Source organism: Flagellimonas flava, assembly GCF_900129665.1.
GTDB classification, from domain to species: Bacteria; Bacteroidota; Bacteroidia; order Flavobacteriales; family Flavobacteriaceae; genus Flagellimonas; species Flagellimonas flava.
The window spans coordinates 1-115,343 of record NZ_FQWL01000002.1 but is presented as its reverse complement, the minus strand read 5'-3'; the positions used below and the strand labels follow the sequence as shown (position 1 = coordinate 115,343).

The window sequence follows — 115,343 nt, the reverse complement described above, 5'->3', positions numbered from 1 at the left end:
GGCCTTCCAGCCAGTATTCTAGATAAGGTTTACTTTCAAAATTCGGTCAATTTCTTAAAATTGGAATGAATAGTACTACTTTGTTTTAAGAAATGCTCTGGAGTGACTCAAGTACTACTTTACCACGGCAAAATGCAATTTTTGACGCTTTTTATCTTCTATATTTTGGCAACAGGACAATGGCTGTCAATACCATGGCCATAGCAGCCAATGTCTCCCATGTCATTACCAAAACCCCTTTTGTAAAAGCCTGCCCAGTGAGTCCAACAATTTGCTCCGTGCAAAGATTGGTAAGCAATAATGAACTGGCTATGGCTTCTAGACTTCTGCCGCAAGAAAAAACCATTTGCAGATTTTTCAGTGGTGCCTCGGGTGGCCCACCATGCATTGGTGGGCACCAACATAGTAAAACCTACAAATGAAAGACTAGATAACAGGCCCTTGGTTTAATATTTAGAATTAAATTAATTTTAATTGGGCCATACCGCTCTTGGGTATTTCAATGGTATTCAAACCTTCATCTATATTAATAAAGTTGTCCTTTATCAGCTTTCCTTCACAGTCATATATCTTGTATTCGTATGTTCCCAAATTAAGATTTGAGTTGATAACGATCATTTTGGATGCTTTGGCATTTAGAATGTCAATAGCAAGGAATCTATGGTTGATCTGTAAAATTTGGTCTTCAAAAATCCCGATAATCACTTTGTTGTTTAAGTTCGCTCTTAAAATAGGATAGTTGGAAAGTGGTCTCGAAGGCAAGAACTTCCCGGAGCAAAAAACCTTGGAGTTTTTATTCCAATATTCAGTGTAGAACTGAATCATATTTAAATGACTTTTGGGCGCCTCATGTAACATTATAGAAATTTGAGGAACGCCAAAAAGGGTGTTCATAAAATGCAAGGCTGCATCCTCAACACTTTCGTCGAAATGCCATTTAACCATATCAGCATGTACCGCAGTTTTTCCTGCCAACATTTTAATATCAGCTATTCTGACCCGGTTCATGGTATAGTCTCCGGGACAGTCAAAAGCACGTAGCATATTACCATATTTCCTCATTGCCGGACCTGTATATTTTTGTCTAAACTCGATGAATATTTCTGGATTTATCTTTCTCAACTCGCTAACAACCTGAACAAGTAAGGCATCAACAGCATCATTTATGGATGAAAAATCGCGTTCTGGATTGTAATCAAAAGATGTTTCTTCATAACTTTTGAAATCGTCTATGAAATCTAATTTTAACCCATCCAACTGCCAATCTCTAACCGCATTGGTGTATATCCCTACGAGATAATCCCTCACTTCCGGGAATCTCGGATCAAAAACTGGGGCCCACCTATGGTTTTTGGTCAGGAATTTTCCTTTGAATTTTTTATACGCCTCTGATTTTACACCACAGAATGGGACTGAGTACCATATGCCCACTTTCATTCCCAGGTCTTGGATTTTTTTAACCAAATCCTGAAAATTTGGGAAGCGCTCCGGTCGCCAATCACCGGTATAATCATAGCCTCGAGTATTATCATTGGTCTGCCAACCGTCATCTAAAATTATAGATTCAAAACCAAGCCCCTTAGCAATTTTACATTCTTTAAGAAGCAAGTCTTCAGATAAGTTTTGATGAAATTGATACCAAGTGGAATAGAGGGGTTTGTTCGCAATATCGGGAACGTAGGCAGGTTTAAGATTTTCAAAGCTTTCCCACCACTTGGCTGTATCCTGCAATGCTTTTGAAAAATGCACATTTCGTTGATCAATACGAATATCCGCACTAAATCCGCTTATGGGATACTTGCACTCAGTAAAAAATTTAACAGTACAATAGAAATGGTTGTCCTCCTCCCTATACTTGGCAGCCATTTCAACTTTATTTATTGCATTGGAACAAGAAAAGCAAAGTATGTTTTCATCAGCATTGCCAAAAAGTGAAATTATAGGTGCATCTATCGATATGCGAGATTCATGGCTCTCCAATTCCCAATCAGCTTCTATCCGCTTAGAAAAATCAGCCGTAGGTTTCCAAACCCCCATGACATTGACTGCGGGTACCTTCCAATGAACAGTTAATGGATGCGGCAATGTATTTTCTTGGACTAGATATTCAATTCTGTGAATTTGTAAACCTTCTTCATCGACAATTTGTTTCAAATTGATTCTTTCGTCTTTCTCATCAGAATTATATGATAAGTTATTGTTTGCTTTTATAAGTATGCTCTCTATCATTCGTTTAAAAAGATTGGTTTAACAAACTGTTTATAATCAAGAAAAGTTCTCATGGAGATTAGATAAACCATGTAAAAAAACGATGTTTTGTTTAAATTCAACCAACAGTAACTATTCATAAAAATTACCCTTATAATACATTAACTATTTTCACAAGGCCGGGTAACATTTTTGGCAATTACCAATATCATACTATGATATAGTGTGCTACAATCAAATTTAAAAAAAAATGACTTGAAGAATCTAAAAATCCAATAATATGGTTTTTATTAAACTGATCCTCGGTCAATTAAATAAGAAGGCGTAATCTGACGAACTCTGGTATTAGTTTTCACATATCTGGCGGATTGAACGCCCATTTCGCTAAAATCTGTGGAAATTGTTGTAATCCCGCCGGAAATGAACTTCTTAATAATATGATCATCATGAGATAGAACGCCGACATCTTTCCCCAAAACATATCCCCGATCTGAGCAATCCTTTAAAATATCCCATAGAAAAGAGTCATTTGACGCAAAGTACAAATGGTTCTTTTTTAATATAGATGAATCATATGTTGTTTTTATGGTACCTAAAACATTATTTTCTGAAAGGAATTTGTTGAAACCCCTGACTACTTCAATTGGAAGAGCTGATTTTTCATCTGCCAACAACACAAAAAGTTCATATTTTCTTATTTTAGGAAGGAGTTGCAGTAATTTGTCATAAGTGGAATCTTCAAATTCCTGGCTGATAAACGAATATTTCTCATGCATTGAAAAAAATCTATCAACAATAAGCAACTTATCTGGTGCAAAGGATTCTAAAAGAGATTTTATCTTTGGGTTCGGAATGGGCGCTACCACATAGAACCCGTATTTGCTTTTAATATTCAATAGTGTATTTTCAAAAACCGACAAATTATTGTGATGAAAGAATACATCTATTTTAAACCTCTCCCCAAGTTCCTTTCGGAAAGCATTGTAAAACTCTTCTTGGAAGCGTTGAAATGAGAACAAAAGCAACGCAACCCTTCGAACCATTTTTGTTTCTTGACTAACTATAAAATACCCTTTGGCCTTTTTCGATTCAACCAGTCCTCTTCCCTTTAAATCCTCATAAGCCCCTACTATTGTTTTTCTAGCATACCCAAGCTCTTCAGCCATTTTATTTATTGAAGGAAGCTGATCCTCTCTTGTTAAAACACCTATATCGATAGCCTCTAAAATTCCCAATACCAAATGTTCATGTTTTGTTAAATCATATTTTATTTGATACTGATTTATTACATCTATCAATGTCATTCTATTCGAATATTACTCTATTGTTATTCTCCTATTTATTTGATCAATATAAGGTTAACCAAGGAAAATGTCAATTTTCCATAGATATACGGATACTTCTGAATGGAATATCCTGAACGTCCACCCTTCCTAAAAACTTTAATGTATTACAGTTTGAACGTCTTACGTTGAGGCACGGCCTAGCTTACTAAATAATTGGAATCTTCCATGTAATTTCAACAGACAAACCATAACATTGCTTGCTATATTATAGTGCCATTTTACACTACCAAAGTTCATCAAAGCAACTTTATGAAGAATTATGGATTTATAGTACTTTCTTCTACAATGCATTTAGTCCCTATCCATTATAACCCTTTTTTCTTTTCCAAGTTCAAGACTAAATCACTGGTTTTAGTATGTTATGAAGATTAGAGCCAACAAATATTTGTCCTTGTCTAAAGAAAAAGAGGAGATTTATATCTCCCCTTTTTACACTTAAACGAATTTAAACTAACTCAAACAAATACTCTTTTAATAAGAATTGATTCCAAAAGCGTATTGGAAATCTGCCCCAAACTCTTTTCGAAACAGGCAGACTGAAATCAATGTTTTTATCCCTGAAATCTCATTGTAAGCCTTATCAATTCCTCGAGATCATAAGAGAGAAGTATTTCTGTTTTGGGCAACAACCAATAACAATTCTTGCTTTTGTCAATTTAGAATAACTTCCCTGCCATTGATTTCAAAATCAATTCCATAATTGGACTTTAAATTTCCCATTATCTTTTCGATAGAGGATTTTGTACTGAAAGTAGCAAAATACTTTTCTTCGGATATTTCCCTATTATTGGTAACAAACCTAACGTCATAATACTTCTCCAATTTTTTTAGAATATTCTCAAAGGACTCATTTCTAAAAATCAGTTCTCCGTGAATCCACGAAGTATGCAAGCGTGTATCTACCATTTTCGTGTTCATGGAAATGCTGTTTTTATCAAAGCTGGCCATATAACCCGGTTCCAGTTTGGTAATCATGTGATCTTCAAATTCCTCATTATCGGCATAGAGCTCAACGGACCCTTCTACCAGAACCACTTCAGATGTTATATCTCCCGGATAATTGGTTATATTAAACTGTGTTCCCAAAACGCGCACGTTCAAATCACCTGTATTTACTATAAATGGTCGTTCCGAATCTTTGGAAACCTCTAAATAAGCTTCTCCAATAATTGAAACCTTCCTATTTCCTTTTTTTGGAAATTGAGTCGGATAATCCAAAGAGGAACCGGCGCCAACATGAACCTTTGTGCCGTCCGAGAGTACCATTTCAAAAGTTTTACCGTATGGCACCGACAATGTGTTATATTTTACATTCTCAGTTGATTTTGACATAGTGTAGTGTAGCTTATTGCCTGCTAGCTTTCCTATTATGGAACCATCCCTATCTTTTATTATTTGAGAATTATTACCATCAAGAATAATGGTTTTTCCATCATCGAGCTTTAAGGTAATGGCTTGCGAGCTAATTGCTTCATTTGCGCCATCATTTTTGGAGAGCGTAAAATAACCTATTGAAACAAGCCCAACTACAATTGCAGCATATTTTAGGATTGGTCTGAATCTGATAAAGAATGAATGTTTCTCAAGTATATATTTGTTCTTAAAATGGGAATATTCTTTGTCAAGGGACATCTCTTTTGCAGTATCGTCCAGGGAATTAATAACGAATTCAGTTTTTAATTCATTGAAAATATTACTGTTATCCTTAGATTTTGAAACCCAATCTTCAACTTCTTTGGCTTCGGGAGGAGTAAGAGTATTATTTAAATAATTTAGGAGTTTCTGCTTATCCATGTAAAAAGTCAGTTATATTAAAGACGACTCACAAAGATAATATACCTATGTAAATGGTGGAACAAAATAACAGGAGGGTGGCAAAGTCTTTTAGGTATAATCTCATATGTTTTATGCCCTTTGCAATATGATTGTCCACCGTACGCTTAGATATTGAATACATTTTAGCTATTTCCTGATTTTTAAGACCATCAAACCTGCTGTGAATAAATATTTTTCTACACTTTTCGGGTAATAGATTTATTCCTTCTTCTATTTTTCCCAACAATTCGTTTTCGAGCAACAAAGCTGACGCATCATCCTGCACATATTGTAAATCAACACTTTTTTTTGTGTTTTGAATGAAATCATGTTTGACTTTCTCATGCTTAAAAAAATCAAGACAGGCATTTCTGGTCATTTTGAACAAATAACCTCCAACATTGTTTACCTCTGAAATATGATCAAAATCTTTCCAAAGCTTAAAAAAAACATTCTGGGTAATTTCTTCTGCATTTTCCTTATTCCCAAGATAGTTTCTTGCTATGTGAAAAACATTTGTATAATAAAACTTAAACACCGTTTCAAAAGCAAATTCCTTGCTATTCTCTAGTGCAAGAATCAGTTCTTCGGTGCTAAGTGTCTCTTTTTGAATGTTCAAAACTGGATGAGGTTTTTTGTTAAATCAATAATCAAAAGAGCTATTAATTGATTAAACAGCATAACAATGCAATCAAATTTAACAAAAAAGTAAGTAGTATGGTGTAGTATATAAAATATTATTGCATAATTATTAATTTTATTTAATTAAACCCTAAGCTCTCCGGGCAGCCGTCCCTCTCTAGGGAAAGATAATTTTGAAGTATGGGCAAACCCTTAACACTTAATCAAAAGACATCAAAATATCTTTAGGTTGGAGATTGTATGAAATTGATGTTAAATAGGTCATTCATTGTTACTGTTCTTTTTCTCTTGTGGGGCATGATTTGTTATTCTCAAAATGCTCCGATAACAATTAAGTTGGAAAATGCAACAATGGCAGATTTTGTGAAAAGAATTGAAAACATAACGGAATTTCGATTTGTTTATAGAATAAAGGATATTGAACCTGACTTTTTGGTCACCCTTGACGCAAAGAATGAAAGTATTGACCAAATTTTAGAAACCGTATTAATTGATTCGGGAATTGAATACAATATAGTCGAAAAACAAATTTTTATTATAAAGATTCCCGTAAAACCAGAATTGGACAACAATGTTCAAGAACAAATAAAAGAAGAGGAACATGATATACTTATAAGGGGTCAAATATTAAACAATCAAGAAGTTCCGTTGTTGGGTGTAAACATTATTGAAAAAGGAACTCTTAAGGGGACTACGACCGATGAAAATGGTAATTTTGAGTTGAATGCTACGGATCCTAATCCTATATTGATTATTTCCTATATTGGATATGAAAGGTTGGAGGTAAGGCCCGTCAACCAAGATTCCCTTAAAATCAAATTAAACCCCGACTCCTCCCAGCTGGAGGAAGTCATAGTTGTTGGATATGGTACCCAAAGAAAAATTGATTTGACGGGATCAGTGGCATCGGTGAGCAGTGAATTTATTGAAAACAAACCTATTACCAGTCCGGATGAAGTATTGGCTGGTTTAGTTGCTGGAGTAAATATTTCTACATGGAGTGGTGATCCCGGAGCACCCGTAAATGTTCGCATTCGTGGAGTTGGCACAGCAGGTTCAAATGCACCACTTTGGGTAATAGATAATGTTCCGATTGTACTTACCACAAATGTAATTGTAAACACCTCCTCAGCTACCCAGTCAAACCCGTTGGCGGGTATAAATCCAAATGATATTGAATCCATAGACGTATTAAAGGACGCAGCTTCCGCAGCCATATATGGCGCCAGGGCAGCCAATGGGGTCATTATTGTGACCACTAAAAAAGGAAATCAAGGTAAAGCCAGGGTCACCTATGATGGTTATGGTGCCGTGTCTTGGGTACAGCAAAAAAGAAAGGTTTTGAACGTATCACAATTTATTGATATTCAAAGACAACTTGGAAGAGATTTTTCCAACTTTAGTGCAGAACCTTTTGTGGATTGGCAGGATGCGGTTTTTAGAAATGGATACTCACAAAATCATAACCTGACCGTTAGTGGAGGTGGTAAAAAAGCCAACTATTTTATCTCTGGAAGTTATTTAGACCAAAAAGGTGTGGAATTGGCCCAAAGTTTTAAGAGGTATTCCTTAAAAGCTAACACTGACGTCAAAATAGGCAAGGTGTTCAAAGTTGGCCAATCCCTATTATTAAGTCAATTCGACAGAACGGTCCAAGGTGAACCAGCTACCTTTGCAGGATTCAATGCAGCACTCAATGCACCATTTTTTCCAATTAGGGATGCATCAAGTGAAGTATTTGGTTATGCTTTGGAAAGTCCATCAAATTTAAATGGTTTAAATGGAGAGGCCGCAAGAGGTCTTAATCTGGTTGCAAGAACAGATCCCCGAATTGAATCCGTTGATTTACAAGCGCGAAAGGTTCTCGGTAATTTCTATGGAGAAATTTCTATTACGGACAAAATCAAATTTAAAACTTCGGTGGGAATCGATTATACCGTTGGTGCCGGAGATATTAGTTCTAGTGGATTGCCATTAAATCCTATGCAGATCAATCAGAGTTTGGCTGTTCAATCTCGGCCCAATGAGCTTGCGCTGACCACATCAGCTACATTGAGTTATGACAAGACATTTGGTCACCATCAATTGTCATCTTTATTTGGTTTTGAACAGACCAAGTTCCGTTTTAACAAAATAAGATTGCAAGGACGAGATTTGTTCAATCCTAATTTTCCTTCAACGGGAACTACCATGGCTGCCGCCAATGAAGCAGATTTATGGACATTGCAAGGGTGGCTAGGCCGTATTAATTATAATTATAAGGGGAAATATCTACTTACGGCTAACATACGGAGAGATGCAACGTCTCGTTTTTCAAAAGGCTTTAGAAGTGGTGTTTTTCCATCGCTATCTGCTGGATGGAGAATTTCTCAGGATTTTTTTAGTCAAGAAGAGATTATCAATGACCTAAAACTAAGGATTGGTTGGGGGCAAAATGGGAATCAAAATACTCCTGGTTCATTTCCATTTTTAACCGCTTTGAACAACAACATCTTCTATGTTATCGGAGATGACCAAACTGTTGTCAGTGCGCCTGCACCAGTTGAGTTCGCAAATCCAGAAATCACATGGGAAACAAGCTCCCAGCTTGATTTAGGGTTTGATGCCGTCCTATTTGGTCAAAAATTCAATTTCACAATTGACTATTACAACAAGCAGTCAAAAGATGTTCTTCTTGGACTTCCAATCCCCTTTGCATCTGGTTTTTTCTTGCCTTCTCAATCCAATATTGGAAAAATCAAAAATAGTGGGATTGAGCTTTCCATGGGCTTTGCTGATAAAATAGGTGAATTTGAATATAGTGTAGGGGGTAACCTTACAACCGTTAAAAATAGGGTTTTGGATTTAGGGCCAATTACGCAAATTATTACGGGGATTGGAGGTCAACAAACTCATAGGACGATCGAGGGGGAGAGTCTCGGACATTTTTTTGGATATAAGACCAATGGGCTTTATCAAAATATTGATGAAGCAAATGCTGCGTTGCCCGATTCTTTTTCAACCGAAGTGCAACCAGGTGATATTCGTTTTGTTGATATTAACAATGATGGCCAAATAAATGCTGATGATAGAACCTTCATTGGAAGCCCTATTCCCGGTTTCTTTTATGGGATTCACCTATCTGCAAAATATAAGGGATTTGATATTTCAACCGTGTTAAGGGGTGTTGGTGATATACAGGTCTACAATCAAGCAAGAAGGGGGCTTGAAAGCTACACTGGAGCCTCTTTTGTACTTAACGGACCCAATGGTCGCAACAATTTTAGCACTTCGGTTTTGAACCGTTGGACATTTGAAGGCTCAACAAATTCCATCCGAAATCCGAGATTAGCTCTTGGAGATCCCAATGGAAATGAAAGATATTCAGATAGATGGGTGGAGGATGCCGCTTATTTGAGAATCCAAAATTTACAGATTGGTTATACTGTAGATCCTCAGAAGTTAAAAAAATGGACAAATGATACCGTCTCTCACCTTCGCATATATCTAAGTGCCAATAATTTGGCAACATTCACCAAATACAGCGGTCTCGATCCAGAAGTTACTAGAGGTCAGAGCTTCCAAAAAGGGGATTTTACCCTTGCCACGGGACAAGATGGCGGTGTTTCACCACAACCAAGGGTAGGCCAATTAGGAATTTCATTAAGTTTTTAACACATAAAATCGCTTAAACAGGTTCTTCTAAAATAATGAAACATAGCAAAAAAATAATGTTTCGAACCTAGTTGGCCAAAAAGTAAACTGGGCATTTCAATATTTTAAATTCCACTCCTCAATCCCCGATGTTTGATATTATAAAAAAGCTACAGTTTACCTAGGTTGCAAAGTGTTTATTATCCACCTCCGATTGGTATTGGATTTGCAAAAAATCCAAAGAATGGTAGAAAAACGCGCAACGTTTTTTGTCAAAGTCTGGAATATACAAATAGGTATGTTTTGCTTTTGAATCGTCTTTAATTTTATAGGAACCTATATGAAACCCATGACAATCTCGAGTTTAAGGGTAATTATTTGTTTCTAAAACCATAAAATTAATTCTAACTATTAATCAATCTTTATGATTATGAAGCAAACTTTAACTAAACTTAAGACGACGAATTCAGGCTTTTTTGCGCTGTTCGTTCTTCTTGTTTTCGGAATGCAGACATCGTTAGCACAGACGACGGTATCAGGAGCAATTGCCGATGCTGAAGGTCCTTTGCCAGGAGCCAGTGTTGTGGTTAAGGGTACAACAACCGGAGCTGTTGCAGATTTTGATGGAAATTATACCATTGAAGTTCCCGAAGGTTCCAACACGCTTGTTTTTTCCTACGTGGGGTATGCGGCTCAGGAAATTAATGTTGACGGCCAAACAACAATAAATGTGACCTTACAACCTGATGCCCAATCACTAAATGAGGTGGTTGTAGTAGGTTATGGTACCCAACGAAAAGCCGATCTTACTGGTGCTGTTGGATCCATCAACGCAGTGGAAATTGTAAAGCAACCCATTGTAAGCCCGGACCAAGTGCTGGCAGGTACCATCTCGGGGGTTAATATCACCAATAGAAGTGGTGATCCAGGAGCTCCTATTAGCGTTAATATTAGAGGTGTTGGAACGTTAAGCGCCGATGCCAACCCGCTTTATGTAGTTGATGGTGTTCCCCTGGTAGGAACTAATAATATAACGGTAAACACTTCATCCACTACGGATTCAAATCCATTGGCAAGTATCAACCCGAGCGATATTGAATCTATTGATGTTTTAAAAGATGCAGCCTCTGCGGCTATCTATGGTGCGAGAGGTGCCAACGGTGTTATCATCATAACAACCAAAAAAGGAAGTAAGGGAGATCCAAAAGTAACCTACGATGGTTACATATCCTCAGCTTCACCAAGAGAAACACTGGACGTTCTCAATGTTCAACAATATATTGCCATCCAACAAGAATTAGGTAGGGACTTTTCAGCTTTTAGTGGACAACCCAATGTGGATTGGCAAGATGCCATTTTTCAGAATGGCTTTGTTCAAAACCACAATGTTGGTGTTAGCGGTGGTGGTGAAAACGGAACCTATTATGTCTCTGGATCATTTCTGGACAATGAGGGGATCCAAAGAGCTCAATCATTTAAAAGATATTCACTTAGAGCAAATTCAGAATTCAGGATTGGAAAGCGTTTAAAATTCGGGGAGTCATTACAAATAAGCCAAAGTGATCGCTTAACCCAGAGTGAGGGAGCCTTAAATGCAGGTTTCAACGCCGCTTTAAATGCACCTTATTTTCAACCGTTCGGAGACGGGCCATTTGGTTATAACTTGGCCAACCCAAGTACACTGGGTGGAGCTACAGGCAACAACCTTTTACAATTAACTGATGAAAGGATAAATAGCACTACCATTCAGAATCGGAAGGTGCTTGGGCACTTTTTTGGAGAATGGGAAATCATAGATAACTTAAAATTAAGACCCTCTATTGGCATTGATTATAATGTTGGATCCGGTGACTTCTTTCAGGCTGAGACCACTTTAGATGGTAATTCCACAAGACAATCTTTATTAGTCCAGTCAAGACCGATTGAATTGACGCTGACTACGGGTGCTACCCTATCTTATGATAGAACCTTCGGAGATCACAATTTTGGAGCTTTAATAGGTTTTGAACAAACAAAGTTTAGATTCGATAAGGTAAGGTTGCAAGGTAGAAACTTGTTCAACGATAACTTTGCTTCCAGTGGAACAGCTGTGGCGGGAGCCAACGAAGCGGATCTCTTTACATTACAAGGCATCATTGGCCGTCTGACCTATAACTACAAAGGAAAGTATTTGGCAACTATTAATGTTCGTCGAGATGCTACCTCAAAATTTGCCGAAAACAATAGAGATGATATTTTCCCTTCCATCTCCGTAGGTTGGAGACTCTCACAAGAAGATTTCATGAGCGATTATGATTTTATAGATGATTTAAAATTAAGGGTAGGTTATGGTGAACTAGGAAACCAAAACCTTGGGGATGGAACTGCCAGAACCTTTCCTTTCCTTTCAACATTGAACAATAATATATTCTATGTATTGGGAGATGATCAGGGAACGGTAGTGGGACCTGCACCAACCACATTTGCTAATAGACAAATAGGATGGGAAACCTCGAAGCAAATCGATATAGGTCTTGATTTCAGTTTGATGAAAGGTAAGATTACCGGGGTATTTGATTATTTCAAGAAAACAAATGAAGATGCGTTGGTAAACCTTCCGCTTCCATTTGCCAGTGGATTCTTCTTACCTGCGCCAACGAACGCAGGTGAAATTACCAACTCTGGTATTGAACTTGCTTTAAACTATAAAAACAAAATAGGAGAGGATTTTGAATACGGTGTCGGATTCAATATTACCACAGTTAAAAACACCGTCCAGAGTTTGGGTCCCGTGAGCCAGATAATTGCCGGTGTTGGAGGGGCACAATCCCATAGAACCATTGTTGGGGAAAGTCTAGGGCATTTCTTTGGATACAAAACAGATGGCTTATACCAGAATGATGCAGAAGTTGCAGCTGCCTTACCAGATGCCAATGGTACACCATCTCCCGGAGATATCCGTTTTGTGGATGTTAATGGCGATGGTCAGGTTAATGCCGATGACAGAACTATATTAGGTAGTCCATATCCTGGTTTCTTTTATGGTTTAAACCTTCAAGCCAAGTACAAAGGATTTGATTTTTCCGCCCTATTAAGAGGTGTTGGGGACAGGCAGATCTATAATTCTTCAAGGATAACTTTGGAAGGGTTGACCGGAACCAACAACTTCAGCACTCAGGTATTGAACAGATGGACAGGAGAAGGTTCGACCAATTCCAGTTCCAATCCAAGATTGGCTGGCCCTGGAGACCCCAATGGAAATAATCGTATTTCGGATCGTTTCATTGAAGATGCCGACTATTTGAGAATTCAGAATATACAATTAGGGTATACAGTACCTAAAGACGCTTTGCAAAGTTGGACCAACAATTTTGTGTCAAATATGAGATTTTTTGTGAGCGTACAGAATCTAGCGACCTTCACCGGTTATTCAGGTTTTGATCCTGAAGTTGGTCGAGCCCAGAGTTTCCAAAAGGGTAATAACCCACTTGCCACTGGGCAAGATGATGGACAGGCCCCTTTACCTAGAATAATTCAACTGGGATGGTCAGTTAGTTTTAACTAAAAAATTGTTATTTTAAAATAAAAGAAAAATCATGAAAAGTAAAATTTTATTTCTTGTCGCCATCTGTACTTTGACAGTATTGTCGTGCGACGACGAGCTAGATTTACAGCCTTTGGATAGTATTACAGTGGACACGTTCTACAATACTCGAGGAGATTTTGATGGAGCCATTTTTGCGGCCTACTCTTCCATACAGGATTTTTGGGGTACAAGTACCGAGACACTATCAGAGAGAGGTGAATATTGGAAATTATCAATGGTTATTTCGGATGATGTTGCTGCGGACCCCGTGACCAGCGATCAAATCTCCATAGATATTGATAATTTACAGTTAAGAGCAGCCGATGTGCCCTATGCAGCAGTTTACACGCAGATTTATGAAGGCATCTACCGTACAAACTTAGTGTTGGAAAATTTGGATGGGGACAATGAGTTGACAACTGAAGATAGAACTGTTTTGGATGCTGAAGCAAGGTTCTTAAGAGCGTGGTTCCATTTTCAGGCAATGAAAATGTTTGGAACTCCACCCATTGCGGTAGAAGTTTTGACGGACATTAATAATTTGGCATTGCCAAACGCTACACAGGATGATCTGTACACAGCTATTCTTGGGGATTTAGGTATTGCGGCAGCCGGCTTGCCAGCTTCCTGGGATTCTAGTAATACAGGAAGAGCTACATCTTGGGCGGCCACAGCCTTAATTGGAAAAGTAAATGTATTCCGTGAGGATTGGCCAGCTGCAACAACTGCGCTTGCCAATGTTGTGGACAATGGTCCGTTTAGCCTAGTCCCTAACTACGAAGATGTTTTTGCTTTTACCAATGAAAACAACTCGGAATCTATTTTTGAAGTGCAATACGGTGGACCACAGTCAGATGATAACCTTTGGGTTTTTGACGACACCCACTCAGAAAATTTCAAAGCTTCACAAGGTACCGGCCGTGGTTGGTACTGGGATGCCGGAAATGGCGCTCCAGGTGGTAAATTGGGTTGGTGGGCTCCTACCCAAGATTTGGTGGATTCTTTTGAGCCAGGCGACACAAGGCTACCTACCATTTTGTATCAAGATGGGGATACGTACTTCACAACATTCGAATCTTTACCTTACGATACGGAATGGTCTTCAACAAACTACACATTGAAAAAGTATCGGGGTGAAATAAATACTGTTCCGGGAAATCATGCTCCCAACCAACAAGCAGATTTTAACAATGAACGTTGGATGCGTTTGGCAGAAGTAAAATTGTTGTACGCTGAAGCACTCATTAGAGGCGGAGGTGATTTGGCAATTGCCAGGACTCAAATAGACGACATTAGAGCAAGGGCAGGCTTGGCAGCTACCACTGCAGCTGATGGAGATTTGTTGGCAGCCATGCAACAAGAAAAAAGAGTAGAGTTGGCATTAGAGCCACACCGTTGGTTTGATATTGTTCGCTGGGATTTAGGGCCAACGATTTTTGGAGGTAATTGGGAGGAGCGTTATGCCGTATTTCCATTCCCGCAATCAGAAGTTGATAGATCTGATGGGCTCTTAAATCAAAACACAGGATATTAGACAAGAATTCTATCATTAACCCTGTGGTTTAAGTTATTTGAAGGAATCCAATTAAATTTATGATTGGATTCCTTTTTTTAAACTGTTTAAATAAATGTTCGTCAATCATCATATTTGGATTCGTTCGGTAATTGTTTTCTTAACACTTGCATTATCCGCTGTTTCATGTGAAGAAAACACTACTAAGCTATTTCATGATTTATCACCCAAAGAAACAGGAGTATTGTTCAGCAATACCCTTGTAATAGGCGGCGAACCCAGCGTACTTGAATTTGAATATATGTATAACGGCGCGGGGGTTGCCGTAGCAGATTTTGATCAAGATGGACTGCAAGATATTTACTTTACCGGCAACATGGTCAGCAATCGCTTATACCGTAACCTTGGGGAATTTAAGTTTGAAGATATTACAACATCAGCAAGCGTTGGTACTTCGGGTTGGTCAAATGGTGTTGCCATAGTGGATATCAATCAAGATGGATTTCCAGACATTTATGTATGCAAAGGAGGCCCAAGGGGTTCTTCAGATGAGGATCGTGCCAATCTGTTATTTGTGAACAATGGAATGAAGGATGGGAAGCTATCCTTTACCGAAGAAGCAAGTAAATGGGGTATAGCCGATAGTAGTTATTCTGTTCAGGCTAACTTTTTTGATTATGATGGTGATGGGGATTTGGATATGTATCTTCTTAGTAATGCCCTGGTGGATTATAACAGAAATACTTCACGTCCAAAAGACTGGTCCGGTAAGGCCCCCTCCGTAGACAAACTCTTTAGAAACAATGGGGATGCTACTTTTACGGATGTATCCAGGGAAGCCAAAATACTTTTGGAGGGTTTTGGTTTAGGTGTTGAAGTATATGACTTCAATGAAGATGGATGGGTAGATATTTATGTGTCCAATGATTTTTTAACCGATGACTTCCTCTACATCAATCAAAAAGATGGAACCTTTAAAAATGAGATCTCCAAATACATGGGCCATCTTACTTTCAACGGAATGGGCAATGATATTGCAGATATCAATAATGATGGTTTAATGGATGTGGTAGTTTTAGATATGCTGCCTCCTGACAACAAAAGATGGAAGTTGACCATGATGGGCAATAACTATGATGAACACCATAATGCCCTTTCCAACGGATACCAACCCCAATACATTAGAAATACCTTACAAATAAATAATGGCAATGGCTCATTTAGCGAAGTTGGTCAAATTGCGGGGATATCTGCTACTGAATGGAGCTGGAGTGCTTTGCTCTCCGATTATGACCATGATGGCAAAAAAGACCTATTCGTCACCAATGGATATCGACAAGATATTACCAATTTGGATTTTATGGTGTATGGCAATACCATTTTGTCCATGGGTTCTGAACAGGCCAATAGAGAGAAACGTCTAGAAGCACTGAACAAACTACCAGGAATAAAACGGTCAAATTATTTATTCAAGAACGAGGGGGAACTACAATTTAAAGACATATCAAAAGAAGCTGGAATTACAAAACCCACTTTTTCAAATGGTGCGGCCTACGCAGATTTTGATAATGATGGGGATTTTGACCTGGTAATCAATAATATTGATGACCCAGCAAGCATCTTAAGGAATAATACCAAAGTAGATAGCGCACAGTCCTATTTGAAATTCCGTTTTAAAGGTGCTGCCCCAAATCTGGAAGGAATAGGAAGTCAAGTTGAAATTCACTATCAAGGGCAACTTCAAAAACAATATTTTACGCCGTATAGAGGATATCTTTCATCCGTAGAGTCAAGCCTTCACTTTGGCCTAGGGGATATGAAGAAAATTGATAGCGCTATAGTTACTTGGCCAAATAAAATGCAGGAAGTATTAAAGAATATTCCTGTCAATCAAGAATTAGTGCTGCATCAAAATAATGCGCAGACCTCTAAAAAGAATGGTGGAAAGAAAATAGTTGGGCTTTTTAAAAAAATCGATAGTATCGGAATGGACTTTACCCACACAGAGAACGACTTTGTGGATTTTAAGATTCAACCGCTCCTACCCCATATGCACTCCAAGAATGGTCCCGGAATGGCTGTAGGAGATGCTAACGGAGATGGACTTGAAGATGTCTATATCGCCGGAGCAACAGGGCAACCTGGAACATTAAAAATACAAGGTAAAGATGGGAGCTCCTTTTCGGAAATTGTTTTTCAAGATTCAGATTCCGAAGATATGGGCGCTTTGTTTTTTGATGCAGATTCAGATGGTGATCAAGATTTGTACGTGGTAAGCGGTGGGTCATCCGCAGCAAAAGGAAGTCCAGCATATCAAGACCGTATTTATGAAAATGATGGTACAGGAACATATACCCTAGTAGATGCTTTGCCCGAATCCTTGGTAAGTGGATCTGTTGTAACTGGGGCAGATTATGACAAAGATGGAGATATAGATCTTTTTGTGGGAGGCAGGGTGCAACCGGGAGAATATCCCATGTCTCCAAAAAGCTCTTTGCTTAAAAATGAAAGTTCCATTGGGAATGTCAAGTTTAGTGCTGACCACAACTTTTTAAATAATTGGAGTGAACTAGGAATGGTCACCGCCGCGCTATGGACCGATTTTGATAACGATTCTTGGATGGATTTGATCGTAGTTGGTGAGTTCATGCCCATCCGATTTTTTAAAAATAATGAGGGAAACCTTCAAGAAATTACAGAACAGATTGCACTAAAGGGAACCAATGGTTGGTGGAACAGTATAGCATCTGGGGATTTTGATAATGACGGCGACAGTGATTATATCCTCGGAAATTTTGGCCTCAACAGTCGCTATAAAGCAAGTGTTGACGAACCGCTTTGTATTTACGCCAAAGATTATGATAAAAATGGTCAAATAGACCCTGTAATGTGTTATTACATAGATGGTAAAAATTACATCGCACATTCTAGAAACGATCTTATTGATCAAATCAATGCTATGCGGGTGAGGTTTAGAACCTATTCTGAATATGCAGAAGCCACTTTTGAAGAATCATTTACGGAGGGGGAACTTGCAGATGCCCACATCGTTAAAAGTGAAACCTTTGCCAGTAGCTATCTAGAAAACTTAGGAGAGGGAAGGTTTGCTTTAAAACCCTTACCTATTACTATGCAAACTGCTCCTTTGTATGGGATAAACATTGGCGATTATAATCAAGATAGTCACCTAGATGTTTTGGCCGTGGGCAATTTTTATAGTGGAGAAGTGTTCAACGGTCGTTATGATGCGTCTATTGGATGGCTTATGACAGGAGATGGCAAAGGAAGTTTTGAAACATTAAAGGTAGATGAAAGTGGATTCTTTGTAAATGGAGACGCAAAAAGCCAGGTAAATTTGTTTGCCAACGATTCTGAACTGATACTTTCTGGAATCAATAATGGGGAATTAAAAATTCATTCCAGAAAACTGGAAAATGCGTTTGTATACCATCCAAATCCCCAAGATGCTTCCATAACGATCCACTTTGAAGATGGTTTCATGCAAAAGAGGGAATTGTATTATGGTTCTGGATACCTATCACAAGGGAGTCGTAGGCAAATCATCCCTAAAAAAGCCAAATACATTGTGGTAAAGAATTTCAAAGGAGAGGAAATAAAAACTGATGTAAGAAAATGAGAAAGGCTTCCGTACTTGCTTTGGTTTGCAGCGTGTTTTTGGTCACCATTTCTTGCGAGAGGGGCAATTCTCCTAGGTTTCAATTGGTAAGCCCATCAGAATCAGGTATTGACTTCAACAATAAGATTGTTGAAAATGACAGTATCAATGTATTCAATTTCATGAATATTTATACCGGTGCGGGTACTGCTGTTGGTGACATTAACAATGACGGACTGGTAGACGTCTATTTTAGTGGCAATATGGTTTCCGGTAGACTTTATCTCAATAAAGGAAATATGAAATTTGAAGATATCACGGAAAAATCTGGCCTGATAAACAATCGTTGGGGCACTGGAGCCGCAATGGTCGATATTAATCAAGATGGTTTTTTGGATATCTATGTATGTGTTTCGGGTAGTGCCAAGCTTGAGGAACGGGCAAACATGCTCTACATCAATAACGGGAACAATACATTTACTGAGCGAGCTGCAGAATATGGTTTGGATGATACGCGACAATCCATGCATGCGGCCTTTTTTGACTATGATAAGGACAATGACCTGGATATGTACCTTTTGGTCAATCCCGCTGCATACGAATACAATGTAAACGTAAGCAGCCCCAGAAAATTAGATGGCTCATCCGTAAGCAATGACCGCCTGTATAGAAATGAAGGCGATGGGAAGTTCACAGATGTTTCGTTAACATCGGGTATTCTTGTGGAGGGCTATGGTTTGGGTGTTGGCATATCGGATATTAATAATGATTCATGGCCAGATATATACATTTCCAATGATTTTGTGGGGAATGATATTTTATATATCAACCAAAGGGATGGAACATTTAAAGACGAATTGGACACCTATCTAAAACATACTTCCTATGCAGGAATGGGGAACGATATTGCAGACATTGACAATAATGGAAGCCCCGATATTATGGTCTTGGACATGCACCCGGAAGATAATTTTCGACAAAAATTGATTATTTCCTCTACGGGCTATGATCGGTTCAACTTTATGTTGGATGCGGGATATTCCCCGCAATACACCAGAAATACACTTCAACTGAATCAAGGTGAAGGAAGCTTTAGTGAAATTGGTTATTTGGCAGGAGTAAGCAGTACAGACTGGAGCTGGAGCGCACTCTTGGCCGATTATGACAATGATGGGTTAAGAGACCTATATGTTACCAATGGATTTTTAAGGGACCTGGGGAACTTGGATTACATTCATTATCAAAACAGGAGCAATAGCCCTATGGGTGATAGGGAAACAAAAATTAAGGAGAAATTAAACTCCATTCATAATTTGCCAAGAGCTGAACTGGTCAATTACGTCTTCAAAAATAACGGCAACACTACTTTCGAAAATATGTCCGAAGGATGGGGTATCAGCGATAAGAGTTGTTCCAATGGTGCTGCCTTTACCGACTTGGATAATGATGGCGACTTGGATTTGGTTGTGAACAACGTAAACCAAAATGCCTTTGTTTATGAAAATACCAATGAAACAGAAGGGGGTAATTTTCTGCAACTGAGATTAAAGGGTAATACAGGAAATCTAGAAGGAATCGGTTCACGGATTAAGATAAACTCGAAAAACACCACCCAACATTATCAACATTATTTAAGTAGGGGGTATGAGTCCAGTGTTGACCCCACCATTCATTTTGGGCTTGGAACTGATACCGTTGTTGCAACAGTAGAGGTCTGGTGGCCCGATGATTCCTATCAAAAAATAGCGAATGTAAAATCGAACCAAAAGCTTGTAATTAGACAATCCGAATCGAAAAAGGTCGAGGCTCACAATGAGATTGCACCTGTTGAAACAAAACAATGGTTTGCAGAGATCACAGATTCCCTAGGTATCGATTACGTTCAAAAAGAAGACCCCATTGTAGACTTTCGAATTCAACCGATTCTACCCCATATGCATTCTCGTGGTGGACCTGGTATCGCCATTGGCGATGTTGATTCCAACGGAAAGGAAGATTTTTATGTAGGTGGTGCGGCAGGTTCAACGGGACAAATCTACCTGCAGCAAGAAGACGGTTTTAAAAACACTTCTGTGGGATATGAAGAAAGCTTAAGAGAAGATATGGGCATGCTGTTCTTCGATGCCGATGGAGATGGGGATCAAGATTTATATGTAGTAAGCGGAGGCATCCCCACTTCATACAAAGAGGATGTCTATCAAGATAGATTGTATGCAAATGATGGAAAAGGAAACTTTTCACTTACCAATGCACTGCCAGTTAATGATATCAGTGGTTCATGCGTTACAGCTTCTGATTTTGATAAAGATGGGGATTTGGACTTATTTGTGGGTGGCAGGGTCGACCCTGGTAATTACCCCATGCCAACGGCCAGTCAGTTATACGAGAATATATCTACTGAAGGCGAACCTAAGTTTAGGGAAATAGGAAAAAACATCGAACATTGGGAAAAATTGACCATGGTGACTTCAGCGATATGGTCAGATTATGATAATGATGGATGGCCGGATTTGATTGTAGTTGGAGAATTTATGCCTATAACTTTTTTTCATAATGATAGAGGGACCTTAAGGCTTGTTGAAAGTCCCACCGGACTTGAAAAATCGGAAGGTTGGTGGAACAGTATTTCAAGTGGTGATTTTGACAACGACGGAGATATGGATTATATAGTTGGAAATTTGGGCTTGAATACCAAATACAAAGCCTCCAAGGATGAGCCACTATGCATTTACGCTAAAGATTATGACAAGGACGGCAGAGTAGATCCAATTATGTGTTATTACAATGATGGCGAAAATTACATTTCCCATACTCGGGATAAACTTATAGAACAGGTTAATGCTATGAGAGGGCGCTTTAAAACGTATCAGTCCTATGCCGAAAAAACCTTTAAAGAATCTTTCTTGCCGGAAGAATTGGAAGATGCCTATGTTGTAAAAAGTCATGTATTCGAAAGTTCCTATGTGGAAAACCTTGGTCAAGGAAAATTCCAATTGACCGCACTGCCATTAAATGCTCAGGTGGCACCAGCGGAAGGGATAATTGTTGAAGATTTCGACCAAGATGGAAATTTAGACCTCCTATTGACTGGGAATTCCTATGTTACAGAAGTCTCCAATGGGCGATATGATGCACAATTGGGCACTGTCTTAAAAGGAAAAGGAGACGGAACGTTTGATTATATCCAATTAGCAGAAAGTGGGCTCGTAAACAATTACGATGCCAGCGGTCTTGCCCAACTTAAAAACAAAGAGGGTAAATCGCTTATCATCATTGGAAACAACAGCGGGCCACTCAAAGTATTTGAATCTCAAGTCGAGGATAAAAAATTGGAATTCCATGATGTGGCCGATGATAGCATGTTTGCCATTATCACTCTCACCAATGGCGAAAAACAGAAATGGGAGTTTCAATATGGATCAGGATATCTGTCACAACAGTCTAGAAGAATAACAATACATGGTAAAATAAAGCAAATAGACATCACTAACTTTAAGGGGAACACAAAAACAGTTTATGAAAATGATTAAGTCATGGTTTATAATGGGTTTAGTGGCTATATCACTTATAGTCTCTTGTGGCGAAACGCACAAAGCAGAAGAATTGGATGCCTATTTTGAGAATAGTGTCACCATATATAATCGAAAGCTTACCGATGTTATTGTGGCGGATATTTTCACACCTCCAGTGGCAAGTAGAATTTATGCCTATTCGAACATTGCAGCGTATGAGGGCATTCGTTTTATGGATTCCACAAAGGTTTCACTTGGAGGACAGTTGAACGATTTGGAACTTACTGCCCGACCAGACACCAATAAAGAATATTACTATCCACTAACCTCTATGGTCGCTTTTCTGAACGTGGCCAAAGTATTGGTTTTTGATATTGAAAGAGTGGAGAATTTCCGTAAAGACCTTTTGAAGGATGTCCAAGAAATAGGAATTGACAAAGAGATTTATGAAAACTCCATTGCATTGGGAGATGCTATTTCACAAGAAATTATTCAGCGCTCAAGCACGGACGGCTATTTACGTCGCACCGCCTTACCGCGTTACAGCGTGAACAAAGACCCAGGGCGGTGGAAGCCCACTCCACCTGATTATATGGAAGCTATCGAACCTCATTGGAATACTATTAAACCCTTTGTGTTGGATTCTGCAGGTCAGTTTGATCCAGGGTTACCCACCAGTTTTGATATTTCCGATAGTTCCCAATTTTATAAAGAAGCTCAGGAAGTATACCAAACAGTGAAGAACGTTGATGAAACCCAATTGGAAATAGCAAAGTTCTGGGATTGTAACCCAAATATTTCAACTACCAAGGGTCATGTAATGTATTTTCAACAACAAATTTCACCAGGTGGACACTGGGTGCACATTGCTGCCCAAGTATTGGAAGAGAAAAAAGAAGACCCAGTAAATGCATCGGCGATACTCGCGCAGACAAGTATTGCCATAGCAGATGCCTTTATAAGTTGTTGGGACCAAAAATATAAGAGCAGTCTAACCCGTCCCGAAACCTTTATCAATGAACATGTGGATTCGGACTGGAAGCCTATTTTACAGACCCCTGCTTTTCCTGAGCATACCTCTGGGCACAGTGTAGCCTCGTCCGCTGCTGCGACAGTTTTGACCAAGTTGATAGGTGACAATTATGCATTTATCGATTCAACAGAGGTGCCCTATGGATTGCCTCCAAGAAAATTCAATTCATTCTTTGAAGCATCCGAAGAAGCGGCCATCAGTAGACTTTATGGAGGAATCCATTATCGTCCGGCTATAGAACTAGGAGTACAACAAGGTAAAGCCGTAGGCGCATATGTAAATGAAAAAATAGATTTGAACTGATATGAAGTCAATTTAAAACCAGTGTAATATCTAAACCAACCCATAAAATTCTTAATTATGAAAGACACATCCTCAAAACGTTTATTTTCCTTGGACGTGTTTCGAGGAATGACCATGTTCTTGCTGATTGCAGAGGCAGCTGGGTTCCATCATTCTTTTTACGATTTGGTCAAGGATATTCCGTTTTTTTCTGGTTTAGGGGAGCAATTGCACCATCATCCTTGGCATGGATTTCGTTTTTGGGACTTAATTCAACCCTTTTTCATGTTTATAGTGGGAGTGGCCATGCCATTCTCTATAGGAAAGCGTTTGAAAACAGGTACTAAAAAGGCTGTAACACGTCATATTCTTCAACGTTGTTTCCTATTATTTGCATTTGGGGTGTTGCTACATTGTGTGTACAGTCATGCATTGGTTTGGGAGCTTTGGAATGTACTGGTGCAACTCGCATTTACGATACTAATTGCTTATGCAATTATGAATTTATCAAATCGAAACCAAATACTAATTTCAATAGGCCTTTTGGCTCTTACCGAATTACTTTACCGTTTTTATGACCCCGCAGCTCCCTTTAACAATGGAGCTAGTTTTGGCTCTTTTATGGATCACATTTTTATGGGAAAAATCAACGGTGATGGTTGGGTGACCATCAATTTTATTCCAACAGCGGCACATACCATTTGGGGTGTGGTTTGCGGCCGACTTCTTTTAAATAAAGATGAAGGCACACAAAAATTAAAAGCATTTGTGCTTTGGGGAAGCATTGCCATAGCGTTAGGAATAGTATTGGATGTTTTGAACATTACTCCTGTTATAAAAAGATTGGCCACTACCTCATTTACCCTACTTTCAGGCGGAATAGCTGTTTTGGTGCTTGCCCTGTTTTACTGGTACATTGATATGAAGGGAAATGCAAAAAAATGGATGCAGTTTTTCTCTGTAGTGGGCACTAATTCCATTTTTATATATCTATTGGCGGAAACCGTAGGCATACAATGGTTTAGAGGTTTTGGCAAGATTTTTACGCACGGAATTCTTCATCCTTTGGGAATGGGGGAACATGGCATCATGGTTATCAATTCACTTTTTGTGCTTTTGATTTTTTGGTACCTGACCTATTTCCTGGATAAAAAGAAGGTCTATTTTAAAGTGTAGTGGAAGCGTATTCTGGGGCATATTCACACACGATTAAGAAAAATTAAAACCTATTTAAATGAAGTATTTTATAGCAGTTCTATGTACATCCCTAATGTTTTCCTCCTGCAAAGAGGAAACATCATCAAGTCTTTTTAATGGAAAGGATTTAAGTGGTTGGCACGTTGATGTTCCTGAAATGGACACTATTCCAAATACCATAAACCCATTTATCATTAGAGATGGGATGTTGGTGAGCTTGGGTACCCCAAGAGGTCATCTAATCACGGATGACATTTACAAAGATTATAGATTGGAAGTGGAGTATCGTTTTCCTGGAGAACCAGGAAACTGTGGAGTTTTGGCACATGCATCAACTCCAAGAGCTCTGTATAAAATGTTTCCGAAGTCCATAGAAGTACAAATGCAACATGAGGATGCTGGCGATTTTTGGGTCATTGTTGAGGATATTGAAGTGGACAATATGGTAGAACGGCGAGGACCAAAATCGGAATGGGGGATTACGGAAGGTAAAAATCGGAGAATTGTTAACCTTACCGATGGGTCTGAAAAACCCTTAAAAGAATGGAACACTATGATTATCGAATGCCTAAAAGATGAAATAAAAGTGTGGGTAAACGGGGACCTTGTCAACCATGGATTTAATGCCACGGTCACTAGTGGTCAAATAGCGCTACAAGCAGAAGGCTCGGAAGTGGAATTTCGTAAAATAAACATTACGTCGATAGTTGCGCTATCGAAATAATTAATTGCTTATACTAAAATCAACCAATGATTATTTTAAAATCGCAAAAATTCTTTTTCCTATCGGCTCTGTTCATAGCGCATATGGCCTCAATATACGCCCAGCAAAAACAAGGTTATATACAGGAATTACCTAGTACTTCACTAGAAATCAATATGGTTGCTATTCCCAGTGGTTCTTTCATTATGGGAAGCCCCAACAGTGAGAAAGGAAGAGATGAGGATGAAGGGCCACAACGAAAAATGGACATTGAAGGGTTTTGGATGTCCAGCTATGAAATCACTTGGCAACTCTATAATCTCTTTTTGCAACGCGAATTGGATAAAGCTGAGTTTATTGATAAAGGAAATGAAGTAGTACAAAAAGTAGATGCGGTGGCCGGCGCAACAATACCCTATGTGGATATGAGCTTAGGGATGGGTACTGGAGAAAACCTTCCCATTGGTAATGTAACACAATTAGGGGCTTCAAAATTTTGTGAGTGGCTTTCAGCGATTACAGGGAATTTTTATCGATTGCCCACAGAAGCGGAGTGGGAGTATGCTGCAAGGGCCAATTCTGAGGATGCTCATTTTTTTGATGGAAATGATACATTGGAAGAATACGCTTGGTTTTCGGATAATAGTGGAGAAACCTATCATGAAGTTGGTCAAAAAAAACCGAACCCTTGGGGACTCTATGATATGTATGGCAATGTGGCGGAATGGACATTGGATCAATATGATGTCAATACCTATGCTGAAAGTACCACTGCTTTTATTCGAGTTGAAAAAGAATATCCCGCGGTAGTTCGGGGAGGGTCATACAAAGATGGTTCGGAAATGCTCCGTAGCGCATCAAGAACATTTTCTAAACCCGTTTGGAAACAACGAGACCCCCAGTTTCCAAAAAGCAAATGGTGGCATACAGATGCTCCGTTTGTGGGTTTTAGAATCGTACGACCGTATGAGACACCGAACATAGAAGCACAGCATAGTTACTGGCTTGGAGAATAACGATACTAATTTGAAAACATTAAGAAGATGAAAAAAGACAAAACATTAAAAAGACAAAACACAAGAAGGGATTTTGTTAAAAACACTACCCTCTTATCGGCAGGGATGCTATTGCCCACATTGGATGTTGGAGCGATGGCCAATGTATTTGAAAACAAAACCTTGAAATTGGCATTGATCGGTTGCGGTGGCCGTGGTTCCGGTGCGGCTGATCAAGCACTACAAGCCGATGATAACGTTGAACTGGTGGCCATGGCAGATGCTTTTGAGGATAGACTTACAAGCAGCTTGAATAATTTGAGCGAGAAATATGCGGGAACGGGGAAGATTAAAGTGAAAGAGAAAAATCGTTTTGTTGGTTTTGATGCCTATAAAAAAGCAATTGATTTGGCCGATGTGGTCATTTTGGCCACCCCACCTGGTTTTAGACCACAGCATTTTGCATATGCTATTGAAAATGATAAGCATGTATTCATGGAAAAGCCCTTGGCAACCGATGTTCCTGGTATTCGGAAAGTTTTGGAAATGGCTGAGGTGGCAAAGTCGAAGAAATTGAATGTTGTAGTTGGGTTACAGCGCCACTATCAAGAAAACTATATAGAGACATTGGACTTGCTTAAAAATGATACAATAGGCAAGATTGTTTCAGGTCAGGTCTATTGGAATAGTGCAGGAGTTTGGGTGAAACCCAGAAAACCGGAATATACCGAAATGGAATACCAAATGCGCAATTGGTATTATTTTAATTGGTTATGCGGAGACCATATTTTAGAGCAGCACATTCACAATATTGATGTGGCCAATTGGTTTATTGGGGAGTATCCAGTTTCAGCTCAGGGCATGGGTGGTAGACTGGTTCGTACAGGCAAGGAGTATGGGGAAATTTTCGACCATCATTTTGTCGAATTTACGTATCCAAGTGGTGCTGTTGTGGCTAGCCAGTGCAGGCATCAACCTAACACCATGAATAGAGTAGGTGAAGCATTTCAGGGTACTAAAGGAACTGTTGTGACCAATGATGCAGGTACCGCCAAGATTTACGATATCAACGGAAAGGAACTACACTCGATTTCAAATAGTGAAGGGCACAACCCTTATCAAGAAGAGCATAACAGACTTTTTGCTTCTATTAGAAATAATGAAGTCATCAACAATGGAGAGTATGGAGCTAAGAGTACAATGACTGCCATTTTGGGGAGAATGGCCACTTACAGTGGAAAAGTGATTACTTGGGAAGAAGCGATGAAATCAGAGTTAAGTTTGGTGCCAGAAGAGCTTTCATGGGATGCAAATCCGCCAGTAATGCCTAATGAAGATGGTTCTTATCCTATTCCGATGCCTGGAAAATCCATTGTACTGTAAATTGTTAGGGCAGTACCAATATAAAATCTTGATTGAAGGGTAGTTTAAAAACTATCCTTCATCCAATTATAGGGCTTTCTCTTTATCCATAGCCCTCTGGTAAAATCAGGAAAATTCTGAGGTTCTCCATTGTTTTCAATAGACACTTCGGACAAAGGTGTTACCGCACTCCAAGCAGCGGCATCATAAGCATCCATAGGTGGGGCAATATTTTGCTTGGCAGATTCCACAAAGGCATTCATTACAAAAAAGTCCATACCCCCATGTCCAGAACCTTCGGCATATGTTCCATATTTTTTCCATAAAGGATGGTCATATTCTTTTAGCCATGAGGTGGCTTCATCCCATGTATGGGGTTCCGATTTACCTTCCACATAAATTCTATTTCCATCTACCTCCCATAGTCCATTTGCGCCTTGCACTCGGAACCCTAGGGAATAGGGACGTGGCAAATTACAATCATGGGTGATTATGATTGTCTCTCCTCTGGCCGTTTCAAGGGTTGAAGTGATTACATCACCCTGTTTAAATTTCACCTTGGCATTTGGATGACTTTCCCCACCGTGTTTTACCACGTAATTGTGCAATCCAATCGCTTTTGAAGCGTATGAACTCATGGAAACAAATCGATTCCCCCTGTTGATATCGGCCATAGCCGCTATGGGTCCCAAACCATGGGTAGGATACACATCCCCATTGCGTTTTACAGAATGCTCCGTTCTCCATTTTGCTTCGGAAATAGCTTTCTCACCAAACTCTACACCACCGCCGTAAGGTTGTTGGCCATTGTTGAATTTGACCTCCCTCAGATCGTGTTGGTAACCACATCTAAAATGAACTGTTTCACCGAAAATGTTCTGTTTTACCATATTGAGAACAGCCATTACATCCCTTCTATAGTTCACATTTTCCAGAATCATCATGTGGGTGCCCGTTTGCTCATGTGTGTTTACTAAATCCCAGCATTCTTCCAACGTATTTGCTGCGGATACTTCCACACCTGCATACTTTCCAGCTTTCATCGCATCAACGGTCATACGAACATGCCACAACCAAGGAGTAGAAATGATTACGGCATCCACATCTTCTAATTCCAATAGATTTCGATAATCATAGTCATTTTTTCCAAAAATTTGAGGTGATTTGCCACCTGCAGTTTTAATCATTTCCTTAGCCAAATTGATTCTGGCTGGGTCGATATCACATATGGCGGTTACCTCCACATCTTTTCTTAATAAGATATTGGTTAGATGGTTTGTACCCCTTAAACCAACACCAATAAAACCAACCTTCAACGTATCTTCAAACGTGTTGGATACGAAACCTGAAGCAATATTCGGGGCGAGAATAGCCCCTGCTCCTAAAATGGAACTACTTTTTATAAACTTTCTTCTTGAATTCATGGCTTATTGATGTTTTTAGATTGTTAATTCAGTATACGCTAAAGTGTTTTTCTATTAAAAATCCGATCTTTATTAGACTGATGCCTGTGCTATATAGCTTTTGGCATTTTCAGAGTTGATAATACCAATGGGTAACAGCTTTTCCTTAGGAAATTCCTTTTTGAACAATAGGTTTTCAATTACATATCGTAGCCCTAATGACGCTTGCGTTTTCGGGTCTTGATGAATTAAAAAATCAATTGTTCCTTTTTGCAGGTATTCCAAATTTTCATCAAGTAAATCGTAACCAATTAGGATAATTTTTTCTTGATTTATTGAATCCAAAACCTTGGCAACTTCATGTGCTTTTGAAGTTGTTACAAAAATGCCCTGGAGATCTTGGTGCATTTCCAAAAACGAAACCAGCTTTGTTTTAAACTCCTCGGCCATTAAGGTAATTGTTAATGGGGCATTCAATCCGTTCTCAATGCAGTACGAGATAAACCCTTGCTCTTTTTTGCGCATATGTCCTGCATTCTCAAAGGATTCATTAATATGCACAATGGCAAACTTACCTTTATCTGGGCTGGACATATGAAGAAGTCTTGCGGCGGTCCTCCCACTGAGAACTAAATCCTGCCCTACATAGAGGTCAATAGTATTGAGTAGGGGACTATTAAAAGTAGCTAAAAGCACATCCGCATCGTCAAACTTCTCAAGAATACTATTTGTTTCACGATCAAAGAGCGGGACAAAGAACAATGCATGTACTCCATCTCGATAAGCCTTATGTCCCAACTGTAGAAACGACTTGGATTTGAAAGGGTTGAAATAATAGAGAACCACATCTATGGTAAAAGCGCTATACTCTGAAATTACTTCTTGGATTCCTTCCTCACAAGGGCGCCAAAAAGAATCTAGGTCAGGATTGGGAAGTAAGACGCCTATTTTATGGACAATACCATTTTTAAGAGTTTGTGCAATGGGGTTAGGTTTGTAGTCGAGCTCCTTTATAGCGGCCACTATTTTTCTCTCGGAAGCCTTGGAAACCCTACCCCTTTCATGTAACACTCTATCTACAGTTCCTATTGACACCCCTGCTTTTTCTGCAATATCTTTGATGGTGTGCTTGGCTCTCATGAAGTCAAAAATAGTAAAAAGGTAGTATAAAAATTAAAAAATGTGTACGATAACACAAATACGCGTGTACGATAACATAGTTTTGATATATTTGTCTTGGTTTTTGTATCCAATCATTGGAATATTAGTTGTTGTATCCGCAATCTGTACATTTTTTAATCTGTATGTGTTTTTAGTAAAAATATTTCGATGGCAGCAAATTGAATCTGCCTTTTTGAGGGTCATCAGGACTATTTGAAATTACTCGGAATCCAGAGTCATAAGTCACCAGACTACAGTAACGGCTACAAAAAAAACTCGAGAGTTTGTTATCTGTAGGCCAAATATTAATGAAACACGGCTTATTGGTATTACCAATTCCAAAACATCAACCAGAATAGTGGTGACGATAAGCGGAGGGTCAAAAAAGGATTGGGTAAATCATACTGAATTGCCTTGGTTCAGAAATTAAAAAAGGTAGTATGGAATTATCAGAAGGTGTTTATTATTTTAAAGCAATCGATTAAAATAATGATGATGAAAGCTAATAATAGGTGGTATATTAGATTCCTGCCAGTAATGCTGTTAACCATACTGTGTATTTCCTGCATTCAACAAAAGCAACCAAAAGAACCTGACCCCTCACCTAATATTTTATGGATTTTCCTTGAGGATACCGCTCCCTTGTTAGGTGCTTATGGTACAACCCTTATTTCAACCCCAAATATTGATAGTCTTGCAAAGCAAGGTGTCGTATATACTAATGTTTTTATGCCTGCGCCGGTATGCTCAGCCAGTCGTTCCAGTATAATTACAGGAGTGATGTCAACCACTACCGGTACTCACAATCATCATAGTTCTAGAACAGAAGAATCCGCTATCTATTTACCAGATAGTTTAAAAACGATTCCGGAACTTTTTAAGCATGCAGGTTATTTCACTTTTAACAACGGTAAGGATGACTATAACTTTATGTACGATAGGCGGAATTTATACGCGCAGGACTATAAGTTGCATCCATTATATGGAAAAAGCGGAGTACATGTAAATTTGGATACGCTTAAAAATCTACAACCCTTCTTTGGTCAAATACAGTTAAAAGGAGGGAAGGAAATTTTTTCCAGTACATTTAAGAATACAATAAAGACTCCTGTTGACCGCTCGAAGATAGTACTGCCGCCATACCTGCCTAACCATCCCGTAATTGTTGAAGAGTATGCCAATCACCTCGATGCCATTCAAATTACGGATGAAAAAATCGGAGAGATAATTAAGGCCTTAAGAGATAATGATTTGTTGGAAAACACCGTGGTGTTCTTTTTTTCAGACCATGGAATGAGAATGACAAGAAACAAACAATTCTTATATGATGGAGGGTTGCAGGTTCCCTTAATCATTGCCGATTTCACCAAACGTATTGATAGGTTGGAACCTAGCACCATAAACGACAATTTAATAAGCGGATTGGACATTGGTACAGGGTCTTTGGCTCTAGCTGGGATTGATATTCCAAGTTATATGGAAGGTCAGAACATGTTCGATGATGCATATAAAAGAAACTACGTTATCTCCACTAGAGATCGTTGCGATTTTACTATTGACAGGATTCGTTCCGTACGCTCAAAAACGTATAAATACATTCGAAATTTTAAAACCGACAGGCCATATACACAGCCTACCTACATGGATTTTGATGACATTGAATTTGTAAAGGTGATGCATCAACTGCATGCTGACAAAAAATTAGATTCAATACAAGACAGATTTATGTCGGATGAACGACCAGAAGAGGAATTATATCATTTACCAAGCGACCCTTTTGAATTGAATAATCTTTCAAAAGAAACTAAATATGCCGAAGTGTTGAAGGAGTATTCCACTGTTTTGAATGATTGGATTCATGAGACCGATGATAAAGGGCAGTATCCAGAAGACGAAGGGAATTTGAAATTGATGTTGGGCATCTGGGGGCAGCATGCAGTGAACCCTGAATATGATGCTTTAAGAAAGAAATACCCCAACCTTGAGGGTTCTTTAGTTTCCTTAAAGAGTGCGTCCGCCGAATTGATTAGGGTTGATGACTAGTTGTCATGATTAATCGAGATACGATTTCAAATTAGAAGGGTTCTAGCAAGAAAATGGCCCAAATAAAAACGCTCAAGCAAGCTTGGTATTTTTTCGAATTGAACTATTTATTCGTGACCACGGCCAGTTCTAGCGGCAGCTAGGAATCCGAGGTTTTATAAGTTTTGAAACAACTTTACAAAATCTGTTGACCGACTTTTTTTCTAAAATGCTATTTACATCCTGCTTTATCATTATTAGATTATTCGGAAGCGTACTCGGAACGCAATTTGGCAATAAAAAAACCCATTGATATCAGCTTTATGAGCTTCATATTCAATGGGTTGTCCTTGTAGCGGGAACAGGACTCGAACCTGTGACCTTCGGGTTATGAGCCCGACGAGCTACCTACTGCTCTATCCCGCGATGTGGACGGCAAATATACGACGGTTTTTTCATTATTTCCAAATTATGACCAACATTCGGTAAATCCTTTTGGGCCAGTCCAACTTAAAATCCATAAATTCGGATTTTTACTTTATGGAAGCTGTTAACGATTTTCTATCGGCCATGTTGCCCTATACCGAATGGGTCATGCTTATTCTTCTGATTGGGGGAGGGCTGTTCCTGGTTTTTCAATCCAAATTTTTACCATATAGGTATTTTGGCCATGCCATCGCCATTACCGCCGGAAAACACGATACAGAAGGTGCAAAAGGGGATGTGAGCCACCTTCAGGCATTGTCGGCGGCTGTAGCAGCTACGGTAGGGCTTGGGAATATCTCTGGAGTTGCGATTGCTATATATATGGGTGGTCCCGGTGTTGTATTTTGGATTTGGATTACTGCACTTATTGGAATGTGCATTAAATTTTATTCCTGTAGCCTTTCCATAATGTTCCGGGGAAATGATTCAGAAGGAAAACTTCAAGGGGGCCCCATGTTTTATATTACCCAGGGCATGGGCAAAAAAGCGAAACCGCTGGCCACATTTTTCTGTATAGCCGGACTTTTTGGTTTTTTAGGTGTTTTTACGGCCAACCAATTTACCCAAACCTTCATGAATGTGGTTGATCCAGATGAAAGTTTGGCGCTTTTAGGGGATTTTAATTGGAAGCTGATTATTGGAATTACTCTGGCTGTTATTACTTCATTTGTCATTTTCGGCGGATTAAAGAAAATAGCAAAAGTGGCTTCGGCAATTGTGCCCTTTATGGTGTTGGTTTATTTTTTGGCCGTTTTGGTGGTCATGGTGAACAACGCAGCCGATGTTATTCCTTCTTTAAAACTAATTATCACGGAGGCGTTCAACCTTGATACCATGGTCAAAGGCGGTTTTTGGGGATTAGTGATTTTGGGAGTACGCCGCGCTATGTTTTCAAATGAAGCAGGTTTGGGAAGTGCGCCCATGTACCACGGGCAATCCAAAACCGATGAGCCGGTCCAAGAAGGTCTTGTAGCGATGTTGGGGCCTTTTATTGACACCATTGTTGTATGCACATTGACTGCTATTGTAATAATTTTGAGCGGAGCATATTTGGAGGCTGAAAGTAACGGGATATTGATGACCCTGATCGCCTTTAAAAAAACACTGTTCGGGTATGGTGATGTATTGCTGATGGTAATTGTTTCGGCATTTGCATTGTCGACACTGTTTACATACTCCTATTACGGGGTGAAATGTCTTTCATTTTTGACCAATGCTAAAATTGGGAAATACTACAATTGGTATTTTGTGGCAACTATTGTTTTTGCAGCTGTGGCATCTGTCGATTTGGTCATCAACCTTATAGATTTGGCCTATGCATTGATGGTGATACCTAATATGATAGCTGTGCTCTTTTTGGCACCGAAAGTAAATGAGGCAGCCAAAAGATACTTTTCAAAATTGAAGCATGAAAAAGCATAAAGCAGGGTTTGTAAATATTATTGGGAATCCAAACGTTGGGAAGTCCACCTTGATGAATGCCTTTGTGGGTGAAAAACTTTCCATTATCACTTCAAAAGCGCAGACCACTCGGCATCGTATTTTGGGTATCGTGAATGGGGATGATTTTCAGGTAATTCTTTCAGATACTCCGGGAATTATTAAACCTGCTTATGAGCTTCAGACGTCTATGATGGATTTTGTGAAATCCGCCTTTGAGGATGCCGATGTTTTGCTCTATATGGTGGAAATTGGTGAGAAGGCTTTAAAAGATGAGGCTTTCTTCAAAAAAATAGAAAATAGCGAGATCCCGGTATTGTTGCTTTTGAACAAAATAGATACTTCGGAACAAGAGGTGTTGGAAGAACAGATGCAACACTGGCAAGGCTTGTTGCCCAAAGCGGAAATCCACCCTATTTCGGCCTTGGAAAACTTCAACGTTAAGGAGGTCTTTGAACGAATTTTGGAACTGCTTCCCGAAGCACCTCCCTATTACCCTAAAGATCAGCTAACCGATAAACCGGAACGCTTTTTTGTGAACGAAACCCTTCGGGAGAAAATCTTGATGTATTACAAAAAGGAGATTCCCTATGCGGTTGAGGTGGAAACTGAAGAATTTATCGAGGATGAAGATATCATCAGAATTCGATCAGTGATCATGGTAGAGCGAGATACCCAAAAAGGAATTATTATCGGTCACAAGGGAAGCGCTTTAAAACGAGTAGGTGTGGAAGCCCGAAAAGATCTAGAAAAGTTCTTCGACAAACAGGTTCACATAGAGCTCTATGTAAAGGTTAACAAAAACTGGCGAAGTAACACTTCCCAACTCAAACGATTTGGGTACAATGGTTAAAATATTTTGAAAACCATCAGGCAGAATAATAATTACCGCCGAAGTCCTGCGATCAACTCCCTTACATAGGATTTAAGTTGGTCTGTCTGTGGCTGACCTTTTGCTCTTCCCAACCTTCCAAAGGCATAAAGGGTAAACCAGATGACTACCAGAAAAAACATGCCTACCAACCAAAAGGTGACATCATGCCCAAGCGAATAGTTGGAATAGGCAAACACTCCCAAAATTATAAATAGGGTGCCCACGCCAAAATGGAGAAACATAAAAAAAGTCCAAAGGGTTGGGTTTGGCCCAAAGACGCCATGTATTTTACTGATCCCTTCCTCGAAAGATGTGAGTTCCAGATGTAATTGGGGGGTCCAAAAGTTGGTTTGGGACTTTTTAAAACGAATGTAAATATGCTCATCAAGTCGTTTCACCAGAAAAGGATCAGGAACCGAGCCCTCAAAAATGGACTGTACACGCTCCAAATCCTCCTTAAAAGAAATTTCAAAACGGGGCCGCAAAACAATTTCATTGGTGAAGTCACTCATAAGTTGCTGACATTGATTAAAAAAGGTATCATTTTTTCTTCATAAATAGTGGTATTTTTGCCAAAATTTTGAGCGGATGGGAGCTATTGTAGCCATTGTAGGGAGACCAAACGTGGGGAAGTCCACCTTTTTTAACCGATTGATTCAACGTAGGGAAGCCATTGTAGATGCCGTAAGTGGGGTTACCCGGGATAGGCATTATGGAAAAAGCGATTGGAACGGAAAGGAATTTTCATTGATTGACACGGGTGGATATGTAGTGGGAAGTGATGACGTTTTTGAGCAGGAAATAGACAAACAAGTGGAATTGGCCATCGATGAGGCAGATGCCATTATCTTTATGGTGGATGTTGAATCGGGCGTAACGGGTATGGATGAGGATGTGTCCAAACTTTTACGAAAAGTGGACAAGCCCGTTTTTTTGGCCGTAAACAAAGTTGACAATGCCCAACGTGAGGCGGATGCAGTGGAATTTTATGCGCTGGGATTGGGTAATTATTATACACTTTCGAGCATAAACGGAAGCGGAACGGGTGATTTGTTGGATGCCTTGGTCAAGGTGTTGCCCGATGCGGAAGAAGAGGAAAGTGAACTTCCAAGGTTTGCCGTGGTGGGACGACCCAACGCAGGAAAGTCTTCCTTTATAAACGCCTTGATCGGGGAAGAACGATATATCGTAACCGATATCGCGGGTACCACTAGGGACAGTATCGATACCAAATACAATCGATTTGGATTCGAGTTCAACTTGGTGGATACCGCCGGGATCAGAAGAAAGGCCAAAGTAAAGGAAGATTTGGAGTTTTACTCCGTAATGCGTTCCGTAAGGGCTATTGAACATGCGGATGTCTGCATCTTACTTTTAGATGCGACCCGGGGCTTTGATGGCCAGGTACAGAACATTTTTTGGTTGGCCCAGCGAAATAATAAAGGAATTGTGATTTTGGTCAATAAATGGGACTTGGTGGAAAAAGAGACCAATTCCGTTCGTGATTACACCGCTAAAATCAAAGAGGTGATAGCACCATTTGACGATGTACCCATTCTTTTTATTTCAGTGCTGACCAAGCAGCGTATTTTTAAGGCCATCGAGACCGCTGTAGAAGTATACAAGAACCGCTCAAAAAAGGTGGTCACCCGCAAGTTGAACGATATTATGCTGCCGATAATTGAGCATACACCACCTCCTGCATACAAAGGGAAATACGTAAAAATCAAATTTTGTACCCAGCTCCCAACACCTTATCCCCAATTTGCTTTTTTCTGTAACCTTCCGCAGTATGTGAGAGACCCTTACAAGCGTTTTTTGGAAAATAAACTTAGAGAGCATTTTGATTTTAGCGGCGTTCCCATTACCATTTTCATGCGTAAAAAGTAGATTTTAGTTACCTGAGGCCGTGGCAACGGAAACAGGCTGCTTTAGACTATTGCCTTCTTGGTCAACTACTGTCAGGGTATAATCCCCAGGTTCCATGGGAAGAATGAGCTCATGAAAATTGGAGGTGCTACTCAAATAGGTCTCGTTCAAATACCAGTGAACCGTACTCTCTGCTTGCTGGTGCGCCAGTTTGAACACAACATCCTTGTGGCTTTTACCAATATCCTTTGGAATTAGGATTTCTTCATGAAGGTGGGGGTGGATAAACTGCATCAACTCATCCTGTCTGCCTGAGCATCCCGTTAGGTAGGGAGGTAAGGTCTTATAATTGGGATTGGAAGCAGTATAATAGTATTCTATCATTGGCGGTAAACTGAACCAACTTTTTTCCACCATGTCCTCCAATGGATAGCATGCCGAATTCACTTGATATGATTCTTGTGCATCCAAGAAAACTTTATGGTGGTAAGGACAGGTAGCACTTTTGATTCCGTTTTCGGGCATTTGTTCTTCTCTGGTATCGTCACAAAATACTGAGGCTCTATGGCCACTTTTGGTGCAAATCTCCAAGGTGACCAGGTCATCAAAGGGTTCCATGAACCAAGAACTTTGTGGTAAGGTAGCAAGTACATCAAATAGGATTGGTGCAGCAGCTGAAATGCCTACCAAACCGGGTCTGCCCTCCCCATCGGCGTTACCGGCCCAAACGCCTATGGCATATTTTGGGGTAACCCCTACAGCCCAGGCATCCTTGAAACCAAAACTTGTCCCTGTCTTCCAAGCTATGGGTTGCGCAGCATCAAAAAACTCCCAATTTTCATCTCCCTCAGGACGATTGACTTCCCGGAGTGATTTAAAAGTATGGTAGATGGAACCCGCGTTTAATGCGGGTGGCTCAAACTGATCTTTACCAAAATCTAGTTCTTTTTGAAGCAGATAGGTAGGTTCGGTAAATTCGTTTGTTCTATATGTACTGGAATGGTTCACAAAATAGTTTAGGGTGGAAGCGGTGGAGGCATATGTCTTGGTGATGTCCCATAAAGAGCTTTCAGCCCCTCCTAAAATAAGTGCCAAACCATAATGGGAGGCAGGTTTGTGGATGGATTCCATGCGCATTTTTTGAAGCTTGTTATAGAATTTCTGAAGTCCAAATTGACGCAAAAGCCTAACAGCGGGGACATTTAGGGAACGGGAAAGTGCCCTACTTGCAGGAACCGCTCCTACATGTTTTTTGTTGAAATTTTTGGGATGATAACCATTGATCACAGTGGGTACATCCGTAACCAAACTGTTGGGCAACAACTGTCCTTCGTGCAAAAGAGCAGAAAACAAAAATGGCTTTAACGTACTGCCCGTACTTCGATTTTTTGTGATAATATCCACATGATTGCCATGTTCTTCGGAAGCTGGTGAATTGCCCACATAAGCCAAGACTTTTCGTGTTTCCACATCCAATACTAGAATGGCCAGGTTATGGATGGCATTGCTTTTTAATCGATGATAATGTTGTTTTGCGATCTGGTTGGCCTGCAATTGCAAATCTCGATCCACTGAGGTTTTGACATGTTTTCCAGGGTGCTCCTTTTGAGCACGTTCAACAAGATGGGACGCAATATTGGGAAGGGGAATAGGTTTTTGGGGTAAGGGCTCCAGTACAGCCAATTCATAGGTGTCCTGGTCTATGATGTTTTTTGTTCGAAGTTTCCGAAGCAGCCTGTTGCGTTTATTTTTTAAGGCGTGGTCGTTCCTTCCTGGGAAAATCAAAGAAGGGGCATTTGGCAGAACTGCCAAGGAGGCGGATTGGCCCCAACTTAGTTCATGGGCAGGAATCCCAAAATAGCGCCAAGAGGCTGTTTCCAATCCCACAACATTGCCCCCATACGGGGTGTGGCTTGCATAAAGCCGTAAAATTTCATCTTTGGAATGCCTAAACTCAAGTCGCGTTGCCAGAAATAGTTCAATTCCCTTTTCCCAATAGGTTCTGGATTTGTTTTTTCGGCTCAATCGAATCACTTGCTGGGTTATGGTACTCCCTCCCCTTCGTGTGGCTTTGGTGAGATTATGTTTGATGGCTTTCCCAATTGAAATGGGATTGAATCCGGGATGCTGATAAAAGTATTCGTCTTCAAAAAGTAAAACGCACTGCTTAAAGCGAAAGGGTACGGAATCCAACTCTGGAAATCGCCACTGCCCGTCCATAGCTATTCGAGCACCTAACAGCGCTCCATCCGAACTACTTACCACTGTGGAGGTGTCATCCTCAAAAAGTGATTCGGGCAGACAAAAAATCCATACTACTATTATTAAAAACAAGAAACCCAACCCCATCTTAAACTTAATTCCGAGGTTTCTAAAGAAATTATATGTATTTCTAATAATGTTCATTCAGACATTATTGGGTAACTGTTATCCACTTCCCTTTGTTCCGGGCATAATAATTACCATCGTACATAGCCTCCGTTTGGGCACCCGGCAGATAATAATTTCCCAAAAAGGAAGCATTGAGTTTAACGGTGAAAGTTTTACTTTTTTTGGCACCCAGATCAAAGTACAAATGGGTGCGGTCGTCCCTTGTATCTGTGTATGTTATTGCCGCAGAATTATCCTGTCCAAAACCTGCATAGGAAGTATCCACAATTTCCCATCCGCTGGGAACTATTTGGGTCAGTGCCACATCACTGATAAAGTCATTTGAGCTATTAAAAACCGTGATTTGGGCTTCTAGTTCAGTTCCCTGGCGTAAAGAGCTGACGTCAATATTGTTTCCTAACGGATCCTTATATCGGACTGAAAGCCTAAGATTCCGTTGTTGTTCAAGTTCTTGTCCAATGGGTAGCTTACCACTTAAGGATAAGGTGGCGTAGACCCTATTTCCTTGATGGTTTTCTATGAGTAGTTCCTCGGTAGCCGAAACGATGGCAATAGGTCTTTGGGCAATGGCCCTATCTGTTTTGACATTCACAGGTTTTCCGTTCTGCGTGAAGGTCAAATCGAGGGACTTGCCTCCGTTTTTGGTAACCATTTTGGCCATGGCCAATAAGGCATAAGCGGTTTCTTGTGTGCTGTACCACTTTTGGGAGGACAAGTTTTTGGCGACGGATTCGGCCAATTGTCGCTGTTGACTGTTCCCAAGAATTACCATGGTTTCCATAGCCATCGCTCTGTTTCGGAAAACAGAACCATAGGTTCGGTAATTATAGGAGTTGGGTCTGAAATTAATATTGGCCACTTGGATCAGCTTGTTGGCGATTTCTTTTTTACCGACTAAGGCGTAGGCTGCTGCCAATCTCCATTTGGCTTCGTTGCTAAGATTCTTGGCCTCGCGTAAACGGTTCATGGCGGCCAATTCTGGTTGTTGGGCCAAAGCCAAGGTATATAATCGGTAAGCTTGGGCCATATCATCATTGTAACTGCTTTGCTGATTGCTCCATTGCCTAGCTGTATTTTTTTGGTATCTCAGCCAATTGCTCAAGAAGGTAAGGGGTAGTTGGTATCCCTTTTGTTTGGCTTCCAACATAAAGTGTCCGGCGTACGAAGTGCCCCAATCATTGGTGTTGCCGTATCCGGGCCAGTAGCTAAGCCCGCCATTGGGCAGTTGAAAATCGCTAAGACGACTTATAGCGGCCTTGATATTTTTTTCAACCTCTTTTTTTCTTTCGAAAGTAACGTCCAGCACATCGGCCAAAAACAGCTGTGGAAATGCGGCTGAAGTGGTCTGTTCCACGCAACCATGGGGATATTGCAATAGGTAGTCCATACGCTTGGAAAAATCCATAGGAGGAAGGGTAGAGAATTCTATAAATGCGGTGTTCGTGCCCGAAGTTCCAAACGGAGCAAAGGAAACAGTTTGGGATTGATTGGCCTCAACAACATATTGTGTATTCCGTGTTGTGATGGGATTTGGATTTTCCACATCGACTTCGGTGACACTGCTTGCACTTTCGCCGGCCCCTGAAACCGAGACCTTGATGGTCTGATAAGCTTTACTTGGATTTACCTTAAAACTGAAGTTTACGATTTGCTCACCTACTTCATCAAAGGATATGTTCTTTGTGGTCCCTTCAATGGGTTCCAAAGCTGCTCCGGTTTCAATGACCACCCTTACATCCTTCACCTTTTTTTCCATGGCAAAAATCGTTACGGGAATGGTTACTTGTTCTCCAGGGGATAATTTTCTTGGGATGGAGGTCAACACCATCAATGGTTTCCGTACCGGGGTTGTTTTTTCGGTATTGCCATAAGCACCTTTTGGGTTTCCTGCAACCACCATTGTCCGCACTGAGCCAACATAATTCGGCATTTTGATCGTGTGGTCCGCTTTTTCCCCAGCTTTGAGTGTAAATGGCCCCAAATAGGTCACTACAGGTTTGAAACGTTGCGCCTTTCGGTTTTTTGCGCCCTCACCAATACCGCCACCGCCAATGGCATAAATGTTGTCAACGCTGACTGAATAGGCGCCCATGACATCATCGAAAATATCGAAAGTTTTTACCCCTAACGCCTGACGGGCATAGAAGGAACTGTGTATATCTGGAGTCTTAAACCGTGTTAGGTCCAATAGGCCGTCGTCAACCACGGCAAGGGAGTAGGTCATTGGTTTTTTGTTGGCCTCCGAAACAGTTACCTCAAATGATTGTTCAGGCTGTAAGACCTCAGGCATTTTAAGTTGTGGTTTCAAGAAGGTAGCCGGATTTTCAACCAACAACGGTACAACACCATACAATCTGATGGGTAAATCGTTAGCGACCTGACCATGGGGTTGAAGCAATGAGATGTTCACATAGACATTTGGTGCCATTTCTTCCGTAATCGGAATCCGCGCCTGTGTTTCTCTAGTGGAGGTTTCAATCCACTGCTGTGAAAGAACTTCCGAACCGTTTTCTACACTTACCAAGGCTCGCGACCCCTTGTCTGAAGGAAAAGTGATTACAGCTTCTTCGCCCAATTCATATTTATCCTTGTCGGCGGAAAAAATTAGGATTTTGGAGCTTTCCGAGTCTCCCGAGGCAGGTCTTCGCCACCAATTGCGATAAAAATAGGCCGTCCTACCAGTAGCATGACCCGATACTTCATCCAACACACGAATGAGGAAACGACCCCCATCATCATCAGGAATGTTAAGGTCAAAACTTCCTTTCCCATCAGCACCCGTGGTAACCGACAACTCTTTATAGGGTCTGTGTACAGTTGCATTTTCATAGCGAGATAGATTGTCGTAACCTCTATTCCACCACCATCGCCATTCTATTTTAAACACTTGGACTTTCAATTTCCTGTTGCCCATGAGTTTTCCTTGCGCGTTTAGACTTACAACATCAAAACTGTTGTTATCATCTGTTAGGAACGAGCCATATTGTTTTGCCTTTGGAGACCTAAGTCCAATGAAATGGGAATAAGGAGCCACTTTTTTTCGGAATACATCTATGGAAAAATCGCCACCGCCCTCAAACACTTTGGTGGTGAAAATGGCTTCCAACATGCCGGGAGCCTTGGCATTCACATCTATTTTTTTGTTGATGTTCAAAACCCCGTTTTCATTCAAATTGGCATTTATGAACGGGGTTTCAATTTCATTGAAGGACCTTACGGGGTCATAAAAAGTATAACCATCGTATCCAGAAAATGCTGAAGTTGAATTCTGCAGCTTTGCATTAATATCCACCTTTAGATTTCGTGCTGGAGCCCCGTGCAGCCATTCCACCAAGGCTTTGCCTTTACTTATCTGATTGGCGGTTAGAATATCATCCTCAAAGTCGATGGCCACCTTTAAACGGTTGGGTTTGATGGTTGCAATTTTTAAGCTTTTATGGAATTGTGCTCCTCCAACCGAAACTTTGGCGTTCCAACTTCCTGTTGGAGCATTTGCCTTGGTTGGAATCGGGAAGTAATAGAATTTCCCCTCTTTTTTGGCATATAGCCCCTCAGAAACCTGTAGGCTTTCCTCGGTCAAAACACTTCGTTGAACCAGTTTGCCACGTGCATCGTTGACCTCCAAGGTTATGGGATGATTCTCAGGTAAAGGGTTGTTCCGATCATCGAGGACAAAGGTCAGGTGTACGGTATCGCCTGGGCGATGAACCCCTCTTTCCGTATATACAAAACCTTGTAGCCCACTTTGCAATTCCTGACCGGACACATCAAACTTGCTTAGGGAAAGAGCATTTCCGTCCGCTAGTTTGGCGTATGCATAGTTTTTCTCTTTTTCTGCCACTGCAAAGGCGAGGTTTTTTTCGCCGTCATAGATGCCAAATCCGGAGGCATCGGTTAGCACTTCGCCCAATAATTGTTGTTGAAAATTGTATAGTTTGATTTTGGCATTGCCCACGGGTTGTGCCGTTCGTAGATCTGTGGTCGTAAAATGATAGGTGCGGTTGTTCCCTTTCTTCACAATCAATCCCAAATCACTTCCCAAAAGATGAGTGTACGCAGTCCGATCCTCATTATAGTAAGCTTGATGACAAGGATTGTCCTGTTCCTCCCAGTTGTAGTTGTAGTTTCGCCAATAATATATTTCATTGTCCCAATAGCGTTCCTCCTGTGATTCTGCGCTAAAATCTACCATTTCTGTGGTAGGGTCATGGCCAGCTTCCTGTGCGGTGTCCCCACAGCCAAAAGTAGTATGCTCCTTTTGGAAACTGAACTCCACCCTATACAAAGATCCAGGGTTCACCTTGATCAACTCTGATAAGTCCAACGCATGGGCTTGCCAGTAGCTGGAATTTTCCCCTCTCCCAGTGGTCAACGGTATCACTTTGTAAGCTACCCTTCTGCCAACAGGCCTAAGGTCTGAGCGGTATTGCGGAGTTAGGTTGTTGTTTTGGAGATATTGGAGCATATTGTTTTCAAAAACCTGGATGACGCGTACTTCTACTGCCGAAAGGCTTACGGTCTCAAAATAGATTGGAGTGGAGGTCGCATTGGGCAAAATGGTGCCCTTGGAGATGAGTCTTACATTGGGTTTCAACTGTTCAAAAGAAACCCACTCGGAAAAATTGTTTTTTAACGTAAATCCATAGGCACTTTTTATGCCGACAAAGGCATTAATGCGTACCTCACCCAAAATGCGGTTGGAGGGATACACACTTAAAACATTGCCATTTATCTCATATCGCAAACTTTCAGCACCCTCAATGGTCACCAAGCCATTTAAATTCTGATTTTCTTTCAGTGGTTCCGAAAAGTTTAACGTAAGTGATGCATTGGGAGCAGTAGCTGTTTTGGCATTGACCACCACAAACTTGTTTAATCCCGGAATGGTATAGTCTTCGGAGCCTTCATTTTCAATACCCAGTACTGATCCATCCCAGCTTATCTGTAATGCGCTGTCATTAGTTTCGCGCGCAATGCTATCTATCTTGAAGCTGAAGTATTTGGAATCTTCGGAAGTATTTTCCCATACGACGGTATTTTTTTGACCACTCTGAGATGCCCTAAGCACTTGGTTGATTTTTGCCGCAGGTAACACATCCGATGCTTCCAGTGTCCCCGTAAGATACTGCCAATCTTTGCTATAGGATTGAAGGTTTCCAAGGGTAATTTTGAAATTAGGGGCTATGGTCTTGAAACCGAAGGTATAGGTCTTAAAGTCACGTTCAATGGCTTCAAAAAGTTTACTTAGGTGCAAGGTAACGGTATACTCGGTATCTGCTTTTAAGTATTCTGAAGGCTGGAAGGTGAGCTCCCTGCCATTTTCTATGGATAACTTACCAGAAACCTTGGGAGAAATTTCCAGATATTCGGATGGAAGTTCCTGAGTAAGCTCAAACTGTTCCAACTGTTCCGCTAAGGCAATGGTTATGGAGGTAGTCACACTTTGGTTGCCATGGGTATGGTAACTTATATAATCCTTGAACTTGAAAAGATTATCCGTTTCCGAAGAGGTTGTCTTTTTCTTACAGGAAATGCTGCTGATCAAAAGGATAGTTAGGAAAAACCGAAGGAATCTAGCCATCTTGAAATGGAATTAAATTGAACAATGCGTTAACCAAAGACAAGATAGCTTAAAAAAGGAGAGAAGGGGCTTCCGATCTTATGAAGACCGTGTTATGATTTACGGATGGTATGTTGGGATGGACGGAACCTTATGAAACATTTATGATTTTGCTAGGAAAAGGGGAGGCGTAAAAATAATATCTTGATGACCTAACAACCATAAAACGAATATCATGCGCAATTTTCTTCTTTTTCTTTTTTCCATCGGACTTTTCACCTCTGTGCAAGCCCAGTCAGACTATGAACTGATTCAGCAAACCTTGGGCTACTACATGGAAGGGGGGTCCAATAAGGATTTTGATACATTGAAGAAGGCTTTTCACGAAACAGCAACGATGAAGTACATTACCGATGAAGGATACAAGGAAGTGAATGCCTTGGAGTTCTTTAGCGGAATGAAGCCCGGTCCAAGAGTAAACAGAAAAAATCGGATAGCCGAAATCACGGTATCAGGTCATGCAGCGAACGCTCGTTTGGAATTGGAGTATCCAGATTTCACCTTTGTGGATTTTATGAACATGCTCAAGATTGATGGGGAATGGAAAATTGTGAGCAAAATTTTCTATAAGAGGGTGGATTAGTTTATTGTCTTCTAGGGAACCAATATGGTTACGGTTAAAGGAAGGGTCCCCAATGACCCAAATCCTCCGGCTACTCCTGTGAGGTTGATTTCCTCGGTCCCGGTATAAGGTCCACAACATGCACCAGCTTCCATAAAAGAAGTCTCCAGAGCAAGTGTGAAGTTTACGTCATTGCCCACCCTGACCTGGTACTCCTGTACCCCAAAATCCTCATCATCCAAGTCAATAACTAGGAAAGCTTCATTTTGGAAATCGTTTTGAATTTCAAATGCCACCATATCGGTGTTTGAATCCCGAACGGTAATGTCCGATGTTTGGAATGTGCCATTAGTGAGCAGATTTTCTTGTGAATTTCCATTAATGATTTCAAAATAGATGGAATTATCCACGCCCAGACAATCCACTAGGGAGCAATCTTCCGCGTCGTCATTTTTGCAGCTTAAAAGAGTACCGAAAAGTAAACTATATGCCAGAAGGGTTTTAAAGTTCATAGTATCACTTTTGATGATAAGATGTAGTGGTTGACCAAATGTTGCGTTCTAGGGCAAACCTTAACATAGGTCCTAAATTACCATCCCCCCGAGGCACCACCTCCACCGAATCCTCCTCCGCCGAATCCACCCCCGAACCCGCCGGAACCGAATCCACCTCCTCCAAATCTTCCAGAAGACCCAGAACTACGTCCCATATTACTGAGTATAATCATGTCCCAAAGGTCTGGACCACGCCTTCTTCCTCCACCCCGTCCACCCCGGTTATTCCGGTTTTTCCTAGAAAGAATGATGAGTATGATTAGAAAGATGAGGAAGGGTAGTAAGGCTTTAAACGAAAAACCGTTTGAGTTTCCAAAGGTGCGTTCTTCATCAAATTCTCCATTTAAAACTTGGAAAATGGCGTCTGCCCCTTTATTAAGACCGCTATAATAATCCCCTTTTTTAAATTCAGGTATGATTACGGACTCTATGATTCGTTTCGACATAAAATCGGTCAGGGAGCCTTCAACACCATATCCGGTATTGATGGCTATTCTTCGGTCATCCCTGGCCAGAAGTACTAGTATTCCATTGTCTTTATCGGCTTGGCCAATGCCCCATTTCTGACCCCATTGGGCACCTAGAAAGTTGATGTTTTCCCCTTGCGTGGAACCAATTATGGCAATGACGATTTGTGTGGAGGTGGTATCCGAATACCGAATGAGCTTTTGTTCCAGAGCTTTGCTTTGGTTTACCGGCAAAAGGTTCACATAATCGTAAACGCTGGTCTGTAGTTTTGGCTTTTCCGGAATTGTAAATTGTCCCCATGCCATGGAAACAATTAGTAGGGCTGCAAAAAGGTTAACCTTTGGATATGGCATCGCTCAATTCATTGGTGTCTGTTTGGTCCCATGGGAAATGAGTTTGTAATTCCTCACCGGCCCGTTTTACCCCTTCTACAATTCCTTCTTTGAAGTCTCCCTTCTTAAAATGATTTGATATGACTTCCTTAGTGGATTCCCAAAAACCTTTGGGTACGACCCTATCTATACCTGAATCCCCGTAGATGACGAACTTTTTGTCCGTCACGGCAACATAGACCAGAACGCCATTGGCTTCCTTGGTATTATCCATTTTTAAAAAGTGGAACAGCTGCTGGGCGCGACTAAAATGGTCTATTTTGGCGGTAGCCTCAATATGTACCCTAATCTCCCCGGAAGTGTTCTTTTCAGCATCAAGGATTGCATTTACAATTTCTTCCTCTTCAGCTGCGGATAAAAATTCCTCTACTTTGGACATGTTTAGTTAAAATCGAAATTGACATCTGGGGCATTTTCTGCACCCGGGTTGGAGCTAAACAGAGCCAGTGCATCAAAGTTGGCGATGCTCGCAATAATATTTGTTGGGATTTTTTCAATTTTGATGTTGTACTCCCCAGCTAGATCATTAAACCTGTTCCGCTCCACATTGATACGGTTTTCGGTGCCTTCCAATTGGGATTGCAGCTCCAAAAAGTTTTGGTTTGCCTTTAGGTCTGGATACCGTTCCACCGTGACCAGCAATCTGGACAATGCCGAAGAAAGTCCGGTTTGGGCTTGCTGGAAAGCGGCAAGTTGTTCTGGAGTGATATTATTTGCATCTATAGTGGTTGAGGTGGCTTTAGCCCTAGCATCAATAACGTCTTTTAGGGTGCCGCGTTCAAAATCCGCAGCTCCTTGAACGGTTTTGACCAGGTTGCCGATCAAATCGCTCCTTCGCTGATACGAACTTTCCACGTTTGCCCACTGTTTTGTGGCCTGTCCTTTCATGTCTACCAAAGTGTTATTGGTTCTAACGTACCAGCCACCCAAAATGACGGCAAGGACAATCAGGACTATGACAAATAGTATTCCTTTTTTCATGTTCTCGGTTTTAGTGTTTATAGTGTTATAGTTGTTCTTTGATTTTGAGCAATTCGGCCTTTACTTTCTGTAGTTTTTGAATGACCTCGAAGTTGGACAAAGTCTTTTGCTTATCCTCTTTCAGATGGATTTTGGCCCCCTCCAGCGTAAATCCACGTTCTTTTACCAAGTGATAAATGAGTTGTAAGTTTTTAATGTCTTGAGGAGTGAACTTTCTGTTACCCTTGGCATTTTTCTTGGGTTGGAGTACGTCAAATTCCTTTTCCCAAAAACGAATCAGAGAGGTGTTCACCCCAAAAGCTTTGGCCACTTCGCCAATGCCATAATATCGTTTTTCGGGAAGGTCTACATGCATTAATCCAAGGATTGATTCTCTTGATTGGCGAATTTGAGCATATTTTCAAACTCTTCCGCCGTCAAACTTCCGTAGTAGAAGTTGATGGGGTTGATACGTTCTTTGTCCTTAAAGACCTCATAGTGCAAGTGAGGTGCCTCCGAACGTCCTGTATTTCCGACGAAACCAATCAGGTCACCGCGTTTAACCTTTTGACCTTTGGTTACATTGTATTTGCTCAAGTGAGCGTAGAGTGACATATAGCCATATCCGTGATCAATACGAATGTGCTTTCCATATCCCGAGGAACGATTGTCTGCGCGTTTTACCACACCATCACCGGTGGCATAAATGGGAACACCGCGAGGGGCGGTAAAGTCCATGCCCCAATGCATTTTTCTTGCCTTTGTGAAAGGGTCGGAGCGCCATCCATATCCAGAAGCCATCCGGGTCAAATCCTCGTTTCGCACAGGTTGGATAGCTGGAATGGCAGCTAGTAATTTTTCTTTTTCTTCCGCCAGTTTGGCAATTTCGTCCAACGATTTGGATTGGATCACCATCTGTTTTTGAATAATGTCCAATCGCTGGGTAGCATTGGTTATAATTTCCGAATTGTTGAAACCTTCAAGGGATTTATAACGGTTTATCCCACCAAAACCAGCTTTGCGCTGTTCCTCTGGGATTGGATTGGCCTCAAAGTATAGCCGGTAAATATTATTGTCCCGATCTTCAATATTGGCCAAGACCTGCTCCATTTGCTCCATCTTCTTTGTCAATATCTCAAATTGAAGCTCATAATTGCGCACCTCCCGATCTAGGGAGAGTTCTTTAGGGGTGTTCAGCCAACTTGTGTTCAATAAGACGATAAGACCTAATAACCCAAATAGGGCCGAGCCTAAAATGAAAAAGAAAAGATTCCGGTATTTCTTGGACTTTTTAGGTTCAATCTTCCGATAGGAAAGCGTATCTGGATCGTAATAGTACTTAACTTTAGACATGAAGGGATTTTATCCTATTTTTGCGCATTCATTTTATCAGAACAAACAAATATAAAAATTGTTTTGCTTAAAGTGTTAAATTTAATAAAACCCTAGGATTTTCAATGACATCCCAAGAAGTCAGACAGGCATTTTTAAATTTTTTCAAAGAAAAAAAACACAAAATCGTTCCATCGGCTCCCATGGTCATGAAGGACGATCCAACTTTGATGTTCACCAATGCCGGAATGAACCAGTTCAAGGAGTTTTTCCTTGGAAATTCCATCTCCAAATCCAAACGTGTCTCGGACACCCAAAAATGCTTACGGGTTAGTGGTAAACATAACGACTTGGAGGAAGTGGGTAAAGACACCTACCACCACACTATGTTTGAGATGTTGGGCAATTGGAGTTTTGGGGATTATTTTAAGAAAGAAGCCATTCAGTGGGCCTGGGAATTGCTCACCGAAGTTTATAAAATAGATAAGGACAGTCTGTATGTATCCGTTTTTGAGGGCAGCGATGATGCGGATAAGTTGGAGATGGATAAAGAGGCCTTTGATTTATGGAAAGCCATTGTTCCCGAGGATCGAATCATCATGGGGAACAAAAAGGACAACTTTTGGGAAATGGGAGATCAAGGTCCTTGTGGTCCCTGTTCCGAAATCCATGTAGATATTCGTTCAGCTGAGGAAAAAGCCAAAGTGCCGGGTGCCTCTCTGGTCAATCAGGACCATCCGCAAGTTGTGGAGATTTGGAACCTGGTCTTTATGCAATATAACCGCAAAGCCAGTGGAGAGCTGGAAAGTCTTCCAGAGAAACACGTGGATACCGGAATGGGCTTTGAGCGGCTTTGTATGGTGCTGCAAGGTGTCCAGTCCAATTACGATACCGATGTTTTTACCCCTTTGATTCGGGAGGTTGAAACCATTACGGGTAAAAAGTATGGCAAGGATGAGGAAACGGATATAGCCATTCGAGTGGTGGTGGACCATATTAGGGCTGTTGCCTTTTCCATTGCGGATGGGCAGCTCCCAAGTAACAATGGGGCTGGATATGTCATCCGAAGGATTCTTAGACGTGCCATTCGTTATGGGTTTACCTTTTTGGGCACGAACAAACCGTTTATTTATCGTTTGGTCAAAGTGTTGGGTGAAACTATGGGCAAGGCGTTTCCAGAACTTAGGGAGCAATATCAGCTGATTGAAAATGTAGTTAAGGAGGAAGAAAGTTCCTTTTTAAGTACCCTGGAACAAGGTTTGGTCCTTTTGGATTCGGTAATCAAATCTTCCAAAGAAAAAACCATTGATGGCCAGAAAGCCTTTGAACTCTACGATACTTTTGGGTTTCCAATCGACCTAACCTCATTGATTCTTGAGGAAAAAGGATACCATCTTGATGTAAAAGGGTTTGAAGCGGCCCTCAAAGCTCAAAAGGATCGCTCCAGGGCGGCTTCAGAAGTTTCCAAGGAGGATTGGACAGTGCTTTTGGAGGATTCCGAGCAGGAGTTTGTGGGCTATGATGTTTTGGAATCAGATGTGAAATTGGTGAAGTATCGAAAGGTAAGCAGTAAAAAAGGTGGTGATCAATATCAGTTGGTGTTTAATCTTACCCCGTTTTATGCCGAAGGTGGAGGACAGGTTGGCGACAAAGGTTATTTAGAAGCATCTAATGGAGATGTTATTTATATCATCGATACCAAAAGAGAAAATAACGAAATTGTCCACTTCACGGAGAATTTGCCCAAGGATACCAAGGGTACTTTTAAGGCTTCGGTAGACAAGAAACAACGCTGGCGCACGGCCAGTAATCATACGGCCACCCATTTGTTGCACCAAGCACTCCGGGAAGTGCTGGGAAACCATGTGGAACAAAAAGGTTCGGCAGTGCATTCAAAATATTTGCGTTTTGACTTTTCCCATTTTTCCAAGTTGAGCACCAAGGAACTTAGGGATGTGGAGAATTTTGTCAATGCTCGAATAGAAGGGCAACTGCCTTTTGAAGAAAACAGGAGTATTCCCATTCAAGAGGCAATGGATCAAGGTGCCATGGCACTCTTTGGTGAAAAATATGGTGATACTGTACGTACCGTACGCTTTGGGCAGTCCATTGAGCTTTGTGGGGGAACACATGTAAAGAACACGGCGGATATTTGGCATTTTAAAATTGTATCGGAGGGTGCCGTTGCAGCGGGAATCCGCAGGATTGAGGCCATTACTTCCGATGCGGTTAAGGAGTTCTATTTCAAGAACAACCGTATGTTGTTTGAAATCAAGGATTTGTTGAACAAGGCGCAAGACCCGGTGAAGGCGGTGGAAAGTCTACAAGAAGAAAACACAGCCTTAAAAAAGCAGATAGAGCAATTACTCAAGGACAAGGCTAAGGGACTTAAAAGTGAGTTGATTTCCGAACTTCAGGATATCAATGGCATTCAATTTTTGGCCAAACAGGTGGATTTGGATGCCGCTGGTATTAAGGACCTGGCCTTTGAAATGGGAGGACAAGTTTCCAATTTGTTTTTGCTGTTGGGAGCCGAAAAAGATGGAAAAGCATTGTTGAGCTGTTACATTTCCAAGGAATTGGCGTCCAACAAGGGATTGAACGCTGGAACCATAGTTCGCGAATTGGGCAAACATATCCAAGGTGGCGGAGGTGGACAGCCTTTTTTTGCCACGGCCGGCGGGAAAAACCCATCAGGTATACCAGCAGCATTGGACAATGCCCTTGAAATTATAAAAGCAACCACATAATAAGTGCCCATTAAGCTAAAGCATATCAATTGGAAATACATATTTGGAGAAATCCTTTTGTTGTTTGTTGGTATTAACTTGGCCATTTGGTTCAACGAATGGAATACATCGAGATCCATAGAAAAGAACAAGGAAATTGCATTGGCGAAAATCAAGGTAGAAATGGAGTCCAACCTTAAGCAACTGGTGGAAAATCATGCTGAAAACCAAAAGATTCCCAAGTTTTTCCAGGAATTGAATAGCCTGAAGAACGATAAGGATGAATTGCTTTTGACACCACAGAGATGGAATGCATTTGTTGATGCCTATCCTGATTTAATGAAGACCGAAGACTCGGTATCTGTAGGAAATGGGAAGTATAGGTATGAAGGGGATACTACCATATTCCTGGAGCTGACGGATCTGAGTGATATAGCGTGGGAAATCTCAAAATCCACTGGGATTTTCCATGAGTTTGGATATGATTGCCTTTATCAACTGCAGGCAATATATCACACGCAGAACCTTGTTAAAAACGAACTTAATAAAGCAACTGAAGCTTTGGGAAACAAATCCATTGACGATTTGATCAGGGTTTTGAGCTTTATGGACCAACTGGAGACCCAATTGGAAGATCAATACAAGGATATGATCAAAAGCATTGATAACTGCAAGTAACTTGCGGCTATGAAACTACAAACCCAAATTCCACTTAAAAAGTCCAAAACTCCACTGACCTATCAAAGTAAGGTGGTTCTTTTGGGTTCTTGTTTTGCCGAAAACATAGCGTCGAAACTGAACTACTATCAATTCCAACACAAACAAAACCCTTTTGGGATTCTATTTCAGCCCTTGGCCATAGAAAACCTGATTTCCAGAGCGGTAAAAGAGCAAGAGTATACACACAAGGAAAGTTTTGAGCAAGATGGACTATGGTTGTGCTTCGATGCACATTCCGAAATACATGGTGGAAACGGGGAGGCATTGCTTCAAAACCTAAATTCAGGACTTACAGAAACCAAGAAGTGGTTAACCGAGGCTTCACATATTTTGATTACGTTGGGTACGGCCTGGGGATATCGGAATAAATCCACCCAAAAAATGGTGGCGAACTGCCATAAAGTGCCCCAAAAAGAGTTTCAAAAGGAACTTCTATCTGTCGACCAAATTGAAACCAGTTTAAAAAATAGCGTAGGGTTAATTCAATCCATAAATCCACAGGCGGAAATCATTTTCACGGTTTCACCTGTAAGGCACCTCAAGGACGGATTTGTGGAAAACCAAAGAAGCAAGGCACACCTTTTGGCCGCCCTTCATGGATTTATGAGCCATTCTAACTTCAAACTTCGTCTGTCGTATTTTGAAAGTTATGAGATCATGATGGATGAACTCCGTGATTACCGCTTTTATGGCAAAGACTTGGTCCATCCCAACGAATTGGCGGTAGATTACATTTGGGAAAAGTTTAAGTCGGTTTGGATTGCTGAAACCAGCTATCCGGAAATGGATAAGGTGGATGCGGTGCAAAAGGGATTGCAACACCGACCGTTTCATCCAGAATCCGAGTCGCACCAAAAGTTTGAAGCATCCCTGCGGTCAAAAATTGCGTATCTTAAAGAGAGATATCCTTTCATGAATTTTGGATAGATGAAAAAAGTACTGCTAGGCGCCCTTATTGCAATAACTTCTATTCTGGTGTATAAATCCTGTGCCGATTACAATGCGGAACAGGCAATCCTCAAAGAGAGTTCCTTGCTGATTCAACAGGAACTGAAGAACGTTTCTAAACTTATTGTTACGGAGGGGCATTTTGTGGAAGTCTACAACTATGCTGATTCAAAGGAATTGTTTGGTAGTTTGGTTACAGCGGATAAAAAGGCCTTGGTAGTGGCTAATGCCGAGGTTACCATTGCATACGATTTGTCCCAGATTCAATATGATGTGGATGAGGAACAAACCACTATTCGGATAACCAAAATACCGGAACCTGAAATCAAGATTCACCCTGATTTTGAATACTACGATGTTACGGCAGACTATTTTAATCCGTTTAATGCGGATGATTACAATGCCATTCGGGATCAGGTAAATACTTCGTTGCAAAAAAAGATTGATGCTTCCACCTTGCGCTCCAATGCCCAGAATAGATTGATGAGTGAGCTTTCCCGCATCTATGTGCTTACCAATTCCTTGGGATGGAAATTGGTGATTGATGGAATGAAACCGGATACTATGAATACGCTAAACCTTGAGCGAAACACTGTTGTCGACTAGGTCCAAACCATCATCAATCAAATGTCCCACCTCCGGTCTTTGTTTTTTGATGTCTTCTAAATGGGATTTTATCTCACCTGTCAAGGTCTCACGTTGACCTATTTTAGCCAATTCGTAAAGTTCCACCGGTAGTAGCCAATCCAATGGAAATTCCGCTTTGAACTCTTCAAATAATTTTCCGCGGGAAATATAGGTATTAATGCCCTCGCGATACTCACGAACACGTTGGTAGTAGCCTTCCAACTTGATGCGCTCCTCGTCACTGGTCTTTTTTATGGTTGTCTCCGTTAATTTATGGTTGATAAGGTCAAAACTTTGAAGATCTGCCGGGCCGTTATAGGCCGAAACCACATCTTGACCAACTGCCATGTGGTACAGCCCCCATTCCGGTAAAAATAATATGGTGCCATCATGGGTAACCTTACAATCCTTAAAGGTGATCAGGATTATTTTGCCTTGTAAGTTTCGAGTGCCTGTTACAATGGTGCCTTCGACCTTTACACCGCCTTCAAATTCCAGGCTCACTTCCTCCTCCTCAAAGATTTTATAGGCCTTGAGGTCACGTGGACCCATATCTTCAATGGCTAGATTAATGCCTTTCAATTTGCCTATGGGAGAGCCAAAACCTTCGGCATGTTCCAAGGTGCTATGCCCAACGAGTTCCTTGTCCCTGTAGGCAAGTGCGGTAGGTCCAACGGTCCTGATGTAAATGGGTTTTCCGTTGTGTTCCAAAACATGATTGAAAACCCCGGAGATTTGGAGTCCAGTACTGAGCTCCAAACTGCCCAAGGCACGGGAAGCAATGAGTTTTTTAACCCCGGAAAGACCACCAGTGCGTAGTGCCATAGAATTGGCAAAATCCTCCAAGACCTGGCTTAGATGCGCAAAGTGGGGCGTTACAAAGAGTTGGGGTTGGGGTTTGGTGATATCGAAAGCGGTTTGCGCCGCTTCCAGGGTATAGGGGAGCTTTTTTACGTCAGTTTGCATGCACCATTTGCTCTCCCCAATGGACGAAAGTAATCCGGCGCCATAGATTTTTGGTTGCTCTACTTCGCCAATCAATCCGTATTCCACAGTCCACCAGTGTAGGTTGCGTATCAGGGCCATTTCACTGGGTTCTCCCATGTTTTCCTGCAACTGTTCAATTTTCTGCTCGGCTTTTTCAATTTCTTCCTTTGGAGTTCCTGCAGCCTCCTTAATGATGGAAAGATGCCGTACCGCTTCATAAAGTTCATAGTCCTTGGCGCTGGAAATGGCTTTGCATCCTATCTCCCCAAAACGTCTTAAATATTCTGCATACTCCGGATTAGCGATAATGGGGGCATGTCCTGCTCCCTCATGAATGATATCTGGCGCCGGAGTGTATTCAATGTTTTCCAATTGGCGAATATCGGATGCAATGACAAGTACATTGTAAGCCTGGAATTCCATAAAAGCAGCAGGAGGAATAAAACCATCCACAGCCACTGCAGCCCAACCAATTTCCTTTAGAATTCGGTTCATTCCATACATATTGGGAATGTTGTCGATGGAAATCCCGGTTTTTTCCAAACCTTCCACGTACGACTTGTGGGCAACCTTGCTTAGGTAATCCACGTTCTTGCGCATAACATACCGCCAAACGGCCTGGTCAATAGGAGTGTATTCCTCATAGTTCTGGGGCTTGATAAACTGTTTTAAGTGTTCTGGTAGTTTATCTAGAATAGGGTTGCTCTCGTACGCGGGATGTTCCATAATAATCGATTAAAATTGAAGGGAAACCAATATAAAAACCTATTAAAAATACGATTTATTGACTAAAACACTTCATTTTAATCCAATAACAGGAATATAGTCTTAATTGAATAATATTTTAGGAATATTTACTAAATTTGATTCTAGAGGAATCAAAGAACAGGAAAAAGTATGCAAGAGAAATTGGACGCCATTGATAGGGAGATTTTAAAAATCTTGGAAAAGGATGCCAAGACCATTGCCAAGGATATTGCAGAGCACTTGGGATTGACAAAAACTCCGGTGTATGAGCGTATTCGAAGGCTGGAACAGGAGGGTTTTATTCAGAATTATTCGGCCATCATTAACAAAGATAAGGTGGAACAAAGCATTACCGTGTTCAGCTTTGTCTCTTTGGAAGCGCAAAAAGGGCATTTAATGGACGATTTTCTAAATCAGGTCAAACAATTGGATGAGGTGACCGAGTGCTTTGTGGTTGGGGGTGAGTTCGACTTTTTGCTCAAGGTTATCGTAAAAGATTTGGATGCGTACTACTCGTTTGCCAAAAGCAAGATTGCTTCATTGCCCAATATTGGAGCAGTTAAAAGCGCATTTGTCTTAAAAGAGGTAAAAAACGAAAACACCTTTCCACTACTGTAAAAAGGTGTTGACAAAAATTGGACGAAGAATCCGGTTCACTTTTCCACCACAATAAACACTTAACCGAGCTACTTCAGATTCTTCGTTCCAATCTAGATTTTAATTGGAGGCGACAGCTCTAGGTTCTGGAGGATATTCTTTAAGAATATTGGAAACGAATTCCCGAATGCGTTGTTCTTTTCGCTCTATATTTTTAGTATTGTTCAAGGTACCCACACCGCGTCCTTGCCATACCAATTCTTTTTCTTTGGCGTCGATGACATCAATGTAAAGGGAGCCTTCGGTACGTGTGCTCACATTGTTGCCACCCCAGCCCCAGCCCCAACCAGGACCCCAGACCCAAGGATTGTAAAAGCCACCCCAACCCCAGCCCCAGCCAAAGTTGTTGTTGTAGACATCAACACGTTCCCGCTCTTTGGTAAAGATGCTGATGAGGACATCGGGCTGTTGCGATTTGGCAAAACCACGGGAACCCATCTCTGCCTCAATGGCCTTTAGGATGCGTTTTTTGTCCAAATCGGAAATTTGGGCCTTATCAATGCCAGTTTTATAAAAGGCATAGGTTTGGTAAGTGCCAAAATCTTTTTGGGTATCATAATCGGAAACGACCCTCACAGAGCTGCAAGAAGCCAAGAACGTCAGCACGAAAGCTGCCAACGTAAAACGTTTTAAATTTTTCATAGTAATCCTTTTTGAGTTCATTGAAATGACTATAAATCAGTCACAAATATTATGCCGAACACGGGTTTATTGCCTCCTGTTGGTTTTTTTGTTGTAACCGTAAGGACAATGTCGACAGCCACTTTCGCAGCAGTACCCTCTTTTACGATGGTACTGTTCCGTAAATACCTTGTACCCCTCTTCCGAAAGATAATAGTCGCCCTCTTCCAGGGGAATGTATTCCTTCATCTAAATTCGTTCTGTATGGAATCTTATAAAATTAAGACATTCCGACGAATGACCTCAAAATCCAAGATTTAGGTTATTCACCGAAATTGTTAATCGTATTGTCGACACATTTGAATGTTCGGAAGCATCAAAAGTTATATTTGTAGGAAACCTATGATAATTCGATTTGATTTTAGTCTTTAAACATTTCTTTTATCGCAATTATGTTGGCCTGTCTTTGTGGCCCTTTATCATCCTAAAGGAAGGTGCGCTTAGGAAAGACGATGTCTTGATCAACCACGAGCGTATTCACCTGAAACAGCAGCGGGAACTTTTCATTATACCCTTTTACATCCTATATATTTCGGAATGGCTTCTTCGAACTGTTTTGTATCTTGACAGCTATAGGGCCTACCAAAATATCAGTTTTGAGCGTGAGGCTTATGCCAATGAGGATGATATGGAGTATATTTTCCGCAGAAAAGCGTATAGTTTTTTGAACTATTTGACGCGTTAACCAGTAAAACTTGTCAATTCCCAATCAGAAAGTAGCGTTGCCCCTTTTGGAGGAGCATCAAATAGATCTTTACATCAAAAGGGAAGATACCATCCATCCCTATATTTCCGGGAACAAGTTCCGAAAACTCAAATACAACATTGAAGAAGCCAAGCAGCGCCAACATGGAACGCTCCTCACCTTTGGTGGTGCTTTCAGCAATCACATAGCCGCAACGGCCTTTGCAGGCAAACTCAACGGATTAAAAACCATTGGGGTTATCCGGGGCGATGAGTTGGAAACAGGCTGGAAAAGCAATCCTACACTTAGTTTTGCTGCGGACCAGGGTATGGATTTCCATTTTGTATCCCGAAGTGGGTATCGCATAAAACATACACCAGAATTCCTAGACCAACTCAGGGAAAAGTTTGGCGACTTTTATCTTGTTCCCGAAGGAGGTACAAATCAATTGGCCGTAAAGGGATGTGAAGAAGTCCTAAAATCCGATGACCAAAAGTTCGATTTCATTTGTAGCTCGGTAGGTACTGGTGGTACCATTTCGGGATTGATCAACTCAGCCCAAACACATCAAAAAGTATTGGGCTTTCCAGCATTAAAAGGAGACTTTTTAAGGGAGGATATCCAGAAATTTGCACGTCAAGAAAACTGGGATTTGATTTTGGACTATCACTTTGGGGGTTATGCCAAAATCAATCTTCAATTGGTGGAGTTTATCAACGATTTTAAAAAGAAAACGGGCATTCCTCTAGATCCGGTATACACCGGAAAGATGCTTTTTGGTATTTTTGACCTGATTAAAAAAGGCTTTTTTAAGTCTGGAACCCAAATTTTGGCCATCCATACGGGAGGTTTGCAAGGGATAAAAGGAATGAACCAAGTGCTGAAACAAAAGAATTTACCGGTATTGGATTTATGATTAGGAGAATAGGATACGTTATGGTGCTTCTGCTATTAGTGGCGAGTTGCAAATCCAAAAGGCGAGTGGTGAGTCAAAAACCAAAACCAGTGGTGGAAACCCAAACACCCGGCAACCTCAATCGTGACTTACCCAAAGACGGACCAAAGGAATCAGAGTTGTATCCGCTTCCTGCCAATCCAGGTCGGTTTGTGAAATTTCCCATTGTAAATACCCAAGAATATATAGAGACCTTTGCTGAAATGGCCCAATACGAAATGCGGGCCTTTGGTATTCCGGCCAGTATTACCTTGGCACAAGGAATTTTGGAAAGCGGTTCGGGAAAAGGCGAACTCACACGCAAAACGAACAATCATTTTGGCATCAAATGCCATACCGGCTGGGATGGCGAATTCGATTTTCATGATGACGATGCCAAAGGGGAGTGTTTTAGGAAATACAATCACCCCATGTATTCGTTCCGGGACCATAGTATCTTCCTTTCTTCACGCTCTCGATATGCGTTTCTTTTCAATTACAGAAGGGACGATTACAAGAAATGGGCCTATGGACTGCGACAGGCGGGTTATGCCACGGATCGTAAATACCCTCAAAAACTGATTGCCCTAATTGAGCGATATAACTTGGACCGATATGATGATGAGGTTGTCCGAGGTGGGTTGGACACCGTGAGGGCTCCCAAAGAGTATGAGGATTTTACCCATGTGGTTGCTCAAGGCGAGACCTTGTATGCCATCTCAAGGAAATATACCATTTCGGTGGACGAGTTAAAGCGAATCAATAATTTGAACAGTAATACCATTTCCATTGGGCAAGTGCTCAATATCAGAAAAGAAAAAACGAAATAATCCCGTCAGTTCAAGTGGTTCCGACTATGTTGGAAGTATACGGCGAACAGATATTGAGAATACAGAACACTACATGCTATACCAACGAAGCAGTGCCTTGTTTACCGAGGCCAAAAAATACATTCCCGGAGGGGTAAATTCCCCAGTTCGGGCCTTTAAGGCCGTAGGCGGAGATCCAATTTTTGTAAAAGAGGCTAAGGGGGCATATCTCTATGACGAGGACGGCAACCAACTTATTGATTACATTGCCTCCTGGGGGCCACTGATTTTAGGTCATGCCCATGAACCTGTGATCAACGCGGTAATAGAAAAGGCCAAAAAGGGAACTTCCTTTGGGATGCCCACCGAAATTGAGACTGAATTGGCCCAGTTGGCCGTTTCCATGGTACCGAATATAGATAAGATCCGTTTTGTGAACAGTGGTACCGAGGCTTGTATGAGTGCGGTGCGTTTGGCAAGAGGGTATACCGGAAAAGACAAGATTATCAAATTCGCTGGTTGTTACCACGGTCACTCGGATTCTTTCTTGATTCAGGCAGGTAGTGGCGCAGTAACTTTTGGAAGTCCCAATAGCCCTGGGGTTACCCAAGGTACGGCCAAGGATACCTTGCTGGCCAATTATAATGATTTGGAAGGGGTAAAAGCCCTTGCTGAAGCGAATAAGGGAGAGATTGCGGCCATTATTTTGGAACCCGTGGCCGGGAATATGGGCTGTATTATTCCAACGGATGAATTTATCTATGGACTTCGGGAACTCTGTACCCAAGAAGGGATTTTGTTGCTTTTTGATGAGGTGATGACCGGTTTCCGACTGGGCAAGGGTGGTGCACAGGAAGCTTTGGGTATTGATGCCGATATTGTGATGTTCGGAAAAGTGATCGGAGGCGGATTGCCCGTGGGCGCTTTTGCAGCTCGTGCAGAAATTATGTCCCATTTGGCACCGGAAGGCCCAGTATACCAAGCTGGAACCTTAAGCGGGAATCCCTTGGCCATGAGTGCCGGATTGGCCATGCTTACCGAACTCAACAACAAACCCGAAGTGTTTGCAAGCCTTGCTCAAAAAACGGAATATCTGCACAAAGGCATTGCTAAAGTTTTGACCGAAAAAGGCGTAACCCACCAAATCAACCGATACGGTAGTATGATTTCGGTGCATTTCTGTGAAGACCCCGTAGTGGATTTTGCTTCCTCGGCCAAGGGAAACAACGATACCTTTAAAAAGTATTTTCACGGTATGTTGGAGCAGGGGGTATATCTTCCACCTTCGGCATTCGAGAGCTACTTCTTAAATGACGCCCTCTCTTATACCGATTTGGACAAAACTATTGAGGCGGTGAAAACTATTTTCTAAGCAACCCCCACAACCCAAAAATTGGCCCCAAGGCCAAGACCACAAAGAGATATTCCGTTGGAATTGCATCCTGAAGCAGATTGATAACCTGTAGGCTCAGGATGGTAATCGCGAAGCCAATACAGTTGACGATGGTAAGTGCCGTGCCCTTGATTTCTGTAGGAGCGTTTTTGGCGACGAGGGTCGAGAAAAGGGGAGAATCCGCAATGACCACAATACCCCAAAACAGTAGAAAAATTACAAATACGGGAGTGGATGCCCAACTCAAAAGGAACGGGGAAAGCAAACAACATAAGCCGGAAAGTCCCAACGCCCAAGCTGCGGTAGGTTTTGCCCCTTTACGAAGGGAAATATACCCCCCCACTACACAGGCCAATCCTCCAATGGCAATAACCCAGAACGACCAAAACGATACCGGAAATATGTTGATATGGTTCATTTCCATGTGCAATCCCAACAGAAAAGGGACAAAGGCCCAAAAGGTGTACAGCTCCCACATATGACCAAAGTAGCCGAAAGCAGCAGCCCTAAAATCCTTCTTTCGGAACACCGCAAAGCATGCCGTAAGGTCCAAACGTTGACTGGATTTTCGGTAGGGGCCATCCGGAACTAAGGCGAACATCAACAGTCCACCAACCACGGATAGCGAGGAGATGGAATAGATAACGTATTGCCAAGGGAAGACCGCGGCCAACCATTTGAGCAAGTGGGGCAATGCGGTTCCTACTACCAGGGCACCTACAAGATATCCAAGAGATTTCCCCAGGCCCTTATTGTAGTAATCAGCCGCAATTTTCATTCCTACGGGATAGATGCCTGCCAAAAAGAATCCGGTAAAAAATCGAGAGGTTAAAATAAGGTTCCAACCGGCAGTGTACCAAACCAGACCCAAATTGCTCAGGGCACCCAGCAGGGCGCTCCACAAAAACACCTTGGAAGGCGAAAAACGGTCCGTCAGGGTTAAAATGGCGAACAGTAGGGTGCCTGTGATAAAACCCAATTGCACCGCTGAAGTGATGTTTCCCAAACTGCCATCCCCTACATTAAATTGGGAAATCAATTGAACCAAGACCCCGTTTCCGGCAAACCACAGCGATGTGCAAAAAAATTGCGCAATAACAATGGTGGGGAGAATGTGCTTGGGTGGTTTCATGTAGCCGTTTGTCCAGGACAGTCGTAATTACCATGACAGGTTTACGAAAATAGGGTATAAGTCGTTAACTGAAATGTTCCTTCTTTTCTAAATGGTAAGCAATTGAAAATTTCCACAGTTGCAGGGGCCTAGTTTGGGCATTCCACAGTTTGAACTCCCCGCTTTGGCCGGGCCGAACCACCCCTCTTCTCCCAAGAGGGGAACCTTGTAGATGCAAAAAATAAAAGCTCCTCCCTTGAAAAGGGAGGTGGTTCGATTGTAAATCGAACCGGAGGGTTAGTAACCGAACCGGAGGGTCTCATCTAATACCAAAACAACAATTAGACTTCCTCCAAGATCATCTCCTTGCTCACGATCATACCTGTAAAAGTGCCTTGGTATACTGCGCTGGCGACTGTTCGCATTCGGGTGGTGTTGTCCCCACAGGCATAAATGCCTTCTACGGAGGTCTTCTGCATCCCATCTATGGCCAGATAACCCTGTTCATCCAGTTCAACCCCTAGCGACATGGGGATATCGCAATGTTGTTCAAACGGAATATGGGCATACATCGCTGTAAGAGGCGCAGTACTTCCATCTTTAAAATGAAGTTGGCTAATGTATCCCTTTTCATGTTCCACTTTTTGGACTTCCCTTTCCACAAAATCAATATTGAGGTTGTTCAATAGCTGGATTTGTTCCGAGGATAAATCGGACTTACCATTGGAATAAAGGGTAAGATCTTGTGTCCAATTTGTAAGAAATCTGGCAAATTCAAAAGCTTCCTCCCCATGGGCCAGCACCCCGGTTTTTGCACCACGCACTTCGTACCCATGGCAATAGGGGCAGTGCAAAATGGAAATGCCCCAACAGTCCGAAAATCCTTCAATTGGGGGCATCAGGTCTTTGACCCCAGTGGCAAATACCAATTTTTTGGCCATGAACCGTTTCCCGTCAGAGGTTCCAATTTCAAACCCGTTGGCTGTCTTTCGGCCTTCAGTGGCAAGTCCATCAAAAAACTCCACCGTGTTGTATTGCTCTACTTGACTACGTCCCAATTGGGCAATTTGGTGGGGTGGTACCCCGTCCTGCGTCAAAAAATTATGGGAATGGGGCGTTTGCCGGTTGCAGGGCTTACCACTATCTATGACCAAAACCTTTTTAAGGGCCCTGCCCAGGGCCATGGCAGCGGAGAGGCCCGAGTAGCTTCCGCCAACGATAATAACATCAAACTGGTTGTTTTTCATGGGATAATACGTGCTAAAGTTTAAGGGATTGAGCAGCATGCCCGAGGCTGTAACGGTGCCACTCTTGTTTATAAATGCTCTTCGGCTCATGGGTTTCATTTACATGCTTTTATAATGCAGGAACAAAATTAGCGGTCACGGAAGCCATGGAGGTAGGACAAGAATGCGGTTGAATAGGACTTATGCGAAGTTTTGCCGATAAGCGTCCGGCGAATGACCGGTCTGCTTTTTAAAGAAGCGGATAAAATAGGAGACATCCTCGTAGCCCAGACCGTAGGCAATCTCCTTGACCTGATTGCTGGTGGCGAGCAATAGCCGTTTGGATTCCAGAATCACTTGGTCGTTGATGACCTGGGAGCAGGTCTTGCCCAGTCCGGCCTTGGTGATGCTGTTGAGTTGGTAGGTGCTCAGGTTCAGCATTTCGGCATAATCCGAAACCTTTTTGCGGGTGGCCAAATGCGTTTCCAACAGTTCCAAAAAGGCCTCCAGGCGTTCCAGGGGATACAGGTTTGGGCCTTTGGGGTTGGGGACTTTGGCCTGTTGTTGGCGCAAAAGTTCGATTAAGAAAATATCCAGATGGGCCTTGATCATTTTTTCGTACCCCGGACGCTTTAGGGTGAACTCGTTGAGCATGGCATGTAGAGGAGCGATCACAGGACCAAAACTGGAGGGGTCAAAGGTGTACAGGTGGGTGTTGCTACAGGAGCGAAGCAGCAATTTGGAATCCATGCTGCAATTGTCAAAAAAGTCTGAAGTAAACTGCATCACAAAACCGGTAGAACCTTGGTCCAATTGCAGGTCGTGCACCTGCCCGGGCCGCATAAAGAACACGCAATGGTCGCCCACGGGATAGGGGGTAAAATCGATATGATGTTGTCCGGAGCTACGCTCCAGGGCCAGGACAAAGTAAAAATCGTGCCGGTGCAGTTCCTGGACCATAGGGATTTGAACCAACAGTTTGGCAATATCCCTAATGGTAAAGTTCCCCAAAAGGTGGGGTTCTTTTTGGAAGTGGTGGAGCTTTGCGAGTGGGATTTTTTCCATGGTTGCTAGTCCAATTTGGTGGACTCCAACAGCTCCCGTACGTCCACATCCAGGAGTTGGGCAATGTTCGGGAAAATAGAAGTGTTGGTTTCCTCCTTTTTATTACGAAGTAATAACAATTATACCTAATTACCATATAGGGTTATGTATGGCAAAATACGAGGCAAAAAAATGTTGTAAAATTTTATAAAATGATATGACTTTATATTGCTAAACCAAATAACCTACTTCCTATGCGCCACAAAACCTTGATCATCCAACTTATCCGCCAAGATCTAAAACACAGCCAGCTCACGGGTGCCCTTAAGGGCATGGGCCTGGAAGATGGTGGGCTATATGCCTTGGATCTTATGGCCTTGGTGACCCAACTTATGCAGGTGCCGGCTGCGAAACTAGAGCAGTTTACCACCACCTATGGCCAATTTTTGGATCGTGCCCCGCAATTGCCCGTTTCGTTTAGCGGCCAGGAGTTGGCCCCGGTGGCAGAGGCTTGTTATAGGGCGTTAGAGGGGTGTTTGGGGTAGGGTCAAAAACCTATGGCCAAACCAAATCCATTACTGTTTGCCAATACTTTGATTTCCGGTTGAAACTTGTATTGGGCGGTGGAATTTATGGTCAAGTTGTAATCATCCACTCCTTTGTTCACATTATTGAATGCTCTTAACGCCAAATGAAAGCCTATCAAAGCAGTTCCACCTCCAATATAGGCTAGTTCCCAAGTAGGATCGCTATCAGCTGCTTTTTGACCCAAAGGAATTCCTATTAATGCACCACCTGCGAAGGCAAGAATATTAGATAGGGTGTTTTGCGATTTGGCTCTTTGTATAAGTTTGTTGGCTTCTTCCACGGAATTCGTTGCGTCCGTCAATTCATTCCACGTTAATCGCTCGCCATCTTGATAGAAGCGATAACCTAATGCCCGGACTTTCATATCTATTTCCTGGGGAGATGAAGTTGTTGCGTCTTGGGAATGGACGAAGGATACAATTAATAGAAAACAGAAAGTAAATAGGATTTGATTTTTCATGGATAGTTTAGATTCAGATACTTCGAGTTATTGTATAAGCAGACTAATTTGTTTAAAGATAGTCCTCAAATTTTCTTTCAATTCATGGCTTTCAATTTTTCAGGCGTTAAGTTAAAATTTATGCCAGAATTATCACTGAACAAATCCCTTAATAAAATTGAGAGGTTTCCACAATTTTAGTTCGTTTTGGAGGTTAAAAGTACTTTTGGTCACTTCAGTCCAAGGAAGCAGTAGGGTTTTACTTTGCTAGTAGGGCTTTTGACGAAGGCGGTTATCTCACCAATACATCAATCCCTAATCACGGTCCGTAAAAAGGTTTCAATGGTTGCGGAGCGGCCCAAAGGTTCCAGGAAACATACATACACATTTACCAAAAGGGCCAAATAAGTGCCAGGGTGTTTAAGCTTTTTGTACTTAAAAGCGGCCAACAACAGCACTGTAACGATCAAAAATTGGGTAAAATAGGTGGGCCCCATGATATCCACATTGGGCCAGTCCTCTAAATGGATCAAGATATAGGTGTTCTGTACACCGCGCCCCAAGGCCGGCATCATGATGAGGAACACGGTCGTGATCAGCCACCATGCATGGTCCTCAAGACTTTTACGTTTTATAATGCTCATGATCACGGCATACCCAAAGGCTATAATCATTACAATTTCCACCGCGGCAACCCCAATAAAGAACCAGGGTTCAAACGGGCCAAAATCATCTGGGAATTGAGCGGATTTGTCAGCATTGGCGATATCCCGGAAGAGCATGCTAAAGGCCGTAATACAGACACCGCCTGCCAAAAACATGCCTATGATTCCGTTGGTACGATGTTTTTCCAGTTGGCTATGCGTGGCGTAGTAGGGTTGCAAGATTAGATAGAGGTACCATAGGGTGCCCGTCCAGTAGTGCACATGAACGGACCAACCATTGTCTGTAAAATCGCCCCAATAATCCCTAAAAATCCCAAATTGCATCAGCGCCATGGGGATGAGCATCCACAGGTGCAGCGTTTTGTACTTGTTCATTATCCAATATTTTAAAGGGGGGATTTTTGCCGGAGCCAAGAGGGTTTGGCTGTTTTCAAGATAGTTAAAAGAATTAGAACTCAAAAACATGATGCCAAGTGGCCCATACACCTATGTTGTTAAAGTGTGTTAAAAAATTACCGAACGTTTGGTAAAATTGAAAATCGTTGTACATTTGTCCCATGAGAATGGCAAAAGTATCAGATCAGGACATCATCAGCGGACTTATGTCCGTGTTTCGGGCCAAGGGCTATGACGGGGCCAGCCTAAACGAGTTGGCCGAGGCCACTGGGCTAAAAAAAGCCAGTCTCTACCATCGCTTTCCCGGAGGGAAAAAGGAAATGACCGATGCCGTACTGGATTTTATGGAAGCTTGGATCAATGAAAAGGTCTTTAATGTACTTTCCAATGGGGAGGTATCACCACAACAACGGCTTAAAGATGTGTTGCACAACATTGGGGAAGTATACGGACATGGAACCAAGGTTTGCCTTTACCGCTCCTTGAGTATGGACACTGGCATGTCGCTTTTTGGCCAGAAAATAGAGAAGGGGATTGGTCAGTGGCTGGAATCGTTCAGCATTCTGGGCCAAGCCGTGGGAAAAGATGCAGAGACCGCTGAGCAACTGGCAAAGCAAAGCTTTGTGGAAGTTCAGGGTAGCTTGGTGCTCAGTAAGGCGATGGATAGTACGGAGCCCTTCGCCCAGGCCATTAAAAATATTGAAAGTAGATATACAACATAAAAAAATTTAAACCTTAAAATTACCGAACGTTCGGTAATATTATAAAAACGACAATTAATATTAAAATCATGAAAACTAGAAAATCAATTGTAGTAGTATTTGTAATGGCACTTTTTGTGGCCTCGAACCTTAACGGACAACGAAAAAAGCCCGGTGTAGACACGTATCCAACCACATTCAACACCGCCAAGGTGGCTGGTTTGGATATTTTTTATCGTGAAGCAGGGCCCAAAGATGCCCCAACCCTATTATTGTTACATGGGTATCCTACCTCTTCGCACATGTTCCGCAATTTAATGGAAGATTTGTCCCAAGATTACCATTTGATCGCACCAGATTATCCTGGCTACGGACGTAGTTCCCAGCCACCGATGTCCGAGTTTGAGTATAGCTTTGACAATTTCGCGGAGATTGTGGACGAACTATTGGTGCAGCTTAAAGTTGACCGATACAGCTTGTACCTGATGGATTATGGTGCTCCTGTGGGTTATCGCATTTTTGAGAAACATCCAGAAAGAGTGGAGGCCTTTATCGTGCAAAACGGAAATGCCTACAAAGAAGGTCTGGCCGATTTTTGGGACCCTTTACGCAAACTGTGGGCAGACAATTCCGAAGGCAACAAAAAACCTTTGGAAGCATTTCACCAAATAGATGGTCTTAAATGGCAGTACCTACATGGCGTACAAGACAGTACCAAGGTAAGCCCGGATAACTGGCACCACGATTTGCAACACTTGACCCGTCCGGAGAACAACGAAATCCAATTGGCTATGTTTTATGATTATCGCACCAATGTGGATCGTTATCCCGGATGGCAAAAACTGTTTCGAGAGTACCAAGTGCCTACTTTGATCGTGTGGGGAAAGAACGACTATATTTTCCCTCCATCAGGAGCTCATCCGTACAAGCGTGACCTTAAAAATGTGGAGTTTCATTTGTTGAACACCGGACATTTTGCCTTGGAGGAAAAAGGCGATGAGATTGCCCAGTACATCAGCAATTTCTTATCAAAAAACAAGATAAAATAGCCTAAAGTCGAGTAATTAGGTGCACTGCCCGCGGCTCGTTTTTTTCATGAGGTTGCGGGTAGTGTTTTTGGTTTTAAACCGACTTAGTTTGGTATAAACAACACATAATGGAACAAGAAGTAAAACAGCCGGTACCTCCGTTTACTCTGGAGACGGCCAAACAGAAAATACAATTGGCGGAAGATGCCTGGAACAGTCAAGATCCCGTGAAAGTTTCCAAAGCCTATACGGTGGATAGCGAATGGCGTAATCGGTCGCAGTTTATCAACGGCCGTGAAGAGATCCAAACGTTTTTGACGGACAAATGGGAAAACGAGGGCAATTACAAACTCAAAAAGGAGTATTGGGCCCACGGTGATGATCGTATTGCGGTCCGCTTCGAGTACGAATACCAAAACAGGGACGGACAATGGTTCCGTGCCCATGGCAATGAAAATTGGGAGTTTGATGCCAATGGCCTGATGAAAAAGCGGTACGCGAGTATAAATGATGTGGCTATTGCAGAAGGGGATAGGAGGTTGTAACCCACCCACCCCTCCGGCTCAATTGTAAATTGAGCCACCTCCCCGTTATTAGCTGGTAACCTTGTTGTGAGAAGATATGAACCCCTCTGTCCTTCGGACATCTCCCCTATGCTGGGGAGAAGTTTTCTAGGATCCAAGAAAGGCTCCTCCCATCGGAGAGGGGAGGTGATTCCAACAAAGTTGGAATCGGAGGGGTGCAGTATACAAAAAAAACGGGGGCAATTGCCCCCGTTTCACATCACAAACTGGTTAAAAACAAACTAACTCAACCTGTTAGACAGGTTTTATCCAAAGCAAGTGTTTCCACTTGTCTCTTTCTTTTATGATCAACAGTAAATTGATGGCGAAAAGCCCTCCGGTCTGGAGCAGTTCACCCAGTTCATCAGCTTCCAGAAACACATGGAACAAAAAGATGTGGAAAGTTATGGGCAGTAAAAAAATGGCGCCCACAAAGCTGGTGCCCTGCAGCAGTACCAACAGACCAAACAACAGCTCGCAAATACCCAGTACTTGCCAAAAGTACCCGGTCTGCTTGGCTCCACTGATGTACAATATTTTTTGAAGCGTACTTTCCTTTTCGGGCGCTTTGAATTTCTCGGCTTTTTCCACCACTTCAACCGGTGATGGAATGGGCTTTTGGAACTTTTGGATTCCCCCGTAGAGCATCATTCCACCTAAGAACAAACGAAGTACGATAAAAACTATGTTTTTGAAATTCATGGCTTCGCTTTAAAGTCGTTCATACGTAAATTGGGCATTTCCGCGTATCCCTTCGTTACTGATATAAGCAGTAAACATCAATTTATAGTAGTTTCCGGCTGCGTCCTTTAAGACATAGTAACGGTCATCCTTCAAAACACCGCCAAAAGCATCTCTCCAACCACTGCCAATCACGGTTCTGTCGTCATACACAAAAGCGGACTCATCTACATCACCCCTGCCAAAATTGGCATAGGATGGCACATCAAAATTTGTGACAACCCCTTCGGAATCTTTTTCATAAGTGGTAACCTGATACAACCCCACACCACCCAAAGTGTTGTGTACGGCATAATCGGAATAGGTCAATCCAGCGATTAAAGATCCTTGATAACCATAGTAAGAGAATACCCCACTGAAATTAATGTCCCACTCATCACCAGCGGGTTCTACGGTCACACTCTGACCATTGATGAGGCTAAAGCCTGATAACAAATAGCTGGAATTTTTGGGAACCGTAACCTCAGAAATGTTGGTCGTCTCGTCCAAGGCGGCATATTGAATGGTGTAATTGCTGCCATTGCTCAAGATTCGAACCTTCATAAAACCTCTATGGTCTCCTGTGGTATTGATACTTCCCGGTTCTGCTGCTTCGGTGGGGATTTCGTTTCCAAGCCCTACAATATAGACATGGTTGTCATCTGGGGTTGTGGAAACCGCTGCAAAAGCAGTGCCTTCCAAATCACCTTGCCAGCTGTCCGTGAAAACAACACCATCATCAATATCCCCATATTGGAAGTACCCCACGGGTAGTCCTTGAAGCAATTCTGACACGGTATTTACGGTTACGGTAGTGGGCTGGAATGTCATCGGGTCTAGGGTATTCAATTCCAAAGGAGTGGTCAAGGCAGTGGCCTCGGTCACGGAAAGTAGGTCTGTGATGCCGTCCAATTCGGCCGCAGAAACCAGCAATGCGGCGTTCAAATACACTCGGTTTTCGGTTCCGTTGTGAAGAGCGATTTCCCAAGTGTCCCTTTTAACTGCAGTTTGCTGCCCGGTGCTAAAATCAAAATAGACTTGATTGGGCATGTTGGAACCGCCATTTTCCAAATCGATAATACCGTTCAAAGCTGCAATGGGCGAAAAACTAACCGTTGCAGAATTTACTGTGCCATTGACCCATTGGGTGTTATCAAATCCGGCCAAAGAAAAGGTGACCGATTTGGTATTTCCTTCGATGGGGTCCAAAATTTTGGTAAAGGTGATGGTGGCATTCAAATCTCCGGCGGCCACTGGGACTGCAATGGTCCCCGAATTTGCTGCAGGTGCGGTAGAGAAATCCGTGCCGTATGTTGCATTTTCTCCCGTAACAGAGACGGTAATGGTACCAGCTTCAGAAGCTGCCCTGGAAAAATTCAAGGTAATTTCCTTGGTGGTATCGGTTTCGGTGGTGCTAATAGTAGCCGAACTAAAAGTTACCGAAAAATCAATGAGGTCTTCGGAGTCATCACTGCTACAGGAACTAAGAATTGCCAAAAACAATGTTGCGGTTAAAAAAGTAAGCTTTTTCATGGTTTTTAATTAAGGTTTAAATTGTATAAGAGTTTTAAAAAATAGGATCTTCCGTTACCGAACAACCTGCTAGAACTTGATGCGGAATTGTGCGCGCCCGAGGGCACATCAGAGGCGTTTACGGTAACGATATCGAAGATATTTCGTGCGCCAACAGTAATATCCAAGTCCTTGGTAAGACCAGTTTTTAAGGAGGCATCCATCCAGGTAAAATCGTCAGTCTGACCAACGACCGGACCATTGTCGCCTGGGACCAAGACCTGGGTTCTTCCGGTGTATTTTAGTTGGGCGGCCAGCACTGTATTTAGGGACGGAATGCTATACCCCAGATTAGTCTGCAGATTGAAACTCCACAGATAATCGCTGTTGCTTTCGGCAGAACCGTCAATGGCCGTGGATTCACCCATATAGGTGGCTCCCAATCCGGCTTGCCAACGGTCCATTTTAATGCTGTTCTCCCATGAAAACCCCAAAATCTTGGAGTAATCCACATTGGCAAAGGTGAACAGGCTCCGGTCGTTATCGTCCGCGGTGACCACATTGGCAATTTTATCCTGAATGTCAAAATAATAGGACTTGATGGCCGATTTAAACAGGCCACTTTCACCTAGTTTGAATTTGTTTTCCAGATTTAGAAAGGCCGAAATGCCATCTTCCGGCTGAAGATCGGGATTCCCTTGTACGTTATGGTTGGCATCCACAAAATAAAAGAAGAGTTCCTCAAAGTTTGGTGCTCGAAATGCGGAACCAAAGATTGCTTTGAGTTTAAAGGTGTCCATGAAATCATAGGTAGAGGAGAGCGACCATATAAACTGGTTCCCGAATTGCGAATTGTTGGTAAACCGGGCACCGGGGTAGAAGGATAGTTTGTCCGTAAGATTAAAATCCAAAACTCCGAAAAAGTCATAGTTCTCCAGGGTATTTTCTACCACATCGTTGGAATATTCGCCAGTGGCAATGGCATCGAAACCTGTTTGACGGGTGAATTCGTATCCCAATTGGGCATTAAGAAATTCCGATTTTGGGACGATATTGGATACAAAACCCTTGGAGTACCAAATCTTGCTGGATTGACTCAAATCATCTGCAATAAAGGACTCAATGCCCTGTTGCAAAATGTTGTAGACGTATTGCTGGTAGTAGCGTTTTTGGTCTTGGTAGGAGAAGAACAGATTGTAGTTGGTCTGTCCTTTTAAAGGCCCAGAAACCGTAAGATTGTTGACCCATCGGTCCGTTTCAAAAATTTCATCCAAAGCGGTAGGATTGACCAATCCAGTTCCGGTATCCAAACGTCCAGTTACATTGCGATCATAAACGGTTACGGCTTCGTCAAAATATTGAAGCTTGAAAAAGATGTTGTGCTTGCCAATATTAGCATTTAGGTTTCCAAAAGCGGTAAGCTGCTCCTTGGGGTTCCACTCGGTACCCCGAAGGCCGTCATTGACCACGGCATTGTCTTGGATATTCACATAATCCTTACCTCTAAAACCATTGTAGAAACCTGCATAGTCGTTTCTGGACGCACCAAGGGAATAGCTCAAATTATCATTGATTTGATTGCTGACCTTAAAGTTTTGGATATGTCGGCCCTCTTCAAACAAGGCATATTCACTACCCACAGTTTCCTCTTGCACGGAAACCTGTACTTGCCAGGCATAACCACCTTCAAGACCACGTTTGGTTACGATGTTGATAACCCCTGCTACGGCGTTATCACCATACAAAACACCCATGGAACCTTCCACGATCTCTATTCGGTCCACATCCTCCAAATTGATTTGGGTGATGTCGATATTGTTGCCCACTCCATTGTCGCTCGCCACTGGAATCCCATCAATCAGGATTTTTACGTATTGCCCGTCCAAACCGAACATGTTTACGGTAGATCTCCCTGTGGAAGCATCCGGGGTAATGGTAATGTTAAGATTGTAGTTGAGGATATCCGCCAGATTGTTTCCAGCTACTTTGGCAATGTCTTTTTGATCTACCACGCCAACAGCAAACAATTTCTTGCTCAAGGACATCACTTTGCTCTCTCCTGTCACAACAACTTCACGCAGTTGCTTAAGTTTCATTGATTCTTGCCCTAAAGAATCAATGTGTTGCGAGTTGACATAAATACATGACAAACAGCCGATTAAAGTAGTTTTTATTTGATTATTTAGATTCATTCTGAATTAATTATCGACAAATATATATGTTATTTTTATTCAATCTAAATAAAATTAATATTTTTGTCTGCAGAAATAATTATCATGTTTAATACTACCACTATGAAGAAATCAACCATTTTAATAGCACTGTTGGTAAGTGCAACTACAATTATGCATGCGCAGAAGAAAAAGGATTTGGACCGAGAGGCTATTTTGGATATGTGCGGCTGTTACGACATTACTTTTAAGTACACCGAGACCTTTGCTCCTGAAATTGATTATGAAAAGAAAATGGACTATACCGCAGGTGCCTTGGAATTGGCGTTGCCGATAGTTGATGAAAAAAACAAGATTTCCATCCAACATTTGTTGGTAATCAATGATTCCATGGTCATCAAGCACTGGCGGCAGGATTGGGAGTACGAAAACCAAAACGTCTTCTATTACGACAAGGACAACAATTGGAAATTCGGAACATTGCCAAAAGAGCAAGTGAAGGGACAGTGGACCCAAAAAGTCTATCAGGTGGACGATAGTCCTCGTTATTCTGGTTCTGCAAGCTGGGTACACGTGGACGGAAAGCACTATTGGGAAAACGAGACCGATTCGCCCCTACCAAGGCGTGAATATTCAAAGCGAAGTGATTACAACGTGATGAAACGAGGGAATCGCCAGGAAATCACCGCTTATGGATGGGTGCACGAGCAGGATAATGACAAAATCATTCGTGAAGATGGCAAGGCTGATGTGCTTTTGGCTCAAGAAAAAGGAATGAACACTTATATGAAAGTGGAGGATTCCAAATGTAAATTGGCCCTGGATTGGTGGAAGGAGCATAAGGAATTCTGGGCCAATGTGCGAAGCTCCTGGGATCAAGTCTATGACCGCGAAGGGGATTTGACCTTACTTAAAAAGGTGGATGAAAAGCCTATGTTCATGCATTTTTATCCACTTGAGGAACAAGCTGCGAGTTCTACCGAAATTTCCCAATTGATCAACAAATTTGTTGCAGATACAAATGAGGCGCATGTGGAAGGTAAATAAAACCAATTGGAAGTTTTTGGCCATGCTTTGCATGGCTTTTTTGTTTTTGGGTTTTGTTCCCCAAAAAATTTCACCGCGTTTACAGCAGAAATTGTACAAGGCAGTGCTGACTACTTTTGAGACCGAAGCCTTTGAACTAAAACTTGTGGAAACGGACTTAGGGGAGGACAGTCTGTATAGAATTGAGTCCGGGGAAAGCTTGTTGGGCTATGCCTATCTGGGCAAAGCCCCTAGCATGAAGGATGTTTTTGACTATGTAGTACTTTTTAACCCAGATGTAAGCGTCAAGAAAGCCAAGGTACTGATCTATCGTGAAAACCATGGCCGCCAGATTGGGAGTCAACGTTGGTTAAAACAGTTTATTGGGAAAAGTACCGCGGAAACTTTAGAATACGGCTCAGATATCGACGCGATTTCTGGGGCCACGATATCGGCAAAATCCATGACCAAGGCGGTAAACGAGGTTTTGAAGCGAATGGACAAACTTCAATCTGAAGGGGTTCTCTAATCAACAAGAAAAGGGGCTTACGCCCCTTTTTGTCAGATTCGGAAAACCTACTGAAGGGCCTCTCCGATAATAAATACAAGATTGCGAAGGCTTGCGTCACGTTTAGGAAACAGGGCCTGCATTCTGGCATCCTGAACCATGTTTTGCATTCCCTCAGCACTATCAAAATAAAACCTATGAATTTCATCCGGTTGCTCTTGAAGTTCATTGGCTGATGCAAACGGAATCAGGAAACGCTCAAAATGGGTTCCAAATTCTGGGATAATCTCGCAAGCAGCATTATGATAATCAGAGAACTGCTCTTTGTACTGTTTCCCCTCCTTGTAATAAATGAGTGCAACACCATAGGTTTTTGTAGCATCCCCGATTTCCCTGAAAAAGTCAAAATCAGGGTCTTTTTTTGTCGCAAAACCAAACATTTTTTCAACTGAGGTCCCAATATATTCCTGTTTTAGTTTAATGAACTCAGGATCGTTGTCAAAAGCTTCTTTGGCTGCTATGTTGGGATATACCGCAAAATGGATTTCATCAGGTAACTCCAATTCTCCGGAGGCCAACATTTTGGGCTTTATAACGCGTTCAATTCTTGCCCCGTACTTCTCCAACAGCACATTTCCACGACTACGTAGTTTTTCGAAGTCCTTTTCTTTTCCTGGTTTCAAGTAAAAGAAGGCCGTATTGATGATCTGTTCGTCTTTTTTTTCCATCGGGTCTAGAGTTTTGTTTGTTTTTTTTGAAATGATAAATCCGCTAAGGACCATTAGGGCCATTAGCGAAAGACTAGGGATGATTGTTTTTCTCATGATGCCATTTGTTTTAGATGTAAATGATTTAACGGGACAAAAGTCCGATGGAAATGGGAAAAGGACTTTTACGGGAAGGTCAATTATTTATCTCTCAAGCTCAGTCGGTATTGGGAAGGTGGAATTCCGAAGTGTGCTTTGAATTTTTTGGAGAAATGATGGATGGTTTTAAACCCGCATTGGAATGCTATTTCCCCAACGGATGCCTCGGACACTGTCAATAATTCCCTTGAGTGCTTCAAACGCTGCGTAAGAAAATATTGTGACGGAGGCAGCCCATAGGTGTCTTTGAATTTTCTTTTGAAGGAGGACATGCTCAAATGGGTCAACTGGGCCAATTCTTGAAGTGAAATGTCCGAGAAAAGATGGGATTCAATAGTGGTTTTGAAGTCCACGGTACGTTCGGTAAACAGGTTCTCCAAGATTTGAAGGATTCGGGGTGCATTCTGCGTTTGAAGAAGCAAGAGGATAATCTCTTTTGTCTTTAGAATTAGGATTTCCTCATGGGCCAAATGCCGATTTTCGAAGTAGAACAAAATGTCGTCCACATACTTATCAATGGCTGTGGATGCTTGGACCAAGGCCATATTAAACTGGGGTACCTTGTTTTTTTGATGAACCAAGAAACCAGGAAGGCTATTCCTGTAAACTTTTTTAAGGAGATCTGGATGAAAATGAACCGCAACGGCCTGGTATGTTCCGGAATGGTCATCTGCAATCATTCGGCCAACATAGTTCCCGCATTTTAGTAAAACGGATTGTTTGGCGGTGATGTGCAATGAATCCTCCTGGGAAAAGGAGGTATAACTTCCTTCCCGAATGTGTAAAAAACAGGCTTCGCCCTGCATGGGATTGGGCGCCCTAAAGGGAGGGATAATGGTCGCCTTTTCGAATAGCATATGCCCAAAAAGGTCGATTCGTTTGTAGTCTTTGATCATGGGAATAGCGGTTGGATTTTTTATGGAAGGGGGCGGGCGTAGCCCGCCCCCTTCCAACCAGAAAAGCATTCAACCTAACACAATAAATGCATTTTCCAGAGCCAGTTCCTACGGGGAGCTGACCTTTTGTTTCCTGTTTTACGACCTCAGTTCTGGGATACCGTCAGTAAATGTCCCATTTGAAGGGTGTCCTTGAGCAGTGCATCCTGAATGGGTTGGGTTTTGGCGTTGTATTCCACGGTGCCGTAATCCATCCCTGATACGGTGCGTGTGGGGCGTGTTCCTTTCTCCATTTCTATGAGTTTAAGGGTGTCATCAGCTACCAATTGCGGGTCCATGGCGTCTTCACTGTCAAAGAATCCTTCGAAGTTTTTCAACATGGCATGGGGTACTTCCTTAAAATCACCATAAGCCTCAAAGGTGATTTCGTCCGCTTCTTTGGGTCCGGTAAACAGAAGATTGGTGCCAAAAGGACCAGGTTCTACAATACAGACCTCCACACCAAAGGGTGCTAGCTCATACCTAAGGGATTGGGAATAGGCCTCTACCGCGTGCTTACTGGCACAATACACCCCAAAATAGGGAAAGGCCAACCTTCCGGCCAAACTGGTGGTGTTGATGATGAGTCCGTCGCCTGCCTTTCGCATGTGTGGGGTAACCGCCTTCACCATCCGTGCAATACCAAAGAAGTTAACATCAAATTGCTTTTGGACCTGCTCCAAACTATAGGCCTCTGTTATTCCTACGAACATGACTCCGGCATTGTTGACCAAGACATCTATGGTCCCATCTTCTGTGATTATGGTTTCCACCGCCTGATTTATTGATTCGGAATGGGTTACATCCAGTTCCAAAACTTGAAGTTGAAGTCCTTCCGTGGAGGCTAACTGCTCCAGTTCCCTTTTCTTTTCTGCATTCTTACCATTGGTGTTCCGCATGGTGGCCCAAACTTTATGGCCAGCCCTTGCTGTCGATACAGCGGTTAGGTATCCAAATCCGCTACTACTTCCTGTAATTAAAATGTTTTTCATGATAAATAAATTATAGTAGACTAGTCGTCTACTAAATGGATAAAAAAATTTAGGTTAATAATTCTTCTGTAAATTCTATAAACAGGGAGAGGGGTTTTGCACTTTTGGTAGATTTCATCCGTAGGATGGCCCCTTCCCAATTGTTGAGCATATAGGCAGCCAACTTTTTCGCTTCCGTTGGGTTGCCAATGCTACCATCCTTCTGTCCTTCCTTGATGCAGGCTTCAAACAAGGCTTCCCACCGGTTAAGCTCGTTGGCCACCCCGTGGGCGTAACTCGATTTTAGATCACTTAGTTCCAAGCTGCAATTCCCAAGCAAACAGCCTTCTGTAAAGTCTTTCTGGATATAACCCAGTCTAATATCCTGGAAAAAGGTCATAAAACGTTCCTTGGGATTCTTGGTCTTATCATTAAAGTAGGAGTGGAGCAGCTTCAAGGATTCATCACCGTAATTCTTAATGATTTGAAGTCCGAAGTCCTCTTTGCTCTTAAAATAATAATAGAAGGAACCTTTCGGAATATCAACGGCGCTTAAAACTTCATTGATGCCGACATTGTTAAATCCTTTTTGGATAATGAGATCACCTCCAATTTTGAGAATGCGTTGTAGTGTGGTTTCTTTTGCTGTTTCCATTTTAATATTAGACCAGTCGTCTACAAATATAAATGAAATATTGAAAAGACAAAACCTGAGAATTGATTTAACTTATAAATTGAATCAAAATAGCTAAATTTAGGAGGAAGAGTATCGCTATGACTAGGGATGTATTGGACATCAATGATTTTATTGTCTTGGTCGAAGAGGCAAATACCTCGGAAATCACCATAGATTCGTGTGCCTTTGATGAACCTGTGATTGCCGTAGCCTTTTATGGCGCCGGTAACGTTGAACTGAGTGTTCAATTTGATGGCAAGGAAAAGGCCTATAAGCATAGCAAGGGATTGGCACTTTCGTTTTATGCGGATGAAAAGGTGGAGTTCGTCCATACGGTGTCGGCAAATAAACCTTTGGAGTGTATTTTAATCGCAACATCACCCAGAAACCTGGCAAAGTTGCCCCATGGCGAAGGGGAGTTGTTTTCAGAAATGCTCAATCAATTGGTGTACCCCTCGGACCATTACGTGCAGGGACCCAAATTTTATATGACCCCGGAAATGCAGTCCATTGTCAACCAGCTCTTTCATACCACTTACACCGGGAAGACCAAAATGATGTTTTTTAGGAGTCAGATTACGGCTTTGCTCTCCCACTTTTTTGGGCAGCTGGCCAGTATGGATGGGGATGCCATCAAAATCTCCGAAAAGGAAAAGTTATTCCAGGCCAAGGAGATACTTTCTTCCAATTTAGATGCACCACCATCATTAGCGGAGCTTTCCAGAGAAATTGGACTCAATAGTTTTAAGCTCAAGAAGAATTTTAAAGCCCTCTTTGGGGTTCCGGTGTTCAAATACCTCCAGAATGAACGTCTATCCAAGGCTCACGATTTACTTCGAAATGAGGATGCAACGGTGCAAGAGGCGGCATGGCATGTGGGCTATGACAGTTTGAGTTCCTTTTCCAATGCCTTTTCCAAAAAATATGGATTTCGCCCAAGTCAAATACGCGGATAGTTGACGTCTTCCATCCGAACGGAGCAAATGGAGACGGCACCTTTTTTACCTTTTAGAGGAACACTGCCTATGTGTTCAAAGGCGTAATTGGAATCATCCAGACGGTTTTTCAATGTTTCGGACACCAAAAGTTCACTCCCCAAATTGTTGCATTGCCCTTGGATTCGGGCGGCCGTATTTATGGTATCGCCATGATAGGCAATTTCCTTTTTATATTTCCCTACTTCTGTGACGGTTACAATACCTGCGTGCACGCCAGCTTTGAAAAAGGGAAGACAGTTGTATTTTTCTTCGTAGTAGGTCCTTTTGTTCTCCAATTGCTGCTTGAACTTGTAAAAAGTCTTTAGTAGGTTCTGGTTATGAATGCCTTCCTCGAGCGGCCAGGTCAGCACGGCTTCATCGCCAACGTATTGATATATTTCCCCGTTATTGGCAGCTGCTATTCCCAAATCATTAAAACAATCCTGCACCAATTTGCTATAGGTCACATGGCCCAGTCGTTCCGCCAAGGTGGTAGAGGCTTGAAGGTCCAAAAACATAAAGATCCGTTCTTCCTCATGGGGTGTGTAGAACCGACCCATGATCAATTTAAAAAGGTTGCCTTCGCCAAGCATTAGGTTCACCTGTCTTAACACGGCTAAAAAGGTACTTACGCATATCACATAAAAATAAATGGCCACACTACCGGTATCAAAAGCAAAGGTCAGCAAGTCTACGGATGTGCCGAAATACAGACTGTAGACACCGAAAGCAACCACGACCAAGAGCGCAACAAATAAGAGCGTGTAGAGTAACTGTATAAATAGAAACTTTCTAAGCGATATATTCTTATAGATGCGTTCCTCGGACACGATTTGAGCCAGACCTGAAATAAATCCCATTATGGGCCCCAAGGTAAAAGCAATTAGTAAGCTCTCTTGAAATTCGAACTTAAGACTCCCCAGTTCTTCGGTACCCACACCACGTACAATGCTCAGAAAGACAAACGCCAACGTCCAACCTATCATATAGAATCTTAGTGTTCGCCATCGGCGCTTATTGATCCATGTAATAACCATAGTTTCAAAGTTATCCTTTTCGAACAAATCTTCCTCCTTTGGGAACAAATAAGCCCGAGGCATCTGAAATAGTTTTGTCCTGTAATTAAAAAATAGAAAGAAATGAAAACAATAAAAGCACTGTGGATTGCCATTTTAATCTGGATTTTAGGGGTGTCTGCATTCTCATTGATTTACATGCTTCCGATATTGGAAGACCCTTATCTACAAGCCAATATTGGCTTAGCCCTAGTGGTTCCCTTCTTGGTCTGGAGAGGGGCTCGATTGTACTATCGCAACGGAGCTACTGCCCATGGTCTTAAACTGGGATTGGTCATGCTATTAGTAAGCGCAAGTTTGGATGCCCTCATTACGGTTCCTCTTTTGATCATTCCCTTTGGAGGGAGTTACGCCAGCTTTTTTGGCTCTTTGGACTTCTGGCTGATTGCCTTGGAATTTCTAGGAACCTGCACACTTTATTGGTATCTCAGAATACGCCCTTCTTTGAACACTTCAATCAAAAACGGATAGTCAACTATATAGCATAGCATCATGGGAAACATTACACTTTTTTTAGCCATTATTTTAACGGGATTAACAGCGGGACTCTGCTTTACCTGGGGTAACGCGGTGACACCGGGAATTGGAAACCTTAGCGACTCAGTATATCTACAGTCCTTTCAATCCATGAACCGAAGCATTCTAAATCCAACCTTTTTCGTCGTGTTTTTTGGTCCCGTCCTTTTGTCGGTCGTGGCAGGGTGCATAAACAGGGTGGAATCCAATACTGCGCTTTGGCTTTGCCTTGCGGCTGCCTTGTTATATTTCTTGGGATTGGCCCTGGTGACCATTTTTGGGAACGTACCCTTGAATGAGTTGTTGGATAAAGCCGATTTGCTTGCAATGACTCCAGAGGAGTTAAGTGTACTTCGACAAAAATTTGAAAAACCTTGGAACAACTACCATCGGGTACGAATCATATCATCCATCATGTCCTTTGGACTTCTGGTGGTAGCCAGCATTTTAAAATAATTTATAAACTATAACATCAAATATCATGAAAAGTAACATTTTAGTATTGGGCGGTAAGGGTAAAACTGGCCGCAGGGTAGCGGAAAAATTGACAAGTTTGGGACATAATGTACGTATTGGTTCGCGCAGTGAAACCCCAGCATTTGATTGGGATCGACCCCAAACTTGGGAACAAGCCCTTGAAGGGATGGATAGCGTATACATCACCTTTCAACCAGATTTGGCGGTGCCACGAGCTTTTGAAGCTATACAAGGGTTGGTTGCGGCCGCTAAAAGACATCAAATTGAGAAAGTTGTCCTACTATCTGGAAAAGGGGAGACAGAAGCGGAAAAGTGTGAGCAGGTGGTCATCAATTCTGGTCTGGCGCATACCATTGTTAGGGCCAGTTGGTTTAACCAGAATTTTAGTGAAAGCTTTTTCTTGGAACCTATCCAACATGGATTTGTGGCCCTGCCCCATGCCGATGTGGAGGTGCCTTACGTGGACGCAGACGATATTGCAGCTGTAGCGGTGGAAGCCTTGTTGCACGAGAAACACAATGGCGAAATCTACGAGTTGACCGGTCCCAGACTCTTGACATTCAGGGAGGTTATTCATGAGATAGCTGAGGAAACTGGACGGGAAATTGCCTTTACACACATTCCATTACCTGCCTATGTGAAGGCGATGGAAGAACAAGGTGTTCCTGAGGATTACGTTTGGTTGATCAACTATTTGTTTTCTGAAGTGCTGACCAATCCAAATAACCAACTCATTAAACGCGATATCGAAAAGGTATTGGGTAGAAAACCCATTGATTTTTCTGACTATGTAAAAGCAACTGCTACCACAGGAGTTTGGAACCAGCCCGTTGAGGTATAGTTATTCATTTAGTTAAAACAAAGCGGGCTTCAAAGGCCCGCTTTTCTATTTTAGAGGTGTCAGAAAATTTTCTACCGCAAACTTGCCAATTTCTGTTCCTAATCGATGCCCTTCCTCCGAATCATATCGGAAATGGATACCAAGATAAATTCGTGACATGGAGGCTTCCAATCCCGCTTGGGAAAAACTGGTAAAGGAACGGGTTGGAGGGTCCATTTGTACTTTTTCTGAGAACGGTCCGGCACTATCCACTTCTCCGGTTACCATAACAAACTCATAGTTGTTCCCTTTTCCCAAAGTATGGGCCAAGGTTTTCATGGCGGCTGAACTGGCAGTACCGTGCGCCGAAGGATAGGATGGAAATGCGTAAGTGTGTTGGTGCAGGTTGTTCCACTCCAAATCGGGTTCGGTATCCGGATTTTCGTCATGCTCGGCCCAACGAATGGCAGTATAAGGCCTCCAATGATTGTAATGGAATTTGTTGTCAAAAACATTGACATAGGCATCATACACGGCCATGTTCATAAGGGCATAAAGTCGGGCGGCTTCCCATAGGTTTAGCTTTTCTTTTTGGACCAATTCCCTAACCAAACGATTATGGGAATTTTCTACAAAATCTTTCCACCACATGGCCAAGTGAGCTTGATCTACAGTACGGGTTTGACTTTGGGTACCCCCAACTGCTTTAACTTCGTTAAACGCCCTGGTATAAGCGTCACTTTGGATTTCCGGAGGCGGTGGGGAACGAAAATGATCTGATGACGGTAACATAAAGGGTTTGGCCTTGGCCCAACCTGAACCGAAAATAAAACCTTCAGGTGTACCACTATGTTCGTTGAACTCCGCATACACCCCTGGTGCCATGGGATGCCAGGTATATTCAGCTTCCCCGTTCCAAGCATCTTGCTGGCGCTTTTCCAGCACCGCTTCCATTGATTTTTTTGCAAGCGCTTTGGAATTGGTGTAGGGGTCGTCTGGGTCTGGAAGCCACAGATGAAGTAGTTTGTCAAATTCAGCTTTTTTGTCTGGATATTGGGAAATGGCCACAAGATATGCGGTATAGGCAGCAGTTGCCGTAGGGTTGCCTTGCACATTTGGTTCCGTAAAGGCATATGAGCGGTATACTGGAGCGATTGAGTTTAAGGCATCATGAATGGCAATATGCACCATTGAAGTCGTCCGAAGCCCTTTCAGGGTGAGCAGACCGTCTTCCTCAACAGCAACTTCCATAATTTTTTGATTCCAAGCATTGAGGACTTCGGGGTTGTATTTAGTAACATCAACTTCTTTTGGGGAACAGCCATACCATAAAAATGCACATAGCACAAAAACAAATAGTGGATAAAAAGGCGAGATTGAATTTTTCATGTCTTCACGGATTTGAGCGCAGCAGCAATTGACTAATTTTTCCTGTTGGTATCACTGGAAGAATTAGCAAATAGAGTACGCTTGTGTTATTAAATAAGGGGGAAGACTTCTTTGCCCTAAATTACATTAAAATTCTAATAATCAGCAAAGTATTGCTGTTTTTTAAAGGACTTTGAGCAAATGGGTATAAGCCATGCCGGAGAGGATGGCGAGGCCAAAGCTTAGCAAAGTGCCAATGAGAACATATTCGGTAAGCTTTCTGTTTTTTCCCTTGTTCAGGTCCCCAAAACGAAATACTGATTTGGCGGCAATCAATAGTCCAATGGCTGCCCATTGACCCATCAAAATAAATCCAAAGACAAAGAGTCGTTCCAACATACCTATATATTTCCCTGCGTTTTTTAAGGAACCACCCTCTTCAGAATCATCCTTGACGACTTCAGCGATATATGGGGCCAAGAGCATCCGCATTAAAATACCCGAAACGAAGGTTACAAATACCAAAAAGGTGAGCAATAACAGGTTCTTTTCGGAAAACAGTTCAAATAAGTCAATCTCAAAGGGGTGGACCCAGTATACGGCAATGGCCAGGATTAGAAGATGAAGTACTTGGTCCAAAGCAAAGAGCCAACGGTAATTTTTGCTGTTGGTAAAGGTCAACTTTCCCAAATCAATAATATAGTGGGTTACAATAACCAAGGCGATGAGTCCCAAATACCGAAATTGGAGGAGAAGTAATAGGGCTACCAAATGAATGCCCATATGGGCGTAGAGGTATTTGGATTTCCATTTTTTTTGAAGCTTATCATCCACCCAGTGGCTGGGTTGCAGCATAAAGTCCCCAATAAAATGGGCCAACAGAAGTTTTAGGGCTAGTAGTGTCATGATTTAGGGAATAGGGATTTATAATAGGCTATCATTTTTTGCACCTCGTCGAATCCGGCTCTCAACAAGGCTTCGCTGATGTTGCTCTGGGAATTGTCCAAAATTGCGGCCAATTCATTTTGGTTGGCCTTTGGGTGTTCCATGGCCGTTTTTACGATTCTTGAGGTTGCCGGTAACCAATTGTCCATACTAAGGGATGCCAATTGTAGCATGAGGTTGATGGTATTATCCCAAGTTTCTGAACTGGATTTTAGGGCCAGCGTCTGTTTTTTGAGATTTTCAAAACATTCCCCAGATCGGATAAACGCAGATCCATTAGATTCCGTTATTTTTTCTGAGGAATAATTTTTTTCACCTAGACCTATGGCCATACGGACATCAATACCTTTTTGCTGCTTTAAACAACTTTTGATGTAAATGGCAATTTCCAAGGCTTTTTCTGGGGCCGTTTCCAATTGAAAACTATCCCCACGGTAAATTTCCCATTGCTGAGGTTCCTTGCCATGGGCGTTTAGGGCCTCTTTGAGATGGGGTAGCCATACCAAAGGTGTAGCCTTTCGGGAGTTGATAATGTCTCCGGTGATAATTGCAATTGTTTTATCCATTGCAACAAATATCGGTAAAATAACCGATAATTAAAAATATCGGCAAAATCACCGATAATTATGAATATCGGTAAAATCGCCGATAATTATCGAGATGGATTACAATGCAGAAGGTGGTTTTTGCCTAAAATTGGGAACAAGCTCGCCATTAACCCAACTAAGCTCTCGAATTTCGACCGTAGTTTTTGTCCAATTCGTGGTCTCGTCAAACACTTCTCCTTGTTCTTTTTTAAACAAGACCTTATCGGGCAAACCTCCTTTATCGAAGGGAAATATAAACTGTTCGGAACGGTAATAAACCCCAGCTTCAGCGACTCGGGAAAGTGAAGCCATATTGCTGATGTCCCCACCTTGAACAAATAGATACACTCCTCCCGACTCTACGCCACAGGCTTCGGATAGATAGTCAAGGTATAGAATTCCGTCAAGGCCGGGAAGACCTTTATCATCCAACACCTTAATACTGATATCCGTATGTTTTAACCTAACCTTTTTCTCGTGATAGGTTCCATTCTTCACATGACGCACATTCATAAAGGTCTGTTCCCCCTCCTTGGCTAGCGCAAAATAATAATGTTTTCCATTCAGGGTCTTTCTCTTTCCAGATAATAATCCACCTAGGATATAACCTGTAGCTTGATCATATTTAACCTTGTAAAATGGAGATTCAAAACCCCGATATGGCCAGGAGAATTCGGTTTTTTCAAGAATTTCGACCCATTCGCCAATTTTGAGCAGTTCTAAAACTTTAGAACTGGTACTTGGTTGTGCACGAAGTTTCACATCATTTCCAAAGACATACACTTGCTCCCCCTTCTGGAAATCACATTCGGCTTGGGAACATGGGATATTTTGTGCGTTAGTGAAATTTATAGTAAATAGGAGGGTCAGGACTGTAAATAAATTTATTGCTTTCATATTTCAAATTTTAAGGATTAGGACAGTCCTTAGGGAGGTTGAAATATATACGGCAAAAACTGTTAAAATGGTTTACTAAGATTTAATGAATCGTGGTCCACGAGAAATAAAATATAAAAAAAGAAGCCCCGTCCATGGCGAGGCGGGGCTTCTAAAATCAACAAAAAACACTATCCTCTTCTTCCTCTCTCCTGCATTTTCTTTTTGCCGTTCTTTCTTTTTAATAGCGTGAGCTTCTTCCAAGTTTGGTATTGCTCTTCATCCAGGATCTCTTTCATTTTCTGATGATGGGCAATTTGACGATCCAAACGGGCATTCTCCATCTCAAATCTTTCATCGGAAGTTGGTTTTTTCCATTCTCCACTTTCCTTTTTAGCTTTGATTTCCTCATGTTTGGCTTTTCGCACCTCGGCTTGCTCCAAATGGATTTCCATTACTTGTTTTTGCTGCCTGTCGGTAAGGTCCAGGGCCAAGGTCATTTTTTTGGTATGGAGGGTGGCCAATTGTTCCGTGGTTAAGTCATTTTTATACCCTTTTCCCATTTTTGAACCCTGATGTTTTTGGGCAAAAGCGGCCACTGACATCAACAAGATCAATACTACTGCTAATCGTTTCATATGCTTAAATTTTAATGATTTGGTAATTGGACATAGGTTGGGTTCAATGGTTTAATGTCCAAACCATCATTTAAGAAGCTTTTAAGAATTTGATTGAGCGTAAGACCTATTGCTGATCTAAAGTTTTGTTTTCTTGGACTTCCTCCTGTTCCAAATGATCTTCAAAGGTGTTTTCCACCAACTCTTTGGTCCGAAGATGTTCTTGAAATTTATCGTATTGTTCTACCCCATAATAAATGGTAGATGCAATGAGGAAAAAGCAGAAGTAGATTAGGCTTTTGAATTTGTAGGTCATGATTTTAGGATTTGGGATTACTAAAATAGACAAACCATTAGCGCAAGCCCATGATATGTTGTGAAATGACCTTTTTTAGATGTGAAACCGACAAAATGTATGGTATAACCGACAAAATGCAGGGTCTGTCCAAAAAAGGCCATTTATAGTGGTATATTCCTACTGATTAAGATCTAACTAGGGTCTAAAATCTTGTCTATCCGATCTAGGGCATCTTGCAAATGATATCTGCTCATGGTATCGGACGTGCGGCTCAACCCGTTTCTGATATCTTTCTTGAGGTTGTTGAGTTCCCCACGTGCGACAGAGCGAATATCCGACTGACTGGTGTTGACGGCTGTGGATTTCCTGTATCCACCAAAGTCGGACAACTTTCCTTGATTTTTTGCAGTCATTAAATACTCCAATCGGTCTATATGTGCTTTTTGAAGGTTTCTCCTATAGGTGTCTATACTTCTTCCACTTCTTGTTTCGGACCAGAGGCCTCTTCTTAAATCCCGCATCATTTCCAATAGGCCATAGGCCTCGTTGCCATTTAAGGTTTCATTTTCAATTACACGGGCCAATTTTCCCAAGTGTAATATGGTATTAAGGTAACGAACCTGTGTAGCCCGAATGCGCTCCACTGATCCTGAGTATTCCGTTTTACTGATAATGTCCTGGTCTATGAGCCACTTCGGAGTTTTAAACAGTTGCTCTTGTATAAAGGACATGCAGTTTTTCTGATGCTCTTTGCTTACATGGGTATATACCGCACCAATTTGATCTGAGGTTTTGTGATGCTCATATACACCTCCTATATTGTTGGAAACATGGCCCATATACCTTCTATATTGTGCCAAAACCTGACCATATAAGGTTTCGAGGTCATCGTAGTTTTTACCATCCTCCGTGGTCCATTCGCCGAGCCTTGGAACAATGCGCTTTAGGTTTTCAATGCCGTACATACTGGCCTTGATTGCATCATCGCCCAAATCTTCGGTTTGGGAGCTTGGATCATGGATATCGCCAATCTGTTGATGCCCAAAACGGTACATCGGGTCATTTTCATGTTGGCGTATCCAACCGTTTAAAATAGGTTTCTCTTCTTCTGCCGAAATATCAAGGATGGGTTTATATCCCCAACGAATTGAATATTTGTCATACACACCTATATTAGGCATTAGCGCTACATCACCGTCTCCAGGTTGAGCCACGTAATTAAATCGGGCGTAATCCATAATAGACGGAGCGGTCCCATGCTTTTTGGTAAAACTGGCAGAACGCAAAGAATCTACCGGATAGGCGGCACTACTTCCCATGTTGTGGGGAAGACCTAAGGTATGCCCAACTTCGTGTGCGGACACAAACCTGATTAATCGCCCCATAATCTCATCCTTAAACGCGACATTTTGGGCGTCAGGATTAATGGCGGCTGTTTGTACAAAGAACCAATTGCGCAACAAGGTCATCACGTTGTGGTACCAATTGATATCGGATTCTAAAATTTCCCCACTCCGCGGATCACTTACGTGGGGACCATTGGCATTGGGTATGGGGGAAGCCAGGTACCTAACCACGGAATATCGTACATCTTCTGGAGACCATTCCGGGTCTTCCTCTTCTGTAGGCGGATCCTTGGCAAGGATAGCATTCTTAAAACCGGCGGCTTCAAATGCAACCTGCCAGTCCTCTACACCTTGTTTGATATAGGGGACCCACTTTTTCGGCGTGGCGCGGTCTATATAATATATGATAGGTTTCTTGGGTTCCACCAATTCGCCTGCTTTGTATTTTTCAAGATCTTCGTTTTTGACCTCTAATCGCCAGCGATCTAAATAGCGCACTGTTTTACTTTCTTGGGCCTCAAGGCCATAATCTACCTGCCCTCGGGCAAACCAACCTACACGTTCATCAAAATAGCGCCTTTTCATAGGTTCCTCTGGCAGCAAGATCATGGAATTGTTGATTTCAATGGATACGGAACCCAAACTTTGGTTGCTCGGTGGCTCTTTGGCCACATATGTTTTTACGTGTCGCGCTTCTATGTTGAGCGGATAGCTCTTGATCGCTTCAATATAACTGCGGTCGCCATCCAATCGACTCACTTTAAATTGCTTTCTGCGGTTATCTGGCATGCCCAGGGCATTAACATCTTTGGTGAACAAAGGATCTACTTCAATCACCGTCGCCGGATTTAAAGAATCTTTTTTGTTAAGAGCTTTAATATTGAAAGCGAAAAGGACGGGTTCGAAGTTGGAGTTCACCACAGCCTCGTGTATGGGGAGCGAATCAGCAGCTACATTGCCGTAAGAGACCACGCGTAGCAGTACTTTTTTTGGTTTCTTCTCCCAACGCAGCACCTGGGTATTGATTTTTCCACCTCCGAAACCTATTCCCGTGGCCGTTTTTGAAATACGGCTCACCATGAGCATCTCCCTGTTGAAGAGGGAGTCTGGAATTTCATAATAGTGTTTGTCATCTACCTGATGGACCAGAAAAAGTCCCTCATCGGTTTTGGCTTCTTTGGTAATTACCTTTTCATAGGGTTTGATACCACCTTTTTTGGGTTTGTCGGCAGCCTTCTGCTCGGTGGATTTCTTTTTTTTCTTGAATAATTGTGCTTCTGAGGTTTGGACAGCCCCGATCAATAAAAAGACGAAAAGGGCTTTGAACAGTAATTTTTGAATCATTTTGGGTCAATTAGGTATTCTCAATGCCTTCAAAGAACCTAAAAATCATGAATACAGACTGTTAAATAATTACTAACTCTGATTTTTTTGCGTGATATAACGAATCTTCGGGAGTCCTGCGTTTTACTGATGGTTCGGCTTGAAACCCCACCTATAGCTGGGCTCGTGAAGCATCTCTTTTTCTAAAAAAAATCAAAAAAGCTGTAACAATTTAAAATTAGGGTAGTCTTATAAGCATATAACATCAATCAAAAAATTCAATCAAAAATGAACAAGTTATTAATGATTTACGGATGTGTACTCTTAAGTAGTTCCGCCGTAGCAGAAGACCAGCTAAGTACGGCTGCTGTTGTAGAAACCAAGACCGAGCAGGCCAGTACATTTGAGAACAGTTTTACGGTACTTAACCTTAGTGCCGAGTTAAGTGAGGAGACTTCCCGATTCTACGGTTTGCTGAATGAAGGATCCTATGAGTTAAGTTTGAACGATATTGAGTTCTTGGAGGACGATTCGGAAATAGATCTAGGTTTTGATACCTCAGATTATCTTCCTTCGGATTTTAATCCATACAAGACTTATTTTGATTTGAATTCCCTCATATATATTGAAAACGATAACAAACTTCAACTGGATTTTGATTCCACGGAACACTTACCAGAGGAATTCGATGCCTATTCTGAGATTGTTGACGTGCATTCCATCAATTATATGGAGGATGAGGAGATTGATCTAGGGTTTGACACCACGGATTATCTACCTGAAGGATTCTCACCTTTTGAAACCTATGTTGATCTAAATGCAATTCCATACATTGAAACCGATGTGGAGTGGGAATTGGGAGAAGGATTTGAGCATGTTTTGCCAAAAGGGTTTGATCCTTACAGCGAAGTTTTGGAAATCACCTCCATCAATTATATGGAACATGAAGAAATGGATTTAGGATTTGATACCTCTGCGTATCTACCTGAAAACTTTAACCCCTACACTAGGGTTGATTAGTGCGTAGGATGTAATTTTCATTTTACAAATTTTTGAGTTAGTTAGTTATGAAAAGCCCTCCAAAGGAGGGCTTTTTGTATTTCTTTTCTTAAAAGGATATTAAAAAGGATTTTTTGGAACGGGTTAACAAAAAAATAACATTGAGATCGATGAAGTGCAAACGGCAAAAAAAACCTTTTAACACTATCAATCTGACAAAAAACATGTGTTGGTTTTACGACTTCGATAAGGGTTGAATAGAGTTGTTAACAACTTCATTTCTGCCTTGTTTTAAAGCATCCGTTAACAAAAATCTAATTGTAATAAACTTCACATTTTGCGGTTTTATCTTTGTATAAAATTAAAAAACAACGGTTATGAAAATCAGAAATACATTGGTCATATTTTTTGCCGCAGCCACTATTTATGCAGCTGCAAAGAATTCTAGGGACAACGCTCCCATGGAGCACTTTGATGTAAATAGTTTGGTATTTATTGAGGAGGATGATTTAGGTTTAGGTTTTGATACCGCACCTTACCTTCCTGAAAACTTTGACCCATATTGTGGAGAGTTTTCTTTGGAATCCATCAATTACATCGATGAGGCAGAAGAATTGGAATTAGATTTTGATACATCCGGATATCTACCAATAGGTTTTGATCCGTATATACAGTAAAGTTAGTTTCTTACTATTTTTTTGAGTTAGTTAGTTTGTTAGGAACCCCTTCAATTTGAAGGGGTTTTTTATTAGAATAAAAGTGGAAGTACAAACTGGAATACCAAGATCAATAATCCAACGGCAATTAAATTCAATATTACTCCAACGCGGGCCATCTCCGGTACCTTTACATACCCGCTTGCAAAGACTATGGCATTGGGCGGTGTGGCCATGGGCAGCATAAAAGCACAGCTACTGGCAATGGTAACCGGTATCAAAAGGTAAAGTATCGGAACATCCAGACCTATCGCAATCCCTGCGACCACAGGGGCCAATACGGCCACCAGGGCCACATTACTCATCAATTCCGTCATAAAAAGCATGAGCAGTATCAGGAGCGAGGCGGTCAATAGAATGCTTATATCGCTGGAAGCAATAGCATTGGCCACCATATCCACAATACCGCTTGTGGACATTCCCTTAGCGAGTGCCAATCCCCCACCGAATAGAATTAGTATTCCCCAGGCCAATTTTGAAGTATCTCCCCATTGAATAATAAAATCACCCTTTTTAATATTGTAGGGCACCGCAAAGAGGGTTATGGCGGCAAAAATACTGATCATGGTATCGGATAATCCCAGACTTGGGAAAATACTATTGATCAAGGTCCGGAAAATCCAAAGGAACACGGTTATGCCGAATATCGCCAGAACCATCTTTTCCTTTCCAGAGGTTGGCCCTAATTTCTGCAATTCGGTTTGAATCACTTCCTTGGAAGCATTAAACTGCAACCCCCTATTTGGGTACATCCACTTCACGAGCACCACATAACAAATCCCTACCATAATAATGGAAAAGGGCAGTCCCAACGTCATCCATCGCAAAAAGGAAATCTCAATATTGTATTCATTCTCCAAAAGACCAATCAACACAGAGTTGGGAGGTGTGCCAATTACCGTTGCAACTCCACCTGCATTGGCTGAAAAGGCAATTCCCAGCATTACACTAAGGGCAAAATTTCTATCGTTCTTGGTGAATCCGTCCTCATCATTGATCAATAAATTAATGACCGAAAGCGCAATGGGGAGCATCACCACGGTACTGGCAGTATTGCTGATCCACATGCTTAAAGAGCCCGTTGCGATCATAAAACCAAGCACTACCTTGTTCGGCGTAGTACCAGTAAGACGAATAATGTTCAAGGCAATTCGTTTGTGCAAATTCACTTTCTCCAGAGCGAGTGCCATGACAAATCCCCCGAAGAACAGGAAAACGATTGGGCTGCCGTAATTGGCGCCTACCTCTGCTATGGGCAACACTTTTAAAATGGGAAATAACAACAAGGGCAACAGCGCCGTGACCGTAATGGAAACCGCTTCAGTTATCCACCAGATAAGCATCCAGACCGCTACGGCTATTACGGGGTCTCCTGTCTCGGACACTAAATTAAAGGGAAGGTTGGTTAAAATGAAAAAGGCTATGGGGCCTAGAATCAGTCCAGTGATTTTGGATTTTTCCATTAGTGGTATGTCTTGAAAAAGCTAAAGATAGGGTCTTTGTACCAATGAAAAAACCTTCCCGAAATGGGAAGGTTTTTGCGATAAACTAAAACTCAACTAATTCAAAAGCATTAAAAAGCTTCTTAAAGACTAAATCTTAATCTTGCGAAAAGATACCTTCCACTATATCCAAATTGTGAGGTTCTCCTAGAGTACACAAATTGGTCTCCAGAGGTACCACCTTCCCGATTCTCATCAGGATAAACATCGAAGAGGTTATTGGCTCCTACAGTCAATGATAGACCATCGGTCAATGTCTTGGTAACGGTTAGATCAGTAATCAACTTTCCTCCATAAACGGCGTCATCACTTACTGGAGTGCCATCCACCCGGGCATCTCCATTGAAATCGTCCGGATCTGTCACCTCGCCAAAAAACACATTTCGCAATAGAAAGTCCCAGGAATTATAGGAAACCAAATTGGTAAGATTCAATTTGGTCCGTGGTTGGGCCAAGGTTAAAAAGGCTTCTTCCTGTCCATCAAAGAACGAACCGCTAAGACCTGCATTGGCGATAAGTTCGGGAACAAAAATATCTTCGATCTCGGTCTTGTTAAAGTTGGCTGCAAAATCATTTTTAAGAATGGCGTCCCCCCAATTGGTCTTATGGGATAATACAACATCCACCCCAGATGATTTGGTGTCTATGGCGTTCACAAAGAAGCGGGCACTGGTGGCGCCAGCGGCTTCAAATATGGCCGTCAGTTCTGGATCTCCCCCATTGCCGAAGCTGCCGCTGTATACGATTCTATCATCTATATTGATAAGGTACCCGTCCACGGTAATGGAAAAGTCCCCGAATTTTCCGGTAAGTCCGGCACTAAAACTGTTGGAAGTTTCTTCCTTGAGCTTATCGATTCCAATCAAGGCTGCCGCCCTGCTATCATTGGTAAATGTACCCTGTTCGAAAGGTACGTTGTCCACAAAAACGGTACTGGTACGACTGAAAAACTGCTGGTGCAGTGAAGGTGCCCTAAAACCTGAGCTGCTTGCGGCCCTTAGCGCCAGATTTTCAGATAATTTTAATCTGGTGGCCAATTTGTAGTTGAAGGTGCTGCCAAAATCGGAATAGTTTTCATAGCGCCCGGCCAGACTTAGTAACCAACTTTCCGTAAAATCCGCTTCAAAATCGGCATATAAAGAAATGTTGTTCCGAAATTTTTCAGTGGCATTTCCTGGGTCATACCCTCTGAACACCTGGGCACCTCCACCAAGAGGTGCACCTGTAAAATTATTTCGCACCAACTGATCATCAGGGGTCACACTGGTTACGGGGTTGCCATTGATATCATAGCTGGTATAAGACGATTCTTCCCCTGCGATGATCTCATACTTTTCTACCTTGTATTCTGCCCCAAATGCAGCGTTGAAACCTTCAAAGATATCTTCGTAAAAACGGTTGAAATCCAAGTTGGTGGTGTTTTGGCTAAAGCCAAGGCCCCCCGCATCAAAAGATCTTGGTGTGGCTACCCCTAGAGTTCCGTTGCTTGAATTGCCCACGGTAATGTCAAAGGTGTTCTTCCCATAGGTGTTGGAGAAATCTACATCCCACTCGTTAATTTTACCTTTAATTCCGATAGCCAAGGACTGATCCAGGATATCCGTGCCGATATTGGGAAGAAAACCATTTGGAAATGCCGGAGTGTTGGCACGACCATCCCCTTGGGCCGGTCTTCTATAAAAACCGGAAGCTAACCCTTGGCGATAGCTGATGCCACCAAATCCATAGATCTCCGTGGTTTCCGAAACCGGGATGGACATGTTTGCAAAGAACTTACCTTCTCTAAGTCGAGAGGTCCCTACTTTAAACCGGAAGTCCTTTCGGGTCAAACCCCTAGCGGCAAGCTCATCTTCGTCGGCGTCAAATCCCAGCAAATCACGAAAAGTTCCTATATCGGTCTCGTCAGCTAAATTTAATCCCGCAATTTGGTCTTTTACACCCTGATCTAGATAACTTATGCCCTGGGCCGCATTGGCATAATCTTGAAGGGTCATATCCGCTACAGTGCCTCCCCCGGCGGCAAAAATTCGCTCCGCACCATGGAAGCCCTGAAAGATATCACCCGCATAATCCTTGTTTCTTAGTGCAGGTTCACGAGTAGAAAGTGACCCAGTAAAATTAATATATCCACGTTCTCCTATGGGAAGTCCGTAGTTGGCGTCCAGCTGGAACTTTTCGCCATCACTTCCACCCTCAAACTGGTTGCTGTTTTCGCTGAAATTAGCACCTGTGGTCAGGGAAAGATCAAGTTTTCCAGTGGCTTTTTTCAGCACAATATTGATAACCCCTGCGATGGCATCCGAACCATATTGGGCAGCGGCCCCATCCCTTAAGACCTCAATTCGCTGTATGGCTGCCGCGGGAATGGCGTTCATATCCGTTCCCACGCTACCGGCGCCTACAGTTCCGTTAACGTTGATGAGGGCAGTTGTATGTCTGCGTTTTCCATTAATCAATACCAATACCTGATCGGGCCCCAATCCACGAAGTGATGCAGGATCAATGTGGTCTGTACCATCGGACACTGTTTGCGATTGGGAGGTGAATGAAGGGGCGACATAGTTCAGGATTTGGTTGACGCTTACCTGTGGCCCTTGGTTGGCAATGGTAGCCACATCTATAACATCAACAGGCACAGTGGTCTCTGTAGCCGTTCTGTTGGGGTTTCTGGAACCTACAACCACCACATCTTCCAATCTTGCGGCATCTTCAAGAAGTACAATGTCAATAACTGATTGCCCATCTATGGCTACTTCTGTTGTCTTAAAACCCAAATAAGATACCACAAGTGTTGCATTGCTATCGGCCACTTCCAAGGTGTAGTTGCCATCAAAATCGGCCTGTGTTCCATTTGTTGTGCCCTTGACCAGAATATTGGCCCCCGCCAAAGGATTGCCCTGTTCATCCTTTACGGAGCCCCGTATCTCCTGTTGAGCTTCCTCTTTGGAACTGTTGGTTTTTTCTGAATCGTCCTTTTTTAAGACAATTTGATTGCCGTTAATGGCATATTGTAATTGTTCTTGGTCCGCAAAACGGTCGATAACCGCCAGCACCCGTTCATCTGAAGCTTTTAAGGTGATTTTTTTGGTATCGTCAATCTCCTTTACGTTGTAGAAAAACTTAAAACCCGATTGATTCTTGATTTCATTGAGCACCTGTTTCATGGGAACGTTTTCAAAATCAAAACGTACTTTTTTCTGCGCGTAAACCGTACTCGCAGTTAGTTGGCAAATCATAAAGAAAGTCAGTAAGAAACTTAGCTTCATTTTCAAATTGCGTTTAACGGGAATCTCCTGAAAACGGATCAGTCCCGAAACCATGCTTTTTTTCATAATTTTACATGTTTGATTGTTAATAATTATCCTTGTTAGCGATCTGATATTGGGGGAGGTGCTGCAACACCTTCCCTTTCTATTTTGAGATAGTGATTACATTGTTTTGAATGGTATAGTTAAATGGTGTACTTGAAGCAATGGTGTTAAGGATATTCTCAATTCTTTCATTATCGAATTCCCCCTTGAATATCTCATTGTTCAAATGTGATGCATTGTTGACAATGGTTACGTTGTGTGACCTTTCAAGTTTCTTAAGAATCTGTCCAAAAGAAAGGTTGTCTATGATCAATTTGCGCTCCATCCAGCTGGTGAAGATGCGGGTATCCACCTTTTGTTTCTCAAATACTCCGTTTCCTTTTAAAAACGATGCCTGATAATTGGGGCTCAGTGCAATTTTGGTATCCGGATTGGAGTTTTCATAAACATTGACCGCGCCTTCCACCAAGGTAGTGGCGATATTGTCATCCGATTCATAGGCGGATACATTGAACTGGGTCCCCAAAACCCGGATGTCTATGTTCTGAGCGTTGACAATGAAGGGTCTTTTTTTGTCCTTGGTTACATCAAAAAAGGCTTCACCCTCTAAATAAACAACTCTATTTTGCGAAGCGGTCTTAAGATTTTGCGGAAAACGGAGCCTCGTTCCGGCATTTAACCAAACTTTGGTGCCATCGGATAGGGTGAGCTTGAAGGTTTGACCGTAAGGCACATAGATTTCATTAAAAACTGGTTTGCTGACGGTACTTTGCTGGCCACTAAAATCCAATCCTTGTCCTTCTTTTTTGGCTACGATGTTTCCATTTTTATCCGTCAATAAGGTTTCGCTGTCCGTAGTGACCACTTGCTGTGTTCCATCGGCCAAAGAAATAACAATATTGTTTTCCAGTTCTTTTTCAGAAGTGTTGGTCAACTGCTGCTGAGGTTCTTCGGAAACATTGTATTGATAGGTTATATACCCAACTGTAAGAAGTAGGGCGACCATGGCAGCATATCTAAAGATGCTCCGGTATTGTTTTGTTCTCGTCTGCTTTTTGTTGATGGTGTCCAAAAATGATTCAAAGGCCTGACTTCCATCAAAATGGTGGTAGAGCGTGCCTTCTGATCTTTTTCTGATTTCCGCTCTAAAAACGGAAAGGTTCTCCTTGTTCTGAAGCACCCATTTTTTAAGGATTTTGCGCTCTTTTTTTGAAATTGTTCTGGATAGGAACTTTTCAATTAAAACATTCTTGTCTTGCATTTTTGCCATTTGATATGTTATAAAGATGCCGAATGAGCAAAAAACCCCTATTTATTTTATTTTTTTACTTTTAGTCCGTTCAAACGAATCATGGAAGAACCGGTACTCATAGCCAAAATCAAGCAAGGGGATATTCAAGCCTTTGAATACCTCTTTGATCATTATTATGATTGGCTGTGCAACTATATCTTCAAGTTGAGCGGTAACCGTAATCTATCCAAAGACATGGTTCAGGAGGTGATGGTGCGCATTTGGGAGAAGAGGGAGGAGATCACTATTACCGGGTCTTTGAAAGGGTACTTGTTTCGATCTTGCCACAACCAGTTTCTCCAGCACATTCGGAAAGAGAAAAGACAACCCGACCTATTGGACAAAATTAGGTGGGACACCATTTACGACAGCTATTTTGAGAAAAAAGAGGAGGAAGAGGTGCATGCTAAGGCAGCTCGACTCAAGTTGGATGAACTTCTTGATAAATTACCCCCCAAGTGCAAGGAAATATTCATCATGAACAAATTGGAGCGGCGCAAGTATAGGGAAATAGCGCAGGACATGGGAATCTCAATAAAAACGGTTGAAAATCAGATGTCAAAGGCCCTTAAAATTATTCGAGAGAATGCTTCAATGCTACTGTTTTAATTTAGCAAACAGTCCTTCATTATTCTTTTCCACTTCAAACAACCCTAATTTGGCCAAATTCTTGGTGCTCTTGTCCCATTTTTTTCCACTCAGGCCCGCCTGTGATTTCAGGTCCGCCAAAGGCATTTCCCCGTTTGGCTTAAGAATGTCCATGATGGCTTTTTCCTCTTCTGTAAGCTCAACAGCTTTTTTCTCAGGTCGCATTTGCGGGAAGAAGAGTACTTCCTGAATTGATGAATTGTTGGTCATTAGCATCACCAAACGGTCAATGCCAATTCCAATTCCAGAGGTAGGTGGCATTCCATATTCCAATGCCCGGAGAAAATCCTGGTCGATAAACATGGCTTCGTCATCCCCTTTCTCGGATAGTTTCAATTGCTCCTCAAAACGTTCCCGTTGATCAATGGGATCGTTCAACTCGGAATAAGCGTTTGCCAATTCCTTGCCGTTGACCATCAATTCAAAACGTTCGGTCAGGGCAGGGTTGCTGCGATGTTCTTTGGTCAAGGGACTCATCTCCTTTGGATAATCCGTGATGAAGGTGGGTTGAACATAGTGGTGTTCGCACTTTTCGCCAAAAATCTCATCGATCAGTTTGCCCACACCCATGGTTTCATCCACTTCAATTTCCAGTTTTCGGGCCACTTCACGAAGTTGGTTTTCGTCCATTCCAGCTACATCATGACCCGTATGGATTTTAATGGCCTCCAAAATGGGAACCCGGGCATACGGTGCCTTAAACTCAATTTCGTTTTCCCCAACTGTTACTTTGGTGCTACCATTGGCATCCAATGCAATTTTTTCCAACAACTGTTCGGTAGTTTCCATCATCCAGTTGTAATCTTTATAGGCCACGTAGAGCTCCATGACCGTGAACTCGGGATTATGGGTACGATCCATTCCTTCGTTCCTAAAATCCTTGGAGAATTCATAAACACCATCAAAGCCACCTACAATCAACCTTTTTAGGTAAAGCTCGTTGGCAATTCTTAGATAGAGCGGAATGTTCAGGGCATTGTGATGCGTCAAAAACGGTCTGGCCGCAGCTCCTCCCGGAATTGGTTGCAAAATAGGGGTCTCTACCTCCAAATAACCCCGTTCATTGTAAAACTCACGAATACTGTTGGTGATTTTTGTGCGCTTTACAAAGGTTTCCTTGACGGATGGGTTGACCACCAAATCCACGTAACGCTGACGGTAGCGAAGCTCGGGATCATTGAATTCGTCGTAAACCTTTCCGTCAGCATCTACTTTTGGAAGTGGTAAAGGTCTTAGCGCCTTGCTCAATAGGCTAAAGTTTTTAACCATGACGGTTTTTTCTCCAACCTGGGTGGTAAAGAGTTCGCCTTCAACTCCGATGATATCCCCTATATCAAGTAATTTTTTGTAGACCTCATTGTAGTGGGTCTTGTCGTCATCGGGACATATCTCATCCCTGTTGAAATATACCTGAATGCGTCCTTCGCTATCCTGAAGCTCGGCAAATGAAGCCTTGCCCTGAATTCTTCGAGACATCAATCTACCGGAAATCACAACCTGTTTTCCTTCTTCAAAATCGTTTTTGATGCTCTTGGAAGTAGCATCCACTGGATAAAGTGCGGCTGGATAAGGGTTGATTCCCAAATCCCGCAGTCTTGATAGTTTTTCCCTTCGAACGATTTCCTGTTCCGATAGTTGCATAGTCGATAAAAAATTAAAGCGCAAAATTACACTTTTGCGCTTTAATTCCTTAGTCTGTCTTGTTTATTGTAGTATAATTGGGTGTATAGGGCTTGCCATGGACAATTTCCGCGATATCCTCTTCTAACGAGGTAATAGGACTTTCAACGATGCGGTTGGACTCTACCCCATTTTTATAAAACAACATCGTGGGAACCCGAATAATGTTCAGTCCTTTTTCCTCCTTGGTAGGACTGGTCTTTACCTTGCCCTTTCTTCTGTCCAATGCTACAATTTCGATATTTTCCATGGGGAAATTGGCCGCCTTGAGGATTTTTAAAAATCTGGGGACTTCTCTTTTACTGTCGCCGCACCAGGTGCCGAGAAAAAGTTTTATGTAATGGTCGTTAAGACCTTCCTTAAAAAGTGCTACTAATGTTTGATCAACTTGGTAGGCATCAAACCCGCTGTTGAACCAAGTTTCATAGGGACTGCTTTGCAGGCCTTCCAAATCAATTTTTCCTAGCAGAAATTGTTTGCCGTCTTCGAGCAGGATTTCCTGATTTAGACTTTGGGAATAGGTGAACATTGTGCTTATCAGAAATAAGCTTGCAATAATGGTTTTCATGCGTTTTCAGTTTAGAATTATGGACTGAAAATTGCTTTAAATACTGATTTGGTGACCGTTTTGTAGGATGGAAATCGGGACTAGACCCTAGGTGGATTTTATTTTTTGAAAAGTGCCACTATCTCCCGGCGCGTGGAAACCTCTAATTTTTTGTAGAGGTTATTAATGTGTGTCTTCACCGTACTATGGCTTACAAATAATTCTGCAGCAATCTCTTTGTTGCTTTTTTCCCGAAGGATTTGGTCAACGATTTTCTGCTCTTGGGGGGTTAACTTATCCAGTAATCGACTTTTTCCGTTTTTCTTTTTGGAAATATACTGGTAAATCAAATAGGTATTGAGAACAAGGGAAAGGCACAGAAGGGTTATCAGGAACCAGTTCCTATCCACTGACGAAGTACTTTGAAAAGAAGCCATTTGTTTATCGGTAGCAATTTCAGCTTCATACTGTCTGGTAAAATTGGAGTTGGGATAGGCGATTTGGAGTCGTTCCAATAGCTCAGTGTAATACGAATTGGAAGTTAGATCTTCCAAATAATAGGAGTAGGTCTCATTTCTTTTGTCGGATAGAAAATCGTAAATTATTAGTTCAGCCAGTGGTTCCCGAAGTTCTGATCCGAAAGATTGTAACCTGCCAAACCATTTTTTGGAATTCAATTTTTGACTTGCCTTACTTCTAAATTCCGTAAAATCGAATACCATTTCTTCCTTAAGTGTTCCAATTTCTAGGATGAGGGAAGCTTTGGGGTTAGTGGCATTTATAGTGCACAAGGCCTGGTCTTCAAATGAAGTAGGGAAACTTATGGTATCCTTGTTGTTGGCGATAAAAAGTACATTGCTGCTACTGTTGCACTGCCCCAAGAAGTGCTTTGCTTCCGAGTCCTCGGAGCAACCATCCAAGTGGATGCGATAGATACGGTTTTCTTCCAGAAGGTTATCTCCCCCAATTTGAAAATGGCCCAGAGAATCCACCTTGGCTTTGCGTATAATTTGGTCCAAATAGACGCGGGTTGATTTCCTATAGTCCTCGACCAAGGAAAGATAAACCGATTTGCCAACATGATTCCTGGACACCTCTCCGGAAAAATGGTATTGTCCGAATACTGTGCAACTGTTGAACAGTACAATAACTAAAAGCAAACTGCGCATAAAAGGTCAAAATAGTACCCTTAAATTTAGGGGTTTTGTGTAACAAAAAGCTAAAATAGCATACCTATAAGTATCATCAATCAAAATTGAATACATGAGTTTTTGGCGTGTTTTATTGGCTATTCTTTTCCCACCCTTATCAGTTATCGGAAAAGGTTGTGGTTCATTTTTTATCGTTTTGCTGCTAACGTTTTGTGGATGGGTGCCTGGAGTGATCGGAGCACTGGTCATTTTGAACAACACCAACTAATGGTAACCGCTTTAATTTGACAGTTCGGCATAGGCCACTGGCAGAATTCTTCCAACCAGTTGACTATAGGCGAGACCTGACAAATGCAGTGCGTCCGATGCTATGAGCTCTGGATTTTCCAGTCCCCTTCGGCTTATGTCGGTAACATCTATGAAATGGCTCCCAGTTTGCTCTGAATAGGATGCAGCAAAATCATTCCATCTGTCTATCTGGGCGGAAACTTCTTCGGACGCATAAATTCTTCCAAAGGGACTATACGTATAGTCGGGTATTGAAATCACCACAACGCGTTCGGACTGGTTATTGGTAAGTGCTATGGCATTATCCAGAAGTTCACTGAATTCACTAGTAAATTGCGAATCATCAAGACCTTGGAACTGATTGTTCACCCCAATCAAAAGCGTTACCAAATCGTATGTTTCTCGGTTTAAGTCCGGAAGTTGGTTAAGGAGATTATCTGTACGCCAGCCATTCGCTGCCAATAGTTCCAAATTTATTTTGGTGTTCAGCTGGGCCTCCAGAGAAGTATTAAGTTGTTTTGGAAAACTGTCTTCCTCTGAAACACCTGTTCCCAAGGTGTAGCTGTCGCCCAATGCCAGATAGTGAAGATTTGTTGTTTCCCGGTTTTTCCCTTCGCCACCTTCATCACTGGAGTTATCTGACTCGACAGAGTTCTTGCTATTGTTCAGAAGCGACTCCTCCGATTGGTTTTCGGAACAGGAACTTATCGCAAAAAGTAAAACCGGAAAGGCTAAAAAAAGCAATAATCTCTTTTTCATGGCTTTGAAAAGTTACAAAAAATAGTTTTCGACCTTGAATTTCTTGTTCCTGCAAAAAAACATGACATCATAACGATTTAATGCAGGTCTTTGTACTTGAATGGTTATTTTAGGCGTTAGAAAAATTCAACCCTAACAACATTGACCATCATGAGGACAGCCAACGTTTTTCTTATCCTAATTTTTACTGTTTTAATCAGCTCTTGCAATTTTACGGAAGAGATCTTTATCAATGATGATGGCTCTGGGAAACTATCCATCAATTTTGATGGATCTGAATTAATGCAAATGGCTGGTGAGGAAATGGTGAAAACCAATGAAAAGGCTGTCGACTCGCTCATTTCTTTCAAGGATTTGCTTGAGGAGAAAAAGGACAGTATTGCACAATTATCACCCGAAGAGCAGGCCAAACTTAAACGTTTGGAACCCTTTAAGATGCACATGATCATGAACCCAGAGGAAAAAGTAATGAAATTCGATCTCTTTAGCGAGTTTACCAAGGTGGAGGAGGTTAATGATGCCTTTAATGCTTTTCAGGGCGCTAGTGCTTTAACCCCCAATAGCGGGCAAGCGCAATCTGGTCCCATGGCCATGCAGGACCCGACCACTGAAGTCACTTATGCTTTTACCAAGAACAAGTTTTCCCGTAGTGCCAAGATATTGGATGAGGAACTGTTCCAAAAAAGTGTGGATAGCCTCCAGGGTGCGGAAATGTTCCTTTCTGGATCTACCTACACCCTTAAATATCATTTCCCTAGAAGGGTAAAATCCACCAACGTGGAAGGCGCTACTTTTAGTGCCGACGGGAAAACGCTGTTCTACGAGGTTGGTTTTATGGACCTGATGAAGAATCCGTCCACTTTGGATCTTGAGGTAGAGCTCGAAAACTAGCTTCCGATTTAAGGTCTTCGTATCTTTGCAGGATGAACAAGAAAGTTGCGCTGCAGGATTTAGGCCATAAGGACTACAAGGAAACCTGGGACTATCAAGAGCGGTTGTTCCAAGAAATTGTAGACCTAAAAATCAAGAATAGAAGAGAGGATGCCCAGCTGGAAACCCCCAATCATCTTCTATTTGTGGAACATCCCCATGTATACACCTTGGGCAAGAGCGGGGATATCAATAATTTATTGGTCAATGAGGCCCAGCTCCAAGAAAAGAAGGCCACGTTTTATAAAATTAACAGGGGGGGAGACATTACCTATCATGGTCCAGGACAGATAGTGGGTTACCCAATTTTGGACCTTGATAATTTTTTTACCGATATCCATAAATACCTTCGCCTTTTGGAGGAAATGGTCATCCTTACTCTGGCGGAATATGGTCTTAAATGCGGACGTTCTGAAGGCGAGACCGGGGTTTGGTTAGATGTGGGCACCCCCTTCGCCCGGAAAATCTGTGCCATGGGTGTTCGGGCCAGTAGATGGGTGACCATGCATGGTTTTGCCCTTAATATCAATACAGATTTGGGCTATTTTGATTTGATGATTCCCTGCGGGATCAAGGACAAGGCGGTGACCTCGCTTAACGTTGAATTGGGCCGAAAAGAAGTGGATGTGGAAGAGGTTAAGACAAAGCTTTTAAAACATTTTGAAACGCTATTTGAAGCGGAGCTTACGGGAGTAAAAACCACGACATAATTCTACTAGGAAGAGTTAGTTAAAAGGGCCATTTTGTGCGGCGTCCCCGTCATCTTCGTCACCTTTGTCGTTAATGATCATGCCGTTGCCGTTGGTATCTACTCCGTTTCCAGGGGTACTGTCAGGGTCAATGGCGCCACTTGCCGAAATTTCCGCAATAACAATGGCGTCATCCCTTTTGGCGTAATTAGCAATTATCCCGAGCGTTTTTGCTTTATTCGGGACGACTTCTCCTAACTTCCAAATCCCTGTTTTTACATCAAAATCCGATTTTTTTGGACTGACACCGGAAAACTTTAACCCTGACTTTAGCGTTACAAGAACTTCCACTCCTGGCACTGGTTTGTCCCCTTTGTTTTTTACGGTAACATTAAATAGGATTGGGTCTCCGAGCACAGAGGTTGGCAATACATAGACATCAAGTTCCAGGTCTTGGGCATACAGTAACGCTCCGGAGAGCAATGCGAGTATAAGATTAAATCTAGTTTTCATACCATAGGAATTGATTAGTGACATTCTCCAAGTTTGTCCGCTACCCCCATGGATTGTGCAATTTCGCAGTTAAGTTGATCCATTTCCTTTTCAATACGTTCTAGTTCCGCGGTAATACGACTACTGCATTCAACGGTGCGGCAACGTTTTCTTCGTGTTTTCATAGTCTCTTCGCGAGCCATGAGGTCAAACATTCGACTCTGAAAACCACTCATTTTAACACTGTAATCCGTTCCAGCATCGCCACCAACAAACATGGGTTTGTAATCTGTTGCATCGAAAGTGATTCCAGAAGGTATCATAATTCGTAGCTCAGCTTGGATGCTATCCCCAGAATCTTCTCCTCCGATGTTGACCCTATTGTAGACGACCAATCGGTTACAGTTTTTATAAACGGCATCCTTCATGACCCCGACCATAAACCCTACCATTACGGTTGATGTTTTAATGGGTGTGGGCTTGGTGTCAAAATAAATGTCAACGGTGTTTTTTATACCGGTACCTGCCTCAATAAGTTCCCCTCGGTAACCTTCGGTTGCCGTTGGCCATTGAATATACGCGGGCATAGGTTCTGGATGTTCTGCCAGTTCTGAGGAGGAATTGAAAAACCGCATCATGTTCATGTAGTCGTTTTCGAATCTACCGTCGGCACTTTGCCGGGATTGTCTGGTCACCGCTCTTTTGACACCATCCTTTTTGTCCAAAAAATAGGTCACCATTTGCCCATTGGCAAGCCAAATGGCCCCATCAATTTTTCCATGGCTATTCTGGTAGGACCCAAAATTGACATTGAAAAAACCACGAAACCCACTTGGGAACAGAATGGAACCATCCGCAGAATTTACGTAGTAGTCCATTTCTACCTGTTGGGTTCGTCCGCCAGTGGTGAATTTAACATCAGCTTTTATCTTATAATCAAACTTAAATACACCATTGATTTCCTCAACTGGATTTTCTGTGATAGCGCTGACCGCATCGAGTGGGGCCAAGCATTGCGACTGCATATAGGCAAAGCTAAAAGTCGAAGCCAATATGCCAAGAATAATTTTTTTCATACCTGTGTTCTTTTTAGAAAAGAAGTGGGGCTTCAAACCTTGTCAACCAAATATTCCCCATCTTTTTTCCTTTTAGTTCGTACTAAGCCATAAAACCATAGTGCACTTCCCATAATAAGGATATGTATAAGCCCACCTTTTGCGGTATAACATCGGATAGTAGGCACAAGAACAAGTAAGAATCTGGTATCTCCTATTGACTGTAGTCCGTAAGCTCCGAGGTCATATCAACATCCCCATGTCTTCCATAGGTCACTTGCTTTACCATTCCTATGCCTTCGGCGATCCATGTTTCTGATTTGGAGTTTTGATCTCCGCCCATAGGCATGGTGAGGACATGGTTTTCGGTTAATAGGAAACAGTCAAAAGTACCGGCGCTGGTGGTAATCTTCTCTTTCTTTTCAATTTTTCTATCCAGAGTTTCCACATTAAAGGTCATAGAGGTGACACCCATATCGATATTCATGTTAACACGGGCATCGGCCAATTCTTGGCCAACTTTTAAATCATTGGGAAGTTCTATGTCGGTACCTGAGAACTTAACCTCACCGGTGACCCCCATCTGATTTATCATGTCTGCGGGCATAAGGGATTTATAGTCGATTTTCACCACGTCACCTTCGCAGACAAACCCGTACTCCATGTTATTGGTTTCCTTACCTTTTTTGTTCAAGAGCCTCATTTTCATTTTGGCTTCCGTCTTATCCCCCTTGTTTTCCACTTTTACAACCTCAAGGGATATGGCCCCCTGTTTCTTGTCGTTTCTATCGTAATTGGTATAGGTGAACTTAGCTCCCTTAACGGTGGAATAGTACTTGCTACAGCTGTTTGACTGTCCGTAAGAAGAGAAATTAGCTAATAGGCCGGCAGCAAAAACCGCCATTAATAAATGCTTCATGTTTTTATTGTCTTATAAATTCAACTCGTCTATTTTGGGCTTTGCCCGCTGGGCTGTTGTTATCGGATACGGGAACGCTTTCGCCCTTTCCATCAACGGATAGACGACTTGCATCAATATTGTAAATACCTACAAGGGCATTCTTTACTGCTGCTGCCCTGTCCTTGGAGAGTTGCATATTGGTCTCATCGCTACCATCGGCATCGGTATGGCCCACTATTTTGAGGTTTATGGAAGATTCTTGCAACATTACTTGGGAGATTTGTCTGATGACCCCCATGGATTGGGGCTGAAGATTGGCCGAACCCGAATCGAAAAGGATAGCGTTGGTAGAAATCTTGCCCTCTGAAATTAATTTTCTTCTGAGATCAACACCTCCTTCTGCTACCTTAAGATTGCTAATAAATACTTTCTCGGTACCATCCCTAAAACCATTGGCGAGGAATTTCACTGTATGGATGACAGCTCCCGGAGCTACCAATCGAGGTACATCAATATACTTTACCTCGTTCACCCACAATCTAAAACGCAGCTTGTTTACCGCTATCGAAATATGTGGTGTTTCCAAGACTTCGTCCCTGAGATCGGCCTTAACCGTACTACGAATTTCCCTTCTACCGTTGATGTTGTTCTGAACCGTTACTCCAATTGCTGCATATTGACAAAATGGAATTTCGGCATAAGCGTTGTTGGCGCCGGGATTAAATTTATCGTCATCACTAAGGGTAATGGCCACTTTAGACGTTGAGGAAGTCTTTGCGTCCAAGCCAACCGCCGCCAAATCAAATTCGATAGTGTATTCCTCAGGAAGTTGCGGCACATCTGGGATATAGTAAATGTTGAAACCAGATTTCAGTTCCAACCATTTTTGGGAAGAATCCCCCAAAGTAACCAGCTCGCCTCCCGCGTTGGTATTCCATTTTGAAGGAAAATCACCAATAAAGTCGTTACTGAAGTCATCAAAGAATAGTTGTTTATCCCCAGGGACAAAGTCAAACTTGCTATAGACCTGGATGGTTTTAGGGCCTCCCGCATCAGTTGTAGATCCTGTATCCGGATTTCCGCCAGTATTTCCATTTGAACCACCTTGTCCGCCTGTGGTACCAGGAGACGGTGGGGACTGTCTTTTTCCACCTGACCCTGGCTCTAATATGCTGTCAAGGGCTTGATCGGTTTTTTTGGAAGTTTCGGTTTCTACTCGTCGCTCAACGGTCCTCTCTGCGGCTCTTTCCGCTTTTTTTGCCAGTTTTTTAAAGAATTGTGCGTTTCCATTGAGACTAAATCCGAGAATGAAGACAAGACCCAATAGGATTTTGCCAGGGGATGAGGTTTTCATTGTTATAGTGTTTTGATTGTGTGTTCTTTAAGATAAAATGAATTACTGTAAGGTACAAAACAAACCTGCCAAAAGGGGGTAAGATGTGTAACTTGCCAAAACAAATGTATAAGCTGCAGCAAAGAGGCTATTAATTCATTTTGTATACGATAATGGAATTTTCCTGATCCTTGGCTACCAATTCCAAATGCCTGTCATTGTCCATATCCACCAAATCAATTAGGGAGTTTCCGAAAATGGGAAAATTTGGGATGGACTTGGCCTGACTGTCGAACAGATATATTTTTTGATTTTGAATATCCGTAACGCTTACATAGATTTTGTCGTAGATATAGAATATTTTGGGTGGAGTGTATACGCCCAGATCCAGCTCAACCTTTTTGCCTCGGATGCTTAGGACATTATCATCCATAAATACCAATGTCTTGCTGGTTGCATACATCCCATGGTCTTTGTTAAGGTTAAAATTGGTGCTGGTGAGTTTTCCTTTGGTGTCGACTTGATGAAGTACACCCTTTTTATTGGTCACGGAGAATTTATTCTTGTACAAAAAGACCTCATTCCCAGAAAAATCTATTTTTTGGCTCACTTTAATTCGTTCGCCCCCGGCTCTATGCAAAATTTTTAAGCTATTATCTTCCAACTGAAACACAAGATAATCCCTATTGGCTACCCTAAAATGCTTTGGTTCGGCAATAATTGGGCTTTGCGCTCGTGTGTAGGTAAAACCGTTTACAATTTTACCCTGACCATTGTACATGTATACTTTCTCTCCTTGTGTCACCACAAAGCGATAGTTCTTGTTTCCTTCATAATCAAAGACTGCCAGTGGATTTAGGTTGCCTCCTTCGAAAGTCATAGCGAAAGGAGCTACTTCCTCACCGTTTCTATCCAATATCAAAAACTGGTTGTTGGTGCAAAAGGCCAATTGCAGTCTTCCGTTTTTATAAATGTCCACTTGCTGAATGCGCCCTCTAATCCTACCTTCCAATTGTTTTTTCCAAAGCACTTTTCCGTTTGAGGAAATTAAGTGCAGAACGTTGTTCCGGTCTTGAACCACAATTTCTTGCTTGTTGGTTCGATGGTTCTTTGCAAATTGTGGGTCCATCGCAAGATCTGTATCCAACTCCAAGGTGAAAAGTGGGGTTACCGAATTGGATGAAGCAGTTCTTCCAATTTTGGCGATGGAAAAGTTGGAATGTGCAAAACCCTTGTCCGCGACCATTTGGGCGGCAAACGTATGGTCTTCCAATTTGGTGCTTTTAAGTTCCTTGACGAAGGAGGGCACAAATTCTTCTTCCGAGAATCGCTCAATCCCTGTGGCAGTGGAAACAAATAGGATACTTGATTCGTTGGCCAACCCTTCCATAGCTGTTTGGAATGCGGGTGTTTCAGAAAAAGAGGAACGGCTTTTGTAATTCGCGATTGCTGTTTGCAAGGGCTCTTTCTGTTCTGAAAAAACAAAGGTGTTTTCTAGAATAGTGTAAAAATTGGATTTAAAGTTTTTTAAAAGTGGATTGAATCCTTTGGCTAGCAAATCAGGATTTTTCAAAGTAGTGATCTCACTGCCCTGATAGGAAGTGGAGCCAGATTTCTCACTATCCAAATATTCCAAGATGCTTTCAGTTCCATACGACCCAAGTATGGCCAATTTTCCATTCTTCAGATAGACAAGACCCAATTCCTCCACTGTATTGAACAAGGTGTCGCCCTGTATGGTGCGATCCAGATAGGTGTTCTGATTTTGAGAGAAAACTTCAAAATCATCGAATGTAAAGGAAACAATGGCTTCTGCATTTTTAGGGGCAAACAGTGCGACCTTATTGGCGAGGGGGATTGTGCCTTGGAACAAATTGATAAAATTCTTGGTGGAATCGGAAGCTATTGCCACCCCATTGAAACTACTATGGTCTGAGTTGGCGGAAAAGTCCACAGAAATCCAATCCGCGAAATTGGGAAGTTTGTTTGCGGTTTCCTTCAATTGACCTGAAAGGAGGGAGGTGGGTTCATCTAAATTGAAGAAAAAAGCTGCTGATTTGTTGGATGAAGAAGTGTCATAAAGCCGTTGTAACACCTTGTTCACCGGATTGGAATTTTTTGTCCGAATGGTGTTTTCCATAAGCATTTTCGACGAACTCAGAAGTATAGATTCATCCGTGTTGGTGCTAAATACCTCACAGTTCTCTAGGGTATGCTTTGTAATCGTACCGTTTTGATAGGAAAGCGTTTCGACCGTGCGATTTTCCAGAGAGTCTGTTTGGAATTTGGAATTGTTTCGTTTCAAAACCATAACAAACTCTTGATTGTTTTTCCCAACCTCATAGAATGCCAATAAACAGGGTGCATCGGTTGAAACGTTTTTGAGTCCTTGAAGGGTTTTTTCCAAATCCTTTCGAAGCCCTAAGGTGTTGGTTTTTTCCAAAAAAGAACTGTTTTTGACTTCGCTTTGGAAATTAGAGAGATTATTGACCTTAATAATAAGGTGCGCATTTGGGGGCAGATGGGCCAAAAGTGAATCTGATGTCTTGATTTCAGGTTGACAACATATCATGACAAATGATAGCAAAGTGAGGAAGGCCTTAAATCTCATTTTAGAAGTTTCAAACAAATTTAGGGTTTTTAGATATCCAGCGTAAACTGTTCCGGAAGTTGCCTAAAGCTTTTTCTGTGATATTTGGTAAGTCCATACTTTTTTATGGCCTCCCTGTGTTCCTTGGTGGGATACCCCTTGTTTTTTTTCCAATTGTACATTGGAAATTCATCATGAATTTTTGCCATGAATTCGTCCCTGTAGGTTTTCGCTAAAACAGAAGCAGCGGCGATGCTCATGTACTTTCCATCTCCCTTGATCACACATTGGTGTTCTATGGAGGGGTAGGGTTTAAATCTATTTCCATCAACCAGAATGTAACTCGGAACTTCTTTTAAATTGTCAAGGGCTCTATGCATGGCCAAGATGGAGGCATTTAAAATATTTATACTGTCTATTTCAGTCTCAAAAACATGGCACACAGCAAAAGAAACAGCCTCTTCCTCAAGCAATGGCCTTAGTGCATCACGCTTAGATTCTGTGAGTTGTTTGGAATCGTTTAAAACGATATTCTGGAAACCTTCCGGCAAGATAATCGCTCCGGCGGTAACAGGCCCAGCAAGACATCCACGGCCAGCTTCATCAGTGCCAGCTTCATTTGCATATTTGTAATGACTCCTTAACATTTTAAAATTGGCTACAGATATACTGAAGGTGGCTGAAAACTAAGAAGAAAATGGAAAAGAAAAAACCCTTGGGTTTTTGGCAACAAACTTTCACATTTCTTATAGAAACAAAACATATACCTTTGCCTGACCAATTGCGAGGAATGAGATTTATATTTTTTGCCCTATTCTTTTTGTTGAATTTGTCCCTATACGCACAACAAGATTCGCTGCCCCCTCCAAAAAAAATAGATTCCGTTTTGGTAGAACGGGATAGCGTTCCGCCGCAAACGAAATTGGACTCCGTTACTCCCAAAGACTCAGTGAAAACAAGAAAACCAAGGCTTGTAAGGCCTATAATGGAGGAGCAGGAGATGGATTCCGTGTCCATTCAAGATTACAAGATTATTACCTATGCCCGGGATACACTTATTTTGGATACTACTTTGACCATCCAGAAGGAGTATAAATACAACTACCTTAGGAAAGACGATTTTGAGGTAATGCCTTTTGAAAATATTGGACGGCCCTATAACGTTTTGGGCAGGACATTTTCAGGTAATTCCTATTATCCACATATAGGAGCTCAGGCCAGGCACTCAAACTATTTTGAGGTTGAGGACATTGACTACTATAATGTGGCAACGCCAATGACGGAACTGATGTTCAAGACTACCTTGGAGCAAGGTCAGCTCTTGGATGCTTTATTGGCTTTTAACCTTTCTAGGCGGTTTAGCGCTTCTGTGGCCTACAAGGGATTTAGATCTTTGGGAAAGTATCGATTCGATCAGGCCCAATCAGGAAATTTCAAGACCACCTTTACCTATGCCAATAAAAAGAACACCTATAATGTAAGGGGGCATATAACGGCTCAAGATCTGGAATCTGAGGAAAATGGTGGGCTTTTGAATCGTGGACAGTTTGAAAATACGGAGACAGACGATTTTACTGATCGTTCACGAATAGATATTCTTTATAATGATGCCAACAATAGGATTCTCGGTAAGCGATATTATTTGGATCATCAGTTAAAACTGTTCAATGTAAAAAAGGATTCCACAAAAGGTTTACCTACGTCTTTGACCTTGGGTCATGAGGTCTTCTATGAAACTCGGTTTTATGATTTCACCCAGTCTTCACAAAATGATGCCTTTGGGTTAGACCCTTTTGTAACACCTATCGAAGATCGAGCCAGACTTAAAACAACATTTAATAAGGTGTCGGCAACCTTTTCCAATCGTATTTTGGGTCAGCTTACTGGCTCTGCAAGTCTGTATAACTATAATTATTTCTTTAATAGTATTCTTAGGACGGATAGTGGGACCATTCAAAACAAATTGGAGGGGGAGGAAATAAGTGTTGGAGGTTCCTATTATAAGGATTTGGGTAGGCTACGGTTAAAAGGTGATGTCAATTATACCGTTTCCGGTGATTTGACCGGGAATGCTTTCAATGCCTTGGTGGATTATCAGATTAATGATAACAACAGAGTTGCGGGTACCATCACTGTGTCTTCAAGAATGCCGGATTTCAATTATCTGCTTTATCAGAGTGATTATAGGAATTTCAATTGGCAGAATACAGATACTTTCGAGAAACAACAGACCCAGACCATTGGCTTTGGTTTTGATTCGAAAAAGTTTGGATTGTTGGAAGCGGAGTACAGTGCAATTGACAATTATACGTATTTTGCCTCTCAAGCAACACAGGCACAAATTGATGCTGCCCAAGAGACTGCTTTTGTCCGGCCTTTTCAGGAGACCTCCACAATCAATCACTTGAGGGTAAAATATACTAAGGAAATCAAATGGAGGAGATGGGCTTTGGCCAATACGGTCTTGTATCAAGAGGTGACTCAGGATAATCAGGTGATTAATCTACCGCAGTTGTTGACTAGAAATACAGTATATTTTTCAAAAGATGTTTTTAAGAAAGCCATGTTTTTGCAGACAGGGGTTACATTTAAGTATTTCACTTCTTATAATATGAACGCCTATAATCCACTGCTTGGGGAGTTCTATATACAGAATAACGAAGAGTTCGGCGGATATCCGCTGTTGGATTTTTTCATCAACGCTAAGATTAGGCAGACAAGGGTGTATTTAAAGGCGGAACACTTCAACACAATTTTCACATCACAGCCCAATTATTATTCAGCACCGAATTACCCATACAGGGATTTTGTAATTCGATTTGGTTTGGTTTGGAATTTCTTTTCTTAAAATTATCACAACTATAAAATAATTGAAGACTGATAAACAATGATTTACAGATTCATTATTTTTTTAGAAAAAAAATTGACCAAAACTATTTGCGGAGAAAAAATAAGCTGATTATATTTGCACCCGCTTAGCTGATAAAGCTGGGTTGTTTACTGGGGGATTTAGGAGGGTCTGCGGGCCTTATTTTTTTCTCTTGTGGATTTTTGAAGTTCATTTGACATATTGTATAGACAGCGTAAAAGAGAATAACAAAGAACCATTTTGATGTCAAGGACCTTGTATTGTTTGGGAGTTGAATTTATTTAACTTTTTACAATGAAGAGTTTGATCCTGGCTCAGGATGAACGCTAGCGGCAGGCCTAACACATGCAAGTCGAGGGGTAACGGGAAGTGCTTGCACTTTGCCGACGACCGGCGCACGGGTGCGGAACGCGTATGGAACCTGCCCCTGTCAGGGGAATAGCCCAGAGAAATTTGGATTAATGCCCCATGGTATCCCACCACCGCATGGTGGAGGGATTAAAGATTTATCGGACAGGGATGGCCATGCGTACCATTAGCTTGTTGGTAAGGTAACGGCTTACCAAGGCAACGATGGTTAGGGGCCCTGAGAGGGGGATCCCCCACACTGGTACTGAGACACGGACCAGACTCCTACGGGAGGCAGCAGTGAGGAATATTGGACAATGGTCGGGAGACTGATCCAGCCATGCCGCGTGCAGGATGACTGCCCTATGGGTTGTAAACTGCTTTTATACGGGAAGAAACGCACCTACGTGTAGGTGTCTGACGGTACCGTAAGAATAAGGACCGGCTAACTCCGTGCCAGCAGCCGCGGTAATACGGAGGGTCCGAGCGTTATCCGGAATCATTGGGTTTAAAGGGTCCGTAGGCGGGCCGTTAAGTCAGGGGTGAAAGTCTGCGGCTCAACCGTAGAATTGCCTTTGATACTGGCGGTCTTGAGTCGTTGTGGAGTTGCCGGAACATGTGGTGTAGCGGTGAAATGCATAGATATCACATAGAACACCGATCGCGAAGGCAGGTGACTAACAACGTACTGACGCTGATGGACGAAAGCGTGGGTAGCGAACGGGATTAGATACCCCGGTAGTCCACGCCGTAAACGATGGATACTAGCTGTCGGGCCTTCGGGCTCGGCGGCCAAGCGAAAGTGATAAGTATCCCACCTGGGGAGTACGTTCGCAAGAATGAAACTCAAAGGAATTGACGGGGGCCCGCACAAGCGGTGGAGCATGTGGTTTAATTCGATGATACGCGAGGAACCTTACCAGGGCTTAAATGTAGTGGGACAGGCTTAGAGATAGGCTTTTCTTCGGACTCATTACAAGGTGCTGCATGGTTGTCGTCAGCTCGTGCCGTGAGGTGTCAGGTTAAGTCCTATAACGAGCGCAACCCCTACCGTTAGTTGCCAGCGAGTCAAGTCGGGGACTCTAACGGGACTGCCGGTGCAAACCGTGAGGAAGGTGGGGACGACGTCAAATCATCACGGCCCTTACGTCCTGGGCCACACACGTGCTACAATGGCCGGTACAGAGGGAAGCCACCCCGCGAGGGGGAGCGGATCTATAAAACCGGTCACAGTTCGGATCGGGGTCTGCAACTCGACCCCGTGAAGCTGGAATCGCTAGTAATCGGATATCAGCCATGATCCGGTGAATACGTTCCCGGGCCTTGTACACACCGCCCGTCAAGCCATGGAAGCCGGGAGTGCCTGAAGTCCGTCACCGCAAGGAGCGGCCTAGGGCAAAATCGGTAACTAGGGCTAAGTCGTAACAAGGTAGCCGTACCGGAAGGTGCGGCTGGAACACCTCCTTTCTAGAGAAAGACGACCGGACGATTCGGGTCCGGCATCAGGTGGTCCCTTTGTTTTTCTTTTATGCTGTCTTATAATATGTAAACATACTGGCAATTTTAGGCCAAACAGTCTCATAGCTCAGCTGGTTAGAGCGCTACACTGATAATGTAGAGGTCGGCAGTTCGAGTCTGCCTGAGACTACTGTGGTCACCGGAGCCTGGTGCGAAGGGGGCCGAAGTTCATTAAATGTTGAAAGGAAATTCTGGAAGTTGGGCGGTAGTTATGGACTAACTACTAACTACTATGTACTAACGACTAGTATATGGGGAATTAGCTCAGCTGGCTAGAGCGCCTGCCTTGCACGCAGGAGGTCACCGGTTCGACTCCGGTATTCTCCACAAGGGCGTAAAAGCTGTCCACGGCATTTTTGTAACTGCCAGTGGCGGCCCGCCACAAGTTCATTGACATATTGGGACGGAGCATGATGGTATTGTACCATCATTGCGAAGTCAAAGAAGAAACACGAAGTAGAATAGAATATATAAGGATTAC

The 115,343-nt window shown here is 42.1% G+C and carries 93 protein-coding genes, 3 tRNA genes, 1 rRNA gene and 1 pseudogene (1 of these 98 running past the window's edge); 45 read left to right on the top strand and 53 right to left on the bottom strand.

From position 1 onward, the window contains the following. Positions 1-69 carry the end of an amidohydrolase family protein gene (locus tag BUC10_RS06320; RefSeq protein ID WP_073177437.1) on the top strand. The gene continues 1,008 nt to the left of window position 1, outside the view, so 69 of the gene's 1,077 nt are visible here — the last part of the coding sequence; its start codon lies beyond the left edge, outside the window; it ends in the stop codon at positions 67-69. Positions 70-160: 91 nt separating this feature from the next. Here the strand turns inward: BUC10_RS06320 and BUC10_RS06315 are convergent. The 5 genes and pseudogenes from BUC10_RS06315 to BUC10_RS06295 form a co-directional block, all read right to left on the bottom strand. Further along, positions 161-404, bottom strand: a pseudogene (locus BUC10_RS06315) (solute:sodium symporter family transporter); the annotation flags it as partial. A 55-nt stretch (positions 405-459) separates the two neighbouring features. Continuing rightward, positions 460-2,229 (bottom strand): glycoside hydrolase family 36 protein, encoded by a 1,770-nt coding sequence (locus BUC10_RS06310; RefSeq protein WP_073177432.1) that lies wholly within the window; start codon positions 2,227-2,229, stop codon positions 460-462. 269 nt (positions 2,230-2,498) lie between these two features. Next, positions 2,499-3,512, bottom strand: a complete 1,014-nt coding sequence (locus tag BUC10_RS06305; RefSeq protein WP_073177429.1) for a GntR family transcriptional regulator — start codon at positions 3,510-3,512, stop codon at positions 2,499-2,501. Positions 3,513-4,205: 693 nt separating this feature from the next. Beyond that, positions 4,206-5,348, bottom strand: a complete 1,143-nt coding sequence (locus BUC10_RS06300) for a FecR family protein (RefSeq protein ID WP_073177427.1) — start codon at positions 5,346-5,348, stop codon at positions 4,206-4,208. A gap of 28 nt (positions 5,349-5,376) precedes the next feature. After that, complete coding sequence (locus tag BUC10_RS06295; RefSeq protein WP_073177423.1) at positions 5,377-5,988, bottom strand: RNA polymerase sigma-70 factor; 612 nt, start codon at positions 5,986-5,988, stop codon at positions 5,377-5,379. 374 nt (positions 5,989-6,362) lie between these two features. Between BUC10_RS06295 and BUC10_RS06290 the strand changes: the two genes are divergently transcribed. The 10 genes from BUC10_RS06290 to BUC10_RS06245 all read left to right on the top strand — a co-directional run bounded on the left by BUC10_RS06290 (position 6,363) and on the right by BUC10_RS06245 (position 27,443). After that, complete coding sequence (locus BUC10_RS06290; protein WP_165614868.1) at positions 6,363-9,665, top strand: TonB-dependent receptor; 3,303 nt, start codon at positions 6,363-6,365, stop codon at positions 9,663-9,665. Between the two features lie 409 nt (positions 9,666-10,074). Continuing rightward, the gene (locus BUC10_RS06285; protein ID WP_165614867.1) at positions 10,075-13,188 is read left to right on the top strand and encodes a SusC/RagA family TonB-linked outer membrane protein; all 3,114 of its coding nucleotides are present in this window, start codon (positions 10,075-10,077) and stop codon (positions 13,186-13,188) included. Between the two features lie 31 nt (positions 13,189-13,219). Then, the gene (locus BUC10_RS06280) at positions 13,220-14,743 is read left to right on the top strand and encodes a RagB/SusD family nutrient uptake outer membrane protein (protein WP_073177416.1); all 1,524 of its coding nucleotides are present in this window, start codon (positions 13,220-13,222) and stop codon (positions 14,741-14,743) included. Positions 14,744-14,837: 94 nt separating this feature from the next. Further along, on the top strand, positions 14,838-18,359 hold the full coding sequence (locus tag BUC10_RS06275) for a VCBS repeat-containing protein (protein WP_073177414.1): 3,522 nt from the start codon (positions 14,838-14,840) through the stop codon (positions 18,357-18,359). After that, the gene (locus BUC10_RS06270; protein ID WP_073177412.1) at positions 18,356-21,868 is read left to right on the top strand and encodes a VCBS repeat-containing protein; all 3,513 of its coding nucleotides are present in this window, start codon (positions 18,356-18,358) and stop codon (positions 21,866-21,868) included. Before BUC10_RS06275 ends, BUC10_RS06270 begins: the two co-directional genes overlap by 4 nt. Then, entirely contained in the window at positions 21,861-23,186 is a 1,326-nt protein-coding gene (locus BUC10_RS06265; RefSeq protein WP_084732606.1) for a vanadium-dependent haloperoxidase, read from the top strand. The genes BUC10_RS06270 and BUC10_RS06265 overlap by 8 nt, the downstream gene beginning before the upstream one ends. A gap of 57 nt (positions 23,187-23,243) precedes the next feature. After that, positions 23,244-24,341, top strand: coding sequence for an acyltransferase family protein (locus tag BUC10_RS06260; protein ID WP_073177407.1), 1,098 nt, complete (start codon positions 23,244-23,246; stop codon positions 24,339-24,341). A 58-nt stretch (positions 24,342-24,399) separates the two neighbouring features. Further along, on the top strand, positions 24,400-25,086 hold the full coding sequence (locus BUC10_RS06255; RefSeq protein ID WP_073177405.1) for a 3-keto-disaccharide hydrolase: 687 nt from the start codon (positions 24,400-24,402) through the stop codon (positions 25,084-25,086). A 26-nt stretch (positions 25,087-25,112) separates the two neighbouring features. Next, the gene (locus BUC10_RS06250) at positions 25,113-26,081 is read left to right on the top strand and encodes a formylglycine-generating enzyme family protein (RefSeq protein ID WP_084732573.1); all 969 of its coding nucleotides are present in this window, start codon (positions 25,113-25,115) and stop codon (positions 26,079-26,081) included. 27 nt (positions 26,082-26,108) lie between these two features. After that, entirely contained in the window at positions 26,109-27,443 is a 1,335-nt protein-coding gene (locus tag BUC10_RS06245; protein ID WP_073177400.1) for a Gfo/Idh/MocA family protein, read from the top strand. Between the two features lie 44 nt (positions 27,444-27,487). Here BUC10_RS06245 and BUC10_RS06240 read toward each other — a convergent pair whose 3' ends face one another. Both BUC10_RS06240 and BUC10_RS06235 read right to left on the bottom strand, forming a co-directional pair. Then, positions 27,488-28,846, bottom strand: a complete 1,359-nt coding sequence (locus BUC10_RS06240) for a Gfo/Idh/MocA family protein (protein ID WP_073177398.1) — start codon at positions 28,844-28,846, stop codon at positions 27,488-27,490. A gap of 72 nt (positions 28,847-28,918) precedes the next feature. Further along, positions 28,919-29,965, bottom strand: a complete 1,047-nt coding sequence (locus tag BUC10_RS06235; RefSeq protein WP_073177396.1) for a LacI family DNA-binding transcriptional regulator — start codon at positions 29,963-29,965, stop codon at positions 28,919-28,921. A gap of 558 nt (positions 29,966-30,523) precedes the next feature. Here BUC10_RS06235 and BUC10_RS06230 point away from each other — a divergent pair. Further along, positions 30,524-32,029 carry a sulfatase family protein gene (locus tag BUC10_RS06230; protein WP_116465753.1) on the top strand — a complete coding sequence of 502 codons (1,506 nt, stop codon included), beginning with the start codon at positions 30,524-30,526 and terminating at the stop codon, positions 32,027-32,029. Positions 32,030-32,361: 332 nt separating this feature from the next. Here the strand turns inward: BUC10_RS06230 and BUC10_RS06225 are convergent. Further along, a tRNA-Met gene (locus BUC10_RS06225) sits at positions 32,362-32,434 on the bottom strand. 114 nt (positions 32,435-32,548) lie between these two features. Between BUC10_RS06225 and BUC10_RS06220 the strand changes: the two genes are divergently transcribed. Together BUC10_RS06220 and era are read left to right on the top strand one after the other, a co-directional pair. After that, the gene (locus BUC10_RS06220) at positions 32,549-33,916 is read left to right on the top strand and encodes an alanine/glycine:cation symporter family protein (protein WP_073177391.1); all 1,368 of its coding nucleotides are present in this window, start codon (positions 32,549-32,551) and stop codon (positions 33,914-33,916) included. Next, positions 33,903-34,787, top strand: a complete 885-nt coding sequence (gene era / locus BUC10_RS06215) for a GTPase Era (RefSeq protein WP_073177389.1) — start codon at positions 33,903-33,905, stop codon at positions 34,785-34,787. Before BUC10_RS06220 ends, era begins: the two co-directional genes overlap by 14 nt. Before the next feature lie 32 nt (positions 34,788-34,819). Here the strand turns inward: era and BUC10_RS06210 are convergent, their stop codons facing one another. Next, positions 34,820-35,320: a 6TM ABC transporter family protein gene (locus BUC10_RS06210; protein WP_073177387.1), complete on the bottom strand. Its 501-nt coding sequence runs from the start codon at positions 35,318-35,320 to the stop codon at positions 34,820-34,822. 76 nt (positions 35,321-35,396) lie between these two features. Here BUC10_RS06210 and der point away from each other — a divergent pair, with 76 nt between their 5' ends. Beyond that, positions 35,397-36,698 (top strand): ribosome biogenesis GTPase Der, encoded by a 1,302-nt coding sequence (der, locus tag BUC10_RS06205; protein WP_073177385.1) that lies wholly within the window; start codon positions 35,397-35,399, stop codon positions 36,696-36,698. Positions 36,699-36,701: 3 nt separating this feature from the next. Here the strand turns inward: der and pbpC are convergent, their stop codons facing one another. Together pbpC and BUC10_RS06195 are read right to left on the bottom strand one after the other, a co-directional pair. Further along, on the bottom strand, positions 36,702-39,083 hold the full coding sequence (gene pbpC, locus BUC10_RS06200; protein WP_084732571.1) for a penicillin-binding protein 1C: 2,382 nt from the start codon (positions 39,081-39,083) through the stop codon (positions 36,702-36,704). Between the two features lie 7 nt (positions 39,084-39,090). After that, on the bottom strand, positions 39,091-44,649 hold the full coding sequence (locus BUC10_RS06195; RefSeq protein WP_073177381.1) for an alpha-2-macroglobulin family protein: 5,559 nt from the start codon (positions 44,647-44,649) through the stop codon (positions 39,091-39,093). A gap of 214 nt (positions 44,650-44,863) precedes the next feature. Between BUC10_RS06195 and BUC10_RS06190 the strand changes: the two genes are divergently transcribed. Further along, a complete protein-coding gene (locus tag BUC10_RS06190) occupies positions 44,864-45,271 on the top strand; it encodes a nuclear transport factor 2 family protein (RefSeq protein WP_073177379.1) in 408 nt (135 codons plus the stop codon). Positions 45,272-45,282: 11 nt separating this feature from the next. Here BUC10_RS06190 and BUC10_RS06185 read toward each other — a convergent pair whose 3' ends face one another. From BUC10_RS06185 to BUC10_RS06160, 6 genes are all read right to left on the bottom strand, one after another. After that, positions 45,283-45,762, bottom strand: a complete 480-nt coding sequence (locus tag BUC10_RS06185) for a hypothetical protein (protein WP_073177377.1) — start codon at positions 45,760-45,762, stop codon at positions 45,283-45,285. A 77-nt stretch (positions 45,763-45,839) separates the two neighbouring features. Then, entirely contained in the window at positions 45,840-46,625 is a 786-nt protein-coding gene (locus BUC10_RS06180; protein WP_073177375.1) for a TPM domain-containing protein, read from the bottom strand. Next, complete coding sequence (locus BUC10_RS06175; RefSeq protein ID WP_073177373.1) at positions 46,606-47,043, bottom strand: TPM domain-containing protein; 438 nt, start codon at positions 47,041-47,043, stop codon at positions 46,606-46,608. The genes BUC10_RS06180 and BUC10_RS06175 overlap by 20 nt, the downstream gene beginning before the upstream one ends. Before the next feature lie 2 nt (positions 47,044-47,045). Next, positions 47,046-47,645, bottom strand: a complete 600-nt coding sequence (locus tag BUC10_RS06170; RefSeq protein ID WP_073177371.1) for a LemA family protein — start codon at positions 47,643-47,645, stop codon at positions 47,046-47,048. A 25-nt stretch (positions 47,646-47,670) separates the two neighbouring features. After that, positions 47,671-48,000 (bottom strand): MerR family transcriptional regulator, encoded by a 330-nt coding sequence (locus BUC10_RS06165; protein WP_073177369.1) that lies wholly within the window; start codon positions 47,998-48,000, stop codon positions 47,671-47,673. Further along, entirely contained in the window at positions 48,000-48,977 is a 978-nt protein-coding gene (locus BUC10_RS06160) for a M23 family metallopeptidase (protein WP_073177366.1), read from the bottom strand. The genes BUC10_RS06165 and BUC10_RS06160 overlap by 1 nt, the downstream gene beginning before the upstream one ends. 104 nt (positions 48,978-49,081) lie before the next feature. Here BUC10_RS06160 and alaS point away from each other — a divergent pair, with 104 nt between their 5' ends. From alaS to BUC10_RS06140, 4 genes are read left to right on the top strand one after another with little or no spacing between them, the layout of a single operon-like run. Beyond that, positions 49,082-51,706 carry an alanine--tRNA ligase gene (gene alaS / locus BUC10_RS06155; RefSeq protein WP_073177364.1) on the top strand — a complete coding sequence of 875 codons (2,625 nt, stop codon included), beginning with the start codon at positions 49,082-49,084 and terminating at the stop codon, positions 51,704-51,706. Between the two features lie 3 nt (positions 51,707-51,709). Next, positions 51,710-52,363, top strand: a complete 654-nt coding sequence (locus BUC10_RS06150) for a hypothetical protein (protein ID WP_073177361.1) — start codon at positions 51,710-51,712, stop codon at positions 52,361-52,363. Positions 52,364-52,372: 9 nt separating this feature from the next. Further along, the gene (locus BUC10_RS06145) at positions 52,373-53,332 is read left to right on the top strand and encodes a GSCFA domain-containing protein (RefSeq protein WP_073177359.1); all 960 of its coding nucleotides are present in this window, start codon (positions 52,373-52,375) and stop codon (positions 53,330-53,332) included. Then, positions 53,333-53,959 (top strand): DUF4230 domain-containing protein, encoded by a 627-nt coding sequence (locus BUC10_RS06140; RefSeq protein WP_073177356.1) that lies wholly within the window; start codon positions 53,333-53,335, stop codon positions 53,957-53,959. On the opposite strand, the gene BUC10_RS06135 is transcribed toward BUC10_RS06140, so the two are convergent. Beyond that, the gene (locus BUC10_RS06135; RefSeq protein WP_073177353.1) at positions 53,927-55,693 is read right to left on the bottom strand and encodes an aromatic amino acid hydroxylase; all 1,767 of its coding nucleotides are present in this window, start codon (positions 55,691-55,693) and stop codon (positions 53,927-53,929) included. The genes BUC10_RS06140 and BUC10_RS06135 overlap by 33 nt on opposite strands. A gap of 171 nt (positions 55,694-55,864) precedes the next feature. Between BUC10_RS06135 and BUC10_RS06130 the strand changes: the two genes are divergently transcribed. Then, on the top strand, positions 55,865-56,332 hold the full coding sequence (locus tag BUC10_RS06130) for an Lrp/AsnC family transcriptional regulator (RefSeq protein WP_073177350.1): 468 nt from the start codon (positions 55,865-55,867) through the stop codon (positions 56,330-56,332). 99 nt (positions 56,333-56,431) lie between these two features. Here BUC10_RS06130 and BUC10_RS06125 read toward each other — a convergent pair whose 3' ends face one another. Further along, entirely contained in the window at positions 56,432-57,013 is a 582-nt protein-coding gene (locus BUC10_RS06125; protein WP_073178822.1) for a DUF4136 domain-containing protein, read from the bottom strand. 66 nt (positions 57,014-57,079) lie between these two features. After that, positions 57,080-57,241, bottom strand: a complete 162-nt coding sequence (locus BUC10_RS17825) for a DUF5522 domain-containing protein (protein WP_165614866.1) — start codon at positions 57,239-57,241, stop codon at positions 57,080-57,082. A 166-nt stretch (positions 57,242-57,407) separates the two neighbouring features. On the opposite strand from BUC10_RS17825, the gene BUC10_RS06120 reads away from it, so the two are divergent. The 4 genes from BUC10_RS06120 (at position 57,408) to hemL (ending at position 60,852) form a co-directional block, all read left to right on the top strand. Continuing rightward, entirely contained in the window at positions 57,408-57,737 is a 330-nt protein-coding gene (locus tag BUC10_RS06120) for a hypothetical protein (protein WP_073177348.1), read from the top strand. Positions 57,738-57,747: 10 nt separating this feature from the next. After that, a complete protein-coding gene (locus BUC10_RS06115; protein WP_116465752.1) occupies positions 57,748-58,653 on the top strand; it encodes a 1-aminocyclopropane-1-carboxylate deaminase/D-cysteine desulfhydrase in 906 nt (301 codons plus the stop codon). Continuing rightward, positions 58,650-59,501, top strand: coding sequence for a glucosaminidase domain-containing protein (locus BUC10_RS06110; RefSeq protein ID WP_073177345.1), 852 nt, complete (start codon positions 58,650-58,652; stop codon positions 59,499-59,501). The genes BUC10_RS06115 and BUC10_RS06110 overlap by 4 nt, the downstream gene beginning before the upstream one ends. 73 nt (positions 59,502-59,574) lie before the next feature. Further along, positions 59,575-60,852: a glutamate-1-semialdehyde 2,1-aminomutase gene (gene hemL, locus BUC10_RS06105; protein ID WP_073177342.1), complete on the top strand. Its 1,278-nt coding sequence runs from the start codon at positions 59,575-59,577 to the stop codon at positions 60,850-60,852. Here the strand turns inward: hemL and BUC10_RS06100 are convergent. The 3 genes from BUC10_RS06100 to BUC10_RS06090 form a co-directional block, all read right to left on the bottom strand. Continuing rightward, complete coding sequence (locus tag BUC10_RS06100) at positions 60,842-62,005, bottom strand: MFS transporter (protein WP_073177339.1); 1,164 nt, start codon at positions 62,003-62,005, stop codon at positions 60,842-60,844. The two genes, hemL and BUC10_RS06100, sit on opposite strands and share 11 nt — an antisense overlap. Before the next feature lie 320 nt (positions 62,006-62,325). Then, complete coding sequence (locus tag BUC10_RS06095; protein WP_313785515.1) at positions 62,326-63,321, bottom strand: NAD(P)/FAD-dependent oxidoreductase; 996 nt, start codon at positions 63,319-63,321, stop codon at positions 62,326-62,328. A 90-nt stretch (positions 63,322-63,411) separates the two neighbouring features. After that, a complete protein-coding gene (locus tag BUC10_RS06090) occupies positions 63,412-64,275 on the bottom strand; it encodes a helix-turn-helix domain-containing protein (RefSeq protein ID WP_073177336.1) in 864 nt (287 codons plus the stop codon). 233 nt (positions 64,276-64,508) lie between these two features. On the opposite strand from BUC10_RS06090, the gene BUC10_RS06085 reads away from it, so the two are divergent. Then, complete coding sequence (locus tag BUC10_RS06085) at positions 64,509-64,799, top strand: hypothetical protein (RefSeq protein ID WP_073177333.1); 291 nt, start codon at positions 64,509-64,511, stop codon at positions 64,797-64,799. Between the two features lie 2 nt (positions 64,800-64,801). Here BUC10_RS06085 and BUC10_RS17765 read toward each other — a convergent pair whose 3' ends face one another. After that, the gene (locus BUC10_RS17765; protein WP_131819054.1) at positions 64,802-65,302 is read right to left on the bottom strand and encodes a hypothetical protein; all 501 of its coding nucleotides are present in this window, start codon (positions 65,300-65,302) and stop codon (positions 64,802-64,804) included. A 287-nt stretch (positions 65,303-65,589) separates the two neighbouring features. Then, positions 65,590-66,321, bottom strand: a complete 732-nt coding sequence (locus BUC10_RS06075; protein ID WP_073178816.1) for a hypothetical protein — start codon at positions 66,319-66,321, stop codon at positions 65,590-65,592. Between the two features lie 188 nt (positions 66,322-66,509). On the opposite strand from BUC10_RS06075, the gene BUC10_RS06070 reads away from it, so the two are divergent. The 3 genes from BUC10_RS06070 to BUC10_RS06060 all read left to right on the top strand — a co-directional run bounded on the left by BUC10_RS06070 (position 66,510) and on the right by BUC10_RS06060 (position 68,616). Continuing rightward, positions 66,510-67,064: a TetR/AcrR family transcriptional regulator gene (locus BUC10_RS06070; protein WP_165614865.1), complete on the top strand. Its 555-nt coding sequence runs from the start codon at positions 66,510-66,512 to the stop codon at positions 67,062-67,064. Between the two features lie 68 nt (positions 67,065-67,132). Continuing rightward, positions 67,133-68,092: an alpha/beta fold hydrolase gene (locus BUC10_RS06065; protein WP_084732569.1), complete on the top strand. Its 960-nt coding sequence runs from the start codon at positions 67,133-67,135 to the stop codon at positions 68,090-68,092. A 107-nt stretch (positions 68,093-68,199) separates the two neighbouring features. Continuing rightward, positions 68,200-68,616 (top strand): nuclear transport factor 2 family protein, encoded by a 417-nt coding sequence (locus tag BUC10_RS06060; RefSeq protein ID WP_073177325.1) that lies wholly within the window; start codon positions 68,200-68,202, stop codon positions 68,614-68,616. A gap of 273 nt (positions 68,617-68,889) precedes the next feature. Here BUC10_RS06060 and BUC10_RS06055 read toward each other — a convergent pair whose 3' ends face one another. The 3 genes from BUC10_RS06055 to BUC10_RS06045 are packed head-to-tail and all read right to left on the bottom strand — an operon-like array spanning position 68,890 to position 72,962. Continuing rightward, entirely contained in the window at positions 68,890-69,336 is a 447-nt protein-coding gene (locus BUC10_RS06055; protein ID WP_073177322.1) for a DoxX family membrane protein, read from the bottom strand. Positions 69,337-69,345: 9 nt separating this feature from the next. After that, a complete protein-coding gene (locus tag BUC10_RS06050) occupies positions 69,346-70,887 on the bottom strand; it encodes an HmuY family protein (RefSeq protein WP_073177318.1) in 1,542 nt (513 codons plus the stop codon). 5 nt (positions 70,888-70,892) lie between these two features. Further along, complete coding sequence (locus BUC10_RS06045) at positions 70,893-72,962, bottom strand: TonB-dependent receptor plug domain-containing protein (RefSeq protein ID WP_165614864.1); 2,070 nt, start codon at positions 72,960-72,962, stop codon at positions 70,893-70,895. Positions 72,963-73,160: 198 nt separating this feature from the next. Here BUC10_RS06045 and BUC10_RS06040 point away from each other — a divergent pair, with 198 nt between their 5' ends. Together BUC10_RS06040 and BUC10_RS06035 are read left to right on the top strand one after the other, a co-directional pair. Next, positions 73,161-74,084 carry a DUF6607 family protein gene (locus BUC10_RS06040; RefSeq protein ID WP_073178812.1) on the top strand — a complete coding sequence of 308 codons (924 nt, stop codon included), beginning with the start codon at positions 73,161-73,163 and terminating at the stop codon, positions 74,082-74,084. Then, positions 74,068-74,592: an FMN-binding protein gene (locus BUC10_RS06035; protein WP_073177312.1), complete on the top strand. Its 525-nt coding sequence runs from the start codon at positions 74,068-74,070 to the stop codon at positions 74,590-74,592. Before BUC10_RS06040 ends, BUC10_RS06035 begins: the two co-directional genes overlap by 17 nt. Positions 74,593-74,639: 47 nt before the next feature. Here BUC10_RS06035 and BUC10_RS06030 read toward each other — a convergent pair whose 3' ends face one another. From BUC10_RS06030 to BUC10_RS06015, 4 genes are all read right to left on the bottom strand, one after another. Then, on the bottom strand, positions 74,640-75,395 hold the full coding sequence (locus BUC10_RS06030; RefSeq protein WP_073177309.1) for a hypothetical protein: 756 nt from the start codon (positions 75,393-75,395) through the stop codon (positions 74,640-74,642). An 83-nt stretch (positions 75,396-75,478) separates the two neighbouring features. After that, the gene (locus BUC10_RS06025; RefSeq protein WP_073178810.1) at positions 75,479-76,333 is read right to left on the bottom strand and encodes a helix-turn-helix domain-containing protein; all 855 of its coding nucleotides are present in this window, start codon (positions 76,331-76,333) and stop codon (positions 75,479-75,481) included. Between the two features lie 146 nt (positions 76,334-76,479). Further along, the gene (locus BUC10_RS06020) at positions 76,480-77,364 is read right to left on the bottom strand and encodes an SDR family oxidoreductase (protein ID WP_073177307.1); all 885 of its coding nucleotides are present in this window, start codon (positions 77,362-77,364) and stop codon (positions 76,480-76,482) included. A 49-nt stretch (positions 77,365-77,413) separates the two neighbouring features. Then, the gene (locus BUC10_RS06015) at positions 77,414-77,998 is read right to left on the bottom strand and encodes a TetR/AcrR family transcriptional regulator (RefSeq protein ID WP_073177304.1); all 585 of its coding nucleotides are present in this window, start codon (positions 77,996-77,998) and stop codon (positions 77,414-77,416) included. A gap of 119 nt (positions 77,999-78,117) precedes the next feature. Between BUC10_RS06015 and BUC10_RS06010 the strand changes: the two genes are divergently transcribed. After that, positions 78,118-78,975, top strand: coding sequence for a helix-turn-helix domain-containing protein (locus tag BUC10_RS06010; protein WP_073177301.1), 858 nt, complete (start codon positions 78,118-78,120; stop codon positions 78,973-78,975). Here the strand turns inward: BUC10_RS06010 and BUC10_RS06005 are convergent. Next, positions 78,960-80,096 carry an adenylate/guanylate cyclase domain-containing protein gene (locus tag BUC10_RS06005; RefSeq protein ID WP_073177298.1) on the bottom strand — a complete coding sequence of 379 codons (1,137 nt, stop codon included), beginning with the start codon at positions 80,094-80,096 and terminating at the stop codon, positions 78,960-78,962. The two genes, BUC10_RS06010 and BUC10_RS06005, sit on opposite strands and share 16 nt — an antisense overlap. Positions 80,097-80,135: 39 nt before the next feature. On the opposite strand from BUC10_RS06005, the gene BUC10_RS06000 reads away from it, so the two are divergent. From BUC10_RS06000 to BUC10_RS05990, 3 genes are read left to right on the top strand one after another with little or no spacing between them, the layout of a single operon-like run. After that, positions 80,136-80,543 carry a DUF5367 family protein gene (locus BUC10_RS06000; protein WP_073177296.1) on the top strand — a complete coding sequence of 136 codons (408 nt, stop codon included), beginning with the start codon at positions 80,136-80,138 and terminating at the stop codon, positions 80,541-80,543. Positions 80,544-80,564: 21 nt separating this feature from the next. Continuing rightward, entirely contained in the window at positions 80,565-81,044 is a 480-nt protein-coding gene (locus BUC10_RS05995) for an anthrone oxygenase family protein (RefSeq protein ID WP_073177294.1), read from the top strand. Between the two features lie 25 nt (positions 81,045-81,069). After that, on the top strand, positions 81,070-81,906 hold the full coding sequence (locus BUC10_RS05990; RefSeq protein ID WP_073177292.1) for an SDR family oxidoreductase: 837 nt from the start codon (positions 81,070-81,072) through the stop codon (positions 81,904-81,906). 45 nt (positions 81,907-81,951) lie between these two features. Here the strand turns inward: BUC10_RS05990 and BUC10_RS05985 are convergent, their stop codons facing one another. The 7 genes from BUC10_RS05985 to BUC10_RS05955 all read right to left on the bottom strand — a co-directional run bounded on the left by BUC10_RS05985 (position 81,952) and on the right by BUC10_RS05955 (position 89,266). Beyond that, positions 81,952-83,274, bottom strand: a complete 1,323-nt coding sequence (locus BUC10_RS05985; RefSeq protein ID WP_084732566.1) for a vanadium-dependent haloperoxidase — start codon at positions 83,272-83,274, stop codon at positions 81,952-81,954. A 162-nt stretch (positions 83,275-83,436) separates the two neighbouring features. After that, positions 83,437-84,159: a DUF3307 domain-containing protein gene (locus BUC10_RS05980; RefSeq protein WP_073177290.1), complete on the bottom strand. Its 723-nt coding sequence runs from the start codon at positions 84,157-84,159 to the stop codon at positions 83,437-83,439. Next, positions 84,156-84,764 carry a transcriptional regulator gene (locus BUC10_RS05975; protein WP_073177287.1) on the bottom strand — a complete coding sequence of 203 codons (609 nt, stop codon included), beginning with the start codon at positions 84,762-84,764 and terminating at the stop codon, positions 84,156-84,158. The genes BUC10_RS05980 and BUC10_RS05975 overlap by 4 nt, the downstream gene beginning before the upstream one ends. Before the next feature lie 99 nt (positions 84,765-84,863). Next, positions 84,864-85,682 (bottom strand): SH3 domain-containing protein, encoded by an 819-nt coding sequence (locus tag BUC10_RS05970; protein ID WP_073177285.1) that lies wholly within the window; start codon positions 85,680-85,682, stop codon positions 84,864-84,866. Between the two features lie 170 nt (positions 85,683-85,852). Continuing rightward, on the bottom strand, positions 85,853-86,299 hold the full coding sequence (locus BUC10_RS05965) for a hypothetical protein (protein WP_073177282.1): 447 nt from the start codon (positions 86,297-86,299) through the stop codon (positions 85,853-85,855). 106 nt (positions 86,300-86,405) lie between these two features. Continuing rightward, positions 86,406-86,594: a hypothetical protein gene (locus tag BUC10_RS05960; protein ID WP_073177268.1), complete on the bottom strand. Its 189-nt coding sequence runs from the start codon at positions 86,592-86,594 to the stop codon at positions 86,406-86,408. A 173-nt stretch (positions 86,595-86,767) separates the two neighbouring features. Next, positions 86,768-89,266, bottom strand: coding sequence for a zinc-dependent metalloprotease (locus BUC10_RS05955; RefSeq protein ID WP_073177265.1), 2,499 nt, complete (start codon positions 89,264-89,266; stop codon positions 86,768-86,770). Between the two features lie 267 nt (positions 89,267-89,533). Between BUC10_RS05955 and BUC10_RS05950 the strand changes: the two genes are divergently transcribed. After that, positions 89,534-90,265 (top strand): hypothetical protein, encoded by a 732-nt coding sequence (locus BUC10_RS05950; RefSeq protein WP_131819053.1) that lies wholly within the window; start codon positions 89,534-89,536, stop codon positions 90,263-90,265. 356 nt (positions 90,266-90,621) lie between these two features. After that, entirely contained in the window at positions 90,622-90,921 is a 300-nt protein-coding gene (locus BUC10_RS05945; RefSeq protein WP_073177261.1) for a hypothetical protein, read from the top strand. 71 nt (positions 90,922-90,992) lie between these two features. Here BUC10_RS05945 and BUC10_RS05940 read toward each other — a convergent pair whose 3' ends face one another. From BUC10_RS05940 to BUC10_RS05930, 3 genes are all read right to left on the bottom strand, one after another. Continuing rightward, the gene (locus tag BUC10_RS05940) at positions 90,993-92,423 is read right to left on the bottom strand and encodes an SLC13 family permease (RefSeq protein ID WP_073177259.1); all 1,431 of its coding nucleotides are present in this window, start codon (positions 92,421-92,423) and stop codon (positions 90,993-90,995) included. A gap of 122 nt (positions 92,424-92,545) precedes the next feature. Further along, entirely contained in the window at positions 92,546-95,794 is a 3,249-nt protein-coding gene (locus BUC10_RS05935) for a TonB-dependent receptor (RefSeq protein ID WP_245812790.1), read from the bottom strand. Between the two features lie 79 nt (positions 95,795-95,873). Continuing rightward, entirely contained in the window at positions 95,874-97,034 is a 1,161-nt protein-coding gene (locus BUC10_RS05930) for a FecR family protein (protein ID WP_165614863.1), read from the bottom strand. A gap of 90 nt (positions 97,035-97,124) precedes the next feature. Between BUC10_RS05930 and BUC10_RS05925 the strand changes: the two genes are divergently transcribed. Beyond that, positions 97,125-97,673 carry an RNA polymerase sigma factor gene (locus BUC10_RS05925; protein WP_073177255.1) on the top strand — a complete coding sequence of 183 codons (549 nt, stop codon included), beginning with the start codon at positions 97,125-97,127 and terminating at the stop codon, positions 97,671-97,673. Here the strand turns inward: BUC10_RS05925 and lysS are convergent. The 3 genes from lysS to BUC10_RS05910 form a co-directional block, all read right to left on the bottom strand. Beyond that, complete coding sequence (gene lysS / locus BUC10_RS05920; RefSeq protein WP_073177252.1) at positions 97,662-99,353, bottom strand: lysine--tRNA ligase; 1,692 nt, start codon at positions 99,351-99,353, stop codon at positions 97,662-97,664. The two genes, BUC10_RS05925 and lysS, sit on opposite strands and share 12 nt — an antisense overlap. Before the next feature lie 49 nt (positions 99,354-99,402). Next, positions 99,403-99,960, bottom strand: a complete 558-nt coding sequence (locus BUC10_RS05915) for a thioredoxin family protein (protein ID WP_073177249.1) — start codon at positions 99,958-99,960, stop codon at positions 99,403-99,405. Positions 99,961-100,058: 98 nt separating this feature from the next. Beyond that, positions 100,059-101,108 (bottom strand): response regulator transcription factor, encoded by a 1,050-nt coding sequence (locus tag BUC10_RS05910; protein ID WP_073177247.1) that lies wholly within the window; start codon positions 101,106-101,108, stop codon positions 100,059-100,061. 94 nt (positions 101,109-101,202) lie between these two features. Between BUC10_RS05910 and BUC10_RS05905 the strand changes: the two genes are divergently transcribed. Further along, complete coding sequence (locus BUC10_RS05905; protein ID WP_073177245.1) at positions 101,203-101,358, top strand: YqaE/Pmp3 family membrane protein; 156 nt, start codon at positions 101,203-101,205, stop codon at positions 101,356-101,358. An 11-nt stretch (positions 101,359-101,369) separates the two neighbouring features. Here the strand turns inward: BUC10_RS05905 and BUC10_RS05900 are convergent, their stop codons facing one another. Then, complete coding sequence (locus tag BUC10_RS05900; protein ID WP_084732565.1) at positions 101,370-102,137, bottom strand: SGNH/GDSL hydrolase family protein; 768 nt, start codon at positions 102,135-102,137, stop codon at positions 101,370-101,372. 150 nt (positions 102,138-102,287) lie between these two features. Between BUC10_RS05900 and BUC10_RS05895 the strand changes: the two genes are divergently transcribed. Together BUC10_RS05895 and lipB are read left to right on the top strand one after the other, a co-directional pair. Continuing rightward, a complete protein-coding gene (locus BUC10_RS05895) occupies positions 102,288-103,028 on the top strand; it encodes a hypothetical protein (protein ID WP_073177243.1) in 741 nt (246 codons plus the stop codon). Between the two features lie 32 nt (positions 103,029-103,060). Continuing rightward, positions 103,061-103,777, top strand: coding sequence for a lipoyl(octanoyl) transferase LipB (lipB, locus tag BUC10_RS05890; RefSeq protein WP_073177241.1), 717 nt, complete (start codon positions 103,061-103,063; stop codon positions 103,775-103,777). 15 nt (positions 103,778-103,792) lie between these two features. Here lipB and BUC10_RS05885 read toward each other — a convergent pair whose 3' ends face one another. From BUC10_RS05885 to BUC10_RS05860, 6 genes are all read right to left on the bottom strand, one after another. Beyond that, positions 103,793-104,269, bottom strand: coding sequence for a DUF11 domain-containing protein (locus BUC10_RS05885; RefSeq protein WP_165614862.1), 477 nt, complete (start codon positions 104,267-104,269; stop codon positions 103,793-103,795). A 14-nt stretch (positions 104,270-104,283) separates the two neighbouring features. Then, positions 104,284-105,324, bottom strand: coding sequence for a hypothetical protein (locus BUC10_RS05880; RefSeq protein ID WP_073177237.1), 1,041 nt, complete (start codon positions 105,322-105,324; stop codon positions 104,284-104,286). Positions 105,325-105,517: 193 nt separating this feature from the next. Continuing rightward, positions 105,518-106,222: a TapB family protein gene (locus BUC10_RS05875; protein ID WP_073177235.1), complete on the bottom strand. Its 705-nt coding sequence runs from the start codon at positions 106,220-106,222 to the stop codon at positions 105,518-105,520. 4 nt (positions 106,223-106,226) lie between these two features. Then, positions 106,227-107,558 carry an OmpA family protein gene (locus BUC10_RS05870; protein ID WP_073177233.1) on the bottom strand — a complete coding sequence of 444 codons (1,332 nt, stop codon included), beginning with the start codon at positions 107,556-107,558 and terminating at the stop codon, positions 106,227-106,229. Between the two features lie 130 nt (positions 107,559-107,688). Continuing rightward, on the bottom strand, positions 107,689-110,148 hold the full coding sequence (locus BUC10_RS05865) for a ribonuclease HII (RefSeq protein ID WP_073177231.1): 2,460 nt from the start codon (positions 110,146-110,148) through the stop codon (positions 107,689-107,691). 29 nt (positions 110,149-110,177) lie between these two features. After that, complete coding sequence (locus tag BUC10_RS05860; protein ID WP_073177229.1) at positions 110,178-110,774, bottom strand: ribonuclease HII; 597 nt, start codon at positions 110,772-110,774, stop codon at positions 110,178-110,180. A gap of 143 nt (positions 110,775-110,917) precedes the next feature. On the opposite strand from BUC10_RS05860, the gene BUC10_RS05855 reads away from it, so the two are divergent. The 4 genes from BUC10_RS05855 to BUC10_RS05840 all read left to right on the top strand — a co-directional run bounded on the left by BUC10_RS05855 (position 110,918) and on the right by BUC10_RS05840 (position 115,189). Then, on the top strand, positions 110,918-112,975 hold the full coding sequence (locus BUC10_RS05855) for a putative porin (RefSeq protein ID WP_073178801.1): 2,058 nt from the start codon (positions 110,918-110,920) through the stop codon (positions 112,973-112,975). A gap of 312 nt (positions 112,976-113,287) precedes the next feature. Next, a 16S ribosomal RNA gene (locus BUC10_RS05850) occupies positions 113,288-114,811 on the top strand. A gap of 107 nt (positions 114,812-114,918) precedes the next feature. Then, positions 114,919-114,992: transfer RNA gene (locus BUC10_RS05845), tRNA-Ile, on the top strand. A 123-nt stretch (positions 114,993-115,115) separates the two neighbouring features. Further along, positions 115,116-115,189 (top strand) — tRNA-Ala (locus BUC10_RS05840). Positions 115,190-115,343: the final 154 nt, after the last annotated feature.

What these genes read in the sequence shown, in the direction of transcription:
- BUC10_RS06310 (WP_073177432.1), bottom strand. Translation starts at nt 2,229, where the DNA reads ATGATAGAGAGCATACTTATAAAAGCAAACAATAACTTATCATATAAT.
- BUC10_RS06305 (WP_073177429.1), bottom strand. Translation starts at nt 3,512, where the DNA reads ATGACATTGATAGATGTAATAAATCAGTATCAAATAAAATATGATTTA.
- BUC10_RS06300 (WP_073177427.1), bottom strand. Translation starts at nt 5,348, where the DNA reads ATGGATAAGCAGAAACTCCTAAATTATTTAAATAATACTCTTACTCCT.
- BUC10_RS06290 (WP_165614868.1), top strand. Translation starts at nt 6,363, where the DNA reads ATGGCAGATTTTGTGAAAAGAATTGAAAACATAACGGAATTTCGATTT.
- BUC10_RS06285 (WP_165614867.1), top strand. Translation starts at nt 10,075, where the DNA reads ATGAAGCAAACTTTAACTAAACTTAAGACGACGAATTCAGGCTTTTTT.
- BUC10_RS06280 (WP_073177416.1), top strand. Translation starts at nt 13,220, where the DNA reads ATGAAAAGTAAAATTTTATTTCTTGTCGCCATCTGTACTTTGACAGTA.
- BUC10_RS06275 (WP_073177414.1), top strand. Translation starts at nt 14,838, where the DNA reads ATGTTCGTCAATCATCATATTTGGATTCGTTCGGTAATTGTTTTCTTA.
- BUC10_RS06270 (WP_073177412.1), top strand. Translation starts at nt 18,356, where the DNA reads ATGAGAAAGGCTTCCGTACTTGCTTTGGTTTGCAGCGTGTTTTTGGTC.
- BUC10_RS06265 (WP_084732606.1), top strand. Translation starts at nt 21,861, where the DNA reads ATGATTAAGTCATGGTTTATAATGGGTTTAGTGGCTATATCACTTATA.
- BUC10_RS06260 (WP_073177407.1), top strand. Translation starts at nt 23,244, where the DNA reads ATGAAAGACACATCCTCAAAACGTTTATTTTCCTTGGACGTGTTTCGA.
- BUC10_RS06255 (WP_073177405.1), top strand. Translation starts at nt 24,400, where the DNA reads ATGAAGTATTTTATAGCAGTTCTATGTACATCCCTAATGTTTTCCTCC.
- BUC10_RS06250 (WP_084732573.1), top strand. Translation starts at nt 25,113, where the DNA reads ATGATTATTTTAAAATCGCAAAAATTCTTTTTCCTATCGGCTCTGTTC.
- BUC10_RS06245 (WP_073177400.1), top strand. Translation starts at nt 26,109, where the DNA reads ATGAAAAAAGACAAAACATTAAAAAGACAAAACACAAGAAGGGATTTT.
- BUC10_RS06240 (WP_073177398.1), bottom strand. Translation starts at nt 28,846, where the DNA reads ATGAATTCAAGAAGAAAGTTTATAAAAAGTAGTTCCATTTTAGGAGCA.
- BUC10_RS06235 (WP_073177396.1), bottom strand. Translation starts at nt 29,965, where the DNA reads ATGAGAGCCAAGCACACCATCAAAGATATTGCAGAAAAAGCAGGGGTG.
- BUC10_RS06230 (WP_116465753.1), top strand. Translation starts at nt 30,524, where the DNA reads ATGCTGTTAACCATACTGTGTATTTCCTGCATTCAACAAAAGCAACCA.
- BUC10_RS06220 (WP_073177391.1), top strand. Translation starts at nt 32,549, where the DNA reads ATGGAAGCTGTTAACGATTTTCTATCGGCCATGTTGCCCTATACCGAA.
- era (WP_073177389.1), top strand. Translation starts at nt 33,903, where the DNA reads ATGAAAAAGCATAAAGCAGGGTTTGTAAATATTATTGGGAATCCAAAC.
- BUC10_RS06210 (WP_073177387.1), bottom strand. Translation starts at nt 35,320, where the DNA reads ATGAGTGACTTCACCAATGAAATTGTTTTGCGGCCCCGTTTTGAAATT.
- der (WP_073177385.1), top strand. Translation starts at nt 35,397, where the DNA reads ATGGGAGCTATTGTAGCCATTGTAGGGAGACCAAACGTGGGGAAGTCC.
- pbpC (WP_084732571.1), bottom strand. Translation starts at nt 39,083, where the DNA reads ATGAACATTATTAGAAATACATATAATTTCTTTAGAAACCTCGGAATT.
- BUC10_RS06195 (WP_073177381.1), bottom strand. Translation starts at nt 44,649, where the DNA reads ATGGCTAGATTCCTTCGGTTTTTCCTAACTATCCTTTTGATCAGCAGC.
- BUC10_RS06190 (WP_073177379.1), top strand. Translation starts at nt 44,864, where the DNA reads ATGCGCAATTTTCTTCTTTTTCTTTTTTCCATCGGACTTTTCACCTCT.
- BUC10_RS06185 (WP_073177377.1), bottom strand. Translation starts at nt 45,762, where the DNA reads ATGAACTTTAAAACCCTTCTGGCATATAGTTTACTTTTCGGTACTCTT.
- BUC10_RS06180 (WP_073177375.1), bottom strand. Translation starts at nt 46,625, where the DNA reads ATGCCATATCCAAAGGTTAACCTTTTTGCAGCCCTACTAATTGTTTCC.
- BUC10_RS06175 (WP_073177373.1), bottom strand. Translation starts at nt 47,043, where the DNA reads ATGTCCAAAGTAGAGGAATTTTTATCCGCAGCTGAAGAGGAAGAAATT.
- BUC10_RS06170 (WP_073177371.1), bottom strand. Translation starts at nt 47,645, where the DNA reads ATGAAAAAAGGAATACTATTTGTCATAGTCCTGATTGTCCTTGCCGTC.
- BUC10_RS06165 (WP_073177369.1), bottom strand. Translation starts at nt 48,000, where the DNA reads ATGCATGTAGACCTTCCCGAAAAACGATATTATGGCATTGGCGAAGTG.
- BUC10_RS06160 (WP_073177366.1), bottom strand. Translation starts at nt 48,977, where the DNA reads ATGTCTAAAGTTAAGTACTATTACGATCCAGATACGCTTTCCTATCGG.
- alaS (WP_073177364.1), top strand. Translation starts at nt 49,082, where the DNA reads ATGACATCCCAAGAAGTCAGACAGGCATTTTTAAATTTTTTCAAAGAA.
- BUC10_RS06145 (WP_073177359.1), top strand. Translation starts at nt 52,373, where the DNA reads ATGAAACTACAAACCCAAATTCCACTTAAAAAGTCCAAAACTCCACTG.
- BUC10_RS06140 (WP_073177356.1), top strand. Translation starts at nt 53,333, where the DNA reads ATGAAAAAAGTACTGCTAGGCGCCCTTATTGCAATAACTTCTATTCTG.
- BUC10_RS06135 (WP_073177353.1), bottom strand. Translation starts at nt 55,693, where the DNA reads ATGGAACATCCCGCGTACGAGAGCAACCCTATTCTAGATAAACTACCA.
- BUC10_RS06130 (WP_073177350.1), top strand. Translation starts at nt 55,865, where the DNA reads ATGCAAGAGAAATTGGACGCCATTGATAGGGAGATTTTAAAAATCTTG.
- BUC10_RS06125 (WP_073178822.1), bottom strand. Translation starts at nt 57,013, where the DNA reads ATGAAAAATTTAAAACGTTTTACGTTGGCAGCTTTCGTGCTGACGTTC.
- BUC10_RS17825 (WP_165614866.1), bottom strand. Translation starts at nt 57,241, where the DNA reads ATGAAGGAATACATTCCCCTGGAAGAGGGCGACTATTATCTTTCGGAA.
- BUC10_RS06110 (WP_073177345.1), top strand. Translation starts at nt 58,650, where the DNA reads ATGATTAGGAGAATAGGATACGTTATGGTGCTTCTGCTATTAGTGGCG.
- hemL (WP_073177342.1), top strand. Translation starts at nt 59,575, where the DNA reads ATGCTATACCAACGAAGCAGTGCCTTGTTTACCGAGGCCAAAAAATAC.
- BUC10_RS06100 (WP_073177339.1), bottom strand. Translation starts at nt 62,005, where the DNA reads ATGAAACCACCCAAGCACATTCTCCCCACCATTGTTATTGCGCAATTT.
- BUC10_RS06095 (WP_313785515.1), bottom strand. Translation starts at nt 63,321, where the DNA reads ATGAGCCGAAGAGCATTTATAAACAAGAGTGGCACCGTTACAGCCTCG.
- BUC10_RS06090 (WP_073177336.1), bottom strand. Translation starts at nt 64,275, where the DNA reads ATGGAAAAAATCCCACTCGCAAAGCTCCACCACTTCCAAAAAGAACCC.
- BUC10_RS06085 (WP_073177333.1), top strand. Translation starts at nt 64,509, where the DNA reads ATGCGCCACAAAACCTTGATCATCCAACTTATCCGCCAAGATCTAAAA.
- BUC10_RS17765 (WP_131819054.1), bottom strand. Translation starts at nt 65,302, where the DNA reads ATGAAAAATCAAATCCTATTTACTTTCTGTTTTCTATTAATTGTATCC.
- BUC10_RS06075 (WP_073178816.1), bottom strand. Translation starts at nt 66,321, where the DNA reads ATGAACAAGTACAAAACGCTGCACCTGTGGATGCTCATCCCCATGGCG.
- BUC10_RS06070 (WP_165614865.1), top strand. Translation starts at nt 66,510, where the DNA reads ATGGCAAAAGTATCAGATCAGGACATCATCAGCGGACTTATGTCCGTG.
- BUC10_RS06065 (WP_084732569.1), top strand. Translation starts at nt 67,133, where the DNA reads ATGAAAACTAGAAAATCAATTGTAGTAGTATTTGTAATGGCACTTTTT.
- BUC10_RS06060 (WP_073177325.1), top strand. Translation starts at nt 68,200, where the DNA reads ATGGAACAAGAAGTAAAACAGCCGGTACCTCCGTTTACTCTGGAGACG.
- BUC10_RS06055 (WP_073177322.1), bottom strand. Translation starts at nt 69,336, where the DNA reads ATGAATTTCAAAAACATAGTTTTTATCGTACTTCGTTTGTTCTTAGGT.
- BUC10_RS06050 (WP_073177318.1), bottom strand. Translation starts at nt 70,887, where the DNA reads ATGAAAAAGCTTACTTTTTTAACCGCAACATTGTTTTTGGCAATTCTT.
- BUC10_RS06045 (WP_165614864.1), bottom strand. Translation starts at nt 72,962, where the DNA reads ATGAAACTTAAGCAACTGCGTGAAGTTGTTGTGACAGGAGAGAGCAAA.
- BUC10_RS06040 (WP_073178812.1), top strand. Translation starts at nt 73,161, where the DNA reads ATGAAGAAATCAACCATTTTAATAGCACTGTTGGTAAGTGCAACTACA.
- BUC10_RS06035 (WP_073177312.1), top strand. Translation starts at nt 74,068, where the DNA reads ATGTGGAAGGTAAATAAAACCAATTGGAAGTTTTTGGCCATGCTTTGC.
- BUC10_RS06030 (WP_073177309.1), bottom strand. Translation starts at nt 75,395, where the DNA reads ATGAGAAAAACAATCATCCCTAGTCTTTCGCTAATGGCCCTAATGGTC.
- BUC10_RS06025 (WP_073178810.1), bottom strand. Translation starts at nt 76,333, where the DNA reads ATGATCAAAGACTACAAACGAATCGACCTTTTTGGGCATATGCTATTC.
- BUC10_RS06020 (WP_073177307.1), bottom strand. Translation starts at nt 77,364, where the DNA reads ATGAAAAACATTTTAATTACAGGAAGTAGTAGCGGATTTGGATACCTA.
- BUC10_RS06015 (WP_073177304.1), bottom strand. Translation starts at nt 77,998, where the DNA reads ATGGAAACAGCAAAAGAAACCACACTACAACGCATTCTCAAAATTGGA.
- BUC10_RS06010 (WP_073177301.1), top strand. Translation starts at nt 78,118, where the DNA reads ATGACTAGGGATGTATTGGACATCAATGATTTTATTGTCTTGGTCGAA.
- BUC10_RS06005 (WP_073177298.1), bottom strand. Translation starts at nt 80,096, where the DNA reads ATGCCTCGGGCTTATTTGTTCCCAAAGGAGGAAGATTTGTTCGAAAAG.
- BUC10_RS06000 (WP_073177296.1), top strand. Translation starts at nt 80,136, where the DNA reads ATGAAAACAATAAAAGCACTGTGGATTGCCATTTTAATCTGGATTTTA.
- BUC10_RS05995 (WP_073177294.1), top strand. Translation starts at nt 80,565, where the DNA reads ATGGGAAACATTACACTTTTTTTAGCCATTATTTTAACGGGATTAACA.
- BUC10_RS05990 (WP_073177292.1), top strand. Translation starts at nt 81,070, where the DNA reads ATGAAAAGTAACATTTTAGTATTGGGCGGTAAGGGTAAAACTGGCCGC.
- BUC10_RS05985 (WP_084732566.1), bottom strand. Translation starts at nt 83,274, where the DNA reads ATGAAAAATTCAATCTCGCCTTTTTATCCACTATTTGTTTTTGTGCTA.
- BUC10_RS05980 (WP_073177290.1), bottom strand. Translation starts at nt 84,159, where the DNA reads ATGACACTACTAGCCCTAAAACTTCTGTTGGCCCATTTTATTGGGGAC.
- BUC10_RS05975 (WP_073177287.1), bottom strand. Translation starts at nt 84,764, where the DNA reads ATGGATAAAACAATTGCAATTATCACCGGAGACATTATCAACTCCCGA.
- BUC10_RS05970 (WP_073177285.1), bottom strand. Translation starts at nt 85,682, where the DNA reads ATGAAAGCAATAAATTTATTTACAGTCCTGACCCTCCTATTTACTATA.
- BUC10_RS05965 (WP_073177282.1), bottom strand. Translation starts at nt 86,299, where the DNA reads ATGAAACGATTAGCAGTAGTATTGATCTTGTTGATGTCAGTGGCCGCT.
- BUC10_RS05960 (WP_073177268.1), bottom strand. Translation starts at nt 86,594, where the DNA reads ATGACCTACAAATTCAAAAGCCTAATCTACTTCTGCTTTTTCCTCATT.
- BUC10_RS05955 (WP_073177265.1), bottom strand. Translation starts at nt 89,266, where the DNA reads ATGATTCAAAAATTACTGTTCAAAGCCCTTTTCGTCTTTTTATTGATC.
- BUC10_RS05950 (WP_131819053.1), top strand. Translation starts at nt 89,534, where the DNA reads ATGAACAAGTTATTAATGATTTACGGATGTGTACTCTTAAGTAGTTCC.
- BUC10_RS05945 (WP_073177261.1), top strand. Translation starts at nt 90,622, where the DNA reads ATGAAAATCAGAAATACATTGGTCATATTTTTTGCCGCAGCCACTATT.
- BUC10_RS05940 (WP_073177259.1), bottom strand. Translation starts at nt 92,423, where the DNA reads ATGGAAAAATCCAAAATCACTGGACTGATTCTAGGCCCCATAGCCTTT.
- BUC10_RS05935 (WP_245812790.1), bottom strand. Translation starts at nt 95,794, where the DNA reads ATGAAAAAAAGCATGGTTTCGGGACTGATCCGTTTTCAGGAGATTCCC.
- BUC10_RS05930 (WP_165614863.1), bottom strand. Translation starts at nt 97,034, where the DNA reads ATGCAAGACAAGAATGTTTTAATTGAAAAGTTCCTATCCAGAACAATT.
- BUC10_RS05925 (WP_073177255.1), top strand. Translation starts at nt 97,125, where the DNA reads ATGGAAGAACCGGTACTCATAGCCAAAATCAAGCAAGGGGATATTCAA.
- lysS (WP_073177252.1), bottom strand. Translation starts at nt 99,353, where the DNA reads ATGCAACTATCGGAACAGGAAATCGTTCGAAGGGAAAAACTATCAAGA.
- BUC10_RS05915 (WP_073177249.1), bottom strand. Translation starts at nt 99,960, where the DNA reads ATGAAAACCATTATTGCAAGCTTATTTCTGATAAGCACAATGTTCACC.
- BUC10_RS05910 (WP_073177247.1), bottom strand. Translation starts at nt 101,108, where the DNA reads ATGCGCAGTTTGCTTTTAGTTATTGTACTGTTCAACAGTTGCACAGTA.
- BUC10_RS05905 (WP_073177245.1), top strand. Translation starts at nt 101,203, where the DNA reads ATGAGTTTTTGGCGTGTTTTATTGGCTATTCTTTTCCCACCCTTATCA.
- BUC10_RS05900 (WP_084732565.1), bottom strand. Translation starts at nt 102,137, where the DNA reads ATGAAAAAGAGATTATTGCTTTTTTTAGCCTTTCCGGTTTTACTTTTT.
- BUC10_RS05895 (WP_073177243.1), top strand. Translation starts at nt 102,288, where the DNA reads ATGAGGACAGCCAACGTTTTTCTTATCCTAATTTTTACTGTTTTAATC.
- lipB (WP_073177241.1), top strand. Translation starts at nt 103,061, where the DNA reads ATGAACAAGAAAGTTGCGCTGCAGGATTTAGGCCATAAGGACTACAAG.
- BUC10_RS05885 (WP_165614862.1), bottom strand. Translation starts at nt 104,269, where the DNA reads ATGAAAACTAGATTTAATCTTATACTCGCATTGCTCTCCGGAGCGTTA.
- BUC10_RS05880 (WP_073177237.1), bottom strand. Translation starts at nt 105,324, where the DNA reads ATGAAAAAAATTATTCTTGGCATATTGGCTTCGACTTTTAGCTTTGCC.
- BUC10_RS05875 (WP_073177235.1), bottom strand. Translation starts at nt 106,222, where the DNA reads ATGAAGCATTTATTAATGGCGGTTTTTGCTGCCGGCCTATTAGCTAAT.
- BUC10_RS05870 (WP_073177233.1), bottom strand. Translation starts at nt 107,558, where the DNA reads ATGAAAACCTCATCCCCTGGCAAAATCCTATTGGGTCTTGTCTTCATT.
- BUC10_RS05865 (WP_073177231.1), bottom strand. Translation starts at nt 110,148, where the DNA reads ATGAGATTTAAGGCCTTCCTCACTTTGCTATCATTTGTCATGATATGT.
- BUC10_RS05860 (WP_073177229.1), bottom strand. Translation starts at nt 110,774, where the DNA reads ATGTTAAGGAGTCATTACAAATATGCAAATGAAGCTGGCACTGATGAA.
- BUC10_RS05855 (WP_073178801.1), top strand. Translation starts at nt 110,918, where the DNA reads ATGAGATTTATATTTTTTGCCCTATTCTTTTTGTTGAATTTGTCCCTA.